At 69.6% G+C, this 110,131-nt stretch carries 93 protein-coding genes and 11 pseudogenes (1 of these 104 cut by a window edge); 47 read left to right on the top strand and 57 right to left on the bottom strand.

The genetic code is table 11. From position 1 onward, the window contains the following. Nucleotides 1–216 precede the first annotated feature (216 nt). Nucleotides 217–498, top strand: coding sequence for a hypothetical protein (locus ACIOHC_RS31625; protein ID WP_389638707.1), 282 nt, complete (start codon nucleotides 217–219; stop codon nucleotides 496–498). Here the strand turns inward: ACIOHC_RS31625 and ACIOHC_RS31620 are convergent. Both ACIOHC_RS31620 and ACIOHC_RS31615 read right to left on the bottom strand, forming a co-directional pair. Beyond that, nucleotides 412–947: pseudogene (locus ACIOHC_RS31620) on the bottom strand (transposase). The gene ACIOHC_RS31625 and the pseudogene ACIOHC_RS31620 sit on opposite strands and share 87 nt — an antisense overlap. After that, nucleotides 944–1,483: a winged helix-turn-helix domain-containing protein gene (locus ACIOHC_RS31615; RefSeq protein WP_401844980.1), complete on the bottom strand. Its 540-nt coding sequence runs from the start codon at nucleotides 1,481–1,483 to the stop codon at nucleotides 944–946. The pseudogene ACIOHC_RS31620 and the gene ACIOHC_RS31615 overlap by 4 nt, the downstream one beginning before the upstream one ends. Nucleotides 1,484–1,610: 127 nt before the next feature. Between ACIOHC_RS31615 and ACIOHC_RS31610 the strand changes: the two genes are divergently transcribed. Further along, the gene (locus ACIOHC_RS31610) at nucleotides 1,611–1,802 is read left to right on the top strand and encodes a hypothetical protein (protein ID WP_351086976.1); all 192 of its coding nucleotides are present in this window, start codon (nucleotides 1,611–1,613) and stop codon (nucleotides 1,800–1,802) included. A 15-nt stretch (nucleotides 1,803–1,817) separates the two neighbouring features. On the opposite strand, the pseudogene ACIOHC_RS31605 reads toward ACIOHC_RS31610, so the two are convergent. The 3 genes and pseudogenes from ACIOHC_RS31605 to ACIOHC_RS31595 all read right to left on the bottom strand — a co-directional run. After that, a pseudogene (locus ACIOHC_RS31605) lies at nucleotides 1,818–1,916 on the bottom strand (IS481 family transposase); the annotation flags it as partial. A gap of 1 nt (nucleotide 1,917) precedes the next feature. Further along, nucleotides 1,918–2,049, bottom strand: a pseudogene (locus ACIOHC_RS31600) (IS5/IS1182 family transposase); the annotation flags it as partial. Nucleotides 2,050–2,084: 35 nt separating this feature from the next. Then, complete coding sequence (locus ACIOHC_RS31595) at nucleotides 2,085–3,167, bottom strand: LacI family DNA-binding transcriptional regulator (protein WP_389638703.1); 1,083 nt, start codon at nucleotides 3,165–3,167, stop codon at nucleotides 2,085–2,087. 222 nt (nucleotides 3,168–3,389) lie between these two features. On the opposite strand from ACIOHC_RS31595, the gene ACIOHC_RS31590 reads away from it, so the two are divergent. The 6 genes from ACIOHC_RS31590 (at nucleotide 3,390) to ACIOHC_RS31565 (ending at nucleotide 11,454) form a co-directional block, all read left to right on the top strand. Next, a complete protein-coding gene (locus ACIOHC_RS31590) occupies nucleotides 3,390–4,316 on the top strand; it encodes a sugar ABC transporter permease (RefSeq protein ID WP_351086978.1) in 927 nt (308 codons plus the stop codon). 4 nt (nucleotides 4,317–4,320) lie between these two features. After that, a complete protein-coding gene (locus tag ACIOHC_RS31585; RefSeq protein WP_351086980.1) occupies nucleotides 4,321–5,247 on the top strand; it encodes a carbohydrate ABC transporter permease in 927 nt (308 codons plus the stop codon). Nucleotides 5,248–5,332: 85 nt separating this feature from the next. After that, entirely contained in the window at nucleotides 5,333–6,670 is a 1,338-nt protein-coding gene (locus ACIOHC_RS31580) for an ABC transporter substrate-binding protein (protein WP_401844977.1), read from the top strand. 77 nt (nucleotides 6,671–6,747) lie between these two features. Then, nucleotides 6,748–8,790, top strand: a complete 2,043-nt coding sequence (locus ACIOHC_RS31575) for a beta-galactosidase (protein WP_389638700.1) — start codon at nucleotides 6,748–6,750, stop codon at nucleotides 8,788–8,790. A 100-nt stretch (nucleotides 8,791–8,890) separates the two neighbouring features. After that, nucleotides 8,891–10,921 (top strand): RICIN domain-containing protein, encoded by a 2,031-nt coding sequence (locus ACIOHC_RS31570; protein WP_351086986.1) that lies wholly within the window; start codon nucleotides 8,891–8,893, stop codon nucleotides 10,919–10,921. 239 nt (nucleotides 10,922–11,160) lie between these two features. Next, complete coding sequence (locus ACIOHC_RS31565) at nucleotides 11,161–11,454, top strand: hypothetical protein (protein WP_351087255.1); 294 nt, start codon at nucleotides 11,161–11,163, stop codon at nucleotides 11,452–11,454. Between the two features lie 70 nt (nucleotides 11,455–11,524). Here ACIOHC_RS31565 and ACIOHC_RS31560 read toward each other — a convergent pair whose 3' ends face one another. Continuing rightward, complete coding sequence (locus tag ACIOHC_RS31560) at nucleotides 11,525–12,103, bottom strand: helix-turn-helix transcriptional regulator (RefSeq protein ID WP_351087256.1); 579 nt, start codon at nucleotides 12,101–12,103, stop codon at nucleotides 11,525–11,527. Between the two features lie 175 nt (nucleotides 12,104–12,278). On the opposite strand from ACIOHC_RS31560, the gene ACIOHC_RS31555 reads away from it, so the two are divergent. Next, the gene (locus ACIOHC_RS31555) at nucleotides 12,279–13,271 is read left to right on the top strand and encodes an alpha/beta hydrolase (protein ID WP_351087253.1); all 993 of its coding nucleotides are present in this window, start codon (nucleotides 12,279–12,281) and stop codon (nucleotides 13,269–13,271) included. 238 nt (nucleotides 13,272–13,509) lie between these two features. Here the strand turns inward: ACIOHC_RS31555 and ACIOHC_RS31550 are convergent, their stop codons facing one another. The 8 genes from ACIOHC_RS31550 to ACIOHC_RS31515 form a co-directional block, all read right to left on the bottom strand. Next, the gene (locus ACIOHC_RS31550; RefSeq protein ID WP_351082868.1) at nucleotides 13,510–15,033 is read right to left on the bottom strand and encodes an aldehyde dehydrogenase family protein; all 1,524 of its coding nucleotides are present in this window, start codon (nucleotides 15,031–15,033) and stop codon (nucleotides 13,510–13,512) included. A 97-nt stretch (nucleotides 15,034–15,130) separates the two neighbouring features. After that, the gene (locus ACIOHC_RS31545) at nucleotides 15,131–16,381 is read right to left on the bottom strand and encodes a GAF domain-containing protein (RefSeq protein WP_401844974.1); all 1,251 of its coding nucleotides are present in this window, start codon (nucleotides 16,379–16,381) and stop codon (nucleotides 15,131–15,133) included. A gap of 105 nt (nucleotides 16,382–16,486) precedes the next feature. After that, nucleotides 16,487–17,080, bottom strand: a complete 594-nt coding sequence (locus tag ACIOHC_RS31540) for a peptidoglycan recognition family protein (protein ID WP_351082872.1) — start codon at nucleotides 17,078–17,080, stop codon at nucleotides 16,487–16,489. A gap of 45 nt (nucleotides 17,081–17,125) precedes the next feature. Further along, on the bottom strand, nucleotides 17,126–18,142 hold the full coding sequence (locus tag ACIOHC_RS31535) for an acetamidase/formamidase family protein (protein WP_365692828.1): 1,017 nt from the start codon (nucleotides 18,140–18,142) through the stop codon (nucleotides 17,126–17,128). Continuing rightward, nucleotides 18,139–19,662, bottom strand: a complete 1,524-nt coding sequence (locus ACIOHC_RS31530; protein WP_351082875.1) for an APC family permease — start codon at nucleotides 19,660–19,662, stop codon at nucleotides 18,139–18,141. Before ACIOHC_RS31530 ends, ACIOHC_RS31535 begins: the two co-directional genes overlap by 4 nt. A 170-nt stretch (nucleotides 19,663–19,832) precedes the next feature. After that, complete coding sequence (locus ACIOHC_RS31525) at nucleotides 19,833–21,182, bottom strand: esterase-like activity of phytase family protein (RefSeq protein WP_351082877.1); 1,350 nt, start codon at nucleotides 21,180–21,182, stop codon at nucleotides 19,833–19,835. Between the two features lie 180 nt (nucleotides 21,183–21,362). Next, nucleotides 21,363–22,799 carry an SWF or SNF family helicase gene (locus ACIOHC_RS31520; RefSeq protein WP_401844970.1) on the bottom strand — a complete coding sequence of 479 codons (1,437 nt, stop codon included), beginning with the start codon at nucleotides 22,797–22,799 and terminating at the stop codon, nucleotides 21,363–21,365. After that, nucleotides 22,796–25,678 carry a DEAD/DEAH box helicase gene (locus ACIOHC_RS31515; RefSeq protein ID WP_401844968.1) on the bottom strand — a complete coding sequence of 961 codons (2,883 nt, stop codon included), beginning with the start codon at nucleotides 25,676–25,678 and terminating at the stop codon, nucleotides 22,796–22,798. The genes ACIOHC_RS31520 and ACIOHC_RS31515 overlap by 4 nt, the downstream gene beginning before the upstream one ends. Before the next feature lie 295 nt (nucleotides 25,679–25,973). Between ACIOHC_RS31515 and ACIOHC_RS31510 the strand changes: the two genes are divergently transcribed. The 3 genes from ACIOHC_RS31510 to ACIOHC_RS31500 all read left to right on the top strand — a co-directional run bounded on the left by ACIOHC_RS31510 (nucleotide 25,974) and on the right by ACIOHC_RS31500 (nucleotide 27,884). Continuing rightward, on the top strand, nucleotides 25,974–27,053 hold the full coding sequence (locus ACIOHC_RS31510) for an acyl-CoA desaturase (protein WP_351082881.1): 1,080 nt from the start codon (nucleotides 25,974–25,976) through the stop codon (nucleotides 27,051–27,053). Between the two features lie 85 nt (nucleotides 27,054–27,138). Continuing rightward, entirely contained in the window at nucleotides 27,139–27,321 is a 183-nt protein-coding gene (locus tag ACIOHC_RS31505) for a hypothetical protein (protein ID WP_351082883.1), read from the top strand. Nucleotides 27,322–27,341: 20 nt separating this feature from the next. Continuing rightward, nucleotides 27,342–27,884, top strand: coding sequence for an MOSC domain-containing protein (locus tag ACIOHC_RS31500; RefSeq protein WP_351082884.1), 543 nt, complete (start codon nucleotides 27,342–27,344; stop codon nucleotides 27,882–27,884). Nucleotides 27,885–28,046: 162 nt separating this feature from the next. Here the strand turns inward: ACIOHC_RS31500 and ACIOHC_RS31495 are convergent, their stop codons facing one another. Continuing rightward, nucleotides 28,047–29,177 (bottom strand): hypothetical protein, encoded by a 1,131-nt coding sequence (locus ACIOHC_RS31495; RefSeq protein WP_351082885.1) that lies wholly within the window; start codon nucleotides 29,175–29,177, stop codon nucleotides 28,047–28,049. A 134-nt stretch (nucleotides 29,178–29,311) separates the two neighbouring features. After that, nucleotides 29,312–29,620, bottom strand: coding sequence for a hypothetical protein (locus ACIOHC_RS31490; RefSeq protein ID WP_351082887.1), 309 nt, complete (start codon nucleotides 29,618–29,620; stop codon nucleotides 29,312–29,314). A gap of 101 nt (nucleotides 29,621–29,721) precedes the next feature. On the opposite strand from ACIOHC_RS31490, the gene ACIOHC_RS31485 reads away from it, so the two are divergent. Further along, nucleotides 29,722–30,627 (top strand): oxygenase MpaB family protein, encoded by a 906-nt coding sequence (locus ACIOHC_RS31485; protein WP_365692822.1) that lies wholly within the window; start codon nucleotides 29,722–29,724, stop codon nucleotides 30,625–30,627. Between the two features lie 24 nt (nucleotides 30,628–30,651). Here the strand turns inward: ACIOHC_RS31485 and ACIOHC_RS31480 are convergent, their stop codons facing one another. The 3 genes from ACIOHC_RS31480 to tatA all read right to left on the bottom strand — a co-directional run bounded on the left by ACIOHC_RS31480 (nucleotide 30,652) and on the right by tatA (nucleotide 32,449). Continuing rightward, a complete protein-coding gene (locus ACIOHC_RS31480) occupies nucleotides 30,652–31,251 on the bottom strand; it encodes a class I SAM-dependent methyltransferase (RefSeq protein ID WP_351082891.1) in 600 nt (199 codons plus the stop codon). Between the two features lie 270 nt (nucleotides 31,252–31,521). Continuing rightward, complete coding sequence (locus ACIOHC_RS31475) at nucleotides 31,522–32,097, bottom strand: TerD family protein (protein ID WP_351082893.1); 576 nt, start codon at nucleotides 32,095–32,097, stop codon at nucleotides 31,522–31,524. 166 nt (nucleotides 32,098–32,263) lie between these two features. Then, nucleotides 32,264–32,449 (bottom strand): Sec-independent protein translocase subunit TatA, encoded by a 186-nt coding sequence (tatA, locus tag ACIOHC_RS31470; protein WP_351082895.1) that lies wholly within the window; start codon nucleotides 32,447–32,449, stop codon nucleotides 32,264–32,266. Nucleotides 32,450–32,642: 193 nt separating this feature from the next. Between tatA and ACIOHC_RS31465 the strand changes: the two genes are divergently transcribed. Beyond that, nucleotides 32,643–34,133 carry an LCP family protein gene (locus tag ACIOHC_RS31465; protein ID WP_401844960.1) on the top strand — a complete coding sequence of 497 codons (1,491 nt, stop codon included), beginning with the start codon at nucleotides 32,643–32,645 and terminating at the stop codon, nucleotides 34,131–34,133. A 28-nt stretch (nucleotides 34,134–34,161) separates the two neighbouring features. Here ACIOHC_RS31465 and ACIOHC_RS31460 read toward each other — a convergent pair whose 3' ends face one another. From ACIOHC_RS31460 to ACIOHC_RS31450, 3 genes are read right to left on the bottom strand one after another with little or no spacing between them, the layout of a single operon-like run. After that, complete coding sequence (locus tag ACIOHC_RS31460) at nucleotides 34,162–34,710, bottom strand: GNAT family N-acetyltransferase (RefSeq protein WP_351082897.1); 549 nt, start codon at nucleotides 34,708–34,710, stop codon at nucleotides 34,162–34,164. After that, nucleotides 34,707–37,433, bottom strand: a complete 2,727-nt coding sequence (gene mgtA, locus ACIOHC_RS31455; protein ID WP_351082899.1) for a magnesium-translocating P-type ATPase — start codon at nucleotides 37,431–37,433, stop codon at nucleotides 34,707–34,709. The genes ACIOHC_RS31460 and mgtA overlap by 4 nt, the downstream gene beginning before the upstream one ends. After that, a complete protein-coding gene (locus ACIOHC_RS31450) occupies nucleotides 37,417–37,782 on the bottom strand; it encodes a metalloregulator ArsR/SmtB family transcription factor (protein ID WP_351082901.1) in 366 nt (121 codons plus the stop codon). The genes mgtA and ACIOHC_RS31450 overlap by 17 nt, the downstream gene beginning before the upstream one ends. Nucleotides 37,783–38,319: 537 nt before the next feature. Between ACIOHC_RS31450 and ACIOHC_RS31445 the strand changes: the two genes are divergently transcribed. The 4 genes from ACIOHC_RS31445 to ACIOHC_RS31430 all read left to right on the top strand — a co-directional run bounded on the left by ACIOHC_RS31445 (nucleotide 38,320) and on the right by ACIOHC_RS31430 (nucleotide 41,460). Then, nucleotides 38,320–38,733, top strand: coding sequence for a roadblock/LC7 domain-containing protein (locus ACIOHC_RS31445; RefSeq protein ID WP_351082903.1), 414 nt, complete (start codon nucleotides 38,320–38,322; stop codon nucleotides 38,731–38,733). A 96-nt stretch (nucleotides 38,734–38,829) separates the two neighbouring features. Then, entirely contained in the window at nucleotides 38,830–39,993 is a 1,164-nt protein-coding gene (locus ACIOHC_RS31440; protein WP_351082905.1) for a DUF6397 family protein, read from the top strand. A 41-nt stretch (nucleotides 39,994–40,034) separates the two neighbouring features. Beyond that, entirely contained in the window at nucleotides 40,035–40,523 is a 489-nt protein-coding gene (locus ACIOHC_RS31435) for a GNAT family N-acetyltransferase (protein ID WP_401844957.1), read from the top strand. A gap of 289 nt (nucleotides 40,524–40,812) precedes the next feature. Next, entirely contained in the window at nucleotides 40,813–41,460 is a 648-nt protein-coding gene (locus ACIOHC_RS31430) for an LAETG motif-containing sortase-dependent surface protein (protein ID WP_351082909.1), read from the top strand. Nucleotides 41,461–41,672: 212 nt separating this feature from the next. Here the strand turns inward: ACIOHC_RS31430 and ACIOHC_RS31425 are convergent. Then, a pseudogene (locus ACIOHC_RS31425) lies at nucleotides 41,673–41,920 on the bottom strand (protein phosphatase); the annotation flags it as partial. 299 nt (nucleotides 41,921–42,219) lie between these two features. Here ACIOHC_RS31425 and ACIOHC_RS31420 point away from each other — a divergent pair. Beyond that, entirely contained in the window at nucleotides 42,220–43,293 is a 1,074-nt protein-coding gene (locus ACIOHC_RS31420; RefSeq protein WP_351086069.1) for an enoyl-CoA hydratase/isomerase family protein, read from the top strand. 90 nt (nucleotides 43,294–43,383) lie between these two features. Here ACIOHC_RS31420 and ACIOHC_RS31415 read toward each other — a convergent pair whose 3' ends face one another. Continuing rightward, nucleotides 43,384–44,847: an L-fucose/L-arabinose isomerase family protein gene (locus ACIOHC_RS31415; RefSeq protein WP_351086071.1), complete on the bottom strand. Its 1,464-nt coding sequence runs from the start codon at nucleotides 44,845–44,847 to the stop codon at nucleotides 43,384–43,386. 237 nt (nucleotides 44,848–45,084) lie between these two features. On the opposite strand from ACIOHC_RS31415, the gene ACIOHC_RS31410 reads away from it, so the two are divergent. Continuing rightward, complete coding sequence (locus tag ACIOHC_RS31410) at nucleotides 45,085–46,299, top strand: IS110 family transposase (RefSeq protein WP_401844954.1); 1,215 nt, start codon at nucleotides 45,085–45,087, stop codon at nucleotides 46,297–46,299. Nucleotides 46,300–46,336: 37 nt separating this feature from the next. Here the strand turns inward: ACIOHC_RS31410 and ACIOHC_RS31405 are convergent, their stop codons facing one another. The 8 genes from ACIOHC_RS31405 to ACIOHC_RS31370 form a co-directional block, all read right to left on the bottom strand. Continuing rightward, nucleotides 46,337–47,899, bottom strand: a complete 1,563-nt coding sequence (locus tag ACIOHC_RS31405) for a rhamnulokinase family protein (RefSeq protein WP_351086075.1) — start codon at nucleotides 47,897–47,899, stop codon at nucleotides 46,337–46,339. Nucleotides 47,900–47,933: 34 nt separating this feature from the next. Next, complete coding sequence (locus ACIOHC_RS31400) at nucleotides 47,934–49,979, bottom strand: bifunctional aldolase/short-chain dehydrogenase (protein ID WP_401844951.1); 2,046 nt, start codon at nucleotides 49,977–49,979, stop codon at nucleotides 47,934–47,936. Between the two features lie 55 nt (nucleotides 49,980–50,034). Beyond that, nucleotides 50,035–51,201 carry an L-rhamnose isomerase gene (gene rhaI / locus ACIOHC_RS31395; protein ID WP_401844948.1) on the bottom strand — a complete coding sequence of 389 codons (1,167 nt, stop codon included), beginning with the start codon at nucleotides 51,199–51,201 and terminating at the stop codon, nucleotides 50,035–50,037. A gap of 493 nt (nucleotides 51,202–51,694) precedes the next feature. Then, the gene (locus ACIOHC_RS31390; RefSeq protein ID WP_401844946.1) at nucleotides 51,695–51,922 is read right to left on the bottom strand and encodes a hypothetical protein; all 228 of its coding nucleotides are present in this window, start codon (nucleotides 51,920–51,922) and stop codon (nucleotides 51,695–51,697) included. Between the two features lie 118 nt (nucleotides 51,923–52,040). Beyond that, nucleotides 52,041–52,532, bottom strand: coding sequence for a hypothetical protein (locus ACIOHC_RS31385; protein ID WP_401844943.1), 492 nt, complete (start codon nucleotides 52,530–52,532; stop codon nucleotides 52,041–52,043). Between the two features lie 113 nt (nucleotides 52,533–52,645). Continuing rightward, nucleotides 52,646–52,789, bottom strand: a complete 144-nt coding sequence (locus ACIOHC_RS31380) for a hypothetical protein (protein WP_351086085.1) — start codon at nucleotides 52,787–52,789, stop codon at nucleotides 52,646–52,648. A gap of 107 nt (nucleotides 52,790–52,896) precedes the next feature. After that, nucleotides 52,897–53,343 (bottom strand): hypothetical protein, encoded by a 447-nt coding sequence (locus ACIOHC_RS31375; RefSeq protein ID WP_401844942.1) that lies wholly within the window; start codon nucleotides 53,341–53,343, stop codon nucleotides 52,897–52,899. Further along, the gene (locus ACIOHC_RS31370; protein ID WP_365692806.1) at nucleotides 53,343–53,942 is read right to left on the bottom strand and encodes a hypothetical protein; all 600 of its coding nucleotides are present in this window, start codon (nucleotides 53,940–53,942) and stop codon (nucleotides 53,343–53,345) included. Before ACIOHC_RS31370 ends, ACIOHC_RS31375 begins: the two co-directional genes overlap by 1 nt. A gap of 164 nt (nucleotides 53,943–54,106) precedes the next feature. On the opposite strand from ACIOHC_RS31370, the gene ACIOHC_RS31365 reads away from it, so the two are divergent. Together ACIOHC_RS31365 and ACIOHC_RS31360 are read left to right on the top strand one after the other, a co-directional pair. Beyond that, a complete protein-coding gene (locus tag ACIOHC_RS31365; protein WP_351086091.1) occupies nucleotides 54,107–54,943 on the top strand; it encodes a pentapeptide repeat-containing protein in 837 nt (278 codons plus the stop codon). Between the two features lie 157 nt (nucleotides 54,944–55,100). After that, nucleotides 55,101–56,465: a radical SAM protein gene (locus ACIOHC_RS31360; RefSeq protein WP_401844939.1), complete on the top strand. Its 1,365-nt coding sequence runs from the start codon at nucleotides 55,101–55,103 to the stop codon at nucleotides 56,463–56,465. A 120-nt stretch (nucleotides 56,466–56,585) separates the two neighbouring features. Here the strand turns inward: ACIOHC_RS31360 and ACIOHC_RS31355 are convergent, their stop codons facing one another. Continuing rightward, the gene (locus ACIOHC_RS31355; protein ID WP_351086095.1) at nucleotides 56,586–57,299 is read right to left on the bottom strand and encodes an NAD(P)-binding domain-containing protein; all 714 of its coding nucleotides are present in this window, start codon (nucleotides 57,297–57,299) and stop codon (nucleotides 56,586–56,588) included. 136 nt (nucleotides 57,300–57,435) lie between these two features. On the opposite strand from ACIOHC_RS31355, the gene ACIOHC_RS31350 reads away from it, so the two are divergent. The 6 genes from ACIOHC_RS31350 (at nucleotide 57,436) to ACIOHC_RS31325 (ending at nucleotide 63,312) form a co-directional block, all read left to right on the top strand. Next, nucleotides 57,436–57,987 carry a glycoside hydrolase family 25 protein gene (locus ACIOHC_RS31350; protein ID WP_365692804.1) on the top strand — a complete coding sequence of 184 codons (552 nt, stop codon included), beginning with the start codon at nucleotides 57,436–57,438 and terminating at the stop codon, nucleotides 57,985–57,987. A 229-nt stretch (nucleotides 57,988–58,216) separates the two neighbouring features. Beyond that, nucleotides 58,217–59,230: a zinc-dependent alcohol dehydrogenase gene (locus ACIOHC_RS31345; protein ID WP_401844937.1), complete on the top strand. Its 1,014-nt coding sequence runs from the start codon at nucleotides 58,217–58,219 to the stop codon at nucleotides 59,228–59,230. 269 nt (nucleotides 59,231–59,499) lie between these two features. Further along, nucleotides 59,500–59,964, top strand: a complete 465-nt coding sequence (locus ACIOHC_RS31340; RefSeq protein WP_351086101.1) for a MarR family winged helix-turn-helix transcriptional regulator — start codon at nucleotides 59,500–59,502, stop codon at nucleotides 59,962–59,964. Nucleotides 59,965–60,286: 322 nt separating this feature from the next. After that, nucleotides 60,287–61,459 (top strand): S1 family peptidase, encoded by a 1,173-nt coding sequence (locus ACIOHC_RS31335; protein WP_351086103.1) that lies wholly within the window; start codon nucleotides 60,287–60,289, stop codon nucleotides 61,457–61,459. Nucleotides 61,460–61,884: 425 nt separating this feature from the next. Next, nucleotides 61,885–62,073 (top strand): hypothetical protein, encoded by a 189-nt coding sequence (locus tag ACIOHC_RS31330; protein ID WP_365692801.1) that lies wholly within the window; start codon nucleotides 61,885–61,887, stop codon nucleotides 62,071–62,073. Nucleotides 62,074–62,751: 678 nt separating this feature from the next. Then, a complete protein-coding gene (locus tag ACIOHC_RS31325; protein WP_389637416.1) occupies nucleotides 62,752–63,312 on the top strand; it encodes a hypothetical protein in 561 nt (186 codons plus the stop codon). A gap of 728 nt (nucleotides 63,313–64,040) precedes the next feature. On the opposite strand, the gene ACIOHC_RS31320 is transcribed toward ACIOHC_RS31325, so the two are convergent. After that, on the bottom strand, nucleotides 64,041–64,868 hold the full coding sequence (locus ACIOHC_RS31320) for a nucleotidyltransferase domain-containing protein (RefSeq protein WP_401844934.1): 828 nt from the start codon (nucleotides 64,866–64,868) through the stop codon (nucleotides 64,041–64,043). Nucleotides 64,869–65,728: 860 nt separating this feature from the next. Between ACIOHC_RS31320 and ACIOHC_RS31315 the strand changes: the two are divergent. The 6 genes and pseudogenes from ACIOHC_RS31315 to ACIOHC_RS31290 form a co-directional block, all read left to right on the top strand. After that, nucleotides 65,729–66,097 (top strand): annotated as a pseudogene (locus ACIOHC_RS31315) (cytosine permease); the annotation flags it as partial. 139 nt (nucleotides 66,098–66,236) lie between these two features. After that, nucleotides 66,237–66,626: pseudogene (locus ACIOHC_RS31310) on the top strand (cytosine permease); the annotation flags it as partial. A 79-nt stretch (nucleotides 66,627–66,705) separates the two neighbouring features. Continuing rightward, on the top strand, nucleotides 66,706–67,164 hold the full coding sequence (locus ACIOHC_RS31305) for a cytosine permease (protein ID WP_389637450.1): 459 nt from the start codon (nucleotides 66,706–66,708) through the stop codon (nucleotides 67,162–67,164). A 119-nt stretch (nucleotides 67,165–67,283) separates the two neighbouring features. Beyond that, the gene (locus ACIOHC_RS31300; protein WP_389637412.1) at nucleotides 67,284–68,915 is read left to right on the top strand and encodes an amidohydrolase; all 1,632 of its coding nucleotides are present in this window, start codon (nucleotides 67,284–67,286) and stop codon (nucleotides 68,913–68,915) included. Next, nucleotides 68,912–70,021, top strand: coding sequence for a C45 family autoproteolytic acyltransferase/hydolase (locus tag ACIOHC_RS31295; protein WP_401844932.1), 1,110 nt, complete (start codon nucleotides 68,912–68,914; stop codon nucleotides 70,019–70,021). Before ACIOHC_RS31300 ends, ACIOHC_RS31295 begins: the two co-directional genes overlap by 4 nt. Before the next feature lie 144 nt (nucleotides 70,022–70,165). Further along, nucleotides 70,166–70,801: an isochorismatase family cysteine hydrolase gene (locus ACIOHC_RS31290; RefSeq protein ID WP_351082068.1), complete on the top strand. Its 636-nt coding sequence runs from the start codon at nucleotides 70,166–70,168 to the stop codon at nucleotides 70,799–70,801. A gap of 73 nt (nucleotides 70,802–70,874) precedes the next feature. Here the strand turns inward: ACIOHC_RS31290 and ACIOHC_RS31285 are convergent, their stop codons facing one another. The 3 genes from ACIOHC_RS31285 to ACIOHC_RS31275 form a co-directional block, all read right to left on the bottom strand. Further along, nucleotides 70,875–71,723 carry a hypothetical protein gene (locus ACIOHC_RS31285; protein ID WP_365693183.1) on the bottom strand — a complete coding sequence of 283 codons (849 nt, stop codon included), beginning with the start codon at nucleotides 71,721–71,723 and terminating at the stop codon, nucleotides 70,875–70,877. 327 nt (nucleotides 71,724–72,050) lie between these two features. Beyond that, nucleotides 72,051–73,466, bottom strand: a complete 1,416-nt coding sequence (locus ACIOHC_RS31280; protein ID WP_351082064.1) for a lipase/acyltransferase domain-containing protein — start codon at nucleotides 73,464–73,466, stop codon at nucleotides 72,051–72,053. A 45-nt stretch (nucleotides 73,467–73,511) separates the two neighbouring features. Further along, entirely contained in the window at nucleotides 73,512–77,831 is a 4,320-nt protein-coding gene (locus ACIOHC_RS31275; RefSeq protein WP_401844929.1) for a WD40 repeat domain-containing protein, read from the bottom strand. Nucleotides 77,832–77,968: 137 nt separating this feature from the next. Here ACIOHC_RS31275 and ACIOHC_RS31270 point away from each other — a divergent pair, with 137 nt between their 5' ends. After that, nucleotides 77,969–78,988, top strand: coding sequence for a translation initiation factor 2 (locus tag ACIOHC_RS31270; protein ID WP_401844928.1), 1,020 nt, complete (start codon nucleotides 77,969–77,971; stop codon nucleotides 78,986–78,988). 457 nt (nucleotides 78,989–79,445) lie between these two features. Here the strand turns inward: ACIOHC_RS31270 and ACIOHC_RS31265 are convergent, their stop codons facing one another. Together ACIOHC_RS31265 and ACIOHC_RS31260 are read right to left on the bottom strand one after the other, a co-directional pair. Continuing rightward, nucleotides 79,446–79,814, bottom strand: coding sequence for a MerR family transcriptional regulator (locus ACIOHC_RS31265; protein WP_401844927.1), 369 nt, complete (start codon nucleotides 79,812–79,814; stop codon nucleotides 79,446–79,448). Then, entirely contained in the window at nucleotides 79,807–80,532 is a 726-nt protein-coding gene (locus ACIOHC_RS31260) for an SDR family oxidoreductase (protein ID WP_351082057.1), read from the bottom strand. The genes ACIOHC_RS31265 and ACIOHC_RS31260 overlap by 8 nt, the downstream gene beginning before the upstream one ends. Nucleotides 80,533–80,955: 423 nt before the next feature. Here ACIOHC_RS31260 and ACIOHC_RS31255 point away from each other — a divergent pair, with 423 nt between their 5' ends. Continuing rightward, entirely contained in the window at nucleotides 80,956–81,768 is an 813-nt protein-coding gene (locus ACIOHC_RS31255) for a GPP34 family phosphoprotein (RefSeq protein WP_365693187.1), read from the top strand. Nucleotides 81,769–82,216: 448 nt separating this feature from the next. Here the strand turns inward: ACIOHC_RS31255 and ACIOHC_RS31250 are convergent, their stop codons facing one another. Further along, nucleotides 82,217–83,596: a DJ-1/PfpI family protein gene (locus ACIOHC_RS31250; protein WP_401844926.1), complete on the bottom strand. Its 1,380-nt coding sequence runs from the start codon at nucleotides 83,594–83,596 to the stop codon at nucleotides 82,217–82,219. A gap of 144 nt (nucleotides 83,597–83,740) precedes the next feature. Continuing rightward, nucleotides 83,741–84,721 carry a GlxA family transcriptional regulator gene (locus tag ACIOHC_RS31245; protein WP_401844925.1) on the bottom strand — a complete coding sequence of 327 codons (981 nt, stop codon included), beginning with the start codon at nucleotides 84,719–84,721 and terminating at the stop codon, nucleotides 83,741–83,743. Nucleotides 84,722–85,425: 704 nt separating this feature from the next. Here ACIOHC_RS31245 and ACIOHC_RS31240 point away from each other — a divergent pair. The 3 genes from ACIOHC_RS31240 to ACIOHC_RS31230 all read left to right on the top strand — a co-directional run bounded on the left by ACIOHC_RS31240 (nucleotide 85,426) and on the right by ACIOHC_RS31230 (nucleotide 88,028). After that, nucleotides 85,426–86,181, top strand: a complete 756-nt coding sequence (locus tag ACIOHC_RS31240) for an SDR family oxidoreductase (protein WP_365693193.1) — start codon at nucleotides 85,426–85,428, stop codon at nucleotides 86,179–86,181. 158 nt (nucleotides 86,182–86,339) lie between these two features. Beyond that, nucleotides 86,340–87,239 carry an ABC transporter substrate-binding protein gene (locus tag ACIOHC_RS31235; protein ID WP_365693195.1) on the top strand — a complete coding sequence of 300 codons (900 nt, stop codon included), beginning with the start codon at nucleotides 86,340–86,342 and terminating at the stop codon, nucleotides 87,237–87,239. 57 nt (nucleotides 87,240–87,296) lie between these two features. Then, on the top strand, nucleotides 87,297–88,028 hold the full coding sequence (locus tag ACIOHC_RS31230) for an NAD(P)H-binding protein (RefSeq protein WP_365693198.1): 732 nt from the start codon (nucleotides 87,297–87,299) through the stop codon (nucleotides 88,026–88,028). A 140-nt stretch (nucleotides 88,029–88,168) separates the two neighbouring features. On the opposite strand, the gene ACIOHC_RS31225 is transcribed toward ACIOHC_RS31230, so the two are convergent. After that, complete coding sequence (locus tag ACIOHC_RS31225) at nucleotides 88,169–89,149, bottom strand: NAD(P)/FAD-dependent oxidoreductase (RefSeq protein WP_401844923.1); 981 nt, start codon at nucleotides 89,147–89,149, stop codon at nucleotides 88,169–88,171. Between the two features lie 91 nt (nucleotides 89,150–89,240). Here ACIOHC_RS31225 and ACIOHC_RS31220 point away from each other — a divergent pair, with 91 nt between their 5' ends. The 3 genes from ACIOHC_RS31220 to ACIOHC_RS31210 all read left to right on the top strand — a co-directional run bounded on the left by ACIOHC_RS31220 (nucleotide 89,241) and on the right by ACIOHC_RS31210 (nucleotide 92,580). After that, entirely contained in the window at nucleotides 89,241–89,840 is a 600-nt protein-coding gene (locus ACIOHC_RS31220) for a helix-turn-helix domain-containing protein (RefSeq protein WP_401844921.1), read from the top strand. 454 nt (nucleotides 89,841–90,294) lie between these two features. Beyond that, nucleotides 90,295–91,647 carry a diaminopimelate decarboxylase gene (gene lysA / locus ACIOHC_RS31215; protein ID WP_351082035.1) on the top strand — a complete coding sequence of 451 codons (1,353 nt, stop codon included), beginning with the start codon at nucleotides 90,295–90,297 and terminating at the stop codon, nucleotides 91,645–91,647. A 9-nt stretch (nucleotides 91,648–91,656) separates the two neighbouring features. Continuing rightward, a complete protein-coding gene (locus ACIOHC_RS31210) occupies nucleotides 91,657–92,580 on the top strand; it encodes a LysR family transcriptional regulator (RefSeq protein ID WP_351082033.1) in 924 nt (307 codons plus the stop codon). Nucleotides 92,581–92,599: 19 nt separating this feature from the next. On the opposite strand, the gene ACIOHC_RS31205 is transcribed toward ACIOHC_RS31210, so the two are convergent. The 8 genes from ACIOHC_RS31205 to ACIOHC_RS31170 all read right to left on the bottom strand — a co-directional run bounded on the left by ACIOHC_RS31205 (nucleotide 92,600) and on the right by ACIOHC_RS31170 (nucleotide 101,855). Next, nucleotides 92,600–93,445 (bottom strand): serine hydrolase, encoded by an 846-nt coding sequence (locus ACIOHC_RS31205; protein WP_351082030.1) that lies wholly within the window; start codon nucleotides 93,443–93,445, stop codon nucleotides 92,600–92,602. Next, complete coding sequence (locus ACIOHC_RS31200; RefSeq protein ID WP_351082028.1) at nucleotides 93,442–95,052, bottom strand: D-aminoacylase; 1,611 nt, start codon at nucleotides 95,050–95,052, stop codon at nucleotides 93,442–93,444. Before ACIOHC_RS31200 ends, ACIOHC_RS31205 begins: the two co-directional genes overlap by 4 nt. After that, complete coding sequence (locus tag ACIOHC_RS31195; protein ID WP_351082025.1) at nucleotides 95,052–95,825, bottom strand: amino acid ABC transporter ATP-binding protein; 774 nt, start codon at nucleotides 95,823–95,825, stop codon at nucleotides 95,052–95,054. Before ACIOHC_RS31195 ends, ACIOHC_RS31200 begins: the two co-directional genes overlap by 1 nt. Further along, nucleotides 95,822–96,793: an amino acid ABC transporter permease gene (locus ACIOHC_RS31190; protein ID WP_351082022.1), complete on the bottom strand. Its 972-nt coding sequence runs from the start codon at nucleotides 96,791–96,793 to the stop codon at nucleotides 95,822–95,824. Before ACIOHC_RS31190 ends, ACIOHC_RS31195 begins: the two co-directional genes overlap by 4 nt. 8 nt (nucleotides 96,794–96,801) lie before the next feature. Then, a complete protein-coding gene (locus tag ACIOHC_RS31185; protein ID WP_351082021.1) occupies nucleotides 96,802–97,686 on the bottom strand; it encodes an ABC transporter substrate-binding protein in 885 nt (294 codons plus the stop codon). A 1,589-nt stretch (nucleotides 97,687–99,275) separates the two neighbouring features. Then, complete coding sequence (locus ACIOHC_RS31180) at nucleotides 99,276–99,977, bottom strand: restriction endonuclease (RefSeq protein WP_351082019.1); 702 nt, start codon at nucleotides 99,975–99,977, stop codon at nucleotides 99,276–99,278. 22 nt (nucleotides 99,978–99,999) lie between these two features. Beyond that, nucleotides 100,000–100,209, bottom strand: coding sequence for a hypothetical protein (locus ACIOHC_RS31175; RefSeq protein ID WP_351082080.1), 210 nt, complete (start codon nucleotides 100,207–100,209; stop codon nucleotides 100,000–100,002). Nucleotides 100,210–100,439: 230 nt separating this feature from the next. Continuing rightward, nucleotides 100,440–101,855 (bottom strand): FtsW/RodA/SpoVE family cell cycle protein, encoded by a 1,416-nt coding sequence (locus tag ACIOHC_RS31170; protein WP_351082017.1) that lies wholly within the window; start codon nucleotides 101,853–101,855, stop codon nucleotides 100,440–100,442. 444 nt (nucleotides 101,856–102,299) lie between these two features. Between ACIOHC_RS31170 and ACIOHC_RS31165 the strand changes: the two are divergent. Further along, nucleotides 102,300–102,719: pseudogene (locus tag ACIOHC_RS31165) on the top strand (hypothetical protein); the annotation flags it as partial. 2 nt (nucleotides 102,720–102,721) lie between these two features. Further along, nucleotides 102,722–103,006 (top strand): annotated as a pseudogene (locus ACIOHC_RS31160) (ABC transporter); the annotation flags it as partial. Nucleotides 103,007–103,365: 359 nt separating this feature from the next. On the opposite strand, the pseudogene ACIOHC_RS31155 reads toward ACIOHC_RS31160, so the two are convergent. Then, a pseudogene (locus tag ACIOHC_RS31155) lies at nucleotides 103,366–103,452 on the bottom strand (MBL fold metallo-hydrolase); the annotation flags it as partial. Nucleotides 103,453–103,652: 200 nt separating this feature from the next. Here ACIOHC_RS31155 and ACIOHC_RS31150 point away from each other — a divergent pair. From ACIOHC_RS31150 to ACIOHC_RS31140, 3 genes are all read left to right on the top strand, one after another. Next, nucleotides 103,653–104,327, top strand: coding sequence for an ArsR/SmtB family transcription factor (locus tag ACIOHC_RS31150; RefSeq protein WP_401844915.1), 675 nt, complete (start codon nucleotides 103,653–103,655; stop codon nucleotides 104,325–104,327). Continuing rightward, the gene (locus tag ACIOHC_RS31145) at nucleotides 104,324–105,061 is read left to right on the top strand and encodes an SRPBCC domain-containing protein (RefSeq protein ID WP_389637401.1); all 738 of its coding nucleotides are present in this window, start codon (nucleotides 104,324–104,326) and stop codon (nucleotides 105,059–105,061) included. The genes ACIOHC_RS31150 and ACIOHC_RS31145 overlap by 4 nt, the downstream gene beginning before the upstream one ends. A gap of 191 nt (nucleotides 105,062–105,252) precedes the next feature. Beyond that, nucleotides 105,253–105,825, top strand: a complete 573-nt coding sequence (locus ACIOHC_RS31140; RefSeq protein WP_351082012.1) for a dihydrofolate reductase family protein — start codon at nucleotides 105,253–105,255, stop codon at nucleotides 105,823–105,825. 85 nt (nucleotides 105,826–105,910) lie between these two features. Here ACIOHC_RS31140 and ACIOHC_RS31135 read toward each other — a convergent pair whose 3' ends face one another. The 6 genes and pseudogenes from ACIOHC_RS31135 to ACIOHC_RS31110 all read right to left on the bottom strand — a co-directional run. Further along, on the bottom strand, nucleotides 105,911–106,465 hold the full coding sequence (locus ACIOHC_RS31135) for an SRPBCC family protein (protein ID WP_401844912.1): 555 nt from the start codon (nucleotides 106,463–106,465) through the stop codon (nucleotides 105,911–105,913). Nucleotides 106,466–106,518: 53 nt separating this feature from the next. After that, nucleotides 106,519–106,794, bottom strand: a pseudogene (locus ACIOHC_RS31130) (aldo/keto reductase); the annotation flags it as partial. A gap of 225 nt (nucleotides 106,795–107,019) precedes the next feature. After that, nucleotides 107,020–107,814, bottom strand: a complete 795-nt coding sequence (locus ACIOHC_RS31125; RefSeq protein ID WP_401844909.1) for an SDR family NAD(P)-dependent oxidoreductase — start codon at nucleotides 107,812–107,814, stop codon at nucleotides 107,020–107,022. An 86-nt stretch (nucleotides 107,815–107,900) separates the two neighbouring features. Further along, a pseudogene (locus ACIOHC_RS31120) lies at nucleotides 107,901–108,727 on the bottom strand (aldo/keto reductase). Nucleotides 108,728–108,821: 94 nt separating this feature from the next. Then, nucleotides 108,822–109,238 carry a heme-binding protein gene (locus ACIOHC_RS31115; RefSeq protein WP_351082008.1) on the bottom strand — a complete coding sequence of 139 codons (417 nt, stop codon included), beginning with the start codon at nucleotides 109,236–109,238 and terminating at the stop codon, nucleotides 108,822–108,824. A gap of 58 nt (nucleotides 109,239–109,296) precedes the next feature. Next, nucleotides 109,297–110,131 carry the 3' portion of an MFS transporter gene (locus ACIOHC_RS31110; RefSeq protein WP_351082005.1) on the bottom strand. It continues 407 nt past the right edge of the window, so the window shows 835 of its 1,242 coding nt (coding positions 408–1,242); the start codon falls outside the window, past its right edge; the stop codon is at nucleotides 109,297–109,299.

The raw sequence follows: 110,131 nt of genomic DNA, 5'->3' as shown, positions 1-110,131 counted from the left end.
TCCCGAACCCCCACCGTCACCCTCGCCGCATGACCAGGATGAAAACCCTCAAAACCAGCAGCGCGAACTTGACGAAGGACATAGAGGCACCCCCCCGGCAGCCGCGTTCTTGCGCACCCATCGTGTTCGTAGCATCAACCGCTTGTCCAATTCATGTGAGCTCCACAGCAGCTCACATGAATCCAAGAATTCCTTCAGCCGCAGCAGGTTCGTAGCGTGCCGCAGGGCGACGCCGCCATCGACGAGCTGCTCCGCGAGATCACCGAAGGAGACCTGATGGACCGCCGCAACCTGCTGCTGACCGGCACCGCGACCACCGCGCCCGCTCTGGCCATGCTCCTCGGCCCCACCAGTGCCCTTGCCCAATCCGGCCAGCGCGGCGGGAGCCCCTCGGCCCGGTTGCTGAGGTTTTCAGGGTGGGTTCGGTTGGGTGAGGGGCAGGCCGGTGGCGGTGAGGCATCCGTCAATGAGGTGGGGCCGGAGCTGGGTTCTGTGTAACTCGCGCGGAGTATGCGGTCGAGGTCGTCGGGTGTGTCGGACGCGGTGTCGGCCATCGCTCTCCGCACCAGTGACCAGATCCCCTCGACGGGGTTGAGATCGGGTGCGTACGGCGGGAGGCGGACGGTGGTGAGCCAGTCGTGCTCGGCTTCGTGCCGCTTCAGGCCTGCCGTCAGGTGCGTGTTGAGATTGTCCCAGACCACCACGACGGGGCCGCCGAGCTGGATGTGGGCCCGTACCAGTAGGTCCCGGTCGTCCTTCCGGGAGAAGCTCTTGCGTGCACCCTTCAACAGCAGGTGACCGCGGGGCCGGTACATCGGCCGGCTTGCCTCGCCGGGTTTGTAGCAGCACAGGGCTGCCACCGAGGTCCGTCTACGGGATCTGCCGCGGACCCGGATGACGGGGGTGTGTCCGCGCCGGCCCCAGGTGCGGGCGCGAGGCGGCGTCATGGAGAAGCCGGCCTCGTCCTCGAAGACGATCCGGCACCCACACGCCGCCGCGATCCTTTTACCGGCGGCCACACCTCCTTCTTCCACAGCTCAACGGCGTGATCGTCGTGCTCGGGTGCTCTGCGGGCGGGTGCCTGCCAGGGCCAGCCGTGCCGTTTCAGCAGCCGCCATACTGTCGCCACCGACAGACTCAGCCGGAGCTGGTGGCGGATCACCGTCTGGACCCTGGCCAGGGTCCACCGCTCGTCCCCGAAGCCGTGCGCGGCCGGTCCCTTGCCCAATTCCTCTTCCAGTACGGCGAACTGGGCATCGGAGACGGCCGGACAGCTCGCCGGTCCGGCCGAGCGCAATGCCTCCAGCCCGCCCTCGCGCCAGGCGCGGCGCCAGCGTTCCACCGACCGCACACTCACCCGCAGATCCTTTGCGATCACCGCGGTCCTCTCACCTGCCGCGAACCGCCGACCGGCCCGCAACCGGATCCCCTCACGAAATGCCCGACGCTCAGCGGTCAGGCCCCCGCCCTCTGGACAACGCATACCAACGGCGTACCGCAGGGATCAACAACCGTCACTACCCGACGACAACCCGAAATCCTCAGTAACCAAGCCCTACTAGGACTGAGGGGCGACGGGCCATCCGTACGACGGCGTTCGCGTCCGGAGCGTGTCCGACGACCGGTTCACCGCCCACCTCCCGGGCCACACCGGTCGGGTTCTCATGGCCGTGTTCCTCGATGACCCAGACCACCTGGCGTCGGCCGCGGCTGACGGCACCGCACGCCTCTGGTCGCTGGCCGAACAGCGACAGCTCGCCAAAGTAGCGGTCATCCCGGAGAAGAAGGACCAGGCTGTGTGAAATGCCCTGAGCGGTGAGGGAGTTGCGCCACAGGTGACTCTTGTAGCAGGAGCCGTTGTCGGTCAGGACGCGTTCGACGGTGATCCCGGCCTGGGCGAAGAAGGCGTGACGCCTTGTCGGCCCAGCACTTGAGTTCCATACCAACGAGCGCGTCGATGATGCGGTGGGTGCGGGCGGCGGTCAGGTCGTGGGTCGCCCCGGGGAGTGCGGGCGAGGCCCACAGCAGCTGCCCGAGCGGGTCGGTGATCCCTGCCGGGACAAAACGTTCTTCGAGAACTCACATCAGCGTGCCGCCGGAGGTGCCGTGCTCTCGCGGATCACAAGGCGGGTCGGGACGAGGGTGGTGCCGTGGGTCGGACCGTCGTGGCGCATCTTGCGCAGGACCGCCTGGACGCAGAGGCGGCCGACCTCGGCGAAGTCCTGGTGGAGGGTGGTGAGGGGCGGCAGGAAGGAGGACGCCTCGGGGATGTCATCGAAGCCGACGACGCTGATGTCCTCGGGGACGCGCCGACCGCGTTCATGCAGGGCGCGCAGAAGACCCAGGGCCATCTGGTCGTTGGCCGCGAAAACCGCCGTGCAGTCCTCGCGTGCGGCCAGTTTCAGGCCCGCCCGGTAGCCGGACTCCGCCGACCAGTCGCCGCGCACCAGCGGCGGCACCCGGCGGCCCGCGTGGGTGAGCGTGGCCTGCCAGGCATCGGTGCGGCGCTGGGCGGCGTAGGAGCCCTCGGGGCCCGCGAGGTGCCAGACCGTGTCGTGGCCGAGCCCGAGGAGGTGCTGGACGGCGGTGCGGGTGCCGCCGGCCTGGTCGGTGTCGACGACCGTGTACTGCTCACCCGCGTCGGAATCGGCGACGACCACCTGGACGTACGGCGGGAGGTTGATGGTGGCCGCGTCCAGGAGATGCACCTCCATGATGACGATCACTGCGTCGACCGCGAGTTCCTCCAGACGAGAGAAAGCACCGCGCACCTCATCCTGGGTGGGGACGGCGACCGGCAGCAGGGTCACCGCGTACCCTTTGGCCGCTGCCGAGGTCGCGATCGCTTCCAGGGTGCGGACGTTCCCGGTCGTGGAGAGAGAGAAGGTAATCACCCCGAGGGTACGGAACTCGCCGCGTTTCAGGGCGCGGGCGGCGCTGTTGGGGCGGTAGCCCAGTTCCTGCATGGCGGCCAGGACCTGGCGGCGCGTCTCCTCGGTGACGCCCGCGTAGCCGTTGGACACGCGTGAGACGGTCTGGGACGACACGCCGGCCAGCCGCGCCACGTCGGCCATGGAGACCGAGGTGCGGCCCTGTCCGCGCGAGCGCCGTCCGCCGGTGGCCGCGGGTGTGGGCGCCCGCTTCAGTACGCCGTCTGTCGTGTCCATTTCCTGCTCCCTCTTTGTCATCGCTTTGGTCGCGATCTCTCCAGGAGGCCCTTGACCTGTGCCATCGGAGGAGTGTAGACATGCCGCCACCAAATGTTTACGTAAACATACCAGCTCACTCCCTTTCGTCGCCGGTGATGTTTGCGCAAACATCACCGGCGGCGTCGCATGGCGAACCGCGCGGTGCTGCAGGCTCCGTGAGTGGACGAGCGAGGAACGACCATGATGACGCTGCAACCGCCGGCCGCCGCCGAGCCGCGGCCGGCCCCGCCTCCGGCGAAACGGGACCGCCGCTCCTGGACGGGATGGGGCTTCATCGGTCCGTTTGTGGCCGTCTTCGCTCTGGTCTTCCTTGCCCCCATCGCGTACTCGATCTACCTGAGCCTCTTCCGGGACAAGCTCATCGGCGGCAACCGGTTCGTCGGCCTGGACAACTACACGCAGGCCTTGCAGGACGCCCAGTTCTGGGCGGCCGTGGGCCGGGTGGCGCTCTTCCTGGCGGTCCAGGTGCCGATCATGCTGGGCATCGCCCTGCTGGTGGCGCTGGCGCTGGACAGTGGGCGGCTGTACGGCAAGAACTTCTTCCGGATCACCATCTTCATGCCGTACGCGGTGCCCGCCGTGGTCGCCACCCTGATGTGGGGTTTCATGTACGGCACCAGGTACGGCCTGGTGGGCGACATCAACGACGCGTTCGGCATCAAGCTGCCCGACCTGCTCTCCCCCGACTGGGTCCTCGCGTCCATCGGCAACATCGTGACCTGGGAGTTCGTCGGGTACAACATGCTGATTTTCTACTCGGCCCTGCGGATCATTCCCAGCTCGCTGTATGAGGCGGCGGAGATCGACGGCGCGGGTCAGTGGCGGGTGATCGCCTCGATCAAGCTGCCCGCGATCCGGGGCGCGATCGTCATCGCGACGATCTTCTCGATCATCGGCAGCTTCCAGCTCTTCAACGAGCCGAACATCCTGCGTCCGCTGGCGCTCAACGCCATCACCACCGACTACACGCCGAACTTCTACACGTACGTGTTGTCCTTCAACGGCCAGCAACACAACTACTCCGCGACGGTAGCCATCATCATGGGCGTGATCACCATGGTGATCGCCTATGTCGTGCAGCTGCGCGGTATGCGCAAGGGGGCGTAAACCGATGAGCACCTCTGTCACGACCGCATCCCCCGCCAAGAGCGCCGACGCCGCGCGCCTCAGGACGCCGCGCAAACACCCCTCGGGCAAGCCGAAGCGCAGTGTGCTGCTGACGGTGCTGATGGCCCTAATGGTCCTCTACACCGTGGTGCCGCTGGTCTGGCTGGTCATCAACTCCACCAAGACCCAGGCAGGCTTGGGCGACTCCAACGGGCTGTGGTTCGCCCACGACTTCGCCTTGTGGGACAACGTCCGGGACACCTTCACCTACCACGACGGCATCTTCGGGCGCTGGCTGCTGAACACTCTGCTGTACGTGGTGCTGGGCGCGGGTGGCGCCACTCTGCTGGCGGTGCTGGGCGGCTACGCGCTGGCGAAGTTCGACTTTCCCGGCAAGCGCTCGATTTTCGCCGTGGTGATCGGCGCAGTGGCCGTGCCGGGTACGGCGCTGGCGGTGCCGACCTTCCTGATGTTCAGCAAGATGGGGCTCACCGACACCCCGTGGGCGGTGATCATTCCGTCGCTGGTGTCGCCGTTCGGCCTCTACCTGATGTGGGTGTTCGCCGCCGAGGCGATACCCACCGAGCTGCTGGAGGCGGCCCGGATGGACGGGGCCGGCGAGGCTCGGACCTTCTTCCAGGTTGCGCTGCCGCTGCTCGCCCCGGGGATCGTGACTGTGCTGCTGTTCACGACGGTCGCCACCTGGAACAACTACTTCCTGCCGCTGATCATGCTGAAGGACCCGGACTGGTACCCGCTGACCTTGGGACTGAGCGCCTGGAGCTCGCAGGCGCAGACCATCGGCGGCGATGTCATCTTCAACCTGGTGATCACGGGTTCCCTGCTCACCATCCTGCCGTTGATCGCTGCCTTCCTGTTCCTGCAGAAGTACTGGCAGTCCGGTCTCGCCGCCGGAAGCGTCAAGGAGTGACGCGGGCAGCGTCCAAGCCCCCCATGTGAGAAACACCCGCACCACCCCACCCTCGCTGTCCCACCCACGAAGAAGTGGAAGCATCATGCGCAGAACAACGAGCCGCATCCTGCGCGGCATTGCCCTCGTCTCCACCCTTGCCATGGGCGTCACCGCCTGCGGCGGCTCGGACGACGCCTCCGACCAGAAGGCGGTCTCCGCCGGGGACGTCCAGGAGGCCCTGGACAAGGGAGGCGACATCACGGTCTGGGCCTGGGAGCCCACCCTGAAGACCGTCGCCGCGGACTTCCAGAAGAAGTACCCGAAGGTCAAGGTCAACCTGGTCGGCGAGCGCTCCGGCGACAAGCACTACACCGCGCTGTCCAACGCGATCTCGGCCGGCAAGGGCCTCCCGGACGTCGCCCAGGTCGAGTACTTCGCGCTCGGCCAGTACTCCCTGACCAAGGGGCTGACCGACCTGGCCCCGTACGGCGCCGACAAGCTCGCCTCGAAGTACACGGCCGGTCCGTGGAACGCGGTCAGCGACGGCGACAAGGTCTACGGTCTGCCGATGGACTCGGGCCCGATGGCGTTGTTCTTCAACAAGGCGGTCTTCGACAAATACAAGATCGCCGCCCCGACCACCTGGGACGAGTACGTGGACGCGGCCCGCAAGCTCCACAAGGCCGACCCGAAGGTCTACATAGCCAACGACACCGGTGAAGGGGGCTTCACCACCTCCATGCTGTGGCAGGCCGGCTCGCGCCCCTACAAGCTCGACGGCACCAAGGTCAGCATCAACTTCGACGACGCGGGCGCCAAGAAGTTCGAGGCGGTCTGGCAGAGGCTGATCGACGAGAAGCTGCTCGCCCCGGTCACCAGCTGGACCGACGACTGGTACAAGGGTCTCGGCGACGGCACCATCGCCACCCTGGCCACCGGCGCCTGGATGCCCGCCAACTTCGTCAGCGGCGTCCCGAACGCCCAAGGCCAGTGGCGCGCAGCGGCAATGCCGGCCTGGGCCAAGGGCGACAAGGCGAGCGCGGAGAACGGCGGCAGCTCGCTGGCGGTCCCGGCGCTGAGCAAGAACAAGGAACTCGCCTACGCCTTCGCGAAGTACGCCAACGCCGGTGACGGTGTCGCCATCCGGGTCACCGAGGGCGCCTTCCCCGCCACCAAGGCGGAGCTGGAGTCGGCCTCGTTCCAGAACAAGAAGTTCGACTACTTCGGTGGCCAGGAGGCCAACAAGATCTTCGCCGAGTCCGCCGCGAACGTGACGAGTGACTGGAAGTACCTGCCATTCCAGCCGTACGCGAACTCCATCTTCAACGACACGGTCGGCAAGGCGTACGTCTCCGGCACCACGCTGGCCGACGGCCTGAAGGCGTGGCAGGACGCGTCGGTCAAGTACGGCAAGGAGCAGGGCTTCACCATCGTGAAGTAGCCCCGCCAGCAGCTCGAACGCAAGGCGGCGCCGCAGCTGGCGGCGCCGCCCCATGCACCACCTTCGGAAGGACCGCCATGATCTCCACCCTCCACCCCCGAACACGACGCGGGGCGGACGGTGACCTCACCCCACGTCTCGCCTACGGCGCCGACTACAACCCCGAGCAGTGGCCCCGGGAGGTGTGGGAGGAGGACGTTCGGCTGATGCAAGAGGCCGGGGTCACTGTTGTCTCCGTGGCGATCTTCTCCTGGGCACGTCTGCAGCCGGGCCCCGACGAGTGGGACTTCGGCTGGCTGGACGAGGTCATGGACCTGCTGGACTCCGGCGGCATAGGCGTCGACCTGGCGACCGCTACCGCGTCCCCGCCGCCGTGGCTGACCACGGCCCACCCGGAAATCCTGCCGGTCACCGCGACCGGCGAGACCTTGTGGCCGGGTGCCCGCCAGCACTGGCGGCCCAGCTCCCCCGTCTTCCGCGAGCACGCCCTGCGCCTGGTGCGCGAGATGGCGACCCGCTACGCCGACCACCCGGCGCTGGTCGCCTGGCACGTCTCCAACGAGCTGGGCTGCCACAACATCTACGACTTCTCCGACGATGCGGCCCGCGCCTTCCGAAACTGGCTGCGCGCCCGCTACGGCACGCTGGGGGCCCTCAACCATGCCTGGGGCACGGCGTTCTGGTCGCAGCGCTACACCGACTGGGAGCAGATCCTGCCCCCGCGCCTGGCGGCCTCGCACCCGAACCCGACTCAGCAGCTGGACTTCAAGCGGTTCTCCTCCGATGCCCTGAAGGACCACCTGCGCGCGGAGCGGGACATCCTGAAGGAGATCACCCCGGACATCCCGGTGACCACCAACTTCATGGTGATGGGCGAGACGAAGGGCATGAATTACGCGGACTGGGCCGAGGAGATCGACTTCGTCTCCAACGACCACTACGTCCACCCCGGCCCGCAGTCCCGAGACGAGCTGTCCTTCTCCGCGAACCTCACCAGTGGCATCGCGGGCGGCCGGCCCTGGTTCCTGATGGAGCACTCCACCAGCGCCGTCAATTGGCAGCCGGTGAACGTGGCGAAGCGGCCGGGCGAGCTGGCCCGGGACTCGCTGCTGCACGTGGCGCACGGCGCGGACGCCGTCTGTTTCTTCCAGTGGCGGCAGTCAGCGGCGGGTGCTGAGAAGTACCACTCGGCAATGGTCCCGCATGCCGGCGCCGACAGCGAGCTGTTCCGCGCGGTGGCCGCGCTCGGCGCCACCCTCACGTCCCTGGCCCCGGTGGCCGGTTCGGACCGAGAGGCAGCGAAGGTCGGGATCGTCTTCGACTGGGACTCCTGGTGGGCGAGCGAGCAGGACTCCCACCCCACCTCCCTGCTGAACTACCGGCAGGAATGCCTGGACTGGTACTCGGCACTCCTCACGCTCGGCGTGCGTGCCGACCTGATCACCACCAGAAGCGACTTCGCGCGCTACAACGTGCTGATCGCGCCCGTCCTGCACGTGGTCCCGGCCGGTCTCGCCCAGGAGCTGACCCGCTACGCCCAGCAGGGCGGCCACCTGATCACCACCTACTTCTCCGGCGTGGTCGACCAGAACGACCACGTCTGGCTCGGCGGCTACCCCGGCGCCCTGCGCGACCTGCTCGGCTTCCGCATCGAGGAGTTCAGCCCGCTGCTCGCCGACGAGTCGGTGTCCCTGGACGACGGCTCGACCGGCACCCTGTGGACCGACCGCATCACCCTGGCCGACGAGCGGACCGAGGTCCTCGCCCGTTACGACTCCGGCAACCAGGTCGGGCGGCCGGCCGTGACCCGCCGTACGACGGACGCCGGGTCGGCATCGTACGTCTCGACGCGCCTCGGCGTCGAAGGCCTCGCCGCCCTGCTGCCGCGTCTGCTGGAGCCGGCGGGTGTCGAGAGCGAACTGCCTGGCGAGGCACGCGGACGCGTCGAGCTGGTCGTCCGCAGGAACGCCGAGGAAAGGTTCCTGTTCCTGGTGAACCGGACCGACGACGCCGTGGCGCTCCCCGGGTTCGCCGGTGACGTGCTGTGCGGCACGGCCGGTGACGGCGGGCTCGTCCTCGGGCCGCGCGAGGTCGCCGTGGTGCGCCGGCCGCTGGTCTGATCCACGCCACCGTTTTCCCTCCACACATGAGCTCCCCAGGCAGCACGTTGCCCGCCCGGGGCCACCGCAGCGATTCCACATTCTCAGTTGGGAGCACACGATGCCACGCCGTACCCGCAGCAGACGTTTCCTCGGAGCCGCGTCGATGACCGCGCTGGCGACCGGAGCAGCACTGCTTTCTGTCCCGGCGCCGCCCGCGCAGGCCGACACGGCCACCGCGTCGGTCATCGTCCAGCCGGACCCGTCCTACAGGCAGGACAAGTTCGAGGGCTGGGGCACCAGCCTGGTCTGGTTCGCGAACGCCACCGGCGGCTACCCGAAGGAGATCCGCGAGAAGCTCGCCGATCTGCTCTTCGACGACGACGGTCTGGCGCTGAACATAGCGCGTTACAACATCGGCGGCGGCAACGCTCCCGACGTGAAGGACTATCTGCGTGCCGGTGGTGCGGTGGAAGGCTGGTGGAAGGCGCCGGCGGGGACAACTCGTGGGGACACCGACTGGTGGAACCCCGACGACCCGGCCAACTGGAACGACAAGGCGGACGCCACCCAGCGCTGGTGGGTCAAGCGGATCAAGAACGACATCGACCACTGGGAAACGTTCTCCAACTCCCCGCCCTGGTTCATGACTGTCAACGGATATGTCTCCGGTGGTTTCAACGCGGGTGTCGACCAGTTGAAGGAGAGTTCGGTCGACGACTTCGCCGCCTACCTCTCGGGGGCGTCGAAGCGGCTGGAGAAGTCCGAGGGCATCAAGGTTGACACGATCGACCCGTTCAACGAGCCGATCGGTCACTGGGGCACACGTCTGGACGCGGACGGCAAGCCGGTGGGCCGTCAGGAGGGTGCGGATTTCGGGCCGGAGCTGCAGCAGAAGGTGCTCGCGGCGCTGGCGCCCGCCTTGAAGGAGGCGAAGGTCGGGGCCGGCATCTCGGCGATGGACGAGTCCACCCCCTGGGGGTTCGCGACGACTTGGGACTCCTACTCGCAGGCGTCCAAGGACCTTGTCGGCCAGATGAACGTCCACACCTACAACACCGGACAGCGCACCTCGGTCCGTGACCTGGCCAAGGCAGCCGGCAAGCCGCTGTGGATGAGCGAGGTCGAGGGCGACTGGGGCGACGGGCAGAGCTTCACCGACATGCGCCCGGGGCTGGGTCTGGCGCAGCACATCGTGAACGACCTGCGCGAGCTGGAGCCCAAGGCGTGGGTGTTCTGGCAGCCGGTCGAGGACTACGACAACATGAAGCCGGGCGGAGAGTTCGCCAAGGGCGGCAACTGGGGCTCCGTCCAGATTCCGTTCAGCTGCACGTCGGCCGACACCCTGAAGACCTGCCCGATCTACACGAACACGAAGTTCGATACCGCCCGGAACTTCACGCACTTCATCAAGCCCGGCGACAGCCTGATCAAGGTCGACGACACCTCCAGCGCTGCCGCCGTGACGAAGGACGGCAACGGTGCCTCACTGGTCCATGTCAACTCCACGACCGCGCCCCGCGCGGTGACGATCGACCTGTCGAAGTTCGGGAAGATCAAGCGAGACGCAGCAGTCGCCCCGACCGTCACCGACGCGGGCGGCAAGCTGGTGAAGCAGGCCCCGGTCGAGGTCATCGACGGCAAGGCGACGTTCACCGTCCCTGCGCAGTCGGTGACCTCGTTCGCCATCAAGGGTGTCTCCGGCGTCGCGAAGAACGCGAGCCCGTTCAGCACGGGCAGGTCGTACACGCTGACCGGTGTTCAGAGCGGCAAGGCGGTGACCGTCGGCGCAAACGGCACGAACCTGGTTATCAACTCGGCGAACGGCACGACCGCTCAGGAATGGCGGCTGGAGGCGAAGTACGGCGAGACGGGCAACCGTCAGCGGTACGTCTTTGCCAACGCGGCCGAGGGCAAGCGGCTCTCCGTACGGGACAACGTGCCGGTGATCGAAGCCGATACGGGTGAGCGGGGCTCCGCGACGGAGTGGATCCTGTCGACCACGGGCGACGGCACGTGCACGCTGGTGAACGTGGCGACCGGGCGGCTGCTGGAGGTCGGTGGCCAGGCGACGAACGAGGGCGCGGCCGTCACGACGTGGCAGGCAAACTCTGGTTCCAACCAGCGCTGGCGGTTCACCGAGGTGAGCTGACCAGCGCGTGATGGGCCGCCCGCTGTTGGCGATATGGCGTCGTGGGTCCTGCCTTCGCCCCGCCGGGTGTGATCCGGCGGGGCGAAGTGCTGCCAGGTGGGAGGTTCGGGTGCGGTCTTAGGGCTCGCAGAGAATCAAGGGAAGCAACACCTTGATTCTCTGCGAGCCCTAAGACCCGACCAATCCCCCTACTCCACGGTCGGTTCTGTCCGGCCCCGGCGACCGGCCGGGCCCCGAGCGTGCTCGCCCTCGCCACCAGCCTCGGCCTCGCCAACACCACCTTCCGCCGCAACTTCCCCGACGTCTGCGCCCAGCTGACCGCCTCCCCTCCAACGCCCGGCAGCACGAACGGCGCCGACGCCTACACCGGGCTGAAGGCCGACAACGCGCGACTGCTGCGCGACAAACGCGAACTCGCCGCGCAGCTGGAGGTCGCTATCGCCGCCATCCAACGCCTGAGCATCGACAACGAGCACCTGCGCGCCGCCCTCCACGAGGCCCGCGCCGTCACCGCGCTGCCCTGCTGCCGCTGACCACCCGATCCGGCTGGACGGCGACTGCGGTGAGCGCGGGCCTCCATGCGCCCACGGACGCTGCACTTCGTTACAGGGCTCCCCGGCCGGTGGGCGGCGGGGTGCGTGGCCGCAGTCTTTCTCCCTGGGGCCCAAACATGATCAGGTACTCGACCGGCCCACCGGGGCCGGCGTTCGTGACTCCGTGGGGACTGCGGGTGTCGAACTCGGCGACGTCGCCGGCGGTCAGGATGAGGTCCTGCTTTCCGAGTGCGAGCCACAGCCGCCCGTACAGAACGCACAGCCATTCGTAGCCGTCGTGGGAGATCTGCCGTGGCCGCCTGGGCGGTTCCTCGACGGCGGGCAGGACGTGTTTGTGGGCGTGCAGGCCGCCAACGTACGGGGTCAATGGCAGCACCCCCTTGTCGTCGCCGAAACGCTGCAGCGCGATGGTGCGCGGCTCGACGCGGGCGGGCGCGGGGGCAGTGCCGGCCAGCTCGTCCAGGGAGATGCCGTACTCCGTGGCCAGCTGCAGCACCACCTCCAGGGTGGGCTTGCGCCGGCCGGTCTCGATCCGTGACAGCGTGCTCGGCGAGATGCCGGTCGCACAGCTGACGCCGGTGAGCGTGGCGCCGTGCCGCTCGCGCGCGGCCCGCAACCGTGGGCCCATCGCCGCCAGCGTCTCGGCTGTGCCGTCGTCCGTCACTCTTACTCCCTTCTCACCGGCCGTGCCGCCCGGCCCTGTCCTGCAAGTTTGCCCGAATGGCAACGCTAATCGCCTCGGGGGGCCGTCGCACCGCATGATCGATGTGTACCCGCGCCACCCGCGAACCGAGGAGAAACCCATGCAGCCCGAGTCGTCCGCCGAACTCCGCCACCGCACCATCGAGGCCCCCGCCGGGCGGCTGCACCTGGTCGAGCAGGGCACCGGCCCACTGGTCCTGCTCGTGCACGGCTTCCCGGAGTCCTGGTACTCCTGGAGGCTGCAGCTCCCGGCCCTCGCCGCGGCCGGATACCGGGCCGTGGCCATCGACGTGCGCGGCTACGGCCGCTCCTCCAAGCCCGCCGCGACCGACGCCTACCGGATGCTCGACCTGGTGGGGGACAACCTTGCCGTCGTCCACGCACTCGGCGAGGAGAACGCGGTGGTCGTCGGCCACGACTGGGGCTCCAACATCGCGGCCACCTCCGCCCTGCTCCACCCCGAGGTCTTTAGCGCCGTCGCCCTGCTGAGCGTCCCCTACGCGCCGCCCGGCGGCCCCCGCCCCACCGACATCTTCGGCCAGATCGGCGGCCCCGAGCAGGAGTTCTACGTCTCCTACTTCCAGGAGCCCGGTCGGGCCGAGGCGGAGATCGAGCCCGACGTCCGGGGCTGGCTCATGGGCTTCTACGCGGCGCTGTCCGCCGACACCATGCCCGCCCAGGGCGAGCCCGACCCGCACTTCGTGACCAGGAGCGGTGGCGGCCGGCTTCGCGACCGCTTCCCCGCGGGCAAGCTCCCCGCCTGGCTGACCGAGGACGACCTCGACGTCTACGCCGGGGAGTTCGAGCGCACCGGTCTGACCGGCGCCCTCAACCGCTACCGCAACATGGACCGCGACTGGGAGGACCTCGCCCCCCACCGCGGCGCCCCGATCAAGCAGCCGTCCCTGTTCATCGGCGGCGCCCTGGACGCCTCCACCACCTGGATGGCGGACGCGATCGACGCCTACCCCGCCACACTTCCCGCCCTGTCCGCCTCCCACCTCCTGGAGGGCTGCGGCCACTGGATCCAGCAGGAGCGCCCCGAGGAGGTCAACCGCCTGCTGACCGACTGGCTCGCCACCCTCCAGGGCTGAACCGCCGGACACGCCGGCGCCACCCGTGCGAGCAGGCCCGGTGACCTCGCCACCCTGCTCGCACGGGTGGCGGCCGGCCCGCCAGGACGTCCCTCAGCCCTCGTCCGGCCTGGTCAGGGCGTGGGCGACAGTGGGGCGAACTGGGAGCAAGCGAGCATTTCGCCTTACTGCTTGATTGCGGGCAATGAAGGGCGCCTGGCTGGGAGTTTCCCCAGCTCAGGTGCCCTTTTCCATGCCTTTAGAAGAAGCCCAGCTTCTTCGGCGAGTAGCTCACCAGTAGATTCTTCGTCTGCTGGTAGTGCTCCAGCATCATCTTGTGGTTCTCGCGGCCGATCCCCGACTGCTTGTAGCCACCGAAGGCGGCGTGGGCCGGGTATGCGTGGTAGCAGTTCGTCCAGACCCTGCCTGCCTGGATGGCACGGCCGGCCCGGTACGCGGTGTTGATGTCGCGGGTCCACACGCCCGCGCCGAGCCCGTAGAGCGTGTCGTTCGCCGTTCTGATCGCGTCGTCGAAGTCCGAGAAGGATGTGACCGCCACGACCGGCCCGAAGATCTCCTCCTGGAAGACCCGCATCCGGTTGTCGCCCTCGAAGACGGTCGGCTGGACGTAGTAGCCGCCCGCCAGCTCCCCGTCGTACTCGATCCGCTGACCGCCTGTGAGGACCTTCGCCCCCTCCTGCTGGCCGATGTCCAGGTACGAGAGGATCTTCTGCAACTGATCGTTGGAGGCCTGTGCGCCGATCATCGTGTCCGTGTCCAGCGGGTGTCCCGGCGCGATCTTCTCGGTGCGTGCGATGCCCGCCTCCAGGAATTCGCTGTAGTGGCCGCGCTGGATCAGTGCGCGTGACGGGCAGGTGCAGACCTCGCCCTGGTTGAGGGCGAACATGGTGAAGCCTTCGAGGGCCTTGTCGCGGAAGTCGTCGTCCGCGTTCCACACGTCGTCGAAGAAGATGTTCGGCGATTTGCCGCCCAGTTCGAGCGTCACCGGCTTGATGTTCTCGGAGGCGTACTGCATGATCAGCCGCCCGGTCGTGGTCTCACCGGTGAAGGCGATCTTCGCGACGCGCGGACTGGAGGCTAGTGGTTTGCCGGCCTCCGCGCCGAAGCCGTTGACGATGTTGACGACACCGGGTGGCAGGAGGTCGGCCACCAGCTTCAGCCATACGTGGATGGAGGCCGGAGTCTGTTCGGCCGGCTTGAGGATCACCGCGTTGCCCGCGGCGAGCGCCGGGGCCAGCTTCCAGGTCGCCATGAGGATGGGGAAGTTCCACGGGATGATCTGTGCGACGACGCCCAGCGGCTCGTGGAAGTGATAGGCGACCGTGTCGTCGTCGAGCTCACTGAGCGACCCCTCCTGGGCGCGGAGCGCACCGGCGAAGTAGCGGAAGTGGTCGATGGCCAGGGGGATGTCGGCGGCCAGGGTCTCCCGCACCGGCTTGCCGTTGTCCCAGCTCTCCGCGACCGCCAGCTCCTCCAGGTGCGCCTCCATCCGGTCGGCGATCCTGTTGAGGACCGAGGCACGGTCTCCTGCCGCGGTGGCTCCCCAGGCGGGGGCCGCCGCGTGGGCCGCGTCCAGGGCCCGTTCGACGTCCTCGGCACTGCCACGGGCGATCTCGGTGAAGGGCCGGCCGTTGACGGGGCTGGGGTTCTCGAAGTACTGGCCACGGGCGGGCGGGACGTAGGCGCCGCCGATCCAGTGGTCGTAGCGGGACTCGTACGTGACGATGGCGCCCTCGGTGCCCGGCGCAGCGTAACGGGTCATCTCTGTGGCCTTCCGGATCCGTGCCGTCCGCCCTTGGACGGCCCTCGGCGTGACGATAGACGGCGCCACGTTGCAACCCCGTTGCAGAGAAACGCGGCTATCGCTGCTCGGCGTCCAGTGCTCGTGCCCTGGCGAGGAGCGCGGGACGCTGTCCTGCGGGTACGGCCGCCGCGAGCGCCTGCCAGGCCTGGAGGTCGTCCTCGCCCCAAGGACTGTACGCCCAGTCGGCCAGCAGGCCCGGGTCGGCGCGCGCGATCAGTGCCGCCCGCAGTTGTCCGTCGAGCCGGCCCCGCAGACGGACGACCGAGGGCGCCTGCGAGCCCGGCAGCAGCGGGCCCGTGTAGGCGCTGAGCGCCGCCGCGACCGCGCCGGACGCCAGCCTGCGTGCCACCATGTCGAAATCGGCGTCGACCGGGGCGGCGAGACGGTAGGGGCGGGAGGGCAGCAGCTCGGGGCCGAGCAGCCGCCGCAGCCGGGAGAGCTCGGCCCGCAGGGTCACCGGGGTCACCGACGAGTCCTCGTACAGCTCGACGATGAGTTCGTCGCCACTCAGGCCCTCGGGATGGCGGGCCAGCGTCACCAGGATCTCACTGTGCCGTCTGCTGAGCCGGAACCTGCGGCCTCCCGCGACGAGCAGTGCCTCCTCCCGCCCGAGCGCACTGAGCTGGAGGGTCCCGCCGTCGGGCGGGCGCGTCCGCAGCGCGAGTTGCGATTCGGCGGCGCGTGCCACCGCCTGCACGAACGCCAGGCTGTGCGGATGTGCCAGCCGGTCCCCACCGGTGATGTCCACGGCGCCCAGGACCCGCCCCGTGTGCGGGTCGTGGAGCGGTGCCGCCGCGCAGGTCCACTGCTGGACCGGTCGCAGGAAGTGCTCGGCGGCGAAGACCTGTACCGGCCGGTCCACGGCGATGGCCGTACCCGGTGCGTTCGTCCCGGCCACGGACTCGGCCCAGCAGGCGCCCTCCACGAAGTTCATCCGGTCCGCGGCCTGACGGGCCGACGCATGCCCTTCGACCCACAGCAGTCTGCCGTGCGCGTCGCACACCGCGAGGAGGTGTTCCCCGTCCATCGCGTACGCGCTCATCAGCTCACGGATCACCGGCATCGCGGGGGCCAGGGGATGCCCGTCCCGGTACGGCCCGAGATCGTCCGCGCCCAGCTCGACCAGGGCGACACCGTCCGGGCTGACCCGTGCCCGTGCCGAGCGCCGCCACGACTCGCCGACCACCGGTCGCACCGGCCGCTCCAGCCGCCCGGCCGTGGTGAACACCTCGTGCGCGTGCCGCAGTTGGCCGAGCCGTTCACCGGTGTCCGTATCGGCTGCCAGGGCCACCCAGGGGTCCGTCAACTCACTCTCCCGTCCAGGGGCGTCGTGCCCATCCCATCGTGTCCGCAGTCGACGCCTGCGACAACCGGGGTGCGGAGAGTGAGCGGACGTGGCGGCGAAGACCCGTCAGCCGGCGGAGTACAGATTGACGAGCCGGATGTAGCGCACCCAGTCCCAGTTCGGGCCGGGATCCGTGTGGTCGGTGCCCGGGACCTGGACATGACCGAGAATGTGCGCGCGGTCCTTGGGGATGTTGTAGCGGTCGCAGACCGAGGCGGTCAGCAGCGCCGACTTCTCGTACATGGTGTTGGTGAAGTAGGAGGGCTGGTCCACCCAGCCTTCGTGCTCGATCCCGATGCTGCGCGTGTTGTAGTCCCAGTTGCCCGCGTGCCAGGCGATGTTCTGCTCCCGGACGCACTGGGCGACATAGCCGTCCGCCGAGCGCACCACATAGTGCGCGGACACCTGTTTCGCCGGATTCTGGAAGATCCCGATCGTGTTCGAAAAGGTTTCCTGGGTGACATGGATGATCACATACTGGACCGGATAGGCCGAAGGGCGGCTCGACGCCGTGTAGTTGGACGTCGACGCGGGGGTCCAGTGCGCGAGCGGATAGTCCGTGTCGCCCGCGGTCGTGGCGGCCGCGGCGCGGGCGGAGGCCGGGATCAGCGCGGCGGCAGCCGTCGCCGCGGCGCCGTGAAGAATCCTTCTGCGATGCATGAACACTCCTGTGTGTGGGGGAGGGACGAGGGGCGGGTGATGTGGTCACGGGCTGGACAGCGGCGTCGCCGTCTCCCGCAGATGGCGGTGGAGTCCGCGATGGGGGTCACCCGCGGGCAGCCACTTCTTGCGGATTTTCGCCACACAGGTGTAGTTGGTGTCGCACACATTGGCCAACGGCGCCTCGCCGGCCTGGCTGACCAGCTGATAGGCGTCGAGTTCGGAGAGGCCGTAGTCGCGTGCCAGCCACTGCACGAGGTCCAACTGCGAGATCCGGAAGGCGTCTTCGAGAGGCCGGGCGGAACCGGTCGACATCAGATGGGTGTCGGACTCGATGCGCGGCCACGGAGTCGTGACGCCCTTGAGCAGTTCGACGAGCACCACCGTGTTCATCGCACACTCCACGGCGACCCCGCAGGTCTCACCCTCACCCTGACGGGCGTGTCCGTCGCCGAGGCTCAGGAGCGCCCCCTCGACATTGACGCCCAGGTAGCAGGTGACGCCCGCCCTCATCTCCGGGGTGTCCATGTTGCCGCCATGTGCGTCGGGCACCAAGGCGGACCGTACCTCCAGATTCGCCGGTGCCACCCCGACCGTGCCGTGCATCGGATCCATCGGCAGCTCCACCTGGACGTCACTGTCCCGGGCACTGAACAGACAGGTGCGGCGTGCCCGGTCGAGCTGCCACATCCACACCACCTCGGGCAGCGGATCCTGCAGCGACGCGGTGGTGTGCGTGGAGGTGAGCGCCCCGAACAGCGGAACGGTCGTCGAGGCGGCCCAGTCCCTGGCCGGTTCGACGGACACGAAATGCACCGCGACGGTGTCACCGGGCTCCGCACCCACCACGTGGAAAGGACCCGTCTGCGGGTTGAGGAAGGGGAACTCGCAGACTTCGGAGACCAGGTCCTTCTCGGAACGCACCCGTCCCGCGAAGCAGTCCTCGGTGTACACGTCGAGGAACGTCCCCGGCTCGATGCGGGCGACCGGGGCCACTCCGCCGAAGGTCCAGGCGTACTCGCCCTCCTTGGGGCGGACGGTCAGGATTCGGGGGTCGTTCATCGCTGTACCGCTCCTGTCTCGGGTTCCCCGGCCGGCTCCGGGGCGTCGTCAAGATGGATCCGTCCGGTCTGTGCCACCCGCTCCGGATGTCTTCGGAGCAGCACCACCAGCACAACGATTCCGATCAGCGTCCAGACACCTACGACGGGACCGGCGTACGAGACAGGCGCACTCAGCTCGGAGACGAAGTCGAAGGCGGGGATTCCGGCGGCTGTCAGCAGCGCGGGCACGAACGCCGCCGTGCCCAGCACCGGGAAGAGCAGATGGAGTACGGGATTGAACCTGTCCCGCCTCTTTCGCAGGAAGTACCCGGCGCAGGACAGGTTCACGATGATGTACACACCGGTGATCACCGTGACGATCACAGTGGCCAGCAGCACGAAAGCCGTCACCGGGTCGTAGCCGAACCCCAGTCCGAGCGTCGCACCCACCGCGATCACGAACTGCACGCCCACGCCGGTGACGGGGGAGCGGCGGCGGGGGTGCAGCTGTGCGAACGCCCGCGGGAAGACGCCGATCCGGCCCAGGGCGAACGCCGTCCGGGTCGAGACGGTGGCACAGGCATTTGCGTTGGCCACCGTCGAGTTGACCACGGCGAGGAAGAGCAGCACCCAGAACAGCCCGAACGAGGCGCGTGCCACGCCTTCCCAGGACGCCGCTCCCGAAGCCCCGAATCCGGCGAACCTGTCGGGCCCGAAGTACACGGACATCGCATAGGTGGTGAGGACGTACACCAGGCCGATGGAGAGCGCCGCACCGAGCACCGCGCGCCGCATGGTGCGCCGCGGGTCCTTCGTCTCCTCGGCGAGCGGTGCCGCGGCCTCGAAACCGGCGAAGGCCAGCACGGTGTAGACCGATCCCGCGAAGATCCCGCTGATGCCGTCGAAGCCGTCGGCGGTGTGCGAAGTGCCGAACACCGAGAGCGTGTTGTCCGAGCCGGCCTGTCCGATGAGCAGGAGCGCAAAGGCGACGAAGACGAGCACCTCGAAGAGCCCGAGCACGGTTCCGAACCGGGCGGAGGCCCGTACGCCGAAGTATCCGGCGAGCGCGATGACCGCCGCGCCGAGCAGTGACCAGGGCCACCACAGGTCCGCCGGGTAGGACGACCACTCCTGGTGCAGGGTGCCCGCTGTCGTGAAGCCGAGCTGGAGCAGCAGCAGTGCGGGGACCAGAGCCTCCACGAAGACGTAGCCCCAGCCGACGAGGAAGCCGACTGCCGGGTGCAAGCCTTGCGCGGAGTAGGTGGCGACCGAACCGGCGGCGGGCAGATGACGGGCCAGTTCCGCGACGCACGAAGCGGTGAACAGACAGGCGATCAGCGCCACGACCACGGAAAGCGGCAGGCTCCCGCCCGCGAACGCGGCCCCGGAAGGAATGGAGGCGGTGATGGCTGCGGCGGGCGCCATCGCCGTGATGCTCTGGAAGAGGACCTCGCGCAGCCCGACGGCATCACGTAAAAGTCCTCTGCCCGAATCCCCCGACACCTTTGTGACTCCCTTTGTCCGATGACCGGAAGGCATTGTCCGATGTACGGCTCAGCTTCTCGCGCGCCCTACCGTACGGGCGTCACGCGGGCGGCGGAAGACGGCAGGAGACCGGAATCGGGTACGCGAATCGGGAAGTCGGCGGAACGCACGGCGACGGCGGTACGGGGGAGCGCTTGTTCCCGTACCGCCGGGCCGGAGCGTGGTCAGCCGTGCAGCGGGCGCGGCAGCTTCAGCAGTGTCACCGACGTGTCGATGCCGCTGTCGATCAGCCGGCCGTTCGCGTCGAAGGCCTCGGCGCCGTCGGTCATCCCGAAGTCGTTGTCGTTGATCAGGGCGAGCGTGTCCGGGCCCGTCACAGCCACGCCCTCGATCTTCCCCGGCACCCCCGTGATCCTGCCCAGGTCGACGACCAGGCTCTTGCGGAGCGTCGGTACGCCCTTCGCGGAGGGGTCGGAGAGTTCCTCGTAGGAGGGTGACGTCGCCGGGTCGTCCCAGGCGGAGCCAAGGATTCCGGAGCCGCGGGGAAGCGTCACCCGATGCAGTCGTGCCGCCCTGTCGGTGCGCTCCTCGACCAGGAGTCCGTCGCGGCCGACCGCGACGACCGAGGAGATCTTCAGCTCGGAGGTGTCGTCCTCGCCGGGGTCCACGACGTCGACCGGGTCGAACCGGTAGGCGTACTCCGCCGTGACCGCGCGCTTCTTCGTCGAGAAGCGCAGCAGCCGCACATTGCGCGACGACTCGCCCGCGTCCTGGTCGGGCAGCGAGAGCGGGCTCTGCACCGCCATCACCAGGTCACCGTCCGGCAGCAGGGCCAGTCCCTCGAAGCCGCGGTTGATCCTGCGGTTCAGGAGTACGCCGGGCAGCGCCTCCACCACCGGGTAGTCGGCGCCCGTCAGCCCGAGCCCCCGAGGGACGTAGCGTGTCAACACCCGGCCCCGGGCCGAGACATGCACCAGGGAGGGGCCGTACTCGTCCACGAGCCAGAACGTGCCGTCGGCGGCCCGGACGATGCCTTCGGTGTCCAGACCGTTCGGGTCGTACGAGAGTGGCGCCTTCGCATCGTACGTGTACGGAGCCTCGTCACGGCCCCGCTGGTTCGGCAGACCGGTGACGGCGGCGCCGGAGCGGGTGGTCAGCGCAATGGAACGCAGCACCCGGATGTGCTTGCCTTCGACTCGGATCCTGACGATCGCCGGGTCGAAGCCCGGGACCGGGAAGGTGCGCCGCTTCTTTCCGTCGATCTTGATCTGGCCGTTGGGGCCGCGGTCCGTCACCGTCCAGAACTCGCCCTTGCGGCCCGCCGGGTAGAGGTCACTGCCGATACCGCCGAGCATCACGCCGCGGTCGTCGGCGACCGTCCCGGGGAGCAGCCCGTTGCTGAATCCGGCAAGCGGAATGTCAGGGAGTACGGCGCTCCCGGTGACACGAGCGGCGGGTTCCGGACGCTCGTGCCGGTCCGGCGCGCCCGTCGCCGTCCCCGCGGCACACACCGTTGCGAGCAGGGCGAGCGGCAGCCCGACGGAGAGTGGGCGACGGACAACACGCTTGGACATGGGGCCTCCTGAGGCACGAACAGCTCGGACGGCCGTCAGGTTCCGTCCTCACCCTCAACGGTCGGTGACTTCGAGCTGAACGCCAGGGCGGAACACGGCGACGGACGGGGGACGGGCGCCTCTGCCCGGCCGCCGGCCGCCCCGGTATCGAGCGCCGAGTGGTCCTCGCGAGCGACGACCTCAGTCGTCCGTCACGCCCGAACCTCCCAGCGCCGCCGCCGCATCGTCGTCCGCCGGGCCTGCCGGAACCCAGCGCCCGCTCTCCGCACGGTAGGGCCACCAGCGTCGGTCCCGCCCGAACCGGAGCTGCACACCCTCCTCCACGGCCGTCCATCGATTGCCCGCTGAGGAGAACCGTGGCCGCTCACCCTCCTCCCACGCCTCGGCGAGCCGGGTCCGGGCCCCGGCCAGGGTCTCCGCATCCGGGGTCCACTCCTCGTCGAGCACGGCGAGCGCGGCCGCCCCGCCATAGCGCCACGCACGCACCGCCGCATCGAGATCGAGGCACGAGCGCCCCGATCCGGCGGCCAGCCTGGCGGCGATCCACGGCTCCGGCCCGGCGTCCGCGATCAGACGTACGGCGTCCTGTCGAGGCGTCAGTTCCATCGGCAACGGCTGATGTTCATGGCCGGGGGAGAGCGCGTCCGCCAGCATCCGGCAGGCGCGCCACGCGCTGTCCGTGACCAGCATCTCCAGGACCGCCGGTTCGACGCCGGGCTCCGGTCCGGCCTCCGTGTCCAGCGACGGAGCGGGTCCCGGTTCCACCGGCAGCGGTGGAGGTGCTGGCAGCGGGGGCAGAATGTCCCGCGCGTCGAACGCCTCGTCCGCCCGTACGCCCCGGTCCTGCGCCCCCGCTTCCGGCACGCCGGATCCGTCGGGGGCGGCTGGATCCGACGGCGCCCGCCCCTCGGCGCGGTCCGCGATGCGTACCTGGAGCTCGTCCAGGAGCCGCCGCTCACCGCGCCCGCGCATGAGCAGCAGGACGAACGGATCCTGATCCAGCAGCCGCGCGACCTGGTAGCACAGGGCGGCGGTGTGCGGGCAGTGGTCCCACGCCTCACAGGTGCACTCCGGGTCCAGATCGCCGATTCCCGGCAGCAGATCCACCCCGGCCGCCGCCGCGTCCTCCACCAGGTGGGGCGGCATCTCCCGGTCGAGGAGCGCCGCGACGTGCCCGGCCCGGGAGGCGGCCATGTCCAGGAACCGTTCCCAGTCCGCCTCGCTCAGCTCCTGCAGGAGCACGTCACCGCGGTACGCGGACGCGTCCCGGTCCCGGACGACAGCGGTGATCCGGCCGGGCCGCACGGTCACCGCACCGACCCGTCCCTCGCGGGCGAACCTCCGTCCCTTCTTGAGCTGTTCGCCGTCCAGCGCGGTGTCCTCCAGGGCCTTCAGCCACGCCCGGCCCCACCAGGACTCCGCGAATCCGCGACCGCGCGCGGGCGGCAGCGCGGCGAACGTGCGCTCCTGCACAGGCGTCGGGGCGTCGCGCCGCTCGTCGGCGGCGGAAGCGGCCCCTCGACCGTCGAACCCGACGCCGTCGTACCGGTCACCGTCGTCATCGGTGTTGTCGTACGCGACGCGCTCGTATCCTCCGCCGTCGTATCCGTCACTCATCGTGTGCCCCCTCGCAGCGTCACCAGATCGGCCAGTTCCGCATCCGTCAGTTCGGTCAGTGCCGTCTCACCGGAGTTGAGCACCGCGTCCGCGAGCCCCTGTTTCCGGGCCAGCATGTCGGCGATCCGGTCCTCGATGGTGCCCTCGGCGACGAGGCGGTGCACCTGCACCGGTTGGGTCTGCCCGATCCGGTACGCGCGGTCGGTGGCCTGTGCCTCCACCGCCGGATTCCACCAGCGGTCGAAGTGCACGACATGGCCGGCCCGGGTGAGATTGAGTCCGGTGCCCGCAGCCTTCAGCGACAGCAGGAAGACCGGGGCCTCGCCCGACTGGAAGCGGTTCACCATGGCCTCCCGCTCGGCGACCGGCGTACCGCCGTGCAGGAACTGTGTGCGAATCCCGCGCGCCGCGAGGTGCTGTTCGAGGAGCCGGGCCATCTGCACGTACTGGGTGAACACCAGCACGCTCGCGTCCTCCGCCAGGATCGTGTCGAGCAGTTCGTCCAGGAGCTCCACCTTTCCCGAACGGTTCTCGATGCGCGGCTCCTGTTCCTTGAGGTACTGCGCCGGGTGGTTGCAGATCTGCTTGAGGGCCGTCAGCAGTTTTACGACGAGGCCCCGCCGCGCGAAGCCGTCGGCGTCGGAGATGGCGGTCAGGGTCTCCCGTACCACCGCTTCGTACAGGCCGGTCTGTTCCGCCGTCAGCGACACCGTGCGGTCCGTCTCGGTCTTCGGCGGCAGTTCGGGGGCGATGCCCGGATCCGATTTGCGCCGTCGCAGCAGGAAGGGCCGTACCAGAGAGGCGAGTCGCTCGGCCGCCGCCGGATCGCCGCCCTCCGCGGTCCGCGCGTATCGGGTACGGAACGTGCCGAGCCGGCCCAGCAGACCGGGCGTCGTCCAGTCGAGGATCGCCCACAGCTCGGAGAGATTGTTCTCCACGGGGGTGCCGGTGAGCGCCACCCGTGCCCGCGCGCCGATCGTGCGCAACTGTTTGGCCGTCGCCGAGTACGGGTTCTTGACGTGCTGTGCCTCGTCGGCGACCACCATGCCCCACCGGATGTCGGCGAGTTTCGCCGAGTCGAGCCGCATCGTGCCGTACGTGGTGAGGACGAACTCGCCGTCGGCCAGGCCCGTGAGGCTGCGCGAACCACCGTGGAAGCGGCGCACCGGCGTACCGGGCGCGAACTTCTCGATCTCCCGCTGCCAGTTTCCCATGAGTGATGTCGGACAGACCACGAGCGTCGGCCCGGCGGCGGATTCGATGCTCTGGCGGTGCAGATGCAGAGCGATCAGCGTGATGGTCTTGCCCAGCCCCATGTCGTCGGCCAGACAGCCGCCGAGGCCGAGCGACGTCATGGTGTGCAGCCAGTTCAGGCCGCGCAGCTGATAGTCGCGCAGAGTGGCCGCGAGCGTCGGCGGCTGACCGACCGTCTGTCCCGCGCTCCCCGGTCCGTCGGACTCGGGATCGGCCAGCCGGCGGCGCAACTGCTCCAGCCAGCCGGTGGCGCGCACATCGATCCTGCGGCCGTCGACCTCGGTGGATCCGGTCAGTACGGCACCGAGCGCATCGATCGGACTGACCTTGCGGTCCTCGGTCTCGCGGGCGCGCCGAGCCTCCTCGGGGTCGACCAGCACCCACTGGTCGCGCAGCCGCACCACCGGCCTGTTGGCCTCGGCCAGGCGGTCCAGCTCGGCGCGGCTGAGCTTCTGGTCACCGAGGGCGAACCACCAGTCGAACGCCAGCAGCGCATCGGCCGACAGGAGCGGCGGCGTATCCGACCCATTGCGCGTGAACGCCTCTCGCTCCGTGGCCTCCGCGCCCTCGGCCGGACCGATCACCGCCCGCGCGGTGAGCTTGCGGGCCAGTTCCCGGGGCCAGTGCACCTGGACCCCGGTCGCGGCGAGCGCCCGCCCGGCGTGACCGAGGAGGTCGGCGATCTCCTCGTCGGCCGGTTCGACGAAGTCGGGCACCGCGGCCGACAGCAGCGGGGACAGCGGTGGCCAGGCACGCGCGGCCCGGCGCAGCGCCAGCAGGGCATCCATCCGGGCGCGGGGGCCGAAGCCCGCAGCGGTCGGCGCGGTCCCCGCCCATACCTCGGAGGCATCGGCGACCAGCGTCGGATCGCTGACGCTGTGGATCTGCAGAACAGTGCGAAAGGACGGCGGGGCGTCCTCGTCCGGCGCTGTCAGCCCCGACACCTCCACCCGCAGCGAGAGCCGGACACCGGCGTCGTGCCCGGCTGCGATGTCGGCGGCCCAGGCCCGCTGGTCGGGCAGATGCTGTGGCGCGTCGGTGACGAACGCCGGGCCGCCGGTGGCGAAGGCCGCGGCGGGGGTGCGGGGGAGCCCGTCCGCAACCGCGTCGAGGAACGCGCGCAGCAGCCGCTCGGGTTCGGGCAGCAGAACGGGCCGTGCGGTTCCGTCGAGCGGTACGGCGTGGGCCAGGGGCGGCATCGAGGCCGCCAGCGTACGGATCCGGGACTGATCGTCGGCGGTCAGCGGCCCGGCCCGCCAGGCATCGTGATCGGTGGCGGTCAGTCCGGGAAGCAGCAGGCCGCGGGCGGCGAGCTGGAGGGCGAGGAGCGCGGCGGCGCCCCAGAACGCGGCGGCGTCGGAGGCCTGCGCCGAAGTCCGGGCGCGCGTCAGTACGGGCAGCGCGTCGCGGACCGGAAGCAACAGTGCCGGCACGGCGTGGATCTGCGCGTCGGCGCCCACGACGGTCAACTCCTCCACGGAGCCGGGAGCGTCGGGTGGACTGCTGCCGTCCGGATGCCAGAAGGCGATGCGGCCGGTACGGGAAGGGTCCGCGGGCAGAAAGACCACGGAGCAGCCGGAGAGTGCGGAGATCTCGGAGAGCGTTGCCGCAGGGAGCCTGTGCACAGCGATGCCGAATTCCTCAAATTTGACTAGTCGGGGCCGAGTCGCCGAGGGTACTTCATCGACACGTGCGACTGTGAGTGCAATCTGCGTGATCCAGCTCACTTTCGAGCGCGTCGGCCGCCCCGCGAGGCTGCCGGGCGCGACGGCGTGTCACGCCCGAAGGTGGAGCCAGCACCCCCTTGGAGGGAGGGGGCTTGCCCCCCGCATGGCCCGGGTGGTGGCGCCATGGTCGCCGTGCCCCTGGTCACCGTACGTTTCAACAGGTCAGCACAGCTTTCCAGAGACCGGAGACCTCATGCCACAGGCCGTAGCCACCGTTGTGGAAGGCACCCGTGACAGTGCGGGAACTGTCGTCAGTGCCCGCGGTGCTGGAGCCACCGCGAGCCAGGGGAGCGACTTCGCGCCCCTCCTGCGGGCGGTCAAGGGGCAGGGACTCCTGGAACGGCGCACCGGCTGGTACACGGCGGGCATCGTCACCAATCTGGCCGCCCTGGGCGCCGTGCTCACCGGCATGTTCCTCATCGGCGACACCTGGTGGAACCTGCTGCTCGCGCTGCCGCTGGCGATCTTCTGGTCCCGCACTGCGTTCGTCGGGCACGACGCCGGACACGCCCAGATATCCGGCGATCGCAGGGCGAGCCGGATCATCGGCCTGATCCACGCGAACCTGCTGCTCGGCATGAACGAAGCCTGGTGGAACGACAAGCACGTACGCCACCACGCCCATCCCAACCACATCGACAAAGACCCGGACGTCGGCGTCGGCGCCCTCGTCTGGACCCAGAAGCAGGCGGCCCAGCGCGAAGGATTCGCGCGCTGGCTGACCCGCAACCAGGCCCGGCTCTTCTTCCCGATGCTGCTCCTCGAAGGCATCGCGCTCAAGATCTCCGGCTTCCAGTACCTGCGGCGGCAGCCCGCCGGGGAGCGCGCCCTCTCGGCACTGCTCCTGGTCGCCCACCTCGGTCTCTACGCGACCCTGTTGCTCACCGTCATGTCCCCGGGCAAGGCCGTCGTCTTCGCGCTGGTGCACCACGCGCTGTTCGGGCTCCACCTGGGCATGGCGTTCGCCCCGAACCACAAGGGTATGGAGATGCCCGACCCCGACGGCGATCGTTGGGGCCACCTCCAGCGCCAGGTCCTCACCTCGCGCAACGTACGCGGCGGCGTTCTCACCGACTGGTTCCTCGGCGGGCTCAACTACCAGATCGAGCACCACCTCTTCCCCAGCATGCCCCGCCCGCATCTGCGTCTGGCGCAGCCCATGGTGCGTGCGCACTGCGAGGCACTCGGCATGCCGTACGCGGAGACCGGACTGATCGAGTCCTACCGGCAGGCACTCCAGCACATGCACGAGGTCGGCGCACCTCTGAGGTGAGGACTGCCGTCAGGCTGGAACCGATGGGCGCGTACAGGCGTTCTCATGTCAGGAGCGGCCTCGGGCCGCGAAGGAGGCGTGGACGATGTCGAACAGCGCGAAGATTGCCATCGGGGGAGTCGTCGCGGCAGTCATCCTGATCCCGTTCATCGGATTCTGGCTGTCGCTGCTGGTCCTGGTCGGAGTTCCGGCGGTCGCCTATCTGATGCTGGATCCCGGCCAGCGGCGCAGGCTCCGCAGGATCACCCGCAAGGAAATAGGCCGCTGACGACGACGGGGGGCACCGGGATGAGCGGCACAGTGGCGGTGGTGAGCAGGAACGAGGCCTATTCGTTCACCAAGCCGAACAGGCAGAGCGTCACGCTGCTGGCCGGGCTCGGTGTGGAGGGAGACGTGCACGCGGGGGTCACGGTCAAGCACCGGTCCCGGGTCGCACAGGATCCCACCCAGCCGAATCTGCGCCAGGTCCATCTCATCCACGAGGAGCTGTTCGGCGAATTGCGGGCAGCCGGCTTCGAGGTGGCTCCTGGCGACCTCGGGGAGAACGTCACCACCAACGGCGTCGATCTCCTCGCGCTCCCCGTCGGCACCCTGCTGCACCTCGGCGACGAGGCGGTCGTCGAGGTCACCGGACTGCGCAACCCCTGTCTGCAGATCGACAACTTCCAGGACGGGCTCCTCAAGAAGGTCGTCGGCCGTGACGGATCGGGCCGGGTCGTGCGCAAGGCCGGGATCATGGGCATCGTCACGGTCGGAGGGGTGGTCCGTCCGGGAGACCCGATCGAGGTCGAACTGCCCGAGGGCCCGCATCGGGCACTCGAACGCGTCTAGGGCCTTTCGTTCGGATCAGGCCGGGCTCGCCCCCGGCCAACGTGATCCAAACCTGGGACCTGGCCGGAGCATGTGTGAGCGAGGCAGGCCGCCTCGGTCGACTCGGCGCTCCGCTGTCCGCCGACAGCGGTCCGCCTCCTGTCGAGCGGGGTCGCCTCGCGCTCAGGTCGGTCGTACCGCGATCTCGTCCAGGGCCTTCAACAGGCCGGGCAGCTCCGGGCCTCGACCGACCGGCAGCACCTCGCCCGGTTCCTCGTCCAGCAGGACGAACGCGATGTCATCGGTTCTGGCGACCAGCGACCAGCCGGGGCCGTCGGCGCGCAGCATGCGGGCCTCACCGGTGGCGAAGGAGGACCGGACACGGCCCGGGGGCGGCGGGGTGTCCACATAGGCGTGTGCCTCCGCGAGCGCTCGCCGTACACCGGGATGTGCCCCCGAAAGGGAGTCCGGCGCGGGGCTCTCGGCCGTGGCGTCGGGGTGGCCGCTCCGGGTCTCGCCCTCGGCCGTCGCCCCGGCTCCGGTCTCCGCCTCGTCCTGGGCCCTTGCGCCTGAGCCGCCCGGGAGTCCGGCACGAGGCTCGACCTCGGCTCCGCCGTCGGTCCCGACACCGATCGCGACCGTGCCCCCGTGCTCGCCCTCACCGTCGCCCCCGGTCCTGCCGCCGGTTCCGGTTCGACCGCCGGCGCCCTCCGCCTCGTGCTTCCCCGCAGTGGCGCGCCCCCGCGAGTCGTCGGCCGAGCAGCCTGCGCCCCCCGCGCCGTCCGTGACTTCCGGCGTGGTGAAGGCCGTCTCGTCGTCGATCCGCTCGCGCCAGGCCGCCCACTGATGCGCTATCTCGTCCGCGCCCAGGCGCCTCTGGGCCGGGCCCCACGAATCCGTGTCGGGTGGAGCCAGCGGCGCGGGATCAATACCCTCGGCCGCCGGATCCGGCAACGGATCGTGCGGGGCGGCCACCCCCGGGGCCGCGACCCCCACCGCGAGGGGCCAGCCGGGCAGCGCACAGACCACCGAACGGTCGTCGGGAGAGAGGTCGTACTCCATTCCGCAGTCCCACGACGCGATGGCCACGGCGACCAACGACACGTCCTCGACGACGACGGTCCACCGCGCACCACTGCCGTCCTGTCCGAGGACCAGCCCGTATCCCTCGGCGTACGGTTCGAGGGCGAGTGCCGCACAGGCGGCCGGGTAGTCGTCACCGAGCACGCTCGGGAACTGTGCCGGTGTCAGCAGTACCGCGGTCAGCACATACAGTGCGTCGTCGTCGGCGACCGTGTCGCTCGTCCCGGCCACGGCACCCTCCTCGTCCGTCATGGTTGCCCGTCGGCGCACCCTAACGAGTCCGTAACCCACTCGTCGAGGCCCTGACAAGGGATGGCACGACAGGGGATGACACGCGCCGCGCGGCCCGGCGGAGGGAGTGCTTTTCAGTCGGCGGGCAGACCGAGCAGCGTACGGGCCACTGCCCGCGGCAACTCGTCGCGCTCACGGGCCAGAGCGATCACGGCGCGGCAGGCCAGCTCGCTGACACCGAAGGAGAGCGCCTCGGGCGACACCCAGCCGCTCGCTTCGTCGACCTGGGCCTGATCGTCGTCCACGGACGCCGAGACATAGGTGGCGGCAGCCTCGAAAAGATTGCGCTGCTTGCGTCGTCCTTCACCGAGAGACCGAGCCCGTCGCGTGTCCTTCCGGTGCGGGGAGACCATCTTCCGCAAGCTGCCGATCATGTCGATCATGGAGAACGCCTTTCCGAAAACCCCCGAGCGCATTGCGCCTGCCACATACGGTGTTCCCCTTCGACGTAGGGTTGGACCTTCGACCGAGAAGAGGGGGCGGTGTGGTGAAGCGGTACGACCGGCTGAAGGAGATCCAGCGTCTCGATCCGGAAAGGGACTTCCTCCGGATCTACCGGATCACGGCAACCTACGAGTTTCCCTGGGACATCACCCGCGCCCTCGAACTGGCCCTGTACCGAACCTATGCCGTGCCCAGCATCGGACGACTCCTCGCGGAGACAGCAGAACTGACGGACCGTTCGCAAAAACGCTACGACGACACCGCACTGCTCCTCGACGCGGTCGTGGAGCACGGTTTCGACAGCGACCAGGGACGCGCAGCCATCCGCCGGATCAATCAGATGCACCGCAGCTACGACATCAGCGACGACGACATGCGCTATGTGCTGTGCACCTTCGTCGTCACTCCGAAGCGATGGCTCGACGACTACGGATGGCGTCGGCTGTCCGACCACGAACTGCGGGCGTGCGCCGCCTACTACCGCACCCTGGGCGCTCATATGGGCATCAAGGACCTGCCTCGGACATACGGGGACTTCGAGCGCACCCTCGATTCCTACGAGGCCGAGCACTTCGACTGGGACGAAGGCGGACGCCGCGTCTCCGACGCCACGCTGGACCTGATGAGCTCCTGGTATCCGCGCCCTCTGGCTTCCGTCGCGCGGAAGGCGGCCCTCGCACTTCTCGACGACTCGCTGCTGCGGGCATTCCGCTACGAACGTCCGAGCTCCGCGGCACGGGGCCTCACCCGCGGCGCCCTGCGACTGAGAGCACGAGCCGTGCGACTGCTGCCGCCGCGCGCAAACCCGCACCACGCCCGGCAGAACCCGGAGATCAAGGGCTATCCCGGCGGCTACGAGATCTCCGGGCTCGGTACGTTCCCGGCCCCGGGCATCCGAGGCTGTCCGGTCGCCCACGAGCGCGGCCGCGCCGACGCGGCCGAGTAGGCGTAGGAGAATCGAACCCGCAGGTCAGCCCGTCCGGACGGCCAGGGCGAGGAAGCGATCGTCCTCATCGGTGTACGTGCCGAGCCGCCAGCCCGAACGTGCCAGCAACGGGCGGAGGTTGCGCTCGGCGCGCAGGTCGCCATCGGTGATCGGACGGCCGTGGCGCGCTGCCAGTACGGCTCGCCCGATGGGGTGGAAGAGAGCCAACTGCCCGCCCGGCCGAACCACCCGCGCCAATTCCGCGAGGTCCGGTCCCGGGTGCGACAGATGGGAGATGAGCCCGGCCGCGAACACCGCGTCGAGCGACCGCGACCGCAGGGGCAATCGGGCGACATCGGCGAGGATCAGTGCTCCGCTACGGTCACGTCCGGCCCGTACCGCCGAGTCCAGCATCGCGGCGGTGAGGTCCATGCCCAGCACCGTGCCCTGCGCTCCCACGGCGGCGCGCAGCGCGGGCAGCGCCCTCCCCGTACCGCAGCCGGCGTCGAGCACGGCGTCACCCACCCCCAGTCCGAGGGCGTCGACCCCGGCGGCGTAGGCAGGCCCGTCGTCGGGGAACCGGGTGTCCCAGTCCGCCGCGCGGGCCTTGAAGAAATCCTGGACGCGTGTGTGCTCATCGGCCATACGGACATGATCGCGCAGTTGCCGTCGGGGTGAAACGGGCCGTGACGTCGAGCAGCGACCGCCGACCGGCTCGAAGGGCTCCGTGACCCCGACCCGTCGACTACGGGCCGACCCGAGCGGCGCGCAGGCCGAGTACGAGCAGTACACCGCGGCGCGATGTGGTGCGGTGACCACGAGGGTACGTACGCGGAACGTGCAGGCCTTCCCCCTGCCCCGCCGACGGGGGCAAGGGGAGAGGCCGGTGCTCATTGCCCGTGCAGGTCCATGGGGTCAGACATTGACCCCGTAGTCGGACGCGATACCGGCCAGGCCCGAGGCGTACCCCTGGCCGACCGCGCGGAACTTCCACTCCGCGCCATGCCGGTACAGCTCGCCGAAGACCATGGCGGTCTCGGTCGAGGCGTCCTCGCTGAGGTCGTAACGAGCCAGTTCGACGCCGTTCGCCCGGTTCACCACGCGGATGAACGCGTTGCGGACCTGGCCGAAGCTCTGCCCGCGGCTCTGTGCGTCGTGAATGGAGACCGGGAAGACTATCTTCGCGACGTTCGCCGGGACAGCCGCGAGATCCACATTGATGGACTCGTCGTCGCCCTCGCCCTCACCGGTCAGATTGTCCCCGGTGTGCTGCACCGAACCGTCCGGGCTCGTCAGGTTGTTGTAGAAGACGAAGTGCAGGTCGGAGAGCACCTTGCCCGTGTCCGAGCACAGCAGAGCACTCGCATCCAGGTCGTGGTCCGCGCCCGTCGTCGTCCTCACGTCCCAGCCCAGGCCGACCGTCACTGCGGTCAGGCCGGGCGCCTCCTTCGACAAGGAGACGTTGCCGCCCTTGGCCAGGCTCACACCCATGAACTTCCTCCATTGATCCAGTGGTCCAGAGCTTCAGTGCTGCGATGATCGGCGCTTCTTCGGCCGTCACCCGGGTCAACGACGGTGCCGCGCTCCCGGTTCCCTTGATTGCGCAATTCCTGAAGTGAAGGCGGCGAGGGTCGCCATACGTCGGCGAGCCGGTGTCTCAAGCGCGGGGTTCGGTTCCGGGGCCGGTGTCGGTCTCCTTCATGGCCTTCGCCTCACTCTTCAGGATCCGCATGGACTTGCCCAGGGCGCGGGCCGTGTCCGGCAGCTTCTTCGAGCCGAACAGCACGATCATCACGATCGCCACGATCAGCAGGTGCCAGGGTTCGAGACCGTTGCGCAACATCTACGTCCCGCCCTTCCTTTCGGTGTTTTGACCGCTGTTTTCGCTCGGCGTCGGTGGACGGTGCCTCAGGCTGGTTGTGGGCAGGTCCGGTGATCCAGTCGAGCAGCGATACTTGTCACATTGCGCAACTGTACAACCATGGGGTGGATGGAGCGTGTGTTCCCCCATGGAAGCCGGATGGACGGGGTGGCCGATGACGGGGAATCGCACGGTGGGAGCCGACGGGGGAAGGGGCAGCCGTCTGCGGCGCACGGCCGTGTCGGGGCTGTCGTTGCTCGTGCTGCTCGTCGCGGGCATCGGGTGGGGCTGGCTGCAGGTGAATGGCAACATCGGCACCTTCAGCGCGGACGGAATCTCCGGTGACCGGCCTCCGGACTCGTCGAAGGGGCAGAACGTCCTGGTCATCGGGTCGGACTCGCGCGCGGGCGAGAACAGCGGGCTGGGCGGCGGCACGGGTGCGGTGGGACGATCCGACACCGCGTTCCTGCTTCATGTGTACGGTGACCACAGGCACGCGGTCGCCGTGTCCATCCCGCGTGATTCCCTGGTCGACATCCCGGCCTGCAAACTGCCGGGGGGCGAGTGGACCGCGCCGCAGCACGCGGTGATGTTCAACGGCGCGTTCTCGGTGGGGGAGACGGCCGAGGGAAACCCGGCCTGTACCCAGAACACCGTCGAACATCTCACCGGCCTGCGCGTCGACCACAGCGTCGTCGTCGATTTCGCCGGATTCTCCGCACTGACCTCGGCTGTCGGTGGCGTACCCGTGTGCCTTCCCCACGACATCCACCAGCGCGACCTCAGCCCGGAGCGGCCCGCACGAGGCGCCCGGATCTTCGCGAAGGGACCGCAGACCGTCTCCGGGCAGCGGGCACTCGACTACGTCCGGCTCCGGCACGGCATCGGTGACGGCTCGGACATGGGGCGGATCAAGCGCCAGCAGGCCTTCGTGGCCTCCCTCATCAAGAAGGTCAAGTCCCAGGGGCTGACCCCCGGCACGCTGCTGCCGCTCGCCGACGCGGCCACCGAGGCGATGACCGTCGACCCCGGGCTCGGGTCGGCCGACCGGCTTCTGTCGTTCGCCATGTCGATGAAGAACATCGACCTGCACAACACCAAGTTCGTCACCGTCCCCTGGCGCTACGAGGGCGCACGCGTCGCGATCGTCGAACCGGACGCCGACGCGCTGTGGGCAGCACTGAAGGCCGACCGCACGGTCGACGGCCAGGACGTCGGCGGCAAGGGACCGGCCCAAAGGGGCGGGGCGGAGGGCCGCCCGGCATCCCCCAGGGCCGCCGCTCCGGTCTCCGGCACGGGCATCGCCGTCGCCGTCCACAACGGCACCCGGGTCGCAGGACTCGCGGCCCGAGCCGCAGAGCAGTTGCGCTCCCGAGGCTTCACCGTCACCACCACGGCCACGGCGAGCAACCAGGGCCACGTCTCGACCGTCATCGAATTCGGACCGGGCCTGCGGGACGAGGCGGAGACCACCGCGCGGTTCTTCACCGGTGCGCGGACGACGGCGTCCACAACCACCGGAATCCGGGTGGTCCTCGGCAGTTCCTTCGCCCGGAATCCAGTGGTCGGACCCAGGACGCCGACCGCCTCCGCAGCGCCGTCCGCCGTCTCCGGCGGGGTCAGGTCGGCCGACGACGACCCCTGCGCGGACCTCTCCTACGGCTGACCGCCGCCCAGGAGCGGGACCACGGCGCTCAGCGCGGTGCTCGCCCCGTCCGAAGCTGCAACGCCGGGTGCCGGGGAGCCGTGAAGCCGTACGACTCGTACAGCGCGGCACCGTCCCCCGTGGCGTTCAGATCGACGACCGTGGCCCGGGTCTCCTCCCGGAACCAGGTGAGCAGGGCTTCGAGGCAGACACGGGCGTGCCCGCGGCGGCGCCGACGAGGGTCGGTGCTGACATTGGACACATGCCCGCGCAGCCCGCTCGGATTGGCCGGGCTGGGGGCATGCGCATCGCACGCCCCGACCGCGCTGGAGACGGTGCCGAGCTCGGGGTCGTCGACGAGGAACGCCGCGAACATGTCAGGGCGGCGCATCTGCTCGGTGAACCACCGTGCGGAGGCCGCCCGCCATGGGGCGTCGGCGCCCCCGGTCTCGATTCCCATGTCGGTCAGCATCAGTCCCCGCAGCCGCACCAGCGCGGGCACATCGTCGATCGTGGCGCGGCGAGCACGCACCATCTGTCCGCCACCGGCGCCAGGGCGGGTGCCGGACCCGGAGTGGTCGATGCCTGGCGAGGTCATGAGTATCTCCACTTCCGTTCGTAGCGGGCGCGGGCCGCCCACAATCCGTATGCGTACAGAGCCAGGACCGTTGCCAGCAACAGGTAATAGAGCGGTGGCAGCGCACTCATGCCCAGGAGCGGCCCGAGTGGGGTGAGCGGCAGCACCAGGCCGACCACGGCAAGTCCGCACACCGCGGCCCGGAGCGGCCTCCCGCTGCGCCCCTCGGCGGAGCGGCGGCCCGTACGGAGGAGCAGCATCACCAGAGCCTGGGTGAGCAGGTTCTCGGTGAACCATCCCGAGTGGAAGGCCTCCTGCCCGCCCGTCGTCGCCGAACCGTGCAAGGCGTAGGCCAGCACGGCGAATGTCGCCAGGTCGGCGGTGGCGTTCAGCAGACCGAACCCGGTGATGAAACGGAGGAAGTCGCGCGGACGCAGCACCGTCGGCCGCCGCAGCACCGCGGGTGCCGGCCGGTCGAACGCGAACGCGAGCTGCGCCACGTCGAAGCACAGGTTCTGCACCAGGACCTGCGCGGGAAGCATCGGCAGGAACGGCAGCATCAGCCCCGCGGCGAGCATCGCGATGACATTGCCGAGGTTCGACGAGAGCGTGATGCGCAGATACGTGGCGATGTTGCCGCTGCAGTGCCGACCCGCCGTGATCGCGTGATCGATGGCCGCCAGATCCTTCTCGGCGAGCACCACATCGGCGGTCTCCCGCGCCACGTCGACCGCGTTGCGCGGGCAGATGCCGACATCGGCCGCGTGCATCGCGGGCAGGTCGTTGACGCCGTCGCCGAGAAAACCGGTGGTGTGCCCGGAGGCGCGCAACGCAAAGACGATCCGGGCCTTGTGCTCCGGCGTGCAGCGGGCGAAGACCGTGGCCCGGTCGGCGGCATCGGCCAGCTCCTCGTTTGACAGCGCGTCGATCCGAGCCGCGGAGACGACTTCGCCCGGATCGAGGCCCAGGTCCCGGCAGGCGCGGGCGACCGTCCCGGGATCGTCGCCGGTGAGGACCTTCACACAGACGCCCCGGTGTTCCAGCACGCCCAGGGCCTCAGCGGCGCTCGGCGTGAGCGCGTCCCGCAGAGCGACGAAGCCGAGGAAGGTCAGCCCCCGCTCGTCGGCCGCCGTGTACGCACCGAGCCGGGCGGGCCGCTCGGTCCGGGCCACCGCGACCAGCCGCAGGCCGTTCGCGGACTCACGGGCGGCCAGGGCCCTCAGCCGGTCCCGTTCGTCGTCGTCCAGGGAACAGCGGTCTAGCACCGCCTCCACCGCCCCCTTCGTGACGAGGGTGTGGACACCGAGCCTCCCAGGACTGCGTACGACGGCGGTGCCCAGCCGCCGCACCGGATCGAACGGCAGCGCGGCCACACCGTCGTACGCGTACAGTGCCTCCTCCTGCTCCTCGGCCGCGTCCAGCACCGCCTCGTCGAGTGCGTCGGCTGCGGGCAGATCAGCGAGCTGCAGCGTCCACAGCGCATTGACCGCGGCCCAGTGCAGTACCTCTGGATCGGACCGGTCCGATCCGTTCAGCGACCGTTCGACGACGGGCCGGTCCTGGGTGAGCGTTCCGGTCTTGTCCAGACACAGCACATCGATCGCGCCGAGATCATGTAGGGCCGGCAGCCGTTTGACGATCACCCCACGGTGGCGGGCAAGCAGCGAAGCGCCCCGGGCCAGCGCCGTCGTGACGATCACCGGCAGCATCTCCGGAGTCAGACCCACCGCCACCGCGACGGCGAACGGCAACGTCTCCAGACCGCGGCCGCGCAGAGCAGCGTTGGCCATCAGCACCAGGGGCGGGGTGAGCAGCATGAACCGGATCAGCGTCCAGGAGATCCCCTGGACCGAACGGTCGAACGCACTCGTGCCGCGGTGGCGTGCCGAACGGTCGTACGCGGCGGCGAACCGGGTGTCCGCGCCCGTGGCCGTCACCACCGCCGTGCCGCTGCCGGATGCCACGCTGCTGCCCTGGAAACACAGCTCCGGCCGCGCGAACAGTCCGGCCTCGCCACCGGGCCCGGCGCCCGGCGACCGGTCCCGGTCCCGGTCCGGAGCGTCGACGGGCTCTTTGGCGACCGGTGCCGACTCGCCGGTGAGGGCCGACTGATGCACGGTCAGGCCGCTCGCGCGCAGCAGCCGTACGTCGGCCGGCACGAGATCTCCGGGACCGAGGCGGATCACGTCGCCCGGCACCAGCTCCCCGACCGGCAGCTCACGCGCCTGCGGCACGGCATCCGGCCCGGTGCGCCGCAGCACGGTAGCGGTGGTCGCCACCAGTTCCCGCAGCGCGGCCGTGGAGCGGTCGGCCCGATGTTCCTCCGCGGAGCGCAACACGCAGCTGACGACCACGAGCACCAGCGTCACCGAGGCCGTGCCCCACGAGGCCACCGCCGCGGAGACCAGGCCCAGGCAGAGGAGCACCGAGGTGAACGGATCCCGCAGGCTGCGAATGAAACGGCGGGGCCAGGAGACCGGACGCCAGGCCGGCAAGGTGTTCTCGCCGAACCGGGCCAGCCGTTCCTCCGCCTGCGCCTCCTGCAGCCCCCGAGGGCCGCTGTCCAGTGAACGGAGAACCTGCAAGGAGGTCGGCCCGGCTACGGACGGCGTGGGCGGCGCGACAGCGGCGGCGGCGCTCCGGCCGGCCGCCGCGCTCGCTATCGGCACGACGACGGCGGACGGGTCATCGGGGTCGGTGCTGCCGGGACCTGCGGCGGCACTGCTCTCAGGCACCGAGCTCACGGAGGCGTACGGACTGCTCGGGCGTGTGTCCGGCGCGTGCGGCGAGCTGGCCGACCATCAAACGGACGACGGTTACCACATCGGGGTCGTCGACCAGATACACCTGCCGGCGGCCTTCGCGCCGTGACCGTACGAGACCGGCCAGTTTCAGCTTCGTCAGATGCTGGCTCACCGACGGCAGGGTGCCGCCCACGCGGTCCGCGAGGCCGGTCACATCACTCTCGCCCTGGGCGAGGGCCCACACGATGTGCAGCCGCGCGGGTGTCGCCAGCAGGCCGAAGGCGGCGGCCGCCTCCACCAGTACCTCCGCGGGCGGATCCGTGAAACCACCGTCGGCAGCTGTCGACACTCTTGCTCTCCCTGTCAGCGTGGGCCGACTGCTCGCGCCCGAAGTCTCCAGTGTAGGCGCCGGACGTCTGCCGTCCGCGGGCCGTTCGCCGGAGAGGGAACAGGAGCGGACGGAAACCGACGGAGCGCGGGTGGGAGCCGGAGTACCGGAACGCCCGCGTGCAGCCACGACAGGGCACGAGAGACGTGCCCAGGAACGTGAATCGGATGGGGGACTCGTCCGGTCAGTGAGCGAGTGGAAGCGGCCGCACTGCTGTGTGGGCGCTCGTGTTCCGCGGGGCGGCTTCCCCGTCGCCACGCTGTCGCGGCATGCGTTGCCGTCGGATGCGGGGGACCCGGAGGGGAAGCCGACGTCGAACTTCTCGGCGGGCGACTGACCGCCCGAGGCGACCTGGGGCGCGTCCCCGGCCGGCCGTCGCCCGACAGGGGCCCGGACCCGGCCACATGACGAAGGAATGCTTGCCCGTACGTGACCAGTGCGCAAGGCTTACGTGAAACGTGGGGCACGGGGAACGCATGAGCGGGGAGGAGCGGGGAAATGGCGCTGGACAGGGGACTTGACTGGCTTCTTGACGATCTCACGAGCAGGGTCGAGCACATACGGCACGCGTTGGTGCTGTCGAACGACGGACTGGTGACCGGTGCGAGCACGGGCCTGGCACGTGAGGACGCCGAGCATCTCGCCGCGGTGTCGTCCGGCCTGCACAGCCTCGCGCGCGGTTCGGGGCGCCACTTCCGGGCTGGGAAGGCCCGGCAGACCATGGTGGAATTCGACGAGGCGCTGCTGTTCGTGACAGCCGCGGGCGAGGGCAGCTGCCTGTGTGTGCTGAGCGCGGCCGAGGCCGACGTGGGCCAGGTCGCGTACGAGATGACGCTGCTCGTCAACCGGGTCGGCGAACATCTCGGTGTCGCCGCGAGGCAGGCGGGAAGCGCAGGAAACGACCCTGCCTGACCGGCGGACGGGAGTTGTCCACAGGTCGTGCGGGCGGTATCTCCCGCGAGTTACGGTACTCACAGAGAGTAACCAAATCTCACGGGGGAGTGCACCATGAGCGTTACCGAATCGGTGTGTCGGGAGACCGCGCGCACGATGGCTGTGGGCACGGCGGCTCAGGAGCTTCAGCTGAAGCGTGGCGAGTTCGCCGTCGCGGTCCACATGGGTCTGGTCCGTGTGCTGGTGCAGCAGGGCGGCGGAAGGCCCAGGGTCCGTCGGGAGGAGGTCGACCGGCTGCGGTCGCAGGACGGGTTCCCGGAGGTCCTGCGGGAGCGGGTGCGTACCGTCGGGACTGCGGAGGGGGCTCAACTGCTGGGGATCAGTCCGGGCCGCTTCACCAGACTGGCCCGCGCGGGATGTTTCACGCCGATCACCTTCTATCTCAACCGGTACCGGACGGTGGTCTGGCTCTATCTCGCCCAGGAGCTCGTGGAGTTCGCCGTCCGCCAACCCCGCCTTCTGGTGGGGAAGAGCCCGGACTGGGTGCGTGGTCGGCTGGAGGCAGGTGCCGACTGTCGCGCGCGCGACTGGCGCTCGCGCAGGGTCGAACGGCTGCTGAGCTCCCTGGAGGATCCCTGGGCCCGTGCCGCGGTACTCGCCGGCACCCTGGATCCGGTGCAGTTGGCGGAGGTTGTCGATGATCCGTACGAGCGCGCCTACCTCGCGAGAATCCGGCCCGAACCGGCCTTCGGGCCAACGGGATCGATCATGGCGCGGGAGACCCAGGCACGCCTGATGCAGGCCGACGAACCGGACGAGATGCTGTGGCGGCGGGTCGGTCTGATCATGGAGCTGGACCACGCGCGGGAAGCTCGACAGGCACCGCGGCCGGGTGACGAACGGCGCCCCCGCTTCGACCGTGTGCATGGGCGAGGGCCTGATGGCGTGCAAGGGTTCGAGAGCGAGTACGGACCTGAAGGGGGAGTCGGCGTCGGGGCCGACTGCCGTTCCGTGGCCGGCTGCGACGCCGAACCTGCCTCGGGGCGTGACCACGCTCCCGCGTGTGGCCCCACCCCGGCCATCGAGTCCGCCTCGGCGTTCGACAGCGCACGGGTGGCCGAGCGCGAATCCGCTCTTGACCCCGTGCGCGATTCCGATCCGGTGGGTGAGCCCGATTCCGGGCCCGTTCCGGTGCCTGCGGCATTGCCGGAACACGCGCTTGGGCTGCTCGCCCGGCTGGGGCTGCGCAGGCTCACGCCGCGACGGCCTCGCCGGTAAACGACTCGCGCCAGGAGTCCGGCGCCGACATCCTGGTCCCTATGCTGATCAGAGAAGCCACCGCCGAGGACTGGCCTGCGATCTGGCCGTTCTTCCACGAAATCGTGGCCGCGGGCGAGACGTTCACCTATCCGCTCGATCTCGGTGAGGACGAGGCCCGCTCCTGGTGGCTCCTCAGGTCACCGAACCGAGCGGTGGTCGCGGTCGACGACGCCGGGACGGTCCTCGGCACGGCGAAGATGAACAACAACCACATGGGCAATGGCGCGCACATCGCCGGCGCGAGCTACATGGTCGATCCCCGGCGCTCCGGGCAGGGTGTGGGCCGGGCCTTGTGCGTGTACACGCTCGACTGGGCCCGCTCGTCGGGATTTCGAGCCATGCAGTTCAACGCCGTGGTCGAGACGAACACCCACGCCGTACGGCTCTACCGGTCGCTCGGCTTCGAAATCCTGGGAACCCTGCCCGAGGGGTTCAACCATCCGACACGGGGATTCGTCGGAATGCACATCATGCACCGCATTCTGTGACATCGTGCGGCGGTCCGCTCGGCAACCCTTGTGACCACCGACCGGCCACCGACGGAACTCTCCTGGCCACCTCTCAGACCGCTCCGCGCGGGAGGCTGCCACTCGTTTCGCACCGCAACTCGCCTGCCCCCGTTCGCACGCCGTGTCCGCCATGTCTCAACCTGTTGCGATGTGGGCCCGGTTGTGACTTCGGAGGCTCCATGGGGCGGGTGCGCGCACCGTCGGCAGGGGCAGTACTGTGCGCCCCACCGCCATTCGGGCGATGAAACATATGCGGAGGAAGAATTTCATGACCATACCCAGGAGATCGTTGCGTGCTGCGGGGACACTCGCGGCCGCTGCGGTGGTCGGCTTGACCGGCGCGGTCCTTTCCGCCGGTCCGGCCGCAGCTCACACACCCACCTGGGCCGTGACCTGTTCCGAGGTGAGCCTCGACCTGACCGCCTACAACAGCAACGTCACCAACCAGGTGACCGTCACTGTCGACGGCAAGGACCTCCTGCCCACCGAGACCTTCGGCAGGGAGTTCCACAAGAAGCTCGAGCTGCCCGAGCACGACAAGGAACTGACGGTTCACCTCGTCGTCAAGGCGGGCGACGGAGAGAACTTCTCGCGCGACGAGACCAAGCAGGCACCGGTGTGCGAGGGCACGACCCCGTCGCCCGCGCCCTCGGACGACACCCCGTCGCCCGCACCGTCCGAGGGGACCCCGTCGCAGGCGCCCTCCTCGGAGGCACCCGTCGGCAGTGCCACGCCCAGCGAGGCGGCTTCGGAGTCCGCCCCCGCGGCGGCCTCTTCTAGCCCCGGCTCGTCGGACCTGGCCGAGACCGGTTCCTCGTCCGCCACCCCGATCATCGCCGGAGCGGCTGTGGCCGTCCTGCTGGCCGGTGGCGGCATCATGTGGTCCGTGCGCAAGCGTCGTACCGCACAGCACTGACGTAGGCCAACGGCCCTGCCGCGGGACCGTATCGGGACCGTCGGCCGGGGGTGTGCCGCCTCGTTCGCGAGGCGGCACACCCCTCCGCGTGCTCGTCACGCCCGTTCCGCGGGCGGTGGCCGAGTGGTGTCCGCCGGTGTCGAGGGCCCGCTCTCGCACCAGACCGCCTTCCCCTCGCCGCAGGGCTCGATACTGCAACGAGCGGTGACGGCCGAATTACGCCCGCCCTTGATCACCTCGCCGATCGCCCTGTTGAGCCGGGTGCGCTCCGAACGTTCGAGCCGTTTCACCAGCGCCTCGGGCCGGGAATCGAAGGTCCGGGGGTCCAGACCGAATACCAGCAGGCCCGCGTCGTCGATGTCGAGCGTGTGGGCGTCCAGGTCCCACTCGAACTGCCCGTCCGATTCATGACGAGCCGCTCTGCCGTCGCGGTCTCGCCGTGGTGTCCCTTCTCGCTCAGCGGACGGCTCGCTCAGCGGACGGGGCGGGGGCGCTCGGTTGCCGGTCGTGATCGGTCATTCCTGCTCCGGAGATCGTCCGCCGGGGCTGCCGGGCCGACGTGGCCCGTACGGGTGCCTCAATTGTCGAGCCGGTTCCGGCGGGCTGCCAGGCGGACCCCGGTGGGAACGGAGGCGACGCCAGCACGGACGGCCTTCGCACCCTCGTTGCCCGGCCCCACGACGTGCCCCGCAGAATGACGGCGGAAGATCGTCCGCGAACGGCGGGCGATACCGTACAGGGGCTGACCGGAGCGCATTCATGAACCACGAAGATCCTGTTCTGCTGCACACCGAGGGACGCATCCGCCACATCACCCTCAACCGCCCGCGCGCCCTCAACGCGCTGAACCACGCCATGGTGCTGCGCATCGACGAAGCACTCGCCGAAGCCGAGGCCGACGACACCGTCGCCGCCGTCCTGATCACCGGAGCCGGGGAGCGCGGCCTCTGTGCGGGGGGCGACATCCGGTCGATCCACGAGGACGCCCGCGCGGGCGGCGGTGCATCGTTGGACTTCTGGCGCGACGAGTACCGGCTCAACGCCCGTATCGCGCGGTTCCCCAAGCCGTACGTCGCGATCATGGACGGCATCGTGATGGGTGGTGGCGTCGGTGTTTCCGCCCACGGCGACGTCCGTGTCGTCACCGAACGCTCGCGCATCGCCATGCCCGAGACCGGTATCGGCTTCGTCCCCGATGTGGGTGGGACGCACCTGCTCAGCGCCGCGCCCGGCGAGCTCGGTACCCATCTCGCGCTCACCGCGGACGCGGTCGGCGCGAGTGACGCGCTGCTCTGCGGGCTGGCCGACCACTTCGTACCGTCGCAGACCCTTGCCGGGCTCACCACGGAGCTCGCCGCCTGCGGAACGGCAGCCGAGGTCGACGAGACCGTCCGGCGCCATGCCGCGCCCGCGCCGGAAGGTGAACTGGCCACGCACCGGGAGTGGATCGATTCCTGTTATGCGGCCGATTCGGTCGAGGAGATCCTCGACCGGCTCGACAACAGCGGTGTCCCCGCCGCCAAGGAGTCCGCCGAAACGATCCTGGCCAAGTCACCCACCGCGCTCAAGGTGACCCTCGCGGCCCTGCGCAGGGCCCGACGGCTCGACAGCCTGGAAGCGGTGCTCGACCAGGAGTACCGGACGTCCTGCACCGCCTTCACCCGGCCCGACCTGGTGGAGGGCGTACGTGCCCAGATCATCGACAAGGACCGCAGTCCTCGGTGGAGCCCGGCCGGCCTGGCCGAGGTCACCGAGGCCGACGTCGCGCGGTTCTTCGCGCCGTTGGGTGACCGTGAACTCGGCCTGGACATCGGCTCCCGTGTGACGGACTGAGACCGAGACGATCCACGACGGGGCGTGACGCACCGCAAACGGATGGCGAGGACCGGAACGGATGGGGAGCGCCGGGGACCGCGGTCCGGCTCAGAGATCGTTCGGGCCGGTGACGGTACGGAACGGCAGACCGAGCAGGTCGGCCGCGGCCCTGAGCTCCTTGGCACGGTGACCGGTGCAGAGCGTCCAGTGATGGCCGATGCCGGTCGCGGACCAGGCATCGGTCCACTCACCGGGGTCGAAGCCGAAGTCGACGCGGGAGGTGGTGTTGCCGATCTCCAGCAGAGGTCCTGGGACGACTTCGCCCTCGGAGGCGACGAACGCGAAGGTCCCGTCGGCTTCCTGACCGATGCCGAACGTGGTGACGGGGCCGTGCTTGACGTCGAACTCGACGCTGACGCCCCACCCGCGCTTGCCGTGGTAGACACCCAGCCCCCGCAGCAGCGGATCCTTGGCGCTGATCGCGAGGTGGGCGGGGCCGTCGTGGCCCATCTCGACGACGCGGTCGCGGAAGTTGAGGGCCTGGAGCTCGGTGAACGAGCCGCCGGCGCCGATGGTGTCGGCGATCAGCATGGCGAGGCTGGTGCGCAGCTCGTACTCCCCGGCCATCGGGACCCCCCGGGCCGTGAGCAGCGACGCGCCGAGGATCATGCCTGCGCCGAGCCGTTCGTGGATCTCGCCCTCCAGCCCACGGTGGTAGTACGCGAGGCTGTCGAGTCCGAAGTCCTCGACGAGCCGGTCCAGCCCGACCGACACCCGGGCGGCCCAGGCGAGATCGTCCTCGTCGACGGATTCGTCGAGCGTGAAGACCGTACGCGCCACCGCGACGCGCTCGACCGCCTCCTCGTCCGTCACGTCGGCGACGCGGACCCGCAGGTCGTCGAATTCGAGGACTTCGACATGCCCGCCGAACTGGGCCGAGACCAGCGTCATATCAGTGGAGACATCGAGCATCCCGGGATAGAGGTGGCCCATCAGCCCGTGCCGACCGTGCCGCATCGCGCTGCGTACCTGCGCGGCGGAGATCCAGCGGCGGATGCGGTTCCAGGCGTTCTCGTCGTGCAGATGGCCGGATACGGAACGGAAGGGAATGCCGCTGCGCCGGAACACATTGGCGATCTCTGGCAACGGACACTGTCCGCAGTAGGCGAGCCATTTGCCCGTGTCGGTGTCGGCGTGGTCCATCGCTTCGGTCGGCTGGAGGTCGATGACCAGTACCGGGGTGTGCGTGCGCTGGGCGACGGGAAGGACCATCGATGCCGTGAGGTACGTCGTCAGGAACGTCACGACGATGTCGCAGTCGGCCCTGCGCAGCCGTTCGGCCGCCGTGGCGGCCTCCGGGGGGTCGGAGATGAAGCCTGCGTCGACGACCTCGCAACCCAGCTCCTCGAAGCGTCCGGTCACGAAGCGCGCGGAGTTCCGCAGCCGGTCGAGGAGGCCGGGGAACTGCGGCCAGTACGCGCCGAGCCCACCGGAAACCAGACCGACTCGGGTACGACGTCGCGCCGTGCGGGCGAGCGCGCCGCCGGGCACGGCGGAAGAGACATCAGTCATGAGCTTCCATACCTTTCTTCGTGGGTTGATCGTGGTCATTCGTAAGATCGGGACACCCAGGGATGCCGGGTGTGGCTGTCATGCGGGTGCCGCGTTCGTGGCTTGGAAGGATTGGCCGCCCGGCATCCTGCGACGACTCGACTGCTGATTGGGATGCCCGAAACCGAATCGCTCGTATGGACGTGACAGCGAGGTCGTCTGCTGGGCCAGCACAGGAGAACGACGAGGGAGGCTCGGGTGCCCGAACTGTGGGCGGGGACGGACGCGGGTGAGGCCGAACACCACTGCACCGTGATCGACACGGACGGCACCAAGGTGCTCTCGCGCCGGGTACCGAACAACGAGGACGAGCTGCTGCAACTGCTCGGTGATGTCCTGGACCTGGCCGACGGTGGCCCGGTGACCTGGGCGGTCGATCTCAACGCCGGCGGGGCCGCGCTGTGGATCGCCCTGCTGGTCGACCACGGGCAGCGGCTGTTCTACATCCCCGGCCGAACCGTCCACCACGCCTCCGGCGCCTACCGGGGCGACGGCAAGAGCGACGCCAAGGACGCCTTCGTCATCGCCGACCAGGCACGCATGCGCCGCGACCTCCGGCCCTTGCGGGAGACCAGCGAGATCGCGGTCGACCTGAAGATCCTGACCGCCCGCCGCATGGACCTGTCCGCCGACCGCACCAGGGCCATCAACCGGCTGAGGGCCCAGATCCTGGAGTACTTCCCCGCCCTGGAACGGGCCTTCGACTACAGCACGTCCAAGACCGCGCTCATCCTGCTCACCGGCTACCAGACCCCGGCCGCCCTGCGCAGGATCGGCCGGGCCCGGCTGTCCACCTGGCTCAAGAACCACGGCGTCCGCACTCTCAGCACCGCCAAGAGCGCCGCCGACACCGCGGTGACCGCTGCCGAGGCCCAGTTCACCGTCGTCACCGGGGAGAGGACCGCTGCGAAGACGGTCCACACCGTGGCCAGGGAGGTGATGGCCCTCGATGAGGAGATCTCCGAGCTCAACGCCCTCATTGAGGGCCGTCCTCGCGAGCATCCCGACGCGGAAGTGATCACCAGCATGCCCGGCATCGGTGACATGCTCGGCGCCGAGTTCATCGCCGCGACCGGCGGCGACGTGACCGCCTTCGGCAGCCCCGACCGGCTCGCCGGCGTCGCCGGACTCGCTCCCGTCCCCCGCGACTCGGGCAAGGTCAGCGGCAACCTGCGCAGGCCCAGACGCTACAGCCGCCGACTCCCGCGGATGTTCTACCTCTCCGCCCAGGTCGCCGCGGTGCATTGCCCCCAGTCCAAGACCTTCTACCAGCGCAGACGCGCCGAGGAAAGGTCCCACAAGCAGGCCGTCCTCGCGCTGGCCAGACGCCGCCTGAACGTGCTCTGGGCCCTGATACGCGACCACCGGACCTTCGAGGCCGTCACCCCCGGCCCCGCCGCCACAGCGGCATGACCCAGTCACAAGGGGTCACCGACGGGGGTTGACAACGTCATTGGGAATCCTTCCTTCGTCGTCCATCGAGGGCCCGGGTGTCCACGGAGGGGGCCGGGGTCGCCACCCGGGCGTCCGGGGCTCGGACGGGTGCCAGCCTTGCGGCAGCCCGGTCCCAGGCCCGCTGATCTCCCTGAGGGGTGTACTGGCGCAACTTCTGGGTCCGCGCGACGAGTCGTCGTATGTCCATGAGGTCGCCCACCAGGCCATGGGCGCGCGCCTGCAGCAGGATGTTGCCGAGCGCCGTCGCCTCGGCGGGACCGGCCGTGACGGGCAGCCCGGTGGCGTCGGCGGTCCACTGACACAACAGCGCATTGCGCGACCCCCCGCCGACGAGATGGATCCGGGTCAGTTCCCGCCCCGCCAGCCCGGCGGCCTGCCGCAGCGTCCTTCGATGAGCCAGGGCCAGGCTCTCCAGTACACATCGCGCATACCCACCAGGACTGTCGGGCGGAACCTGCCCGCTCCGCACGAGGTGGGCGTCGATCCGCGACGGCATGTCACCCGGGGCAAGGAACATCTCGTCGTCGGGGTCGATCACTGCGGCGAACGGCCTGGCACGGGCCGCTTCTGCGAGCAGTTGCGCCAGGCCCGGAGCCGTCCCCCGCCTGCCCCAGGCGCGTCGGCACTCCTCAAGCAGCCACAGGCCCATGATGTTGCGGAGGTGACGGATGGTGCCGTCCACCCCACGCTCATTGGTGAAGTTCGCCGCCCGGGACTCCTCCGTCAGAACCGGAGCCGACAGCTCCAGGCCGGCCAACGACCATGTACCGCAGGACACATAGGCGAATCCGGGCTCGGTCGCGGGCACCGAGGCGACCGCCGATGCCGTGTCGTGCGAGGCGACGGTCGTCACCGGCGTACCGGCGGGAAGACCGGTGTACTCGGCAACATGCGGCAACAGTGTCCCCGCCGGTTCACCCGGCTCACGCAACGCGGGAAACCAGGAACGTTCCAGACCCAACCGGCCGATCAACGCATCGGACCAGGTCCCGGTGGACGCGTCCAACAGACCCGTCGTCGAGGCGTTGGTGGGCTCCGCGCCCAGCGTGCCGGTCAGCCAGTGCACCATGAGGTCGGGGATCAACAGCATCGTCCGTGCCGCACCCCACTGGGCATTCGCACGACGCGCCGCGAGCTGGAACACCGTGTTGAACGGCAGATGCTGCAACCCGTTGACGGCATACAGCTCCTGCGCCCCGCATTCGGCCAGCACCTGCTCGACGGCCTTGCCGTTACGGCTGTCGCGGTAGTGGAACGGCAACCCGAGCAGCGCTCCGTCGGCATCGAGAAGGCCGTAGTCGACCGCCCAGGTATCGATGCCGATCGAGGTGAGCGGTCCGCCACGGCCCGCCGTCCGCAGACCGTCCAGCATCCCCTGGTACAGGGCGAGCACGTTCCACCGCAGCCCGTCCGGCAGCCGGACCGGGACATTGGGGAAGCGGTGCGCCTCGGTCAGCACGAGCTCGTCGGGCCCGGCCCGGCCGGTGATCACCCGCCCGCTGGTGGCACCGAGGTCCACGGCCGCGAAGACCGTGCCGCTTCGTGACGTCACAGGCATGGAACTCTCATCCGGGTCGTCGGAGCGGGAGAGGTCATCGAAGGAACGCCGCGGCCACACCGGCGTCCACGGGGATGTGGAGGCCGGTCGTGTGCGTGAGGTGCCCGCCGGTCAATGCGAAGACGGCGTTCGCGACGTGCTCCGGGAGCACCTCGCGCTTGAGGATGGTCCGTCGGGCGTAGAATTCGCCGAGCTTCTCCTCCTCGATGCCGTACGTGGCCGCACGCTGGGCACCCCAGCCACCTGCGAAGATTCCCGATCCACGCACCACCCCGTCGGGGTTGACGCCGTTCACCCGGATCCCGTGCTCGCCCAACTCGGCCGCCAAAAGCCGTACCTGGTGAGCCTGATCGGCCTTCGTGGCCGAGTAGGCGATGTTGTTCGGGCCGGCGAACACCGCATTCTTCGACGTGATGTAGACGATGTCGCCGCCGAGGTTCTGCTCCCGCATCACCCGCGCGGCCTCACGCGAGACGAGGAACGATCCGCGCGCCATGATGGTGTGCTGGAGGTCCCAGTCCCGGGCCGTGGTTTCGAGCAGCGGCTTCGAGATCGAGATGCCGGCGTTGTTCACGACCAGATCCACACCGCCGAAGGCCAGCACCGCGCTCTTGAACGCCTCGGCGATCTGCTCCTCGCTCGTCACGTCGACGGTCACCGCGACGGCCCTGTCCGGCCCGCCGAGCTCCTGCGCCACGGAGGCGGCGCTCCGTGCGTCGACGTCGGCGACGACGACACAGGCCCCTTCCGCGACCAGCCGGCGTGCGATGGCCTTGCCGATACCGGACCCCGCCCCCGTGACCAGCGCCACCCGGGTGGCCAGCGGCTTGGCCTCGGGCATCCGACGCAGCTTGGCCTCCTCCAGTTCCCAGTACTCGATCCGGAACTTCTCGGACTCCTCGATCGGCGTGTACGTCGACACGGCCTCGGCGCGACGCATCACGTTGATGGCATTGAGGTAGAACTCCCCGGCGACCCGAGCGGTCTGTTTGTCCTTGCCGAAGGAGAACATGCCGACCCCGGGCACCAGCACGATCGCCGGGTCCGCGCCGCGCATCGCGGGGGAGGCGGGAGCGGCATGACGCTCGTAGTACGCGCGATACGCCTCCCGGTATTGGCCGTGCAGTTCCTTCAGGCGCGTCGCCGTCTCGGCCGGTGGGGCGTCCGCGGGCAGGTCGAGGACGAGCGGGTTGACCTTCGTCCGAAGGAAGTGATCCGGGCACGACGTGCCGAGCGAGGCGAGTCGTGGGTGTTCGATACGGGACAGGAAGTCGAGGACGGGCTCGGCGTCGGTGAAGTGGCCCACCTGCGGACGGTCGGTGGAAGCCAGAGAGCGGATCAGCGGTGCGAGCGCTGCGGCACGTTCGCGGCGCTGATCCGCGGCGAGAGGCTCCCGGCCCGCCCACACGGGCCCGAACGGCTCCGCCCGGCCCCGCTCCTGAAGGAACGTCTCGGCTGTGCGGATCATCCAGAGAGCGTTGCGCTCACACTCGTCCGAGGTCTCGCCCCAGGCCGTGATGCCATGGCCACCGAGGATCACACCTACGGCCCGCGGGTTGGCCGCCCTCACCGCAGCGATGTCCAGGCCGAGCTGGAACCCGGGCCTGCGCCAGCCCACCCAGGCCACCTTGTCACCGAAACACTCCGCCGTGAGCTTCTCGCCGTCGGCCGAACATGCCAGCGCGATGCCGGAGTCCGGGTGCAGATGATCGACGTGCGCGGCGTCGACCAGCGCGTGCATCGCCGTGTCGATGGAGGGCGCGGCACCGCCCTTGCCGTGCAGGCAGTAGTCGAACGCGGACACCATCTCGTCCTCGCGCTCCACCCCCGGATACACGGTCTTGAGGGCGCGGACCCGGTCGAGGCGCAGCACGGCGAGACCTGCCTCGGTGAGCGTGCCGAGATCGCCTCCGGATCCCTTGACCCACAGCAGCTCGGTCTCGCCGCCGGTGACGGGGTCGGTGCCGGTGGCCTTGACGGACGTGTTGCCCCCCGCGTAGTTGGTGTTGCGGGCGTCGGATCCGAGCCGATGGGCCCGCTCCAGGAGGGCGGCGACTTCGGGATGCGTCGCGGACGTCATGGGATTCCTTCGTGGTCGCAGTCGGGCGGACGGGTGTACGGGGGAGAGGGCTGGGTCAGGCGCCCCAGCCGGCTTGCACGCCACCGACCCGCGCGGCGGCGATGCGCTCCTGATTGCCCGAAGCGAGATACGCGGCGAACGGATCCCCGGCCAGGCCGAGATCCTCACGTACCTCGGCGAGCAGCGGACGCACGTCGGTGTTGTACGCGTCCATCAGGACGCCGTTCGCGGCCAGGACGTCGCCGGTTCGCTGAGCGGTGCTCAGTGTGTCCATGTCGATCAGCAAGGCCTTGGCGGTCGCTTCCTGCACATTGGCGACCGACCGGATCACGGCGGGAATCTTCGCCTCGATGTTGTGGCACTGGTCGAGCATGAAGTTGACGTTCGTCTCGGACTTCATGCCGCCGTTCTTCACCACCTCGTGCATGATCCGGAACAACTGGAACGGATCGGCGGCGCCGACCATCAGATCGTCGTCGGCGTAGAACCGTGAGTTGAAGTCGAAGGCGCCGAGTCTCCCCGCACGCAGCAGGAAGGCCACGATGAACTCGATGTTGGTGCCCGGCGCGTGGTGTCCGGTGTCCACGACCACCTGAGCGTTGGGGCCGAGGTTGAGGCAGTGCGCGTACGCCGTGCCCCAGTCCGGCACGTCCGTCGTGTAGAACGCGGGCTCGAACAGCTTGTACTCCAGGAGCATCCGCTGGTCGTCGGACAGTCGCCCGTACACCTCGGCCAATGCCTCGGCGAGCCGGTCCTGACGGGCCACGATGTCGTCCTGCCCGGGATAGTTCGTGCCGTCGGAGAACCAGAGTTTGAGATCGGGGGAACCGGTCTCGTCCATGATGTCGACGCATTCGAGCAGATGGTCGGTGGCCTTGCGGCGTACCTTCGGGTCGGGATGCGTGACCGACCCCAGCTTGTAGTCGTCGTCCTGGAAGACGTTGGAATTGATCGCGCCGATCCGCAGCCCGAGATCGTCGGCGCGTCGGGTGAGTGCGGAGTAGTCCTCGACCTTGTCCCACGGGATGTGCAGCGACACCTTCGGAGCCACACCCGTGAACGCGTTCACCTGTGCCGCGTCCTCCAGCTTCTCGAACGGGTCGCGAGGCACTCCTGGCTGTGCGAACACCTTGAACCGCGTCCCGGAGTTCCCGTATCCCCACGACGGCGTCTCGATCACCTGGGACTTCAGGGCTGCCTTGACGGCCGACACATCAGACATGAACACCTCGCAAGCGGAGTCATCCAGCGACCGTGGTCGTTCGGACGGCGTGTGAATCGTTTCATCCGGAACGTACGCTAAGTTTACGGTCAGCCTTCAGTCAAGCCTCAAGTCAGCAGTCGAGTGTGTCCCCGGGGTGCTTCTCGCTGGCTTGAATCAATTCAGCACATGGTCAGCAGGTCCGGCGGGGAGCCGGCCGCGCGGCGGGTTCGGTCCGGGCCGATCACTGTCGATCGCGCTCGGGACGGTTCAGAGCGTGCAGGGCTCGCAGATTCGATTCAGAGCATGGTGGCGCATCGGCGAGACGAGGTGAAGAGCGACGGCGCCCTGACTCAGGACCGGCAGCCCCTGGAACGTTCGACCGCCGCCCGTTCTCGGGCCGCCGTCTCCTCGTCCGCCGACCGCCGGACGGGGCCGGCCCTGCCCGGTCCGTCCGGCGCCGGAGGACATCGCGACGGCGATGCCGTCCAGCGGCCTTGTTCGACAGGTGCGTTCAGCGACCGTGGCCGGACACGCTCGGTTGAAGCGAGCGCACCAGATCGAAGAACCGGGATTCGTTGCCGCAGAGCCCCGCACGCTCCAGCGCGCCGTCGGCCTCCGCGATCGGCGAGGCGAGCAAAGACATGTACAGGGGAACTTCGTCAGGCTCCGCGAGCGCCGCCCGAGTGGCCTGCAGCAGCCGGACATACGCCTGGGCCGCGGCGAGTTCGTCATTGCGCATCTCAGCATCTCCCGGTCAGAGGTGTCGGACCCACCAGCATCCCCCATGGGTCTGACAATGCCGGTCCGTGCGACGCGGTGCCGGGCACGCGAGCCGGTCTGATCCGAACGAGGGGTTCCTAGTCGCCGTTCGGTGGTCCGACACCGGCCGGTGGCTCGACCTCCAGAAACCTTCTTCGGCGTGGCCCGCGGTACAGCAACACCGTCCAGCCCAACTCCCGCAGCACAGCGGCGCACCGGGCCAACTCGCTCTCCTCCGCGTGGGCGGCCCCGCTGCCGGGCGGGCCGAGCCACTCGACCCTTACGCTGCCCGCCGATTCGCCGTGCTCCAGGCGATAGCCCGTCGCGATCCGCAGTCCTGACTCGTCAACGGCCGAGGCGGCCAGACCCGATGCCTCCAGGGCCAGGGCGATGGCCCGTATCGGCCGGAGGGTCTCCCATCGTGCGGGTACGCTCTCCGGACTGCCGAGCCCGGTGTTCGTCAGCCGCCGGATCTGCAGCATTCCCTCGAACGCCGTACGAACCGAAGCGGCCCGCCTCTCGTCCGGTATCGGGGCCGCCGGCCCGTCCCCGGTGGCCGGTTCGAAACCGGTCCCGTTCTCGCTGTCCATCAGCGCCCCTCCGCCCGTTCCGTACTGCTGCCAGTGTGCGTCGACCCACTGACAGCGCTGATGCGGCCGGTCGGTCGGCCGATGCCGACACCATCGCACCCGACGGCCCCCGGTCACACCCGCGGAGCGTCCCCTTCACCGGACGGGGGAGTTCCGTAGGGCGCCCACTCGGCCTCGTCGTGCTGGTACCGGGACAGGCACGCCGGATCCGTGAGTACGCGCAGGGCAGTGATGTTGCCGACCGGTGAGTCCCCCACGTCCGTGGACACCTCCTAGAAAGATGTAGCATCCACCATTATCGCGCGCACCGGATTCCGGACCGTCTCGGGCCCTCTGATCCCGGCAAGCCCTTCCGGTCACAGCGCTACAAGGGGGCGAAGCCCCGCCGATAGTGATCGCGCAGAACGGCCCGGCGATGTGGGTCGGACAGTTGCTCGTCCGCCCAGAGGAAGAAATTGTCCGCGAGGGTGTCGGTCCAGTCGTAGGTCGGATCGTACGGGCCGGTGTCCGGCGGTGGCAGCTGCGTCTGCCACCTCGGGCCGGACGGATGGTCGACAGTGACGACGCGGGCGCCGTCGGGTCGCTGCACGTGCTGGACGGTCACCTCTTCACCGTCCCACCGGCGTTCACCGAACTGGAGCCACAGAGCCGCGTCGTCGGCGTACAGGGCGGCGAAGGTGCCGGTGCCGTGCGGCAGGACATGGACGAAGCCATGGCAGCGGCCGGAGGCCGGGACGAGCAGTCCGGAGGCCGGGTCCAGCGCCCACACGAGGCCATGACGGTCGTAGTCCTGCAGCACTGTCGTGGACATCAGTGACGCGGCTCCAGGCCGAGCTCCTGGTCGACCGCCGCGTTGCTGCGGGTCGCCGCGTCGATGACCGCCGCCCAGCTGCCGTACTTGGCGAACTGCTGGTCGGCCGTCGGGCCGAGCGGGTTGCCGTACTTCACCGTGTTGCGTGCCTCAAGAGCCTTCACGGCCTCCGGAGACATGCCCGCGCGGGTGATGTCCTTGGCCTCGTTGCGCATGGCGACCAGTACGCGGGCGATCTCCTCGTCGGAACGGCCTTCGGCGCGCATCCGGTCCTCCACCCGCTCCATGGAGTCGAGCAACTCGTGGTAGCGGATCCGGATCTCGCGCGCCTGTGCCCATTGTTCGGGGGTCATCCCCCGGATCGAGCAGACGACCGGATCGCCGCTGGTGCACGGCGAAGCCGGATCGGACACGGTCGAGTGCACGACGCCGGCCGACGGTGCGGAGGCACGGGCGGCCAGAGCCGTCCCAGGGGTGAGCAGCGCACTGCCCGCGAGCGTGAGCAGCGGAAGGAGAAGGGTGACGACCAGTCTGCGCAGGAGCGAACCCCGGCGGGAGGCCGAGGGGGACGAGAAGCCGGACAGCGGACGTACAGGCATGAAGAGGCGCTCTTTTCGCCGAAATGACAGGGCGAGAAGGACGCTACGGGTGCCGGAGCACCCGGCAGCGATCATGAAATCGGCGCGTACGGGTGACGAATCCCGCTAGGGTTGACCGTCCGGCAGTTCCGCACCCCTTCCACCGCCCGGAGGATTCACGCACCGTGCCCGACCATGTCCAAGGCCCTGGCGCCGACCGTGACGCGCTTCGCGCCGACTGTGCGAATTGCTTCGGCCTGTGCTGCGTCGCACTGACCCTGACCCGGTCCGCGGACTTCGCGATCAACAAGGATGCCGGAAAGCCCTGCCACAACCTGCGGGAGGACTTCCGCTGCGGCATTCATACCGAACTGAGGACCCAGGGCTTCCAGGGCTGCACCGTCTACGACTGCTTCGGAGCCGGTCAGAGGGTCTCCGTGGAGACCTTCGGCGGGCAGGACTGGCGCCGGGCCCCCGGGAGCGCTCAGCAGATGTTCCAGGTGTTCCCCGTCATGCGACAGCTCCACGAGCTCCTCTGGTACCTGACGGAAGCGCTGTCCCTGGAATCAGCACGCTCCCTCCATGGGGAGATCCGTCGCAGCCTCGACGAGACGGAGCGCCTCACCCACCTCCCGGCGGACGCGTTCACGGAGCTGGACGTGGCAGCCCACCGTGACGACGTCGCCGCGCTCCTGCTCCGTACCAGCACACTCGTCCGAGCCACGGCGCCCCGTAGGAAGAAGCGCGACCACCGCGGCGCCGACCTCATCGGCGCCAGGCTCAAGGGTGCCGATCTCCGGGGTGCCGATCTGCGTGGTGCGTATCTCATCGCGGCGGACCTCACGGGTGCCGATCTGCGTCTGGCCGATCTGATCGGGGCCGACTTCAGGGATGCCGACCTGTCCGGCGCCGACCTCACCGGAAGCCTCTTTCTCACGCAGGCGCAGCTCAACGCGGCCAGGGGTGACGTGGCGACGAGGCTCCCGCCCCCGCTGAGCCGCCCCACGCACTGGAAGCGGTGATTCCGCAGCCGGACGCCGCCATCGGGCACCCGGACGCCATTCGCGCCGCACCCGGGGGAACCGGCCTCGGCCGCGGGGCACCACCGGAGCCCGTGGTTCGTTGCAAACTGCGGCGTCCCCGGAACGCCTTCGACGACCGGACCGAGGAGTCCCGCACATGTCCAGCAGTACCGACCTCAGCCGCACGGAGCGGAATCGCGCCGACGGGAGCCGCACCCATCTGATCGAGCGGCTGATGGAGCAGTTCCCGCACGTGCCCCGGGAAGCCGTCATCAAGGAGGACCTGCTGCGCGGCGGCGTCGCGTTCGACGAGTCCGCGCTCAGCGACAACGAGAGCGGCGAGGTCAAGCCGAAGTCGTACTTCATCTTCTCGTTCGACCACGGAACCCTCCCCGAGCTGGGCGCTGCCGCGCTCCGGCGTCCGCCGGAGGAGATCGTGCTCACCGGAGGCCCGTACGAACTGCGCAGAACGGTGGTGTCGGTACGGGTCAATCCGGCGTCCCCGTACCGCGTCGCTGCCGATGACGACGGCGTGCTCGGGCTCTACCTCGACGGCCGGCGGATCTCCGACGTCGGCCTGCCGCCGATGCCGGACTACTACCGGCACACCCTGGAGAACGGCAAGTCCGTGATGGAGGTCGCGCCCACCATCCAGTGGGGCTACCTCGTCTACCTGACGGTCTTCCGGGTCTGCCAGTACTTCGGGGCGAAGGAGGAGTGCCAGTACTGCGACATCAACCACAACTGGCGCCAGCACAAGGCGGCGGGACGCCCCTACACCGGTGTGAAGCCGGTGGAGGAGGTCCTGGAGGCACTGGCCATCATCGACAAGTACGACACCGCGAAGACGTCCACCGCCTACACCCTCACCGGCGGTGCGATCACCTCCCACATCGGGGGACGTGACGAGGCCGATTTCTACGGGCAGTACGCCAAGGCCATCGAGGAGCGTTTCCCCGGCCGCTGGATCGGCAAGGTCGTCGCCCAGGCTCTGCCCAAGGCCGACGTGCAACGCTTCCACGACTACGGCGTCCAGATCTACCACCCCAACTACGAGGTGTGGGACCGTCGGCTCTTCGAGCTCTACTGCCCCGGCAAGGAGCGTTACGTGGGCCGCGACGAGTGGCACCGCCGAATCCTGGACTCCGCGGAGGTCTTCGGTCCGCGCAATGTCATCCCCAACTTCGTCGCGGGTGTGGAGATGGCCGAACCCTTCGGCTTCACGACGGTGAGGGAAGCCATCGAGTCGACCACCGAAGGCCTGCGGTTCTTCATGTCGCACGGCATCACCCCGCGCTTCACCACCTGGTGCCCGGAACCCACCACCCCGCTCGGCAGGACCAATCCGGACGGGGCGCCGCTGGAGTACCACATCCGTCTGCTCGACGCCTATCGCGCGACCATGGAGGAGTACGGGCTCAGTTCGCCCCCCGGCTACGGCCCTCCGGGGGCAGGGCGCGCGGTCTTCTCCGTGAGCTCGTTCATGGACAGTCTTCCGTCCCGTCCGGGCGACGATCAGTAGCAACGGGACCGTCTCCGGAGCCGGCTCGGCTTCGGAGACGGGCCGGGCTGTCGCGTCGCGTCCGGCAGGGGTGCCGGGTGGGCACGGGGCGACCCCGCCGACCGGCGACGCCCCGTCACATCAGGCGCGCCACTCCGCCGTGCGCTCCGGGGAAGCCGCGGCGAGTGCCTTGGTCACGGCCTCGGCGTCGCCCTGGTGTCCGTAGACGGGTGTGCCGGGCTGCTGGTGCCAGGACTCGTCGAGGCTGCCCGCGTCCACGGTGTCGAAGCCCAGTTCGTCGATGAGGTCGCGCACGACCTGCTTGGCCGCCGCGTCGTCGCCGGCCACCGGCAACGCCTGACGACCCGGGCTGCCCTTCGGGCGGCCGTTGTCCAGGATGTCCTGTGCGTACGTCCCGTTGAATGCCTTGATCACCGGGTGGCCGATCTGCTGCTCGGTCCAGCGGCTTTCCGGCAGACCGTCCTCGATCGCGCCGATGCGGCCGTCACGCTGCTGCGGGTAGTAGTTGCCGGTGTCGATGACCACGGCCCCCTCCGCGGCCTCGGCCAGGAACCCTGAAGGCAGAAGCGGGACGGCCTTGAGGGGGACGGTGACGACGACGACCTGCGCTCCCCGAGCAGCCTCCGCGGCGGTGACCGGTGTGGCTCCGGTTTCTTCGGCGAGCGCGGCCAGCGTCTGCGGACCGCGCGAGTTGGCGACGGAAACGTCATGGCCGAGCGCGGTCAGGCGTCGGGTGAGGTTGCCGCCGATGTTGCCCGCTCCGATGATGCCGATCTTCATGGATCCGACCTTCCGATGGTGCGTGCGGTACGTGGTGAGCTCTCGCCGCTTCACCAACCACCCGCCGCAGGTCCCTATTCCGGGTATTGGCAAAACGATTCGCTCGTTCACCGGAAGGATGGGACCGGGTGACTGCGGGCACCTACAGGAAGACAACCGGAATCACCGTGCCCATTTGGAGGGGGTGCCCATGCTGCATGGCATCGATGTCAGCTCGTATCAGTCGTCCTTCGACACGGACGGGCTGGACTTCGTCCTCATCAAGGCCACCGAGGGGCGTTCGTACATCAATCCGCAACTGAACTCACAGGTCAAACGCGCCAGGGACGCGGAGTGCGTGGTCGGCTTCTACCACTTTCTCTGGCCGGGCGACATCACGGCTCAGGCGGAGTACTTCCTGAGCAAGGCCCCGGAGCAGGCGGGGGATCTGCTCGCCGTCGACTGGGAGGAGAACGGGGAGGGCACACGGGCGAGCAATGCCGAAAAGGACCGCTTCATCCGAGAGGTCAAGCGGCTGCGCCCTCAGCACAAGGTTCTGCTGTACTGCAACCGCTACTTCTGGCTGAATCACGATACGACTTCGTATGCCGGGGACGGCCTGTGGATAGCCGATTACACGACTGCGGGAAAGCCGAGGATCAAGGCGCCCTGGCGTATTCACCAGTACACCGACCAGCCGCTCGACAAGGATGTTGCCGCCTTCTCCTCACGGACCGCCATGCGTGACTGGGCCCGCGGGTAGGGCACGCGCGGGCTGCGAGTCCCGCGCTCGGGCATCGGCCATCGGACGCACGGCGCCGGGCACCGGGTCCCGAAGAGGGGGCGGGGGAGTGGGTCGAGAGCGGATCGGAGAAGCGAAAACCAGCCATCCCGAATAGCCTGTTCCGAGGCTTCCGTCACCTCCGCGGCCTCGGGCGGTGGCTGATCAGCCGGACGTGCCCGGTCTGCCCGATCGAAGCGGAGGAGTGTCCATGAAAGCCGCCGTTGTCCGCAGTTTCGCAGAGCCGCTGGTGGTCGAGGAGAGGCCTGTGCCGTCGCCCGTCGGCCACCAGGTGCTGGTGCGGATGGAGGCCTCCGGGTTGTGCCACACCGACATCCATGCGGCGCGGGGCGACTGGCCGGTCAAGCCCGATCCGCCGTTCGTACCGGGGCACGAGGGCATCGGTGTCGTCGAGGCGATCGGTGCGCAGGTCTCCCATCTCGCGGTGGGGGACAGGGTGGCCATCCCTTGGCTCGGAGAGGCGTGCGGACACTGCGACCACTGCGTCTCCGGCTGGGAGACGCTCTGTCTGAAGCAGCGGAACAGCGGCTACTCCGTGGACGGCAGCCATGCCGAGTACGCGCTGGCGCACGGAACATATGTGGTGCCGGTCCTCGGAGGGGTCGACCCGTTGGATGCGGCGGCGCTGACCTGCGCGGGCGTCACCACGTACAAGGCCGTGAAGCTGTCCGGCGCGCGCCCGGGGACGCGCGCGCTCATCTCGGGCATCGGTGGCCTGGGGCATCTTGCCCTGCAGTACGCGCGCATCTTCGGTGCCGAGACGATCGCTGTCGACGTCACCGATGAGAAGCTGGCGCTTGCCCGTGAACTGGGCGCCGACCACGTCATCGATGCCCGGGTTCAGGACGTTGCGGAGGAGACGCAGTGGCTGGGTGGGGCGGACGCGGCCATCTCGCTGGCGGTGAGCAACGAGTCGTTCGGTGCCGCGTACGGTGCTCTGCGCAGGGGTGGCACGCTCGTACTGGTGGCGCTGCCCGCCGAAGGCAAGCTGGAACTGCCCGTCTTCGACACGGTGCTGAACGGTAAGAAGGTCATCGGTTCGATCGTCGGAACCCGTGAGGATCTGGCCGAGGTGTTCCAGCTGCACCGGCTCGGTCGTACACGTGTGGTCCGCGAGAGCCGAGCGCTCCAGGACATCAACGCGTCGATCGACGACGTTCTGGCAGGCAAGGTTCCGGGGCGTCTCGTCTTCGACATGCGCTGACCCGGCCGCACGCGGGTGGGGCGCGGCGGCGCACCTGCGTCCCGTCTGCGGTGTTCCGGCAGAGTGTGGACAGCTGCCACCCGGGTTCGCATCGCTCGGTACGGCCGTAAACGTCCGGTACCGCCCCCACAGGAGCGGGCGGCACCGCAACGTGGAAGCGGAAGTACCCGGTGGACTCGTCGACCGGCAGATGCGAGCGCGAGGCGTCCATGGCGTACTCGGATCGGTGGGTGAGTACCTATCATTGGTCGAGGCCTATGATGTCTTCGATGAGCGAGACCCCGCCCAGCCTCCTGGGACTCACGACATATTTGTTGTCCAAGACCGGCAAGGCCGCGCGGAGCCGGCTGGCGTCGCGGCTGGCCGAGCGTGATCTGAAGCTCTGGCACATGGCGGTGCTGTCGGCGCTGGTCGATTTCGGCCCACATGTCCAGCGGGAACTGGCGGCACGGCTGGGGATCGACCGGAGCGACATGGTGAAGATCGTGGACGATCTCGCACTCGTCGGACTAGTGGACCGGGCTCGTGACACCACCGACCGTCGTCGTGTCACCGTCACGTCCACCCCGGCCGGTCGGAAGGCGCTCGCGGAGCTGCAGGGTGAGGCCATGGCTGTCCAGCGGGACCTGCTCGCCCCCCTGACCGGCAAGGAACAGGCCCAGCTGGCGGCGCTGCTGAGGCGAGTCCACGCCCATGTCCATGAACTGCCCGAAGCGGCGCGGTCCGGTCATTGAGCGATTCCCGGGTCGGGTGCGGCGGACGTCCCGTGTGACCACAGTCGCGGCTCAGACGCCTCGTGACGTGCGCTCGGGCGCGGAATCGACTCCCTCATCCCGCAGGCCGTCGCCGCGACCCCCTGCCGAACGGGCGGCAGTCGTACTGACGGTCATGCGGAGCGTTCCGGCCCGGAGTGTGCATTGGCATGGACCTGATGATGCTGCTGGGCTACAGTCCGTTGCGGCACAGTCTGAGAGCGCTCTCAGCTGAGACCTCTCGGGCGCCTGCTGTTCCTCCCCACGATGTCGGAACAACAGAAGGGTCATTCCGTTGAGACGCATGACAGCCTTACGTGCGGGTCTTGCCGCCACCCTGGTCGTCGGAGCCTGGGCGACTGCAGGTCTCGCCTCCGCCTCCGCTGTGAACTCTCTGCCCACCAACTCTCCGTCCACTCTTTCCCGTTCCGATGTCGCCGAGGCGCCGGCGTCCGACGGGTTGATTTCTGCCATGGGCAGGGACCTCGGTCTGACGGAAAGCCAGGCCAAGGCGCGTCTGGCCGCCGAGAAGACGGCAACCGCCGTACAGGGCACGGCGCGACGGGCCGCCGGAACGGCGTACGCCGGTTCCTGGTTCGACCCGGACAAGGGGAGGCTCACCGTAGCCGTCACCGACGCCGGGAGGGCCGACGCCGTGGGTGCGGCGGGCGCAGACGTCCGGCTGGTGAGTCACAGCGCGCGGCAGCTCGACGCGACCAAGGCGCGGCTCGACGCACTGTCGGCGCCGGATGGCATCAGCAGCTGGCACGTCGACCCGAAAGCCAACCGGGTCGTCGTGAACGTCGTCTCGTCCGCACAGGATGACAACGATGTCCGAAAGTTTGTCGAACGGGCCCGCGAGGCGGGCCCGGTCCTGGTGAAGCAGACCCCCGAGGCGCCCAGGACCTTCTCCGCCGGGACCGTGGGCGGGGATCCGTACTACACGGGCAACGTCCGGTGCTCCATCGGCTTCTCCGTCCATGGCGGCTTCGTCACCGCAGGACACTGTGGCCGGGCGGGCGCCGCGGTCAGCGGTTGGGACGGCTCGGCCATCGGCAACTTCCAAGGATCGTCCTTCCCCGGTGACGACTACGCCTGGGTCAGTGTCGGCAACGGCTGGTGGACCGTACCTGTGGTCCTTGGCTGGGGCACCGTCTCCGACCAGCTGGTCCGGGGCTCGGCGGAGGCACCCATAGGTGCCTCCGTCTGCCGCTCCGGTTCCACGTCCCATTGGCACTGCGGAAACGTACTGGCCACGAACGAGACCGTGAACTACAGCCAAGGCGCGGTCTACCAGATGACGAAGACGAGCGTCTGCGCCGAGCCGGGTGACTCCGGCGGATCCTTCATCAGCGGAGACCAGGCACAAGGTGTCACTTCGGGCGGCTGGGGCAATTGCAGCGGCGGTGGAGAGACCTGGCACCAGCCGGTCAACGAGATATTGAACCGGTACGGGCTGACACTGCACACCGCCTGACCGCACGCGGGCCGGCCGGACGGTGTGCCGGTCGGCCCTCCGTGCAGGACCTGTAGCGACCGGGGATCCATCGTTCCGGAGCGGCGCATGCCCGCGGCCGAGGGTGCGCCCGGGTATGTGACGCGGGCGGCGCGGGACGTCACACGACACGCAGTCGGAACGAGGGGGTGTCCTTGCCGGGACGGGTGCCGCAACGGCACGGGGGCGACGACGGCATGCCGGGACTTGGGTGAATCGGGGCCACCGGCCCGGGTGTGGAAGCGGAGACGGCCGGACGGCGGAAAACCGGACCGGATCGCTCGCGCGAGAGTCTGGGTGGCGACGGCGGCTGGTGGGAGGGGTGCGGTGGGCGGGAAGCGGCGTAGGCCGGGCGTGCCGCGCGGGCACTCGTTGCCCGTGAAGAAGAAGCACCGAATCATCCGGGCGTGCTCATGTTCTGCGTGGCCGCGGTGTCCGCCTGCGCCACCTCGATCATCTGGCCATGGGCTGCCGGGGAGCGCGCATGGATCTGGGTCGACGTCATCTTCTTCGCCTTCATCGTGCTGATTGCGTACTCCGCCGTTCTCGGTGACCGCACACCCGATGACTTGGCGAGCTTCTGGGGTGGGGTCTGAATGACTCCCTCCGCCGTGTTGCGATCCACGGCACCGGGCTTCGCTCGCTGATCCGGCCCGATACGAACGAAATGGCCCCTGACGCGCTGTCGTGCATGGCCTTCCGGATGGGCCCTGCGCTGCGCGTGACCGGTTCGACGGCGTCGGACGGCAAGCGAAGTTCGTCGGACGTGGGGAACTCACCACGTCCGCACAGCCGGTTCTCGGCGCAATCGCTGTCCTGGAAGGTGACCGACAATCCCGCGGCGGACCCGGTGTGGATCCGTGACCGCGTCTTGCCCTCCTGCGGATCGTCCGTGGTGTCCCTGCGCTGCGCGCCCGGGTTTTTCGCAGTGGCTGTCCAGGCGGTTGTTGCAGGTCGGGGCGTGAGTGGTGGGCATTCGGAGTGTTGGTGTGACGCGGTTTCGGGGGGTGTCAAAGACAGACACGCTGGCGTCAGGGTGACCGGGAATCAGGAAGTCGCCCGGACAGACCAACGAATCATCAACTCACCCTTTTTTGGGTCGAGTTAGAAATTAATAATATTATCCGGCAATAGCATTTGGCGTACTTCTTATCCCCCAATAGGAGATATACCCCCTTTCGCCAATGCACCCGATATGACAGGTATGTGGACCGTCAGTACGTTCAATCACGGGTCGACTGCTCAGTCGGCCTCTCTGAGACAGGAGAAGCGACATGGTTACCCGTTCCACCGTTGTTACCGCCGCGGTAGCGGCAGCGGCGGCCCTGGCCGCCACCGGCATCACCTACGCGTCGGCCGCCACTTCCGAGCCGGCCCAGGCCGCCCCCGTCGTCCAGCAGGCCGCCGCCCCCGTTTCGGCTCTCACCGGCGGCGACGCCGGCAAGGGCAACGAGAAGGGTAACGAGGGCAGGGGCAACGAAGGCAGGGGCGAGGAGGGCAGGGGCGAGGGGGGCCGCGGCTTCGAGCGCCGTGGCCACGAGGAGGAGCGCTTCGAGGGCCGGATCCACATCAACGAGCGCACCTACTCCGACGAGCGCGGTGGCTGCATCACCGTGGTCAGCGGCCTCGGCTCCAAGAGCCTCAACATCCGCAACGACAGCCGCCGGACCGTCGAGGTCTTCCGCGGGGCCACCTGCGACAACGGTGCCCCCATCGCCACCGTCGGACCTCACAGCTCCAGCGACGGCGTCTTCCCGGGCCACGTCCGGGGCGGCGTGTGGGTCCGCGACGGTGTCGTGGGCAGCTTCCGGGTGATCGACCACCGCAAGTGGTAACCGAGTCACTCGCCTGACACGGAACCCCGGCCCGCCGGAATCGGGCCGGGGTTCCCGCCCGGACACCCCGTTCGGCTTCACGATCGACCAGCGCCCGATGGCGCACAACACCTGCTACGCCGAACCGGAAGCCGGACGGCGAGGCGTCGCCCGCCAGGCCGCAGCAGCCGGACCGGCCAACGGCCTCCGGCTCTCGGAACTGGACAGGCCCCCTCGGCAGGGCCCGGCGACCCGGGCGGCACGACGCGGCATCGGCGCGGCAGACGCCGTCCACGTCCCGGCCGCCCCGGAATCCGGTGACCTCATGACCGGTCACCCCGCGGGCCCTCCCGAGCCGGAGCGCGAACTCGCACCCCTGGCACGCCAAGGTGCCATCCGGCGATCAGCGCCCGGAATCGGACACCGCCGCTCAGGAACCCCTTACGCACAGCGTCGGTATCCCGGACCACGGACCACGGACAGGCGTCGGCGAACCGTGAGGTCGTCAGGAGCAGAGGGACTCGCATGGTCGTCAGCATGAGGGTCTCCTCCCGCCCGGGCGCCCGCCCAGGCATGAGCGCCTTCACGGTTCGGTCGACGGAGATTCAATGTCTGCGGGCGAGCCGACCTTTCTGCGCCGCCGGACATCGGTGACGGCCGGGGCAGCGCATCACGGTCGCTCATGACCCGAACCGCGCGCCGCGGCCAGCAGTCGGCACCATGGACGTCGAGGCCACTGGCTCCTCGGCTCAGGAACCGGACTCGACAGGCCGGACGGAGCCCAGCGCGGCACGGGTCTCCTCGACGAGCACCCGTGCCTCCGCCACCGTTGCGGTGAGCGACTCGGCGGTATCCCCGGGAGCGCCCAGCAGGCGACGGACCCGTCGGCCGAAGTCGGTCGGCGCGCCCGGCAGCGTCTCGGCGACGGCCAGCGCGCCCTTCTCGTTGAGGCACCACCGCCGATCCTCGGCGAACAACGCCTGGACCAGGACGCCGAAGGCCCGGGAGAGGCAGAGCGAAACATGGAGCGTGTCCGCCCGTGTCGCCCCCTTCGTCGCGACGTCGACCAGGAAGTCCGCCTCCCAGGCTCCCGCCCTCAACGCCTCTCGCAGCGGCTCAGGGTAGGAACTGGTCCGTCGCTGAAGGCTTTTGAGCTCGCCCGTCAGGTCGGCCAGTACCTGACCCAGCGCCACCTCGCCCGCATAGCAGGGCGACCAGAATCCGAGGGGGTGCCCGGGTTGTACGCCTACCTCGAACCGGCCCTCGCGGCAGTCCGCCCACACCTGTTCGACCCGGTCCAGGTCCCGCAGAATCCAGTCCACCGCCACACCGTCGACCCGCAGCCACGCACCCCCGTTCACCCAAGGGCCCCAGCCGCCCGGGCCGGCCACCTCCGCATCGGGGCCGGCCAGCCCGCGCAACGCGGCGAGGTCGAGCCCGCCCCGGTAGTAGACGCCGAGATCCCAGTCCGATTCCGGCCGGTGCTCTCCGCGTGCCCGGCTTCCGCCGAGCAGTACTCCGATCACACCGGGCACCTCGGCCAGGCGGTAGGCCATGTCCTCGACAATCATCCGCATGGAGCGAGTCTCGCAGCCGGCAACGCGTCGGGCCGCCCGATTACGCCGTCGGTCGTCGGATCCGGCCATGCGTGGGCTCCGCACGACCGGATCCGATGCCCGTCGACCTCATGGGGCATCCGGCGGGTCCCACCTCGGTGGCTCGTTCCGGAAGGGCATGGCCTGACGTGCCCCGCATCCGGCCGGCCTCCGGGATTACTGCGGGCGGCAGGCGCTGACGATGGTCTGGGTGAAGGTGTTCCCGCCGGTGTCGTGAGCTCCGCGCGCAGGGAGACCCGGGGGGACCGCCAGGGTCGGGCCGGCGTCGCCGTCCTCGGCGAGGACGGTGCGTTCGCACCCGCGGGGCGGCTTCGGACATGGCTCCGTGGGCCGCGACGGCATCCGCGAGCGAAGGGCCGGCGATGTACGCGGTCGCCGGCCAGGGCCGCGGCCCCTCGGGGTCGGCGTCGACGACGGGTGCGGTGAAGGAACCCCGACCGCCCTCGCGGCGTCCGCCTCGGCTCTGAACGGCCGCCGGGATTCGGGCTTGGCGGCCGGCTCGGGGCGTACGACCTTGGTGGCGACGGCACGGCCGCTGCGCGACGCGGCCGGATGGACGCGGCCCGTGCCACCCGCACCGAGAGGCCGTGGCGTCGAGTCCGTGGTCGACTCCCGGCCACGTCCCCCCGTGGGATGCGCTCCAGCGCGATGTGCGAGCGGCGGTCCGCACGATCTCCCGCACGGCGCTCGCCGGGCAGCTTTCGCTTTTGTGCGGAACGAGGTCTTGACGCCATGGAGGACTAGCTATTGGATGTGTGACCAATAGCGTGTTGGTCACACGCCCAATAGTATCGTGCGGCCGGTGGACCCGAGAGGCCTCGATGACGACGACGAACGACACCACCTCCGTGAGCCCTTCCGACGGGCGCGGCGCCGAGCGGGCGGGGCAGTTGGAAACCCGGGGCATCGGTCTGGTCCCGGAGGACGAGCGCGGCGGGCGGCCGCACCAGCTGTTCGCGGTCTGGGCGGCGCCGAACGTGAGTTACCTGAGCTTCGCCGTCGGCGCCACGCTGATCCTCATGCGGCTCACACTCCCGCAGGCGCTCGGCGTGATCCTCGTCAGGAATCTGCTCTGGATCTGTACGGGCATCGTCGCGGCGAGCGGTCCGGTCGCAGGCACGAGCGGGTCGGTCATCTCTCGCGCGATGTACGGGGTCGTGGGCAACAAAGTCGTGCTCGTCCTGACCGGTTGGCTGATAGCCGCCGCCTACCTCGCCCTGAACTGGTCGGCCGCCTCGGTCGCCGGCATCGGTCTGGCCGGCCGGTTCGGCCTGCCGGACGACTCGGTCACCGACGCGGTCGTCATCTGTGTGATCGCCGGGGGGAACGCTGCTCATCGCGATCTTCGGATACGCGACGATCGTTCGTCTCTACACCGCACTCAGCGTCCTCCTGACGATGGTGTTCGTCGTTGTCACGGGGTACGTGCTCGCCGCGGCCGACTGGTCCTACACTCCCGCCGAGCCGCTCAAGGGGACCGCACTTGCCGCGGCACTCGGTACGGGTCTCGCGATCATCGCCTCCACGCCGCTCTCGTACGGCAACAGCCCGGATCTCGCCCGATACCTGCCTCGCGACAGCAGCCCGGTCGCCGTCGCCGGATGGACCGCGTTCGGCGCGTACCTGCCGAGCACCGTCTTCACCGTCGTCGGCGCGCTCGCGGCGACCAGTCTCGACATGAACGACCCGGAGGCCGCACTGGAGAGTGTCCTGCCGGGCTGGTTCATCCCCGTCTTCGTCGTCGCGGTCGTCGTCAACACCATGACGAACAACGGCATGACGGCCCTACAGCGCCAGTCTGTCCATCCAGTCGGTCGGCGCCCGCCTCGCGCGCATCCCGGCGGTCCTGATCACCGGTGTCCTCGGCACAGCCACGACGCTGTACGCGATCCTCGTCTTCGACTTCCTGACCAGCGTCAACACCATGCTCCAACTCGCGGTTGTCGTGACCGGCCCGGCCATGGCGGTGGCGGTGGCCGACCTGGTCCTTCGGCGCAACCGCTACAACGGAAGCGATCTGCTCGGCCAGCAGCGGGGCGGCCCGTTCTGGTACCACCGCGGCGTCCACTGGGCCGGAGTCCTCGCGCTCGTCGTCGGTGGCCTCACGTCCGTGATGTGGGTGAACACCAGCTTCTGGACCGGCCCGATCGCCGACGCGCTGGGCGACATCGACCTGGCGATCCCGTCCGGCATGATCGTCGCCGCGGCGGTCTACTGGGCGATGACCCGCGCCCTTCGAAGCATCCCGCGCATCTGACGCGCACCCTTCGACCGATTCCACGGGCCGGGCGTCGCGCTGCGAGGCGCCCCGCCGACGAGCCGCCCCGTGCCCGTCGAACCCGCACACCGAACGCAGCAGAACCAGAAGGAACCCCAGTGCACGCCGACGCCATCGCACTCGCCCACCATGTCGAACATCTGGCCGCGGACACCATCGGTCCCTCCGCGGACGCGGTCGCGATCGCCGACGGCCGGATCATCGCCGTCGGCACCGCGTCGGACCTCGAACCGCTGCGTGGTCCCGGCACGGCCGTCCACGACTTCCCGGGCGCCGTGATCCTGCCCGGCCTCACCGACGTCCACGCCCACCCCGTATGGGGGTCGATCTCGACCGGCAGCGGCGTGGACCTGTCCGGATCCACCACTCTCGGTCAGGTGTTCGCCCGGCTGGCCGCAGCCGCGGATATGTGGGCGACGGACGAGTGGATCACCGGATACGACCTCGATGTGAACGTGTTCGACGGCGACCCGACCGGCATCGTGCTCGCGGAGCACTTCCCCGGGCGGCCGATCTCCCTGATGACGAGCGACGCGCACGCTCTCGTCGTGAGCCCCCGCGTCGTGGAGCTCGCCGGTCTCACCGGCCGCGAGACGTTCACCGACGCCTCGTCGATCGAGGTCGGCCCGGACGGCAGCCCGACCGGACTCGTGGTCGAACTGCAGGCCATGGACCTGGTATTCGACCACTATCCCGAAGTGCCGGTGGACACCGCCGCCGACTACGTGCGCCACCAGTTGGAACGCCTCGCGCGCAGCGGCCTCACCGGCCTGCACGCGCTCGACTTCTCCGACCCCTCCGAAGCGGTGTACCGGCACATCGAGGAACAGAGGGACCTGCCGCTGCGCATCCGCTGCTCTCCGCTGGTGCCGGCCGATTCGCCGCCGGACGTCTGGCAGCACATCGCCGACCTCCAGGGCCGCAGGGGGCGGCGCTGGCACGTCGAAGGCGCGAAGTTCATGCTCGACGGGACGGCGGACAACGGCACAGCATGGTTCGACCACCCGGACATCCACGGCGAGAACCGAGAGCCCCTGTGGCGCGACACCGACGCGTACCGCGCCGCGATGCGGTTCTTCACCGAACGCGGCATCCCGACCGCGACCCACGCGATCGGCGACCGGGCCGTCCGGTTCGCCCTCGACGTCATCGAGGAAGTCGGTCCGGGTACCCGTGCCCCGCACCGCATCGAGCACATCGAGTCCATCCCCGACGACCTGCTGCGCAGGTTCGCGGAACTCGACGTCGTCGCAAGCCTCCAACCCGTGCACGCGACCCGGCACACGCGCGCCGACGGCACCGACAACTGGTCGCGACGCATCGGGCCCGACCGCGTCGCCCACGGCTGGCGCACCCGCGACCTCCTGGACCACGGCGCCGTCGTGGCCCTCGGCTCCGACTGGCCCATCGGCCCCGGCGATCCGCGCATCGGCCTGGCCGACTGCCAGTTGCGCCGCCCGGTCGAGGAGCCCGACGCGGCACCCGTTCAGCCCGGCCAGGCGATCTCCGCACGCGAGGCCTGCACCGGCATGACCGCCGCGGCGGCGTACGCCGCCGGAGCCTCCGCCGAACTCGGACGGATCGCGCCCGGCTGCCTCGCCGACCTCACCGTGTTCGCGGCCAATCCGCTCGACCTCGCCCCTGAAGCACAGCCCGGCAATGCCGTCCTCGCGACGGTCGTCGGCGGTGCGGTACAGCTCCACACGAACACCGCGAAAGGACGCTCGTGACCGCGAGGTCAATCCCCCGCCCCCACCACCGCCACCATGTCAAGGCCGCCGCCGCCGCCGACCCGTACGACCGCGGCGTCGCCCGCGGTGAGCAACTGCGCGACGCCGTTCCCGCCGCGATCGACGCGTACGACCGGCTCTTCGCCCTCGGCCCCATCACCCCCGCCCGGGTACGCGAGGACGCGGAGCGCGGTCTCGACGCGATCGGGCGGTTCCGTCCGGGAGCGCGTGCCGAGATCGAAGGCATCGCCCACGGGTCCGGCGCCGAGCCGTGGCGTATCGGGGCCCTCAACGCGCGCACCGAGATCCTGGCGCGCAGCGCCGCCGTGCCGCCCGGCGAATGCACCACGATCGTGCGCCGCGCCGCCTGCGACGGCCGTTCGGCGCCACGCACCTTCGGCGTCCAGACCTGGGACTGGCACATCGAACTCAGCGCCCTGTGGCACACGCTGGAGGTGCGGGGCGGCCGCCACGACTTCGTCGGTCTCACCGAGGACGGCATCCTCGGCAAGATCGGCGTCAACAGCGCCGGCCTGGCCCTGCACTTCAACATCCTCGGACATGTCCGCGACAGCATCGGCGGCATCCCGGTGCACGTGCTCGCGGCGATCGTCCTCGAAGAAGCAGGCAGTGTCGCCGAGGCCGTGGAGATCGTCCGCAGCGCGCCGCTGGCATCGTCCGGTTCGTTCGCGCTCTTCGACGAGACGGACGCCGTCCTTCTCGACCTGAGTCCGGTCGGTGTGTTCTCCATGCAGCCCGAACAGGGCATGCTGGTGCGCACCAACCACTTCCTGATGCCGGGCCCCGCCGCGGACGAGAAGACGTGGCTCCACCAGCCCGATTCGGGAGAACGGTACGACTTCGTCCGCGCACGCCTCGCGCGCACGGAGCCGCCGGCCACGCCCGACGACCTCGCGGGCTGCCTCGTGACGCGCGACGGTGAGCCACCGGTGACCTGCCTGCCCGACCTGGACAAACCGCTCGGTCAACGCTGGGCAAGCCTTGCGACCGTCACTCTCGAACCCTCGACACGCACCGCCAGGATCCTCGACGGCACACCCGCTGACATGGGTTCGCGCGACTGGCGCACGCTCACCGCCGGATGACGCGGCGCCGTCGAGGCGGAGCCGGTACGGGTGTCGTCCCGGGCGGGCGTGACCGCAGTGCCCGGGGTGTCGTTAACGGGCGGCGAACCCGTCGATCTCGCACGACACCCCACCGAGCCACCGCAAGGTCAGGAGAGCGCCGGCATGAACCACCACTACGACTCAGTTCGAACGGCGATCCTGCTGGTCGACCCCTACAACGACTTCCTGTCGGAAGGCGGCAAGGTCTGGCCTGCCGTGAGGAAGGTAGCCATCGAGGTCGGCCTGCTGGACAACCTGCGAAGCGTCACCGCCACCGCGCGCGCCGCGGGCGTCAGGGTGTTCTTCGTACCCCATCGCCGCTGGCGCGAAGACGACTACGTCACCTGGGCCCACCCCAATCCCACCCAGCGCGCCATCCAGCAGCGTCACACCTTTGCCCTGGGCACCCGGGGCGGCGAGTTCCACCCCGATCTCCAGCCCACCGACGACGACATCGTCGTCCACGAACACTGGGCCCAGAGCGGCTTCGCCAACACCGACCTGGACCTTCAGCTCAGACAGCACGGCATCACCCATGTCGTACTCATCGGCCTGCTCGCCAACACCTGCATCGAGTCCACGGCCCGATACGCGATGGAGCTCGGCTACCACGTCACCCTCGTACGCGACGCCACAGCCGCTTTCAGCACCGAGATGATGCACGCAGCACACGAGCTCAACGGCCCCACCTTCGCGCACGCCATCGTCACCACGGCCGACCTCACCCGGCGCCTGGCGCCGGAGCGAAACAACCCGTGAGGAGGATCGGACAGGTCGGCGGCGAGAGCGTCGGGCGTCTCAAGCCCGACCGGCCCGTCGCACGGGTCACGGTCTAGCGACTTTCGTTCGGACCCTCGGCGAGCGGGGCGCCCGACGGGGATTGCGCCGGGTCCGTCGCGGGGTGTGACACGTACAGCGTGGTGTGGAAGTAACCGTCGCTCTCCTTGCCGCGCGGATCCTCGCCGGCCGCGAGGACCGCGGTGACCGCGTACTGCTGCTCCTGCGGGCTGGTGAAGCGGCGCTGCGGGAAGGTGCGCCCGGAGGCCTTCTCCGTGATGAGGCCGTACGCCTTCAGACAGTCGGCAATGGGCTGGTAGGAGCCGGTACGCAGTACGAACGCAGCGACCCGCACGGGCCCCTGGACGCTCTCCAGGAGAGGCCGGAAGGTGCGTTGCGACAGAAAGCTGGCTCCGCCCGTGATGGTGATCAGACAGGTGCGCCGAACGGCCTGACGCAGGGCAGGGCCGGCCGGTGCGACCTCCAGGTTCTCGGCAAACCCGTCGTCCAGAACGCCGACGGCACGAGCGTAGGAGACGGCACGGGGTGCGGCATCGAGCCCGACGACGCGAACCGCGTCCGAGCGCCGATGAGCCGCGTAGAACGCCTTGTCCCACTCGATCAACTCGGCGGTGGTCATCGTGGTGGCATGCGGGGACGTGTAGTGGGCGTACAGGTCGTTCCAGGTGAGGTGATGGTTGAGCAGGGCGGCGTTGAAGCCGTACGAGCAGCAGATGTCCAGCACGGTGGCCGGGCCCGCCGCGTCCTTCGAGGATTCGCATGTGTCGAGCATGTGCCGGAACACGCCCTGGGCATGGTGAGGGGTCTGGTACTCCCAAGGCCCCAGCGCACGGAAGTACGCGCGAGGGTCCGGCCGGTCGTAGGTGTCGTCGAACGGGGTCATGCTCCCGCCGGCGGAGCGGGCCCCATCCGGGGGGCCGCCGACCACAAGCGGTGGCGTGTCCTTCGGCTGCGCAGGGGGCATCACATGTCCCTTCCTCCCGGTCAGAACCCGCGTTCTTGAACCAGTCAACGCCCCACTCCGCTTGGGGGGAACAGGGCGGACACGAAACCAGCCAGGTGTCGTTCGCGAGATCCGTGCCACCGACGCGGGCAGCAGTTGGTCCTGCCGCCCGCGCGCCGGTCGTCGTCTTCGACGGCCGAGCCCGGCTCCTTCCTCGCGCAAAGGTCCCGGAACACTCCGCTACCGGGCGTGGTGACGCCCCCGGACCTAATCCAGCGCCAGCAGCGTCTCCTCCTGCACGGGTGCGGCAGGCACCCTCGGCGCGCTGATCTCCAGGGTCCACAGGCCGGGGGGTACGACGGCGGTGGCGCGGAAGACGCCCTCCGCCGTGGGCAGCAGACGCCAGGCTTCGTCGGTGGGAGTTCCGTCGGGGGCGATCAGAGCCGCTTCCAGCAGCAGCCCGTCGTGCTCGGAGACCGCCTCGATGGCGAAGGGTTCACCGGCCCGAACCACCTCGGGCACCTCGATGCCGAAGGAGACTCCGGAGGACTGGTACGGGCGCACGTCGAGAGCGTCGAACCGGTCGCGCAACTGGCCGTGCAGGAGTTCGTCGTTGGCCAGGGCCGTGTGGCCGCGGGGGTACCAGTCCATGTGCGCCGTGTCGGGCCACTCGGGCGGAGCGGCCGACAGGCACCACACGGTCCCGTCCCCCTGCCAGCGGTCGTCGCCCTCGAACCGGTCGCGATAGCGGGTCTCACCGCCGGACAGGCTCAGCGAGACGTCGGTCGGCATCCCGCGGCCGCCGGCCGCGAACACCCGGTAGGCCGGCCCGGTGCCGGCGGCGCGGTCGGCGGCGGCGTTCTTGCGGACGTGCTCGTCGAGCGTGTTCCGGAAGGCGAAGGCACGGCGGACCATCTCGGTGTCCAGGCCGGGGACGTCGACGGTGTCCAGGCGGGTGCCGTCGGGGTGGTCGGTCACGCACTGGTAGGTGGGCAGGAGTTCGTGGACGGACGGCATGCTGCGGGCGGCGCGCAGGAGTCCCTCGCGCAGCCGCCCGGGCAGGTTCAGCACTTTGCGGCGCGGCAGGGTGCCGGTCAGCGCCTGGACCGCCTTGACCGCACCGGCGTACGGGGTGCCGATCGTCACCATCGAGCGGGCGATCTCCCGGCCGCCGAGGACCTCCAGGTAGTACCGGGCCACCAGGCCGCCCATGGAGTGGCAGACGAACACCGCCTTGGGCTCCTCGACGGCGCCCGCGGCCCTGCGCTCCTCGCGCCATCGGCCCAGCTCGCGCTCGGTGAACTCCGCCAGGCGTTGTGCGGAGACCCGGTTGGACAGCCGCCAGTCATAGGGGAAGACGACGATGCGCTGGTCGTGCTGGGCGGCGAAGTAGCGGGCCAGACGCTTGTATGCGACGTGCGGCATGAGTCCGGGCCAGGCGCGCGGTTCCACCAGCAGCCCGGCAGGCCGCAGGGCGTGCTCGCCGTCGGGTTCGGCGCTGCCGAGCCCGTCCGGCAGGGCGATCCGGTCGAAGTACCGTTCGGTGCCGAGCAGCACGCTGCCCGCCACGCCGAAGGTGAGCCTCCAGACGTCCTCGCCCCCGTTCCCTCCCGTGTGCCCGTCCGGGGCCCGCAGGATGCTGCCGAGGATTCCCGGTACGAAGATCACCAGGTCGTGCGCCATAGACGTGCGTTCCTTCCAGTGAGACGGGCCGACGCCGACCGAGGATCAGTCGGGGTCGGTGAGGCGGAGGAGATCCATGCGGTCGAGGCCGACGGCGGCGACGTGGAGCCCGGAGCGCGCGGGCGCGGCAAAGACTCCGTGTACCGCGTAGCCGCGGTCCGTGATGCGGCGTCCGGGCTTGCCGGGGCTGTCGGTGGACCAGGTATGGATCTCGCGGGTGCGGGAGGCGGCCACCAGGACGGTCCGGCCCGAGGCTGTCGTCTCGAAGGCGAGGGAGTGGACGTTCGAAGGTGCGTCGGGCAGCGCGGGGTGGGCGCTCTGGATGTCCGGCGTGAACAGGAAGACCCCCGTCGAGGTGGCCACCGCGAACCAGGGCCGCTTGTCGGCGTCGTAGCTACCTGCGAGGGCGTGGGCGGCCCCACCGGCGAACCGGAAACGCCGACCGGGCAGTCCGGGCCGCAGCTCCGGCCAGATCCAGAGCGAGTCGCCCGCCGTGGCGGCCAGGTGGGGGAGGGCTCCCGGGGCCGTGACGACGACGAGGTGTTCCACCAGGCCCGTGGTGACGTAGTGGTCGGGCAGGGATTGCCGCTCCAGGACGTCCCATCGGCGGATACGCCGGTCGTCGGCGGCGAACACCGACAGAGCCGCGCTGTCCCGGTGCAGGGCGACGGAGCCGAGACTCGTATCGCGTTCGCGATCCGGAACGGACAGGGCGTACGTGCGGCCCGACCGGTTGCTCGCGTTCCGGACGGAATCCAGCTCCCGGACCCGGACGCAGGGCCCAAGGGTGTCGTCCCGGCCGCTGACGGCGAGCCAGAGGCCGGCGGCGGGCTCCGCGTGCAGGGCGACGCCGGCGACGCGGCCGAGAGCCGGCTCGTCGTGCAGATGCCCGCCGTCGAGGTCCCAGACGCGGGTTGCCGTCCCGGAGGCGAGGACGACCGCCCCGGAGCCGTCGGGCCGGGCCGCCACAGCGCCCACGTGCCGTCGGCCGGGGACCGGCAGCCCGGTCCGAGGGTGCTGTACTGCCGTCTGCGCGGGCGGATCCCAGACCCTGACACGGACGCCGTCGGCCACGGCGACCTGACCGCTGTCGTCGGAGCGGAACACGAGCGAGGTCGGTCGGGTCCGATGGCCGGTCAGCGGCGGGAGTTCACGGGCGTCGGCCAGGCTCCAGACCCGGGCGGCTCCGCCGTCCAGGGCCGCTACCAGCGTCTGCCCGCCGCCCCGGCCGAGCGCAACGGCGAGCCCCGAGCGATGCCGCAGCGCGGCGGTGAACACCTGACGTGCCGTGAAGTCCCCATCGGCCGCCGTGATCCGCCACACCCGCAGGTCGGGCGGTCCGGTGCACAGCCCGGCGACCAGAACGCCCGCCACGCGCCCCGCCGCGTCCGGCGCCACAGCAAGGGCTTCGCACCGGCCGCCGTCCGCGCCGAAGGCCAGCAGATTCCGGTGCGTCCGTACATCCCACATCACGCAGCCGCCGTCACCGCCCGCGATCACCATCAGTTCCGGGTCGGCCTCGGCGCCGAGCTCGGCGACCGCCACGGCGAGCGCCGTGTCGCGCCGAGTGGTGTGCTGTTGTGGCCAGGTCAGGAAGCCGAGGTGCCGGGGCTTGTTCTCCGCCCACTCCCAGATTCCGATCTGGGTGCCGACGGCGGCCACGACGATCTCCCGGTCCTGGTCCGCTCCCACCGCGACTCCGCCGACCCGTGCTCCCCACCCGAGTGGGCGGACCGCCTCGGCGGGGTCCGCGGGCCAGATCAGTACCCGCTCGGTGTCGGCCGCGACGGCGGCGATCGCGCTGTCCGCCCTGGCCGGAACAGCCAGGGCGTGCAAGCGGTTGACACGGTGTCCGGCAGCGACCGGGGTGAACCGGCGCAGCAGTTCGGGGCGCCCGCTCGCCAAGGGCCATTGCCATACCTGGTCGCCGGACCCGAGGACGGTGTCCCCGGGCGCCGGTGTACGGGCGAGGGCGCGGACGTCGCCGTAGGGGGTGCGCAGTTCCCTGTACGAGGTCTCGGGGTCGGCGGTGGTCCACAGGTCCTGCCACGGCAGGACCATGGAGCGTGAGGCCCAGGGCAGCAGTCGCGGGTCGTGGCGCACGGCGGCGGCACGCAGCAGCGCGGCCCGCTGGAACGGGGTCCTGCCGAGCAGTTCCTCCGCGACGCGGCGGTAGAGGGTGGTGTACGGAGTGGGCGGGAACGTGGGCTGATCGAGCAGGGGGATGAGCCGGGCGGGGTCGGCACGGATCATGAAGTCGGCGTTCTCGACGAGTTCGTCGAGCCGCCCCGCGGCCGCCGCGTGAGAGGCAGCGTTGCGGGCGATGTAGCTGTTGGTGTCGGGCCGCTCGTGGTAAAGCGTCTCATGCACCCGCAGCAGGACGTCGGTCATGGTGGAGTGCAGGTCGGCCGGAGTCGCGGTGGCGCGGACGCCGTCGATGAGGTGCTGGATCAGGGCCTTGTGGTAGAGCCGGTACACCTGCTGGCCGTCGTCGCCGTCGACATCGATGTGCGCACCGGCGACCCGCAGGATGCGGGGGATGTCGTCGCGGGTGTAGTGGTGGCCGGTTCCGCAGCGCTCGGCGAGGGCGTTGGCGGTGTCCAGCCAGATGCCGTCCTCGTCGGGCAGGCCCGCGCCCTGGGCGAGAGCGAGCGGAAGCAGCAGCCCGTCGGGCCGGCCGGGCAGGGTGTCGGAATTGTCGCCCGATTCGCCGAGGGCCGCGCCCATGTAGCGCAGTTCCATGGCGAAGACCTCGCCGAGACCGGAGACCAGGAGGGCCCGGAAGGCGGGGTGCTCGGGCGGATATGGGGCATCGAGGCGGGTGAGGGCGCTGCAGTAGAAGCGGGCGGCGAGGAACACGCCCTGGCTGCGGTCGACGACGGCCTCGGTGACGGCCCGCAGCAGGTCCAGCGGGACGGTGTCGCCGGCGTAGGGGGAGGAGGGCTCGGTCAGCCGCCGGTTCACGTAGGCGGCCACGTCCCTGTCACGGTCCGGGTCCTGGTCGAGCTGGAGCAGGCCGGCTGCGTCGTGGATGACGGGGTGTTGGCTGCTGCGGGTGTCCTCGCGGGTCCCGATGAGGATTTTGATCCTGCTGTGTTCGAGGAGCGGAGTGAGGACATCCGCGATGATCGAGTCCAGATCGGTGTCGTCCGCTTCGTCGAGGCCGTCGACGATCAGGCCGGTCCGGGGGCGTTGCGCGCATTCGGTCACCAGCGTTCCGACGGCCTGGCGGGTGTCGGTCCATCCGGTGGTGTCCAGGCCGAGCTGTGTGCCGATCTCGCGGGCGCAGCTCAGGCTGCTGCGGCCCCGGCAGCCGATGAGGGCGTCGATCGCGCCGACCAGGTCGGTCCGTAGCCGGGCGGGTAGGTGGTCGTGCCGGGGGGAGTCCTCAAGGGTCATGAGCGCCACTTGGCCGAGGAATGCCGATTTTCCGCTGCCGGGGCCACCTTTGACGACCATGACTCCGCTGTGGTGGGCGGATCCGAGCCAGCGGGCCACCCGGTCGAGCGGATCGCGGCGGCCGATGAACCGTTCGTCGTCGGCCTCGAGTCTCAGCCCACCGAGTCGCCTGTGGGGCGTCGGCGCCGCGCTGGCCGCCGACCGGGGCGGGGCGTCGGCGACGAAATGGGGGTTGGTGAAGAACTTCGCGAGGCGTTCTCCCCCGTAGAGCCGGGCTGTCTGCATCTTGCCGGTGGCGGTGAGGTGTTCGGAGACGGCTTCCACGACGGCGGGTGCGTCCACGGCGTCCGAGTACGGACTCCACAGGGGCCGGCCCCGGCGGAAGGCGTGGTCCGGATTCCCGCACACCTCGGCCCAGCCATCCAGCCAGACGCCGACCTGGGCCCGACTCGCCCGCGCGGAGGTACCGGGCAGCGCGGCGCCGGCCGCCGTGCCCACGCAGCCGATGCTGCGGGTCGACGCGGGCGCGCCACCGGGCACCGGTGGGGTGCCCAGGGTGCGTTCGGCATGCCGCACGGCGTCGTCCGCCCGCTGTGCAATGTCCTGGGCGAAGCATGTGTCGACGATTACGAGGATGTCGCCCTTCATCGCGACGACGTGCCAGCCGAGATCGTCGCCGGTCAGAGCGCCGCTGGTACCGTCGGGGTTGCCCCAGTCCCGGCAGAGCAGCAGGGTGCGGCCGCTCTGGTGGCCGTGGCCGATCCAGTAGATGAGTTTGCGGTCGGCGGTCCCGGTGCGGATCGCGGCCAGGCCCTTCTCGATGTCGGCCTTGCCGCCGGTGATGACGGGACCGCCGGGTGTGAAGCCCAGGGTGTCGGCCAGCTGCCAGAACCGGTCGACGACGCCGCCGAGTTCGGGCAGGGCGGGGGAGCCCTGGATTTGTTCGGGATGGTCATACACGTCCACGCACACGACGTACGCCGCACCGCGATCCGGTATGCGCCCCACTGACGGCTCCCCCCTGAAGATTCCTGATGTTGCCCGAGGCAGGGGCGGTGTGCAACTGTCAACTCCCCTTTGTCACCCAGGGAGTGAGGGTTCTCGTGTCCGACCGCGACCTGTTCCGTATCGGCCCGCTCAGGACGCCGTACCACGTCTACGAGGGCGATGGGACGCGGCCCATCCAGGAGGACAACGTCCGCGTCTACTTCGATCCGGACACCTTCGTGCATGTGCCGGAGGAGGTGCTGCGCTGGCGTCAGGAGATCGAGGACGAGCAGCGCACACAGGCAGTCTCCGGTGCCGCTCGGCGCTGGAACCACCCCCGTTTCGCACTGGAGACCATCGCGGTCACCCGCAGCGACGAGTACGAGGACCCGATCGTCGAGTTGCGCTTCTCTCCCACGGACTATTTCACTTTCCTCGCCTCGCAGCAGTTGGACCGCAGCCTGGAGGAGGGCGAGGGGGCCGGGCTGACTCTGCGCGAGCACTACCTCGACGGGGCCGACCCGGTCACGGTGAACGGCTTCCTGTCCAGCAGTTTCGGGGTGAACGTCATCGTGATCATGGGGAAGGACAACAAGATGTTGTTCTCCCGGCGCAGCGCGACCGTGGGCGGCAATGCCGACCGGTGGAACTCCTCCGCCAATGAGGGACTGTCCGGAAAGCATGATCTCAAAGACGGGGTCCCGGACCTGTTCGGCGCGGCCCGCCGGGCGTTGCGTGAGGAACTGGCCGTACAGGAGGAGGACATCTCCGGTATGGAGCTGCTGTCCTTCGGGTTGGACACCCGGCGGCACCAGTGGGCCGGTTGTTTCCGGGCGGTGCTGGCGGATCTGGGTGAGGACGACCTGCGGGACCGATGGAGCCATGGTGTGGAGGACAAGTGGGAGCACAGCGAGTACGCGTTCGTGCCGGCCGAGCCGGAGGCGGTGCTCGACTTCCTGCTCGACCCGGAGCGGATCGATCTGTGGTCGGCGGCCTCGCCCAGCTTCTTCTACCACGCGATGGTCCGCACGATGGTGGAGCGGACGGGAAGCCCCGGAGTGGGCCGCTCCGCGGTCGAGCGCGCGATCGCGCCGGCCGTGGCGCGGGCTGCGGCCAAGGGACCGAGCGGCGTATAGCGCCGCGTTCGTGAGCCTGTTCTGTCTTCCAGGCGTGGGCCCCGGGCAGTTGTTCGCAGTACCGCCGGCCCCCGGTGGGTCGGGGTGTGGGTGCTCCCTACGGCCGTCGGGGGCGATGACGTCGGTATCGACGTACGCGCCTTGGAACATCGTGGCGCGCACGTGCACCCACACGCGCCCGGCGGGGCGATGGGCAGGTTCATGCCTACGACACTGCCTGCCGGGCAGGGTGGGTGAATGCGTACGGCTACTCGGCTCTGCGTCCGGTCGCGTGATCCGCTCGAAGGCGGCCAAGGGCGGTACTCGCGCCCGCCAGGGCTGTCGTCGCTCGCCAGGACTCCTTCCGCGAGGCCTCGGCTTCGTTCGCGGAGGGAGACCCATCCGACTCCGCCCTCCGCCCTGCGATCTACGCCACCGGGCGCCACTCACTGATCCACCAGGGATTACGGGACAGCCCTCAGCCGCCGGATCGGGCCAGTACGCCGATGAGACGTTCGCGGACGACATTCAGCGCGGCGATCTTCTCCTCCACATCGGTGAGCTTGCGGGCGACGACTCGCGCGCTGGCGGGACAGACGGGAGTGTCGGTGATGTCTCGATCGAGGCAGGGGAGGAAGTCACGGGCGTCATTGGCGGTGAGGCCGAGTGAGAGCAGCAGCCTGATGTTGCCCACCAGAGCGATCGTCGACTCGTCATACTCCCGGTAGCCGTTCGGCGCTCGCCGGGGGTGGAGCAGGCCCTGCAGTTCGTAGTACCGCAGTGCCCGAATGGTGGTGCCGGCCTCGTTCGCCAGTTCTCCGATCAGCATCGCCCTGTCTTCACCCACCCGCGCTCAGCCCGCCGTCGACACGAACGACCGTACCGGTGAGGTAGCCGGCTTCAGGGCGCACCGCGTTCACGATCCACCAGGCGATCTCCTTCGGCTGGGCGATACGCCCGAGCGGGATCCGGGCCCGAAGCTCCTTTCCTGCGGCCGTGATCTGCTCGTCCGTGAAGCCTGCATGGCTCAACACCGGCGTCGCCGTTATCCCCGGGGCCACCGACACGACGCGAATGCCGCGCTGCGCAAGCTCGACAGCCCATGTGTGGGTCAAGAAGTCCAGAGCCACCTTCGTGGATCCGTAGAGCGAGTTGTTCGGCCAGCCATAGTGCGGCGGGTTGGACGTGACGTTGACGACGGTGCCACCGTCCTCCAGGTGCGGCAGCGCCTGCTGGGTCAGGAACACCGGGGCGAGAAGGTTCGTGGCGAGTTGTTCCTCGGCGACCTTCCGATCGATCGCGCCGAGCGGAGCCGGACGTGTGATCGCGGCGTTGTTGACCAGGGCATCAATGCGGCCGAACGCCTCCAGGGCAGCGGCAACGATGCCGGTCGGGGCGTCCGGCGCGGCGACGTCGGCTTCAAACGTCCGAATGTGCGGATGTTCCATGGCGGTCTCCGCCAGACGTTCGGCGGTCCGGCCGACGATGAGAACCTCGGCGCCTGCGGTGGCGAACTGCTGGGCTGTCGCTCGGCCGATTCCCGTGCCTCCACCGGTGATGATCACTGCCCGGCCGTGAAGGGTGTTCGTCTCTTCCATGGTCGGGACGTTAAGCCTTGACCCTGGCGTCAAGGTCAAGGTCAAGGTCAAGGCCGAGGATGGGGGGCGGAGTCAGACATCACGGTCGGCGAACGCATTCGGTCACCGCGCCGGGCAAGCCCCCAACACGTTCTGCGATCCCGCCGCAGAACCAATGCCACGGTGGTAGACGCCTGCAGCCGGATCACAGCAACTGCTGCCCGGACCAGAGCATCGGAGCAGTGTTGCGTCCGTACCGCAGACACGAGCAGCGACTCACGGATGCGGCGACAGCGAGGTATTACCGTACTTCGCCTTCGACAGCGCCCGGTGCGGCGAGTCGCGGAAGCCGACGCGAGGGTGGTCTGCGGAGGACTCCCCTCCTTCGACGGCCGCGCCTAACCTGCATGTATGACCATGGGGGACGAACTGCTCCTGCTCGCGACAGTCCCGGGCAGGCGACGTATACGGATACGGGCCGATGACCGGCTCCGGTTCGCCCTGCGGGCATCGGAGTTGGCGGATCTGGGCCTGGCCGGACGGATCACGGTCGGCCCCCGGCGGATCGAGGTGACGGACTCCCGGCGCGTTGAGGACCGTCGTCTCAACAATGTTCTGCGCAGTCTGGGCGCGGCTGCTCCACCACCGACCCTCAAGGACTGGCTGCGCCAGACACCGCGCTCCCTCACCATCGAGTACCTCTCCCGGCTCGAGGACCAGAAGGCGGTCCGGGTCCGCCGGTGGCGTGAACCCGGCGGCCGTACCCGCCACGACATTCTCTCCGTCGACCTGCCGCGCCGCCGGGCGCTGCTGGCCCGTCTCGACAGCGTGGTCCGCCACGGCTCCACCATGTCGAAGGCCACCCGCGACGTATCCCTCGCCGTGCTCGTCCAGGCTGCGGGCCTCGCCCCTGCCGCCTACCCAGGCCTGCAGGGCATCACCGATCGCCGCCGTTTGGCAGCCCTTGCCGCACCCGACCACCTCACGCCCACCACCGCCGGAACGGCCGCAGGTGCCGACGAGGAACTCGCAGCAGCACTGACCACCGGCGCCGATGCTCTCACCCGCCGACTCCTCGGCGAGCTGAGCGACCTCTACGCCGACTTCACCACCGGTGGCCACGGCCTCGCCCACGACCTGGACCCGGGTGGTTGGTCCGGGGGAGGAGCCGGCAGCGGTCATCACGGCGGCGGGCACGGGGACGGCGGCCACGGCAGCTGGTGACCGACAATCGAGAGTCGCACAATTCGTGTCGGAGCCCGGTGGTTCGTCGGGCGTTCGCATCCACGGAAGCTGCCGAAGACCTGCCCGACGGACCGGGGCCCCATGACGGTCTCTCCTGTCGAGCAGGTTGCGGGTTGTTGCGCGGAACGGCCGTCCCTTGTACCTGCGTTGACGGTGGAACGGCGCCGTTCGCCCGACCGGGGCAGCGCTGCCCCTCGATCCGGGCCGGGCTCGGCAACCGCGGTGGACCGCATCCGGTGTCCCGGGTGGGCGCATACCCGGGACACCGCGCACATGCCGACCGGGGCGCTGAACGTGACCACACCACCGGCTCTCGCAGAGCCCGCCGTGGCCGTCTGCGGCGTACGCCGAGCGATCGTTGGGCCGCGTGGTGGTCGTCCTCGGTGACCGGCCGCGTTCCACGGGTGTCCGGGGATCGAAGTGCCGGCTACGCCGTGCGCCGGCGCCGCACCGCCTGCCGGATCACCGTGGGGACGAATCCCACTCCAACGCTGATCACGACTGCTCCTGCGGCCAGCAGAGTCGAACGCCTGGGCCAGGTCGCGCCGGTCAGTTCCAGATGGGACGAGGGGTATTCGGAGAACTTCGCCGTGACCAGGGCCGTACGGACGTCGCTGTGTTCGGCGAGGTCGCGCAGGACCGGATCGAAACCGAACTCCCCCTCACGCCGTCCCCCACTGGGCAGCTCCACCGCCAGTCCGTTGCGGCGCGCCCACGTGCGCAGCGGCGTGTCCACGGCCGAGGTGTCTGCGACGCCGGGCACCACGAAGCGGTCCACCCCGAGGGAGCCACCGCGTGCTGTTTCGGCGATCAGGACCAGGCCGTGACGGGTGGTGATGCTGTCGCGTGCCCCGAGCACCACCGTTCGCGCGGTGAAGGACACCCCGGCATAGGCTTCGAAGGCCGCGGCCGCGTCGATCTCGCCGACACCGTCGACCAGCCCGATGCCCACGGTGGGCCGCAGCCAGGGGAATGCGGCGTTCAGTGCGTACGGCACGTCGCCGATGGCGAGTTGGCTGGCCGGGATCGCGGTTGGCCCGTCCAGGGTCCAGCCCGGATATGACAAGCTCTTCCCGATGCGGGCGGCCTCGTCCTTGCCCGCCAATTCCTCCACCACCCGCAAGGCGCTGACGGTGCCGGAGGTGATGCCTGCAGTGGTGGTCACCCGCCCGTCCTCGACGTACCGCTGACCGCGCTTCCAGTGCACCTGCGGGTAATGGCGCTTCAGGGAGCTGATGCTGGACCAGAACGAGGTCGCGTCGTGGCCGTCCAGCAGGCCGGAGGCGGCCAGGAGTTCCGAGCCCGCGCACACACCGAGGACGCGCGCACCATGGTGATGGCGTTCGGTGATCCACTGGCGTGTTCGGGCTTCCTTGGCATCGGCCGGGTCGGTCACCGCGGGCACGACCACCACATCGGGTTCCGGCAGTGTGCCCCGCTTCACTTCCGTCAGCGTGTGATCGGGAAGCAGGTGCGCTCCGCCGGACAACGGGGAGACACGGCGCTCGGCTGCCACGGTGTAGACGAAGAACTTGTCCGACTCGGCGAACACCTGATACGGCGCCAGCACGTCGGTTGCCACGGAGCCCTCGTTGCTGACCACCACTGCCACCGTGATGCGGTCCTTCGGCACCGGCCGGGCGGCAGGCCAAGACCGCGTGCCGGATGCGGCAGGAGCGGGCGCGAAGCTGTCCGCCATGGACGCACTCACCCCGGCGAAGACGATCCCGGAGAACGACGCCACCGACAGCACCATGCCCGTCAGGACCCAGCCGGCACGGCGGACCGCCTTACGGCCCTTACTCATCGCGGAACTTACCTCGAACAAGACATACCTCCATAATTCGGACACGTGGTGGCAGTGCTGTGCACCCGTGGCTCAAAGCAGGGGAAACGGAAGAGGGAGGGCGGGCAAGGCCGAGGAACGGCCACCGCCCGAAGAGCGGGACGGTCAGCCGGCCAACCGCAACTGTGTCCGCAACCGGGACGGCGGGGCGCCGTAGGTTTCGGTGATCAGGCGTCGCAGCTGTCGTGCGTCGCGGAAGCCACAGCGGGCCGCGACGGCCTCCACCGTCAGACCGGTGCCGACCAGCAGGGTGCGAGCCCGCTCCAGGCGCAGCTGCCGCTGGTAGGTGAGCGGGGTGATGCCGGTGGCCCTGGTGAAGGCCCGTGTCAGGGCGCGCGGAGACAGGTGGGCGATGGCTGCGAGCTCGTCCAGGGTGTGAGGGGCGTCCAGATTCTGGGCCAGGTAGTCCTGCACCCGGTGCACTGCGGGCTGCACATGGTCGCGGTGGCGCAGGAACGGGCTGATCTGTGTGGTGTCGCCGTCCCGTCTCAGATACAGCACCAGTTCACGGGCGACCGCGGCGGTCAGCTCCGGGCCGTGGTGTTGTTCGACGAGAGACAGCGAGAGGTCGATTCCGGCTGAGATGCCCGCACTGGTGCTGACCCGTCCGTCGTGGACGTACAGCGCGGCTTCGCGCACCCGGGCCGAGGGGTATCGCTCGCGCATCGCCGTGGTGAGCGACCAGTGCGTCGTGCATGCCCGGCCGTCCAGCAGTCCCGCCTCTCCGAGTACGGCGGCACCGCTGCACACCGACGCCACCCGGGCCCCGGCGTCATACGCCTCCCGTACCCAGCGAACCGCGGCCTCCGGTACCAGTCGGCCGGATCCGGTCAGTCTCGGCCCGGGAACCAATACCAGATCGCCCGGCCCGGCCTGCGTCGCTGCCAGGTGCGACAGACCGGTCAGCTGCAGGCCTTGCGCCGAGCGCACCCCGCCGGTCTCGGCGGCGTACTCCAGCCGGTAGCCGCCCCCCAACTGGGCAGCGGCATCGAAGACCTGCACCGGACCACCGAGGTCCAGCAGGTTCACCTCGGGCAGGACCAGCACGATCACGCGTCCGGTGCACCCGCTCGTCACATCATTCACCCGGACACAGTAAGCAGGAGGCGGTGGTGTCCACGAGGGCTCTCAGCGCAGTGGAGCGGACAGATCAGGCACTGCCTGGGAGATGCCCTCCGGTGAGGTCAGGCGTGTTCGTCGCCTTCCTGCTGGGCATGCCGGCACCCTTTCAGTTCCTTGCTCCATCTCTTGGGCGGGGCCGGTCGATGCGCCGGTCGGCGAGCGCGGCCAGGTGCACCGGCTTGCCGCGGGTCGCGCTCGGCCACATGGGGCTGAGGGGGCCGCGCCTGACCGACACGTCTCGCGATCCGAGGCCGACAATCGGCCACGACTGCGTCGCGCGCCTACGCTTGCCGCCATGGATCCGGTCTCGACGCATGACGTGGACGACGACTTGCTGGTCATGCACGACATGCTGCTGGACTTCATCACCGAGCGGACCGGAAAGGCAGAGCGAGGGTGCGCTGAACGGCGGTCGGGCGGACCCGCTGGTCCGTCGGGGCGCTCCGGCGGGGACTGCTGCCGGCGCTGCTGAGAGATCGCCCCCGGCGGGTTGGAGTGGCTGCGCGTCTCGTAGTTGCGGCGCGAAGTCGACTGGTCCCCGGCCGGGTTGCTGCGGGCGACCGGTCGACACGGCGCTCTGCGGGGCGATCCGCTCGGTACGCCCGGCATCAAGAACAGCTCCGGGCGGTCATGCCGACGGCCCGCGATGACGAGCAGGAGGTGGGCCCGTGACTGTGGCAACCGGCAGGGTGGCGTTGGTGACAGGGGCCAGCAGCGGAATCGGTGCGGCCACCGCGCGCCTGCTGGCCGCGCGAGGAATGCGCGTGGTGGTCAACTACCTCCGCAGCGGCGCGGCGGCCGAGGAGGTCGTGGTCGGCATCGGGGCCGCAGGCGGCCAGGCCATGGCAGCGCAGGCCGACGTGCGCGAGGCAAGGGCGGTCGAGAGCCTGACCGAGCAGGTCCAGGCGGCATGGGGTGGCATCGACGTGCTCGTGCACAACGCGCTCACCCCATATGTGATCAAGCCGTTCCAGGACATGACGTGGGAAGAACTGGGTGGCAAGCTCGACGACGAGATGCGTGCGGCGTTCACGGTCACCAAAGCCGTTCTGCCCGCCATGACCGAGCAGGGCTGGGGACGCATCGTCTATCTCGGTACCGGCCTCAGCAGCAGGCCCCGGGAGGGCATGATCGCGCTGGGCACGGCCAAGGCCGCGCTGGCGCAGTTCGCCCGCTACCTCGCCCAGGAACTGGGCCCGTGTGGCATCACGGTCAACGTCGTCGAGCCCGGCCCGGTGGAGGGCACCCGCATGGCGGATGTGGTCGACGAGGAGCTCAAGCGGCGGCAGGTGGCCGCCACCCCCCTGGGTCGCCTGGCGCACCCGGGCGACGTCGCCCAAGCGGTCGCCTTCTACACCAGCGAGGACAACGCCTTCATGACCGGCACCACGGCCGCGGTCAACGGCGGGATGTCCATGTACTGACGCCCGCCGCCGCCCTCGCACAGGGGGTCGTACCGCCCCGGTCAGGCCGGTGACCGGACCGCATGTGGTACGCCGTCACCTCTGCACCACGGGCCGCGGCAGCCGGGCCTGCGGCACACGCGGGAGCAGGGCGGTGACACGATCGAGGAAGAACGTTCATGTACACGATCGATCTCGCCTACGTCGGGCGGGGACTGCATGAGGAACTGGTCGCCTACATCGCCGACCAGCAGGGCTACTACGCCGACGAGGGTGTCCACGTGGCGCTGCGCGACGGCTGCTCCTGGGGTGATGAGCGGCTGCGTCGAGGCGCCACCATCGGGCTCGGCCGGGCACTGCTGTCACGGCTGGCCGATGGCATCCCCTGGGTCGCGCTCCATGTCAACACCCACCGCCCGCTGTTCTGGTTCCTCGCGCGCCCCGGCCCGACCTCCCTGGCCGACCTGGCAGGCCGTCGGCTGGCGGTACACGCACCCCACACCGCACCCGGGTGCTTCGCCCGGATCGTGCTCCGCCAATTCGGCCTCGACCCGGACCGCGACATCCACACGATCGTCCGCCCGCCCGGTGACTACGGCATGGACCTGCGCCGGCTGCACGAGGGCAGGATCGACGCCGCCCTGGTCGGCAGTACCATGGCGCCGGAGGCGATGGCCGCCGAGCACGGCTGGCAGGTGCTGGCCTGGGTCGGCGACCACTTCCGGATCCCCACCGTAGGCGTGGCCGTCGACCCCACCTACGTCCGCCCGGACGACCCTGCGGTCCAGGCCGTGGTACGTGCCCACCGGCGCGCCCTCCAGATGATCCACAACGAACCCGACGCCACGGTGCGGTACATCCAGACGTTCCTCGGCCGACACACCGCGGACGAAGTCCGAGCCCACTACGAGACGTTCATCGCTCCGTATTTCGTCACCGACGGCCAAGCAGATCTCGCCGTCGGCGCCACCGCGATCTCCGCGGTCGCTGCCGAACTCGCCGTCCCCGCCACTGTCACCGCAGCAGAGTTCTACCGCACCGCAGCCGGGAGCCCGGCGACGCCGGCCTCACCTGCATAGCAGTCAACGCCCCATAAAGTGCAAATAGTGCACCGATCATTGAAAGAAGGCACATTCATGAAATTCGCAGTCATCGGCGGAACCGGGCTGATCGGGTCGCGAGCCGTGGAGAAGCTGAACGCAGCCGGGCATCGAGCCGTACCGCACTCCCTGTCCACAGGTGTGAACATCATTACTGGTCAGGGGCTGGAGGCGGCAGTGGCGGGCGCCGACGTCGTCATCAACCTGGCGAATTCCCCGACCTTCGACGACGCCTCGCTCGCCTTCTTCCAGACTTCGATGGACAACCTTCTTGCCGCGAGCGAGAAGGCCGGAGTCGGGCACTTCGTCATCCTCTCGATCGTTGGCGTGGATCACGTCCCCGACCTGGATTACTACCGGGCGAAAGTGCTTCAGGAAGACATCCTCAAGGCCGGGCCGATCCCATACTCCATCGTCCGCGCCACGCAGTTCATGGAGTTCATGGACGCAACCCTGTCCATGACCACCGACGGTGACACCGTCCGGCTGCCAAGCACACCGATCCAGCCGATCGCTGCCGCGGATGTCTCCAGCTTCGTCGCCGAAATCGCCGCAGGCAGCCCTCTGAACGGCGTGGTCAACATCGCAGGTCCCGACGTCTACCCCCTCGACGAACTCGGCCGGCTCACCGTGACCGCCAAGCGCGACGGACGGTCTGTCGTCACCGACGACACCGCCGGCATGTTCGCCGTCGTCCACGGCGACGCCATCACCGCCCGGAACGATGCCCGCATCGCCCCCACCCATTACGCCGACTGGCTCTCCTGAACCACCCCCTCAGCAGGACCATCGGGTGAGGGGCGGGCGGTGCGGATCGCTCACCTGGACAGACGCGGCCGGGACACCTTCGAGTGTCGTGCCTGCTTCATGGGCCCGCGGGCCGAGGTCCGGTGTTGCCGCGCTGTGGGCTACAGGGTGGCAGCGGCTGCGTGGCGGCGCTGCTCGACGGCGCGGTCGATGTCCTCGTCCAGCAGGTCGGTGTTGATGGCGAAGGCGGCGGCGGACCCCATGCCGGCGGCGGCCACGACCTGGGCTCGTCGGTCGACGACATTACCGGCGGCCCAGACACCGACGACGCTGGTGCGGCCCGTGCGGTCGGTGGTGACCCAGCCGTTGTCGTCCTTGTCGCAGCCCAGCTGGGTCAGCAGCTCGTCGTGCGCCACTGGGCGGGGGAAGAGGAATGCCGCGGCGCGGGGGACGGCGCGGCCATCGACGAGTTCGATGCCGCGCAGCCGGTCGCCGTCGACGACGAGCTGCTTGATCTCGCCCTCGACGAGGCGCAGGCCGCACGCCGCCAGCCGCTCCCGGTCCTGCGCGGTCAGGTCCAGGGCGTGCGGGAAGAAGACGACGTCGTCGCTCCACTGGCGCAGGAGCAGGGCCTGGTGGACCGCTCCCGGGTGGGTGCCGAGGACTGCGAGGGGCTGGTCGCGGACTTCGTAGGCGTGGCAGTACGGGCAGTGCAGCAGGTCCTTGCCCCATCGTTCGCGGACGCCGGGGATGTCGGGCAGCTCGTCGCGCAGCCCGGTCGCGATCAGGACGCGGCGGGCCTTGAGCACCACCCCGCCCGCCATGCGGACGTAGTAGCCGTGGTCGATCTGTTCCACCTGCCCGTGGATGAGCTGGACGCCGTAGCGGGCGATCTCGGCGCGCCCGAGGTCGAGCAGTGCTGCCGGGGGCAGACCGTCGCGGGACAGGAAGCCATGCATGTGCGAGGCCGGCGCGTTGCGCGGCTCGCCTGCGTCGATCACCACCACATTGCGGCGAGCACGGCCCAGGAGCAGGGCAGCGTTGAGTCCGGCCGCTCCGGCCCCGACCACCACCACGTCGTGGACCTCGTCGACGTCGCCGTGCTGTGCCCTGCTGTTCTGGTCATTCATCGTATTGATCATGGAAACAACCTCCTGGCGCGATAGTGCGTGCCAGGCCATGGGGCCACAACTTCTGTTGCCATTTCCGGGACGCGGGAGGTGGAATGGGGGTATGGACGAGCAATCACCGATCGCCGCCACGCTGGCTCAGGTCGGCTCCCGCCTCAGGCGCGTCCGCGCCCAGCGCGGCGTGACCCTGTCGGCGCTGGCCGAGGCCACCGGCATCTCCAAGAGCACACTGTCCAGGCTGGAGTCGGGCCAGCGCCGCCCGAGCCTGGAGCTGCTGCTGCCCATCGCGCAGGCCCACCAGGTCCCCCTGGACGAACTCGTCGGGGCGCCGGAAGTCGGTGACCCGCGGATCCGCTGCAAGCCCCGCGTCCACAACGGCCGCACGGTGATCCCGTTGTCGACGCAGCCGGGGCGCCTGCAAGCCTGGAAGTCGATCATCCCTGCGGAACACAACCGGCCTGATCCGGTCACGCACGAGGGGCACGAGTGGCTGTACGTCCTGTCCGGACGCCTGCGGCTCATCCTGGCCGACCACGACCTGATCATGGAATCGGGCGAGGCCGCCGAGTTCGACACCCGCCTGCCGCACTGGTTCGGTCCCGCGGGAGAGTCCCCCGTGGAGGTCCTCAACCTGTTCGGTCCCCAGGGAGAACGCATGCACGTCCGGGCCAAGCCCCACTCCCGGGCGGAGCCGGAGTCCTGACGGAAGGCCCGTCGCCGGGCTTGGAAGCTCTCACCGCCCCCATCCGACACCTCCATCACCAGCCCTGCCTCCAGCCACGCTGGGGCTCGTGAACCCCGGCGCCCGGGCGTCGGCCGTGTCCGCATGCCGCATCAGGAGAACTGGGGGAGGCCGGGCAATCGGTCATCCACGGTCACGGTGACCGGGAGGCGGCCCGGCCGGAAGAAGTCGTCGATCCGGTGCCTCTGCCGACGAGCGGCCGTTCCGGCGAGATCGTCGGATCGGACTGCGTCATCGGCGGAGGATTGATCACGACTCGTGACGGAAGTTCCCTCGCCCGGTACGCGGCGCTTCCCACGACCCTCGACGCGGCCCGAGCATCGAAATCCATGACGCTCAGCCATAGAAGAAAGCGCTTTTGTGACTCCTCCTGAAGGCCGCAGGATGGCGGAGAACCGGCCTGCGGGGAGGAATCATGTCGTCAGCCATCGAAACGGGTCTGCTGCCCTTCACTGCCGAGGTCCGGCCGGAAGGGCTTGCCGTCGGAGGGGTCCTGCTCACCGAACTGGCACGGCGTTGGGGAACACCGCTCTTCGTGTACGACGAGGAGCACCTGCGCCGACGCTGCCGGGAGGCGGTCGCCGCCTTCGGCCAGGGCAACGTCGCGTACGCCTCCAAGGCATTCCTGTGCACGGCCATGGCCCGACTGGCACACGAGGAGGGGATGTTGCTCGATGTGGCCTCCGGCGGCGAGCTGCGGGTGGCGCTGCACGCGGATGTTCCGGCCGGACGGATCGTGCTGCACGGCAACAACAAGGACGAGGCGGAGTTGCGCATGGCGATGTCGGCAGGGGTGCGGCACGTGGTGGTCGACAGCTTCGACGAGATGGACCGCATCGAGCGCCTGCACACCGAGGAACAACTCCCGGCAGCCCGTGTTCAGTTGCGGGTGGCGCCCGGCGTCGCCGCAGGCGCACACGAGGCGATCCGGACCGGTGGCAACGATTCGAAATTCGGCTTCGGCCTCGTCGGCGGAACCGCCGCAGCCGCCGTGCGGCGGGCCGCCGGCTCCCCGGCGATGATCCTGGAGGGCGTCCACGCGCATGTGGGCTCCCAGGTGCTGGACACGGCGGAGCTCGCGGCAGGAGCCGCGGCCGTCGCACGGTTCGCCGCGGAGGCACGGGTGCACCGGCTCACGGTCGGCGGCGGCCTCGGAGTCGCGTACGAGGCGGGGCAGACCGTACCCTCGTTCGCCGACTGGGCGGCCCGGGTGCGCACCGCGGTGCGCGATGCGGGCTGGGGCGGCGACGTGACAGTGGAGCCCGGCCGGTCCATCGCCGCCCGCGCGGGGCTGACCCTGTACCGGGTGGGCACGATCAAGCGCATCGAGGGCGTGCGGACATACGTCAGCGTCGACGGCGGCATGAGCGACAACCTGCGCCCCGCCCTGTACGGCAGCCGCTACGAGGTGTTCCTGCCGCGCCGACCCCGCGCCCCTCGACCGGTGCGGGCACGGCTGGTCGGCAAACACTGCGAGAGCGGCGATGTGATCGTCGACGACGCCGCCCTGCCGTCCGAGCTCGTGGTGGGTGACCTCCTGGCCACGCCGGTCACGGGCGCATACGGATATGCCATGGCGTCCAACTACAACAAGCTGCCGCGCCCCGCAGTCGTCTTCGTGTCCGACGGCCGTGCCCGCACCGTGGTCCGGCGGGAGACCGAGGAGGACCTGCTGCGTCTGGACGTGGACGAGCCCTCCGGGCCCGACGTGCCACCGGCGACCGCAGGGTCGGGTGCCGGGGCGGCGCGGTACATCGGCAGGGCCTAATCTGACCCGATGCTGAACAGTGCTCGACTGCTCGTCCTGCTGGAAATAGCCCGCACGGGCACCATCGTGGCCGCGGCCCAGGCGCTGCATCTGAGCCCGTCCGCCGTCTCTCATCAACTCGCCCGGCTGGAGCAGGAACTCGCGGTGGCGTTGGTGGAACGTCAGCCGCAGAGCCTGCGGCTGACGGCGGCCGGTGTGCGACTGGCCGAGCACGCTCAGGCCGTCGCCGACCTGATGGCCGTCGCACAGGACGATCTGCGGGCGCACTCCGAAGGCGAAGCCGGGGTACTGCGGCTGGGCTTCTTCGCCTCCTCGGGCCTGGAGCTGCTTCCCCGGGCGCTGTCGGGATTCGCCGCCGAGCGGCCCCAGGTCGAGCTGGAGCTGATCCTGGGGCAGCCGCACGAGCTGGTGCCCGATCTGGAAGCGGGCCGGCTGGATGCGGCGGTCGTCTTCGAGCATCCGCTGGACCCCTGGTGCCGACAGGCGACCGTGGACGTGGAGATGTTCTTCGACGAGCCGCAGCTGGTGGTCCTCCCTCTGCGGCACCGCCTCGGGCGGCGCACCGCGGTCCGGCTTGCCGCTCTGGAGGGGGAGAGCTGGATCGGAACGCACGGCGGCCATACCGGCGAACCGGTACTGGAACGCGCATGTGCGGCTGAGGGGTTTCGGCCGCGGGTCCGCTGCCGCAGCGATCACTACCAGGTCACGATCAACCTGGCCCGCGCGGGAATGGGCATAGCGCTCGTCCCGGCCCTCGGGCTCGGCGACACCACGGGTGTGCACGTCTGTCGCCTGGACCATCCCCGACTGCATCGGCGGATCGGGGTCGCCACCCGGCCCACCAACCGCAACCCGCTGCTTCGGATATTCCTCGCGGAGCTGCGGTCGGCGGCCGAGGAGATCCGGTCGCTGCTGGATATGCAGTGGTCCTGACCGGTGGGGCGCACCGCTCTCATTCGCCGGCGCGGCGTCGTGCACACGCCGCGAGGGTGCGGCCGACGTCTCGGATGGCATGCACCGCGGCCCGCTCCGTGCTGGGACCCAGCGCCGGGTCCCAGTGCGCCACCACCGCGTACGCCAGTCGGCGCGCACCGATGATGACACCGGCATCGGCGCGGACCCCGGTGTCGGTGCCGGTCTTGTTGGCCACCAGAAGCCCGTCGGGCAGGGGATTCGGGAAGCCGGGGGCGTACGGGTCGTGATCCACCAGGGCGGGGACCATGCCGTGATCGGTGTTGGCGCGCATCCATTGCAGGAGCCGCGCGGAGGCCGACGGGGAGCTGAGCGTGGAGCGCACCGCATGTGTCACCAGCCGTGCCAGGTCCCGTGCGGTGCCGGTCGCGAAGACGGGCGGCACATCGGGGCCCCGGATGTCACGGACCTTGTCGTGCAGTGTGAGGTGGTCGAGCCCGAGTACCCTCGCCAGCCGGGCCGTGGACTCGCGCCCCACCAGGCGGAGCAGTGCGTTGGTGGCGGTGTTGTCGCTGACCGAAGCGGTCAGCCAGGCCAGATCCTCGACGGTCCAGCCGCGCCTGCTCATCCGGCGCAGCAGCCCGGTCCCGTCCGCCAGGTCCTCGTCGAGGATCTCGACGAGCCGGTCGGCGAGCAGCTCCTCGGTGTCGAGTCGGCGCGACACCTCGGCGAGCAGCAGCAGCTTCGAGGCGGACGCGACCGGCAGCACAGTGCATTCGTCGACCCCCACCGTCTCGCCGCCGTCGATGTCGACCGCGGCGACGGCCAGGGTGAGCGGCAGCGCGGCCGAACGCCGCGCCGCCGCGGCCACTTGGGCCAGACTCATCGGATCCTCACCACTTCCCCCGCCCGCGCCGCGGTCGGGCAACCGCCCCTCACGGCGACCCGTCCCGCCACCACGACGGTATCGATGCCTTCGGGCGCCAGCAGCGGCCGGTCGAAGGTGGCGGTGTCACGCACCGACGCCGGGTCGAGGACGACCAGATCGGCGAGGGCGCCGTCGCGGACCACACCGCGGCCGGTGAGTCCGAACCGCCGGGCCGGCAGACCGGTCATCTTGTGTACCGCGTCCTCCAGCGGGATCAGCTGCTGGTCGCGGCCGTAGTGGCCGAGCACGCGGGCGAAGGTTCCCGCCCAACGAGGGTGCGGGCGACCGGGTTTGGGGACACCGTCCGAGCCGATCATCGAAAGCGGGCTGGCGAGCACCCGCCGCACGTCGTCCTCGCGCATGGAGTGGCTGATGATGGTCACCTCGCCCTGCTCGGCCAGCAGCAGGTCGCACGCGTAGTCGACCGGGTGGACGCCACGTCCGGCGGCGAGGTCGGCGATGCTGCGGCCCTCGGCCTCCGGGTGCGCCTGCGCGGCGGCCACGGTGATGAGGTCCCAGCCACCGTTTCCCACGGTGTTCTCCCACCCCTTGACGCCTTGAGCGATGTCCTTCCGGATCCGGTCGCGCGTATCGCCCCGGCGCAGCCGTTCCAGCAGGGCGCCGACGCCGCCCTCGCTCGTCCATGGCGGCAGCATGGCGTGCAGGACGGTGCTGCCCGCGGTGTACGGGTAGACGTCGCACAGCACGTCCACCCCTTCGGCCCGGGCCTGTGCCAGCCGGGGCAGGGTGCGCAGCGTGGCGCCCCAGGCATGTCGGCCCGCGGTCTTGTGGTGGGAGATCTGCAGCGGGGCGCCGGAACGCACCGCGATCTCCAGGGCTTCCTCCAGGGCAGTCTCCACCTGTGACATCTCATCGCGCAGATGGGTGACGTAGGGCTTGCCGTGACGTGCGGCGACCCTGGCCAGCGCGACGATCTCCTCGGTGCCGGCGTAGGTGCCGGGCGGGTAGATCAGCCCGGTGGAAAGGCCGGCCGCACCTTGACCGAGCGCTCGGTCGAGCAGCGTGCACATGGTGTCCAGCTCGTCGGGCCGGGGCGGGCGGGCCTCGAAGCCCATCACTCCGGCGCGCAGCGTGCCGTGGCCGACGAGCGAGGCGATGTGGGTGCGGCGCAGCGCAGGATCCTGCCCGGCGGAGAACGAGTCGAAGTCCACTGCGGGCCGGACGGGTCCGAGCCCGAACGTCACCCTGAGATGCTCGGTGAGTGAAGGCAGCCGTTCCGGTAGCGAAGGGAACAGGCTCGTCCCGCAGTTGCCGCAGATCTCCGTGGTGACGCCCTGGAGCAGTGGTGCGAGGCGAAGGTCGTCGATCGGCTCGGCGGTGCCGTGGGATGCCGCGAGGGCGTCGGAGTGCGTGTGCACATCGATGAAGCCGGGCGCGACGACCCGGCCGGTGACATCCAGCGTCTCGGCCGCCGCGGCCGGGGCGCCCGCGGGCAGCACGGCGACCCGTCCGTCCACCACCGCGATGTCCGCCTCTCCGGCGGGCGCGCCGGTTCCGTCGACCAGTGTGCCGCCGCGCAGCAGCAGATCCACGGGGCGCCCCATCACAGCACCGTCGACAGGAAGGCCCGCGTGCGCTCGTGACGCGGGTCGGTGAACAGAAGCTCCGGGCTCCCGGCTTCGACGACGGCGCCCTGATCCATGAACAGGACCCGGTCTGCGACCTCGCGGGCGAAGCCCATCTCGTGGGTGACCACGACCATCGTCATACCGCTGCGGGCCAGGTCGCGCATGACGCCCAGGACCTCGCCGACGAGTTCAGGATCGAGAGCGGACGTGGGTTCGTCGAAGAGCATGAGCGCCGGCTCCATGGCCAGTGCGCGGGCGATCGCCACACGCTGCTGCTGCCCACCGGACAGTTGCCCCGGATAGTGGTCCGCCCGCTCCGCGAGACCGACATGGTCCAGCAGGTCCCGGGCATGCCGCTCTGCCTGCGCACGGGAGAGACCCTTGACGGCGACGGGCCCCTCCATCACGTTCTGCACCGCGGTGCGGTGCGGGAACAGGTGGAACCGCTGGAACACCATGCCGATCCGCTCGCGCTGGCGTCGGATGTCCCGGGGGCGCCGCTCGCGCAGGACGCGCCCGGAGGGGCCGTGCTGCTCGTAGCCGATCAGCTCACCGTCCATCCACACCCGCCCCGCGTCGATCTGCTCAAGGTGATTGAAGCAGCGCAGCAGCGTCGACTTCCCGGATCCGGAAGGGCCTATGACACACAGCACCTCACCGCTGCGGACATCGAGATCGATGCCTTTCAGCACCTCGGTGTCACCGAACCGCTTACGGACCCCACGGGCCCTGAGGATGACCTCGCTCATGCCGCCGCCTTCTTCCTGTCACGCCCGGGTACGAGATTCGTCAGGACCCTGCGCCGCAGCGGCGGGGCGGCGCCCGGGCTGTAGCGGCGTTCGACGGCATGCTGGCCGATGCTGGCGATCGTGGTGAGCACCAGGTACCAGAGGGAAGCCACCAGCAGCAGCGCCACCACCTCGAAATTGGCGAGGTAGAGGTGCTGGGAGACCGTCATCAGATCGGCGCCCGCGATGACGGACACCAGAGAGGTCGTCTTGAGCATGGAGATGAACTGGTTGCCGAACGGCGGGATGATGACCCTCATCGCCTGCGGAAGGATGATCCGGGACAGGATCTGACGGTTCGACATGCCGATGGACGCACCCGCCTCGCGCTGGCCCGGGTCCACGCTCTGAATGCCCGCCCGAACGATCTCGGCCATGTAGGCCCCCTCGTTGATGGAGAGGCCGAGCAGGGCGGCCACGAAGCCGGTGATGACCTGGTTGGACTGCCAGCTGATGAGTTTCGGGCCGTCGAACGGGACACCGACGCTGATCACCGGGAACAACAGGGCCAGATTGAACCAGAAGATGAGCTGGACCAGCAGCGGGGTGCCCCGGAAGAACCAGGTGTAGGCGCCGGCGGTGAGACGCAGAACCGGACTGTCGGAGAGCTGCATCACTGCGACGAGCACCCCGATGACGATGCCGAGGGCCATCGAGACGAGCGTGAGCTGAATGGTCACCCCGAGGCCCTTGAGGATCACGCTGTCGAACTGGTATTTGGCGACGATGTCCCAGTGCAGGTTGGGATTGACGATGACGGTGTAGGCGAGCCACACCGCGAACAGTGCGGCGGCGAGGACCGCGAGCCAGCGCCCGGGACGGGGGCGCCGGGTCACCTGCAGGGAGAGGTCGTCCTCCGGCGGCGTGAGGGCGGTGGTGGCTGCCGGTGCCACACCGGGAGCGGCGCCGGGCATCTTCCGGTGGGTCATGTCCGCACTCACTGCCCGTCGTTGATGGTGGCCTCGGGCACGGCGCTGTCGCCGACTCCCCAGGTGTCGAGGATCTTCCGGTAGCCGCCGTCGTCGATCAGTTCCTGCAAGGCCTTTCGGACGGCGTCGCGCAGTCCGCCCTGGCTCTTCGCGGCCGCGATGCCCCAGGGAGCGGTGCCGTACTGCGTCGGCAGAACCTCGTACGCGCTGCTCTTCTTTGTGAACATCCTGGCGACGGGATAGTCGACGATGGTCGCGACCGCGCGTCCGCTGTCCAGTTGCAGCAGCCCGGTCGGCGCGTCCTCACTCTGCGAGATCCGCATCTTCTGCTCGCACTTGGCGTTCTGCTCCTCGCCGATGTGGAGGTTCGAACTGCCCTTGGCGAGGACGACGGCCTTTCCGCACAGGTCCGTGAGGGACTTGATGTCCTGCGGGTTGCCCTTCTTCGTCATGATGACGCCGCCGGTACGGAAGTAGTCGACGAAATCGACCGCCTGGCGCCGCTGGGCACTGTCTGTCATGGACGACATGACCAGATCGAAGCGTCCGGACTCCAGACCGGGAATCAGCCCGTCGAAGGCGGCATTGGTGAGTTCGAGCTTCAGCTTCAGCCGTTCGGCGATGGCCTTGGCCAGGTCGGGGTCGACACCTGTGAGCCGGGTGGTCCCGGGCTCGTACATCTCCATCGGCGGGTATCCCACCGCGGTGGCCACCCGCAGCACACCCTTCTGCCGGTACTGCGCGGGGAGCAGCTCGGCTGCTGTCCGGCCGGCGGCGGCCTGCGAGGAACTGCCGGACGGGGCGTCGCCCTGGCCGGAGCGTCCACATGCGGTGGCCGCAAGAGCCACCACGGCCAGGGCTGCCAGACAGCGCAGAGAACGGGGACGATTCATCGGATTTCTCCCTCACGGGGTGGCGGTGCGCCGATGCTGGCAGTCGCGCCCGGGTGAATGGAAGATGATGAAGCTATTCATGCCTGACCATCGAAATCCATACGGGTCCGGCTCCCTGCGGACGAGGACACCGAAACGGGATGGGGCATCGCGTGCGACGGCCACTCGGCCGACTGTGCTGCTGCTCGGCACCGGTGGGGTGCTCGCGCGGTACTTCTCGAAGTCCGTGGCCGCGCGCGGGCCGGTGCCGGTCGACGTTCCGCATGCGCTATGATCGATCTTGGAAGTCCTCCGCAACTCGCAGTGAAGGACACTGCGTTGGTGGTCCAAGGAAAGACACCCCGCTTCCTGCGGGGAAATGCAGGTGCAAGGCCTGCCCAGCGCTCGCTCACGAAGCCCTTCTCCTCTTCGGGGAAGGGCTTCGTCATGTTTCCCTGGTGCGACGTTCGGTGAGCGTGACGGGTGCCGGGAGCGTTCCGTTGTCCACGGAGACGAGCTCTGTGGTGGAGTGTCGGACCGAGTGGGGAGCCGGCGGTTCTCCTGGTCCACCGGCGACATCTCAAGCGCTACCGCTGCGTCAAGGGTTGGGTCGGCCGGAGTGTGGACACGCCGTTCACCGGTGAGCTCGTCATCGCCGACGGGCAGGACGAGCGGCGCACGCCGGTGAAGGATGTCCGGGTTCGGCCCTGCCACTTGGCGCTGCTTCCCGGTTCTCGGTTCCTGCTGGCGGGCGGACGCACAGTCAGGGCTGATGCGGGAGACGCCTGGATGCCGAATGCCGCGATGTTCTCCGCGTCGAGGACCCCCGAAGCCGATTTCTGCATCGGCGATGACATCCCTGTTCTGGTCACTGACCGTGATGGGGGAATCTGGACGGCTTACGGAGACGAGGGTGTCTACGGCGGCCACCCCGAGTCGGCAGGCGGCCTTGCGGGATGGACGCAAGAAGGCCATGTCAGGTGGCTTCCCCAGGGGCGTTTGCCCGACGCTCCGTTGGAAGGCTGCACCGCTGCGACCGACGGAGACCGGGTGTGGCTTGTCTGGTACTCGGGCGGTTGTCGGGGCGGCACGTATCTGACCCGGATCACACCATCCACCGGTGAAGTAACCAGCTGTCCAGCCCGGTCCCCAATCCTGACGGGTTCGCGGTTCGCGACACGTACGCCGTATTCACCGCCCGCAATCACAACCGGCGTTCCACCGAACTCATCCACGCCGAACTGGACGGCGACAGCCGGACGGTGACCAGCCGACGCAAGCTTCGAGTGCCGGGACGAGTCGTCCTGCGTTGCGGCCAAGGCCGCGACGCATCCCTGTGGCTCCGCACGGGCGACACCTGGCTGCGCATAGAGGCATGAACACTTTGCTGCTTCGATCATTCCCACCAGTGCGACTTCGGTCGCGAACGATCCGGATTCGGTGGCAGTGGGCAATCACCCGGGAAGCGTGTCTTCCTCCTCCGGCACGTGAATACCCGAACCGGTAACCGTCAGCGGATCCACCATCCCGGACCGGCCAGGCCCGCAGGAGAGTTGTCCTCATTGCTCCCGTCATCGAGCCGTGGTCCGGCCGAGCAGCGCGGGGGCTGTTCAGGAGAGGGAATTCGGTTTGCGAGGTGGGGGGACGCCTCGGAGCAGTCCCCACAGGGGATGTGAGCCGGACGCCCACGCTCCGAGGGTATGGCGGTCGACCACGTGAAGCCGCTGTTGTTTGGCGAAGGCCACGGCCGGCGCAGTCACGCGGCCGTTGGTCACGATTACTGCGATGTCGGCGCCGTGGACCTGGCGGGCGGTGCCGTTGAGTACCTGAAGGTCCGGCGTGCCCACTGCGGAGCCGGCTAGGCCGTTACGGCGGTGCTTGCACTGGATCACCCAGCGCCGCCCGTAGGGGTCGGTGGCCTTCACGTCCGCGCCCAGGTCCCCGCTGCCGCCCACCCGGACCGCGTCCTGGCAGCCGTCACGGCGCATCAGGTCCCGCACGGCATCCTCGAACCGGGAGTGGTGCAGGGCGTCCAGTTGGGGCAGCCCGTAGCGCAGGCCCTGAGCGCGTACCGCTTCCCACCTGGCTTTCTGCTGTTGCCGGTAGAGGAGCCAGCCGCCGCCCGCCGGCACCGCGAGCGTCCCGATGACGATGAGGACCCACCAGTGGGCCACCATCCAGTTGACGACAGCCACCACCAGACCGATAGCCACGGCCGCCGCCACGAGGAGACCGATCAGACGGTCGTTCTTGCGGTGCTGCCGTTTGCCCGACCGCCTGGAACGCCGCCGTGCTGTCGGCCGCCTGGTCATCGTCGCTCCTTCACGCGAGGGCTCATCGGCTGGCCCGGGTGACACCGCTCGCGAGCTGACCCAGGATGTTCAGGATTCCTTCGCCTACCGGGGTGGGAGCGATCAGGACACCCAGCGCGATGACGATGATCACAGTCACCTTCTCGTCGAAGCGGCTGCGGGCCTCCGTACGCCGGCGCAGCCGAAAGAACACGATGGCCGCGAGCAGCACAGCCACGTTGATCGTCATCAGCCGCAGGACCTCCCGCCCGGCTGTCGCCGCCTCTGGGCTCAGAACTGGAAGGCGGCGTCCCGGTCTCCTTTGTAGTGGGCGGTGGTTGGTGCTGTTGCTGGGTTGCCGATGAATGACGGTAAACCCATCTTCTGGCTGAATTGTCAGGGGATCGGTACGCGCGCGGCTCCCAGCCGGCGAACAAAGTCAGAGCCTGCACCGTCTCTGAACGCTCCGGCACAGCGGCTTGTTCACGGGCGTACCACCGGCGGCATCTCGGCGTCTGGGTCGTGGGCGGGACGGCGTGCGGTGTCGCTGATGCGGATCAGGATGCCGACGAGGGCCCAGTTGGCGATGACGGACGAACCGCCGTACGCGAGGAACGGCATCGTCATCCCGGTCAGCGGGATCAGGCCCATCACACCGCCGGCGACAACGAAGACCTGCAGAGCGAGCGCCCCCGACAGGCCGATGGCGAGCAGTTTGCCGAAGGGGTCGCGGGCGGCGAGGGCTGTGCGCACGCCGCGCTCCACGACCAGGCCGTAGATCAGCAGGATTGCCATGATCCCCGTCAGGCCCAGCTCCTCGCCGAAGGTGGCGAGGACGAAGTCGGAGTTGGCGGCGAACCGGATGAGGTCGGAGTGGCCCTGGCCGAGGCCGGTGCCCAGGGTGCCGCCGGAGCCGAACGCCCACAGCGCCTGCATCGACTGCTCGGAGTGACCGCCCACGCCCTGGCGGCTGAGCGCGTACTCCTTCATCGGGTCGAGCCAGGCCTGGACACGCTGTTGGACGTGCGACTCGAAAGAGGCGACGCCGACGGCACCGGCCGCGGACATCAGCAGACCGAAGACGATCCAGCTGGTCCGTTCGGTGGCGACGTACAGCATGATGACGAACATTCCGAAGAACAGCAGAGACGTGCCGAGGTCGGTCTCGAAGACCAGGATCAGGATCGAGAGGAACCAGATGACCAGGATCGGGCCGAGGTCGCGGCCGCGCGGCAGGTACAGGCCCATGAATCGGCGGCTGGCCAGGGCCAGCGCGTCGCGCTTGACCATCAGGTAGCCGGCGAAGAAGACCGCGAGCACGATCTTCGCGAACTCACCGGGCTGGATGCTGAAGCTGCCGACATGGATCCAGATCTTGGCGCCGTAAATGTTGGCGCCCAGGCCCGGGACCAGTGGCAGCAGCAGGAGGAACAGGGCGCCCACCATGGAGATGTAGGTGTAGCGCTGCAGGACGCGGTGGTCCTTGAGGAAGATCAGGACAACGATGAAGAGGGCGATGCCCATCGTCGTGTACATCAGCTGCCTCGGGGCGGCCGTTCCCGCCTGTTTGACCGACTGCAGCAGTTCGGACTGGTCCAGTCGCCAGATGACGACCAGGCCGAGTCCGTTCAGCAGCGTGGCCAGCGGCAGCAGCAGCGGGTCCGCGTACGGCGCGGACTTCCGTACGACGAGATGGGCGACGCCGGCCAGCAGACCCAGCCCCAGGCCGTAACCCAGCAGGCCGGACGGCACCTGGTTGTTGACGGCCAGGCCCACATTGGCGTAGGCGAACACCGGAATGACGACGGCGAACGCCAGCAGTGCCAGCTCGGTGTTGCGTCGGTTCGGTGCGCCGATCGTGGACGTACGGTGCGTCGACGCGTTTGTGGTACCGCTCATGGTGCGACGGGGCCTCTCACGGCTTGCATGCTGCTTACCGACCAGTGAGGAGACGGCCTTCTGCTCTCCTTCAAAGGCCGGTCCGGGGCTGGGAGTGGGTGCGGTAGGGGTCTGGGACGGCGGCTTCGAAGCCACGGAGTCGGCGGCGCTGTTGTCTTGGCTATCGCCTTAGACGTGAAGGAAGCGTGTGTGGTTCCTGAGGTGCCTGTGGTCCTGCCGGCCTTGTCCTGGTGTGATGTGTCAGACGTGGCATCACGTGGCGCCATCCGGCGCCGCCTGGTGCCGTTCCGTGCTCTCAAGTGCCCATGGGCGCGCAAGGTGTCACGATGGCACAGGTCGCCCTCCTTGTGTCTCCGCAGGTCAGGGTGGTTGTTCTGAAGTTACGCCCACTTACGGTGTCGTCTGGGCTTGCGAATGGCGCCATTGTGGTGCCATGGTGGCGTCATGGGCCTCGCTCCGTATGTCGACACGCTCCGCCGCGAACTCGCGGTGGCCGCCGAAGCCGGCGGCGACGAAGCCCGCGAGCTGGCCGAGAGGCTCACCGCTCCCCTGGAGTCGGCGACCCGGCTGACCATGCTCAACGTGCTCTCCGCCGCGATGGACGAGATCACCCGCGAACTCGCCCCCGGCTCGGTCGACGTACGGCTGCGCGGGCTCGACCCCGACTTCGTGGTGACACCACCGCCCACCGACGGCGGCACCGTGGAAACGACCGCCGCACCCGTCGAACCACTCAGGGCCCCGGCGCCCGCCGAGGGCGACGAGGGCGGCACCGCCCGCGTCGATCTGCGTCTGCCGGCCCACCTCAAGGCGCGCGCCGAGGAGGCCGCGAGCCGCGAGGGCCTGTCGGTCAACGCGTGGCTGGGTACCTGGACGAGGCCGACGAACTCGCCGACCGCATTGCCGTGCTCAACGACGGCAGGATCGCCGCCGACGGCACCGCCGAGGAACTCAAGCGGATCGTCCCCGGCGGACACGTCCGGCTCCGCTTCACCGAACCGACCGCCTACCGGAACGCCGCCTCCGCACTGCGCGACACCACCCGGGACGACGAATCCCTCGCCCTGCACATCCCCGGCGACGGCAGCCAGCGCGCACTGCGCTCCATCCTCGACCGACTCGACTCGGCCCGCATCGAGGCCGACGAGCTGCCGCCCGTCCAGGGATGCAGGGTGCGGACGTACTTCAACCGCGACCGTGGGGGAGATTACCGAAGAGGGGGCACGAGGCGGAGCGGGTCGGCGCCATGCCGCGGCTCGAAGAGCATGCGGTCAGCCCGCACCCGAGCGGGGCAGCAGCCCGATCGGCTCGAAGGCGGCTCGTCGCGGCGCAATAGCTGATCGGAGAGGAGGCCGGGCGGCAGGATCGTCGAGCCGGTGGAGGACGCGGGCCGGTCGCCGGACAGTCGGTGGCAGATGCCTTCCGGTCCTGTGAGGGCCGCCGGGCCGGCGACCCTCACGGGTGTGACGGCCCAGAAGGTGTTCCGGGCAAGACGGGCGGTCGGGTCCGCTCACCCCATCTGGAGGCGGTCGGCCGGACCGGCGGCGGTGAACGCGGCCACCGGTTCGTCACGGCCCTCGGTGAAATGGGCCCAGCTGGTACGGGCAGCCGTTTCCGGGCGCTGCGGCAAATCCGGGGGCTCCTCCCGGCAGGAAGCCCTGTCTCGTCTTCTCCCGCGCCGGCCGGTGCCTGGGCATCCAGGCCCGGGCGCATCCGCGTCGGGGACCATTCGGCATGCAACTCACCGACAACTTTTCTTTTCTTGACAATAAATTTCATCGGGCGCATCCTGGAGCGGTGCTGGACGTAGCTGTGATCGAAGAACCCGCCGCGGCCGAGGCGTCCCTGGACCCGATACGGTCCCGGATCCTCGCCGCCCTGGCCGAGCCCGGCTCGGCCGTCATGCTGGCCGCCCGCCTGGGGCTGCCCCGGCAGAAGGTCAACTACCACCTGAAGGAACTGGAGCGTCACGGCCTGGTCGAACTCGCCGAGGAACGGCGCAAGGGCAACGTCACCGAGCGGGTGTACCGCGCCACCGCCGCCTCCTACGTGATCTCTCCCAGCGCCCTGGCCGCCGTCAGTCCGGACCCCTCCCGGTCCCCGGACCAGCTCTCCGCCCGCTGGTTGCTGGCCCTGGGGGCGCGGTTGGTGCAGGAGGTCGGTGCTCTGCTGACGGGCGCCTCCCGGGCCTCGCGGCGGGTTGCGACCTTCGGTATCGACGCGGAGGTGCGGTTCGCCTCCGCGGCTGACCGGGCGGCCTTCGCCGACGAGCTGGCCCAGGCCGTGACGGACCTCGTGGGCCGCTACCACGATGAGTTCGCCCCCGGGGGGCGCAGCCACCGGGTGATCGTCGGGCTCCATCAGATCGCCGCCGCGCAGCCCGGCGCCCAGGGGGGTCCGGCCGAACCGCAGCAGAATGCCGGGGAGACACAAGGGCACGAATCCGAAGCGCGACAGGAGACCCCACGATGACGCACCCCTTCGAGATCGAGCAGGAGACGACCCTGCCGGGGAGTCCCGAACAGGTCTGGGAGGCGATCGCCACCGGACCGGGGGTCGACTCCTGGTTCATGGGGCGCAACGAGGTGGAGCCGCGCGAGGGCGGCACCGCCGCCATGGACACCGGGGGCAACCGTGAGGAGTCGGTGGTCACCGCCTACGAACCCGGCAAACGCTTCGCCACCCGCACGGCCACCGCCGAGGACGGCCGCTTCATGGCCTTCGAGTACCTGATCGAGGGGCGCGGCGGCGGCAGCACCGCGCTCCGCATCGTCCACAGCGGTCTGCTCGGCGACGACTGGCAGAACGAGTACGACGCGTTGCGCCGAGGCTGGCCCTTCCACCTCCACACGCTCCGCGAGTACCTGGACCACTTCCCGGGACGCACCGGCGTTCCCGTCTTCGCCCTGGCGCCCTCGGGCGAGCAGCCCGGCCAGCAGGTCCGGGCGGCCCTCACCCGCGGGCTGTCGCTGCCGAGTCCGGTCGCCGTGGGCGCGCGTGCTCACGCCGAGCCGGCCGGTCTGCCGCCGGTGGACGGCGAGGTGACCTGGTCGGACGACGAGCGCATCGAGGTCCGTACCGCCGACGGGATCTACACCTTCCACCACTTCCCCGGCGTGGTCCTGATGTTCCACCACCTCTTCGGCCCCGACACGGATGGCGCCGAGGCCGCCTGGCAGCACTGGCTGACCGGCCTCCTCGCCTGACCTCCGGCGGGCCCGGGTGCACGGCCACCCGGTCGGGCACGGGACCCGCTCCGCCCACAGACCTGCCGGACCAGCTGCTCTTTGCAGCGGCCACCGGCACCTCACCATCGGGCGCCTGCGCCGTGAACGCGGCCCGTGCGCGCACCGAGCAGCCACACAACGCACATCCAAGACACCGAGGGAAGATTCTCATGCGCACTGTGATCAGCACGGCCTTCATCTCGCTCGACGGCGTCGTGGAGGCGCCGGGCGGCGAAACCGGCTACCGGAACTCCGGATGGACCTTCAAGGAAGTCGACTTCGTCCCCGAGGCGTTCGAGATCAAGGAGCGGGAACAGCGGGAGTCCACCGCGATCCTGATGGGCCGGGTCAGCTACGAGGCGTTCAGCCCGGTGTGGCCGGACATGGCAGAGTTCGCGCATTACAAGGCGGTGCCCAAGTACGTCGTCTCCACCACCCTCACCGAGGACAAGTTGGTCTCCAACTGGGGCGAGACCACAATCCTGCGCTCCCTCGACGACGTCGCCGCCCTCAAGGAGACCGACGGCGGCACGATCATCGTCCACGGCAGCGCCTCGCTGAACAACAGCCTCTCGGACGCGGGCCTGATCGACCGCTACCACCTGCTGGTCTTTCCGCTGCTGCTCGGTGCCGGCAAGCGCCTGTTCAGCACCACGGACAAGGACACCCAGAAGCTGAAGCTGGTCGAGCACGAGGTCTACGGCAACGGCCTGCAGAAGCAGGTCTTCGACGTCGTCCGCTGACGACGTTCCCGGCGTCCCGCCATGCCCTCGCCTGCGAGGGCATGGCGCCCCTGGTCACCTGCCAGCACGGACACGTGCTGACATCTCATCGCCGTGCGTCAGACAACGCGGCCTGGCCCACGGCCGGATTTCCACAGGCGGCGCGCCACGGCCGGCCTCCACCCCGAGGCCGGGCCACCGCCTGCGGCGCCAGTCGCTGGAGCGGTCGCTGGGACTTCTCGCGACGCGCGCCGTGGCGGTCTCGGCAGTGGGAGGCCATCGGGTTGCTCGCGAGCACCCGGGCGCTGCCGGATCGGAGAGTCGCGACGAGCAGGTCCCGGCTGGTCCCGATGGCCATCGGGGCCGGGGTCTCGGGGCTGTCGCCGTGGTCGGCCAGAAGGTCCAGAAGTCGACCGTCGGGCATCGGAGCATGTCTGCCCGCCCCGTGCGCGTAGGAGCGCTCCTGCAGTTCGTACGCCGTCAGCTGTTCGATGATCACCTCGCCGTCGGCGTTGGCCGGGCGGCGTTCGCGGCCGCCCTGCTCGGAGACGCTCTGCGGGATGTGGGGCAGCCAGTCGGGCAGGGAGTGGAAGCCGCCGATCAGGTTCCAGACCTCATCGGGGGAGGCCTGGACGACGCGGCTGACTGAAGTGGATGCCATGGTGGGGTCCTTCGTGCGTGGGGTTGTGGTCCTGCCGGGGGTGGTGGGGGTGGTCAGGCACCGGCCGGGAGCGGGGCGGCCGGGTCGAGCAGGCCGGTCTCGCGCAGGTCGTGCCAGAAGGCGACAGGGATCTCCTCACGCAGGGCGTCGAGGTCCTCGGCGATGCGGCAGGGGCGGGTGGCGCCGGGGATCGCGGCGACGGCGACCGGGCGGGCGAGGGCGAACTGCAGTGCGGCGGCCTTGACGGACACACCGTGCCGCTCGGCCAGCTCCCGGATGCGCCGGACGGTCTCCAGGATGCGGGCCGGAGCCGGCTGGTACTCGAAATGTGGCGGTGAGCCGCTCGGCGCCTCCCTTGTGCGCTCCTTCGCAGTTTGCTTGCATGCGACGATATTTGCAGACGCGTGATTAATGCATGCACTTTTTAATGTATGGGCGTTTTAAGTGCGTGTGCAAGTTTTTTCGAGGGCTTCCTCGGCCTGTGGGAACAGTGGAAAGGCCCTGTGGCCCAGGTGGCGCCGGGTGGCGCGGGAACGCCGTGCTCGGCGCCGGGCTCAGGGCAGGATGGAGTCGACGTAGCCGCCGTCGACGCGCACGGCGCCACCGGTGGTGGCGGAGGCCTGGGGCGAGGCGAGGTAGACGGCCATGTTCGCGATCTCCTCGGGCTCGATGAGGCGCTGAATCAGCGACTGGGGACGGTACTTGACCATGAACTCGCGCTGCGCCTCTTCCCAGGGCAAGTCGTCGCCGACGAGCTCGCGGACGAACCCTTCGACGCCGCCGGTGTGGGTCGGCCCGGCGATGACGGAGTTGACGGTGACGCCGGTACCGGCGGCGTCCTTGGCGAACCCGCGGCCGACAGCGAGCAATGCGGTCTTCGTCATGCCGTAGTGGATCATTTCGGCGGGGGTGGCCACGGCCGAGTCGCTGGCGAGGTTGAGGACTCGCCCCCAACCCCGTTCCTTCATGCCGGGCAGAAAGGCGCGGATGAGCCGGACGGCTGACAGGACGTTGACTTCGAAGTAGCGGCGCCACTCGGCGTCGTCGATCTCCAGCGGAGGGGAGGTGCCGAAGATGCCGAGGTTGTTGACGAGGATGTCGACCGTGGGCACGGCCTTCAGTACAGCGGCGGCGCCCCGCTCCGTCGCCAGGTCGCCCACGGCGCCGGTGACATCGTCGCTGCCGGAGTCGGTGCGTACCGTGCGGACGGCCCCCGCGACGCGCTCCTCGCCGCGGCCGTTGACGACGACGCGGGCTCCCGCGCGGGCGAGGCCGACGGCGATGGCGTGGCCGATGCCCTGGGTGGAGCCGGTGACCAGAGCAGTGCGGCCGGAGAGATCGATCTGCATGATGCGTTTCCCTCGTCGAGGCTGAAGCGATGTAGGCGTCCCGGAGTGCCCGTCCGACGCGGACGGGCGCTCCGGGACGTTCGGGATCAGTTGAAGGTGTCGGGGTCCGGGCCGGTGCGCAGACCCCGGTCGAAGCCCGCGAGCGCTGCCATGTCGGCGTCGCGGTGAGCTCGAAGCCGAAGACGTCGAGGTTCTGCCGGATGCGGTCGGGTGTGACGGATTTGGGGATCACGATGTTGCCGGTCTGCAGGTGCCAGCGCAGCACGACTTGCGCGGGGCGTACGCCATACGCCTTGGCGACTCCCACGATCGCGTCGTCCCCGAGTACCGCGCCCTGGGCCAGGGGACTCCACGCCTCGGTGGCGATGCCGTGCTCGGCGTGGAAGGCGCGCAGCGCGGTCTGCTGGAGGCCGGGGTGCAGCTCCACCTGGTTGACCGCCGGGGTGATGCCGGTGTGCTCCAGGAGGTGCCGCAGGTGGGGGATCTGGAAATTCGAGACGCCGATGGCGCGGGCGCGCCCGTCGGCGAGGATCCGCTCCAGCACCTTGTAGGTCTCCACGTACAGGTCACGGGCAGGGGTGGGCCAGTGGATGAGGTAGAGGTCGACGTGGTCGAGGTCGAGCTTGTGCAGGGAGGCGTCGAACGCCGCCAGGGTCCGGTCGTGGCCCTGGTCCTCGTTCCACAGCTTGGTCGTGACGAACAGCTCCTCGCGGGGGAGGCCGGAGGCGGCGATGGCCCTGCCGACACCGCGCTCGTTGCCGTAGATCGCGGCGGTGTCGATGCTGCGGTAGCCGGCCTCCAAGGCGCTGGTGACCGCGGCGGTGGTCTCTTCGTCGGGGACCTGGAAGACACCGAATCCCAACTGCGGCATGGTCACGCCGTTGTTGAGCGTCACGTTCGGTACGGAAGTCATCAGGTGTCCTTTCTTCGGTACTGCTGTGACAGGAGAGTGGAGCAGGGAGTGGCCCGCCGGTGCCGACCACCGCCACCCCGCCGGTCGAGTTCGGTCAGAGAGCCTGGAGAGCGGTCCGGGCGAAGGCGTGGTCCTGCTCGGGGGCGCCGCCGCCGAGGCCGAGGGCGCCGATGAGCCGTCCGTCGCGATGGATCGGCACGCCGCCGGCGATGAACAGCAGGGGCTTGTTCAGCGCGGTGGCCAGGGAGTGGAAGGGGCCGTCCGGCTTGACCAGATCGACCAGGTCGGCCGTCGGCGCGTTCAGTTGCAGGGCGGTGTAGGCCTTGGCCGTGCTGGTTTCGCCGGAGACGAGTACGGCGCGCTCGTCGCGGCGGAAGGCCAGCAGGTTTCCGCCGGCGTCCAGGACGGTGATGCTGACGGGGACGCCGGCAGCGTCGGCGGCGTGGCGAGCGGCGAGGACGAGGGTCTCCGCGTCGGTAGCGGTCAGCGGGGCCACGATGGTGGTGCGCATGGGAGATTTCCTTGTATCGGTGGGGGACACGCGGCCGGTGCGGCGTGGGTACGGGGGATCAGGAGCGGACAGCTTCCGCCGCGGCGGAAGCGGCACCGTGGTCGGAGGACTCGGCGGGGTCGATGTTCGCCGGGGTGGAAGCCGCAGTGGTGCGGTTGGGCCGCACTTCGAGCCGGTGCGAGATGACGGCCAGCACCAGGGCGGCGGCGGCCAGGACAGCCCCGACGGCGTTGGGTGCGGTGTAGCCGAGGCCGGAGGAGATCACCAGGCCGCCGAGCCAGGCGGACAGGGCGTTGCCCAGGTTGAAGGCGCCGATGTTGGCCGCGGAGGCCAGCGTCGGCGCGCCGTGGGCATGGTCCAGGACGCGCTTCTGCAGCGGCGGGACGGTGGCGAAGCCGAGAGCACCGATGAGGAAGATGGCCACGACGGACGCGGCCTTGCCGGAGGCCAGGAAGGTGAACAGCAGCAGCACCAGTGCCAGGCCGCCCAGGGCGGTGTAGAGCATGGGCATGAGCTTGCGGTCCGCGAAACGGCCACCGACGAGGTTGCCCGCCACCATGCCCAGCCCGAAAGCCACCATCAACCAGGTGACGGAGGATTCTGCGAAGCCGCTTACCTCGGTCATCATCGGTGCGATGTAGGTGATCGCGGCGAACACGCCTCCGAAACCGAGAACCGTCATGGCCATGGCCAAGACGACCTGGACGTTCTTGAAGGCGGCGACCTCGTGCCGCAGCAGTACTCCATCCGGCCTGGGTGCGTCGGGTACGAGCTTGGCGACGCCGGCCAGGCCGAGAACGCCGAGGGCGGCGACGAGCAGGAAGGTCACGCGCCACCCGGCGCTCTGGCCCACGAACGTTCCCAGGGGCACACCGACGACGTTGGCCACGGTC

The organism is Streptomyces sp. NPDC088252 (genome assembly GCF_044740965.1).
Classification (GTDB): Bacteria; Actinomycetota; Actinomycetes; order Streptomycetales; family Streptomycetaceae; genus Streptomyces.
Note: the sequence above shows the minus strand (reverse complement) of the source record. Positions and strands in the feature narration are given on the sequence as shown.

Excerpts from the sequence above, each read along its gene's own strand:
- ACIOHC_RS31345 (WP_401844937.1), top strand. The coding sequence starts at position 58,217 with ATGAAAGCCGCCGTTGTCCGCAGTTTCGCAGAGCCGCTGGTGGTCGAG.
- ACIOHC_RS31360 (WP_401844939.1), top strand. The coding sequence starts at position 55,101 with ATGTCCAGCAGTACCGACCTCAGCCGCACGGAGCGGAATCGCGCCGAC.
- ACIOHC_RS31500 (WP_351082884.1), top strand. The coding sequence starts at position 27,342 with ATGAGCGGCACAGTGGCGGTGGTGAGCAGGAACGAGGCCTATTCGTTC.
- ACIOHC_RS31290 (WP_351082068.1), top strand. The coding sequence starts at position 70,166 with ATGAACCACCACTACGACTCAGTTCGAACGGCGATCCTGCTGGTCGAC.
- ACIOHC_RS31225 (WP_401844923.1), bottom strand. The coding sequence starts at position 89,149 with ATGATCAATACGATGAATGACCAGAACAGCAGGGCACAGCACGGCGAC.
- ACIOHC_RS31580 (WP_401844977.1), top strand. The coding sequence starts at position 5,333 with ATGCGCAGAACAACGAGCCGCATCCTGCGCGGCATTGCCCTCGTCTCC.
- ACIOHC_RS31230 (WP_365693198.1), top strand. The coding sequence starts at position 87,297 with ATGAAATTCGCAGTCATCGGCGGAACCGGGCTGATCGGGTCGCGAGCC.
- ACIOHC_RS31615 (WP_401844980.1), bottom strand. The coding sequence starts at position 1,483 with ATGCGTTGTCCAGAGGGCGGGGGCCTGACCGCTGAGCGTCGGGCATTT.
- ACIOHC_RS31460 (WP_351082897.1), bottom strand. The coding sequence starts at position 34,710 with ATGACCTCGCCAGGCATCGACCACTCCGGGTCCGGCACCCGCCCTGGC.
- ACIOHC_RS31415 (WP_351086071.1), bottom strand. The coding sequence starts at position 44,847 with ATGACTGATGTCTCTTCCGCCGTGCCCGGCGGCGCGCTCGCCCGCACG.
- rhaI (WP_401844948.1), bottom strand. The coding sequence starts at position 51,201 with ATGTCTGATGTGTCGGCCGTCAAGGCAGCCCTGAAGTCCCAGGTGATC.
- ACIOHC_RS31420 (WP_351086069.1), top strand. The coding sequence starts at position 42,220 with ATGAACCACGAAGATCCTGTTCTGCTGCACACCGAGGGACGCATCCGC.
- ACIOHC_RS31235 (WP_365693195.1), top strand. The coding sequence starts at position 86,340 with ATGTACACGATCGATCTCGCCTACGTCGGGCGGGGACTGCATGAGGAA.
- ACIOHC_RS31205 (WP_351082030.1), bottom strand. The coding sequence starts at position 93,445 with ATGAGTCTGGCCCAAGTGGCCGCGGCGGCGCGGCGTTCGGCCGCGCTG.
- ACIOHC_RS31350 (WP_365692804.1), top strand. The coding sequence starts at position 57,436 with ATGCTGCATGGCATCGATGTCAGCTCGTATCAGTCGTCCTTCGACACG.
- ACIOHC_RS31550 (WP_351082868.1), bottom strand. The coding sequence starts at position 15,033 with ATGACCCGTTACGCTGCGCCGGGCACCGAGGGCGCCATCGTCACGTAC.
- ACIOHC_RS31575 (WP_389638700.1), top strand. The coding sequence starts at position 6,748 with ATGATCTCCACCCTCCACCCCCGAACACGACGCGGGGCGGACGGTGAC.
- ACIOHC_RS31370 (WP_365692806.1), bottom strand. The coding sequence starts at position 53,942 with ATGCCTGTACGTCCGCTGTCCGGCTTCTCGTCCCCCTCGGCCTCCCGC.
- ACIOHC_RS31555 (WP_351087253.1), top strand. The coding sequence starts at position 12,279 with ATGCAGCCCGAGTCGTCCGCCGAACTCCGCCACCGCACCATCGAGGCC.
- ACIOHC_RS31255 (WP_365693187.1), top strand. The coding sequence starts at position 80,956 with ATGACCATGGGGGACGAACTGCTCCTGCTCGCGACAGTCCCGGGCAGG.
- ACIOHC_RS31535 (WP_365692828.1), bottom strand. The coding sequence starts at position 18,142 with ATGAACGACCCCCGAATCCTGACCGTCCGCCCCAAGGAGGGCGAGTAC.
- ACIOHC_RS31435 (WP_401844957.1), top strand. The coding sequence starts at position 40,035 with ATGCTGATCAGAGAAGCCACCGCCGAGGACTGGCCTGCGATCTGGCCG.
- ACIOHC_RS31505 (WP_351082883.1), top strand. The coding sequence starts at position 27,139 with ATGTCGAACAGCGCGAAGATTGCCATCGGGGGAGTCGTCGCGGCAGTC.
- ACIOHC_RS31525 (WP_351082877.1), bottom strand. The coding sequence starts at position 21,182 with ATGTCCAAGCGTGTTGTCCGTCGCCCACTCTCCGTCGGGCTGCCGCTC.
- ACIOHC_RS31530 (WP_351082875.1), bottom strand. The coding sequence starts at position 19,662 with ATGCCTTCCGGTCATCGGACAAAGGGAGTCACAAAGGTGTCGGGGGAT.
- ACIOHC_RS31590 (WP_351086978.1), top strand. The coding sequence starts at position 3,390 with ATGATGACGCTGCAACCGCCGGCCGCCGCCGAGCCGCGGCCGGCCCCG.
- ACIOHC_RS31285 (WP_365693183.1), bottom strand. The coding sequence starts at position 71,723 with ATGACCCCGTTCGACGACACCTACGACCGGCCGGACCCTCGCGCGTAC.
- tatA (WP_351082895.1), bottom strand. The coding sequence starts at position 32,449 with ATGTTGCGCAACGGTCTCGAACCCTGGCACCTGCTGATCGTGGCGATC.
- ACIOHC_RS31340 (WP_351086101.1), top strand. The coding sequence starts at position 59,500 with ATGAGCGAGACCCCGCCCAGCCTCCTGGGACTCACGACATATTTGTTG.
- ACIOHC_RS31335 (WP_351086103.1), top strand. The coding sequence starts at position 60,287 with ATGACAGCCTTACGTGCGGGTCTTGCCGCCACCCTGGTCGTCGGAGCC.
- ACIOHC_RS31595 (WP_389638703.1), bottom strand. The coding sequence starts at position 3,167 with ATGGACACGACAGACGGCGTACTGAAGCGGGCGCCCACACCCGCGGCC.
- ACIOHC_RS31195 (WP_351082025.1), bottom strand. The coding sequence starts at position 95,825 with ATGAGCGAGGTCATCCTCAGGGCCCGTGGGGTCCGTAAGCGGTTCGGT.
- ACIOHC_RS31390 (WP_401844946.1), bottom strand. The coding sequence starts at position 51,922 with ATGCGCAATGACGAACTCGCCGCGGCCCAGGCGTATGTCCGGCTGCTG.
- ACIOHC_RS31440 (WP_351082905.1), top strand. The coding sequence starts at position 38,830 with ATGAGCGTTACCGAATCGGTGTGTCGGGAGACCGCGCGCACGATGGCT.
- ACIOHC_RS31280 (WP_351082064.1), bottom strand. The coding sequence starts at position 73,466 with ATGGCGCACGACCTGGTGATCTTCGTACCGGGAATCCTCGGCAGCATC.
- ACIOHC_RS31220 (WP_401844921.1), top strand. The coding sequence starts at position 89,241 with ATGGACGAGCAATCACCGATCGCCGCCACGCTGGCTCAGGTCGGCTCC.
- ACIOHC_RS31170 (WP_351082017.1), bottom strand. The coding sequence starts at position 101,855 with ATGAGCGGTACCACAAACGCGTCGACGCACCGTACGTCCACGATCGGC.
- ACIOHC_RS31190 (WP_351082022.1), bottom strand. The coding sequence starts at position 96,793 with ATGACCCACCGGAAGATGCCCGGCGCCGCTCCCGGTGTGGCACCGGCA.
- ACIOHC_RS31325 (WP_389637416.1), top strand. The coding sequence starts at position 62,752 with ATGGTTACCCGTTCCACCGTTGTTACCGCCGCGGTAGCGGCAGCGGCG.
- ACIOHC_RS31480 (WP_351082891.1), bottom strand. The coding sequence starts at position 31,251 with ATGGCCGATGAGCACACACGCGTCCAGGATTTCTTCAAGGCCCGCGCG.
- ACIOHC_RS31185 (WP_351082021.1), bottom strand. The coding sequence starts at position 97,686 with ATGAATCGTCCCCGTTCTCTGCGCTGTCTGGCAGCCCTGGCCGTGGTG.
- ACIOHC_RS31250 (WP_401844926.1), bottom strand. The coding sequence starts at position 83,596 with ATGAGTAAGGGCCGTAAGGCGGTCCGCCGTGCCGGCTGGGTCCTGACG.
- ACIOHC_RS31125 (WP_401844909.1), bottom strand. The coding sequence starts at position 107,814 with ATGCAGATCGATCTCTCCGGCCGCACTGCTCTGGTCACCGGCTCCACC.
- ACIOHC_RS31320 (WP_401844934.1), bottom strand. The coding sequence starts at position 64,868 with ATGCGGATGATTGTCGAGGACATGGCCTACCGCCTGGCCGAGGTGCCC.
- ACIOHC_RS31135 (WP_401844912.1), bottom strand. The coding sequence starts at position 106,465 with ATGGCATCCACTTCAGTCAGCCGCGTCGTCCAGGCCTCCCCCGATGAG.
- ACIOHC_RS31200 (WP_351082028.1), bottom strand. The coding sequence starts at position 95,052 with ATGGGGCGCCCCGTGGATCTGCTGCTGCGCGGCGGCACACTGGTCGAC.
- ACIOHC_RS31430 (WP_351082909.1), top strand. The coding sequence starts at position 40,813 with ATGACCATACCCAGGAGATCGTTGCGTGCTGCGGGGACACTCGCGGCC.
- ACIOHC_RS31445 (WP_351082903.1), top strand. The coding sequence starts at position 38,320 with ATGGCGCTGGACAGGGGACTTGACTGGCTTCTTGACGATCTCACGAGC.
- ACIOHC_RS31510 (WP_351082881.1), top strand. The coding sequence starts at position 25,974 with ATGCCACAGGCCGTAGCCACCGTTGTGGAAGGCACCCGTGACAGTGCG.
- ACIOHC_RS31560 (WP_351087256.1), bottom strand. The coding sequence starts at position 12,103 with ATGGGCCCACGGTTGCGGGCCGCGCGCGAGCGGCACGGCGCCACGCTC.
- ACIOHC_RS31465 (WP_401844960.1), top strand. The coding sequence starts at position 32,643 with ATGACGGGGAATCGCACGGTGGGAGCCGACGGGGGAAGGGGCAGCCGT.
- ACIOHC_RS31405 (WP_351086075.1), bottom strand. The coding sequence starts at position 47,899 with ATGCCTGTGACGTCACGAAGCGGCACGGTCTTCGCGGCCGTGGACCTC.
- ACIOHC_RS31400 (WP_401844951.1), bottom strand. The coding sequence starts at position 49,979 with ATGACGTCCGCGACGCATCCCGAAGTCGCCGCCCTCCTGGAGCGGGCC.
- ACIOHC_RS31145 (WP_389637401.1), top strand. The coding sequence starts at position 104,324 with ATGACGCACCCCTTCGAGATCGAGCAGGAGACGACCCTGCCGGGGAGT.
- ACIOHC_RS31140 (WP_351082012.1), top strand. The coding sequence starts at position 105,253 with ATGCGCACTGTGATCAGCACGGCCTTCATCTCGCTCGACGGCGTCGTG.
- ACIOHC_RS31385 (WP_401844943.1), bottom strand. The coding sequence starts at position 52,532 with ATGGACAGCGAGAACGGGACCGGTTTCGAACCGGCCACCGGGGACGGG.
- ACIOHC_RS31540 (WP_351082872.1), bottom strand. The coding sequence starts at position 17,080 with ATGCATCGCAGAAGGATTCTTCACGGCGCCGCGGCGACGGCTGCCGCC.
- ACIOHC_RS31570 (WP_351086986.1), top strand. The coding sequence starts at position 8,891 with ATGCCACGCCGTACCCGCAGCAGACGTTTCCTCGGAGCCGCGTCGATG.
- ACIOHC_RS31115 (WP_351082008.1), bottom strand. The coding sequence starts at position 109,238 with ATGCGCACCACCATCGTGGCCCCGCTGACCGCTACCGACGCGGAGACC.
- ACIOHC_RS31475 (WP_351082893.1), bottom strand. The coding sequence starts at position 32,097 with ATGGGTGTGAGCCTGGCCAAGGGCGGCAACGTCTCCTTGTCGAAGGAG.
- ACIOHC_RS31375 (WP_401844942.1), bottom strand. The coding sequence starts at position 53,343 with ATGTCCACGACAGTGCTGCAGGACTACGACCGTCATGGCCTCGTGTGG.
- ACIOHC_RS31585 (WP_351086980.1), top strand. The coding sequence starts at position 4,321 with ATGAGCACCTCTGTCACGACCGCATCCCCCGCCAAGAGCGCCGACGCC.
- ACIOHC_RS31180 (WP_351082019.1), bottom strand. The coding sequence starts at position 99,977 with ATGACCAGGCGGCCGACAGCACGGCGGCGTTCCAGGCGGTCGGGCAAA.
- ACIOHC_RS31490 (WP_351082887.1), bottom strand. The coding sequence starts at position 29,620 with ATGATCGACATGATCGGCAGCTTGCGGAAGATGGTCTCCCCGCACCGG.
- lysA (WP_351082035.1), top strand. The coding sequence starts at position 90,295 with ATGTCGTCAGCCATCGAAACGGGTCTGCTGCCCTTCACTGCCGAGGTC.
- ACIOHC_RS31520 (WP_401844970.1), bottom strand. The coding sequence starts at position 22,799 with ATGAGTGACGGATACGACGGCGGAGGATACGAGCGCGTCGCGTACGAC.
- ACIOHC_RS31210 (WP_351082033.1), top strand. The coding sequence starts at position 91,657 with ATGCTGAACAGTGCTCGACTGCTCGTCCTGCTGGAAATAGCCCGCACG.